This is a genomic window from Virgibacillus sediminis, from assembly GCF_042643265.1.
GTDB classification, from domain to species: Bacteria; Bacillota; Bacilli; order Bacillales; family Amphibacillaceae; genus Virgibacillus_O; species Virgibacillus_O sediminis.
Map to the genome: position 1 here is coordinate 57,224 of NZ_JBHRRZ010000039.1, position 114,048 is coordinate 171,271.

Here is a 114,048-nt window from a genome sequence, read left to right on the forward strand (position 1 = left end):
ATTCAATAATCGATATAGGTTCCAACACAATGCGGCTAGTTATTTATGCACGGGAAAATTCGGGACGGCTACATGAGGTGGAAAACATCAAAATTGTTGCACGCCTCAGTGAGCACCTGGATAAAGATAATATGCTCACAGAAGAAGGACAGAACATCCTGATTAATAACTTAAAAAGTTTTGAAGAAGTTACTGAATCCTATCATCTGATAGAGACAGTATGTATTGCCACAGCAGCAATCCGGCAGGCTGAAAATCAAGAAAAAATAAAACATGACATAAAAGAGCAGATCGGCTGGAATCTCCGTATATTACCGGGAGATCAAGAAGCCTTTTATGGGTATCTAGCGGTAGTAAATTCAACCTCTATCAAAGAGGGAATCACCGTAGATATCGGTGGAGGAAGTACAGAAGTCACCTATTTTAAAGACCGGAAACTGGTTGAGTCTCACAGTTTTCCATTCGGTGCTTTGACCTTGAAGGAATATTACTCTAAAAACAATTCATCAGAAAAAGGCCGCATGGAACTGCGAAGATATGTAGCGGGTCAATTACAAGCACTCCCCTGGATTAAGGATAAGGAGGTACCATTGATAGGCATTGGCGGCAGTGCTCGTAACATGGCCCAAATCGATCAAAACATAAAGAGATACCCCTTGGCAGGGCTGCATCAGTATAAAATGAATGACAGTGATATATCCCGAATATCCAGCTATTTATCTTCTTTATCATTAGCGAAACGCCAAAAAGTCGAAGGTTTATCAAAGGACCGCGCCGACTCCATCCTGCCCGCGGTAGATGTGTTTCATTGTATTTATGAGGAAATCCAAGCAACTTGTTTTGTGTTGAGCAGAAAGGGGTTGCGCGACGGGGTTCTATATGAACAGCTATTCCAGAAGCTGGAGCAGCCTGTACTGCCTGATGTACTCAAAAACAGCATGAGTGAACTGGTAAATGACTTCAACCGAAGCAGCCAGCAAATAATTCATGTCCACCATCTATTACAGAAAATCTTTAAAGCTTTTCAGTTGAAAGGAATAGGATCGTTGACTAAGCAGGACTGGAGTATGCTTGAGCTGGCAGAACATGTTTATTACCTTGGAAAATATATTGATTCTGAGTCAAGTGCCCAGCACACCTTCTATTTACTTGCCAATCGCTCTATCGACGGCCTTATGCACAGGGACCGGATAAGATTAGCATTAATTGGTTCATTTAAAAGCAAAACTGTCTTTAAGCAATTCTTGGAACCATACAAAGATTGGTTCTTGAAAGAAGAAAGAAAAAAGCTTCGTTTACTTGGCGCATTGCTGAAATTCTCCTTTAGTTTAGACGCTACTAAACGACAGGTGGTCCAGGACATTGACTTAGAATTCAAGAAAGATGGACTATTGCTGACCTTATACTGCAATAAAGATTATATTCCTGAAGAATACCAGGCAGAAAAGCAGAAAAAACATTTGGAAAAAGCATTGAACACTCGCATCCTTTTATCTTTCACCTCCCTTTCTTAGAAGGGAAATAACGAAAGCTTTTAAAAATTTACAATAACTTTACATTTAAAATATTTATTTCCCCTCATCTATTCAATATAATGAATAGGTAATATTCACTATATTAAATAGATATTAGGATTTTGAAGGGGATGATAAAGAATGGAAAGCGAAGATGAGCTAAAACAACTCGATAACCCCTTATATTATAATAACCGGGAAATCAGCTGGCTTGCGTTTAACAAGCGGGTGCTAGATGAAGCTTACGACATGAAAAACCCCTTGCTGGAACGGTTGAAATTTCTTGCCATTTTTTCTTCCAACTTGGATGAGTTTTTCATGGTGCGGGTTGCCGGGTTAAAGGACCAAGTAAAGGCAGGATATAATAAGCCGGATAACAAAGCTGGAATGACACCAAAACAGCAACTGAACCAGATTACTGAAGAAAACCAAAAACTTGTTCATGAGGAGTACAAGTTATTAAGCGAAATGCAGCCCCTGTTTGAAAATGAAAAAATAGAATTCAGTTCCATAGAGACACTATCAAAGCAAGAGGAAAAGCAGTTGGAAGATTATTTTGAGAATAATATTTTTCCAGTGCTCACCCCTATGGCGATTGATGCCTACCACCCTTTTCCGATGCTATCGAATAAATCAATCAATCTAGCCGTCCTGCTGGAAGATCAGTACGACCCAGAACACACCACCAAGAAAACAGCTATTGTACAAGTCCCTTCTGTTCTGGACCGATTTATTCCATTTGGTTCGGAGGGAAGGTATCTTCTGCTTGAAGATATTATCAGTCATTTCATATCTAAACTGTTTAAAGGCTATATTGTCCTTTCCGTAACGGGATTCCGCATTACAAGAAATGCAGATATGACCATCCATGAAGAGGGAGCTAGAGATCTGCTTAAGGAAATAGAAAAAGAATTGAACAATCGAAAGCGAGGGGCTGCCGTCCGCCTCGAAGTCCGTAATCATAAATATGATGAAGAGATTGTCGGATTTTTGCTTCAAGAATTGGAAATTCACAAAGATGACTTATATATCGTGGACGGACCGCTTGATTTAACCTTTTTGTTTGGCTTTTATAAAAAAGTTAAAGAAAATAAGGAACACCTAGTTTATCAAACACTAATGCCTCAGCATCCCCAGGATATCCATGAGGAGGAGAGTGTATTTGAGGCTGCTAATAAAAGAGATATCTTCCTCCACCATCCCTATGAATCATTTTCACCGGTTTGTGAAATGGTTACAGAGGCAGCAGAAGACCCGGAGGTATTAGCGATTAAGCAAACGCTTTATCGGGTCAGCGGGGACTCTCCAATCATTGAAGGATTGAAACGGGCCGCTGAGCAAGGAAAACAGGTTACGGTCCTTGTTGAACTGAAAGCCAGGTTTGATGAAGAGCAGAATGTTCATTGGGCAAAGGAACTTGAAAAAGCCGGATGCCATGTGATTTATGGCATGACTTCCCTAAAAACTCATAGCAAAATAACATTAGTGGTACGCAAACATAGGGGAAAAATAGAACGTTATGTCCATTTAGGCACGGGGAATTACAATGATTCGACAGCCAAACAGTATACGGATATGGGATTGATTACCGCAAAACGGAAATTCGGAATGGATGCAACCAATTTTTTCAATTACTTGAGTGGTGTTACAGAAAAGCCTGATTTTCACCATATTTCCATCTCCCCATTTGATGTAAGAAATGATTTTATTAAGCACATAGACCAAGAGATCAGATTCCATAGGAAGCTGGGAAATGGGCATATCATAGCCAAAATGAATTCCCTGACAGATAAGGAGCTCATTAAAAAATTTTATGAAGCCTCCCAGGCCGGAGTGAAAATCGATTTGATTGTCAGAGGCATTTGCTGTCTGAAACCGGGTATAAGAGGTCTGAGTGAAACAATAAATGTCTTAAGTATTGTCGGTCGATTTCTGGAGCATAGCCGGATTTATTATTTCAACAGCAATGGTGTTAAAAAAATCTTTCTCTCCTCTGCCGACATGATGACCAGGAATATGGATAAACGAGTGGAAATCTCCTTTCCTATTTACGAACGTTCTATTAAAGGAAGAATTAGAGAAATACTGGAAATTATATTAAACGATAACGTCAAAGCAAGGGAACTGGACAGTGACGGCACCTATCACTACGTCCGCCCGGCTGCAGGATCAGAAAGGATTGAAAGTCAGTTAAAACTATATAATATGGCTTATCAGGTGCTTGAAGATGAGGAGTAATACATACGAAATGCATGTAAGATTTAATTGAATATATGAATTTCTATGCGACCATCTTTATTCTAGTCCCCGTCCTTATACTTGTTCCTGCGCTGGTCCCTTCCAGCGCCGCTTTTACTCTTTTAACCCCCTAATCTTTAAGAAAATAACACACCCACTTCAAAAGCCCTTTACATTTCAGTGTTACTCTGTAGGTATCATATGATGAGGAGGCACTATATGGAGGCGCGGGCGATTTTTATTGATATGGATGGAACACTGCTAACTACCTCAAATGAAATTTCCCAACGTAACATGGAAGCAGTTTATAAGCTTATTAATCAGGGGGTAAAAGTTTTCCTAGCTACAGGACGCCAATATGAAATTACAGCCCCCTATCATTCCGCACTTGGCTTGCAGACCCCGATGATCTGCCTTAATGGAGCTGCCATTCATGACGGACTTTCAGGTAAACCCATATTGACACGGCCTATCATCCTTGATGAGGACCACTTCCACCAGCTGACTGCCAAAGAAACCTGCAACAATATTCTCATCCATACGACGGAAGGGCTCTATTGTAGGCGCATCAGTACGGAGGTAGATGAATGGACCAGGGAAGGCGGAGTCCCTCCCCGCTATATCGGTGACCTAAAAGAAGCGGACTACCGGGACGTATTGAAATACAGCATACGGACTGGAACTAAAAGTTTAGAACTTTCCCGTAGGTTTAAAGATAAGGGGCATGTAATAGACTGGGAGGATGGATTTGAGATCGTCGCGCCTGGGGTATCAAAATGGTCGGCTATCAAGAGACTGCTCCAAGTCTACGGTATAGATAAGAAGGAAGCGGTTGCCATCGGAGACGGACCGAATGATATCCAAATGCTGCAAAACGCCGGCACAGGGGTTGCCATGGCAAATGCCCTTCCTACGGTGAAGGCCTATGCTGATTTCGTCACCAATCACCACCAAAAAGACGGCTTGGCCGAATTTATTGAACATTATCTGATAAACTCTTTTGCCGTGTAAAAGCAATCCAGACCCCGCCTTGTATCTAACAGGGGGGTTTTTTCGTTTTCGGAGCCCAAACTGCATACCTCCCCTGAATATAGGCATAATAACAGCGTGATTATAATATATTCCACACACTCAGGGGGATTACCATGAAAAGAGTCTCAAGTGTTTTTTATATAACCGCGGCCCTGATTATAATTGCAGTCCTGCTGGGATCCTTATTTCCCGAAAATGCAGAGCGGATAACTGGTGAGGTAAACTCGTTCCTGTCTGCTACGTTTGGGTGGTATTACATGTGGATCATGGTCGGCTTTATCTCTGTTTCATTTTTTATTGCCTTCAGCCCCTATGGGAAAATCCGCTTGGGACAAGATGAGGACCGTCCGGATTTTTCTACCACATCATGGATTGCCATGCTTTTTTCTGCAGGACTTGGTATCGGCCTTGTCTTCTATGGTGCAGCCGAGCCACTGCTTCATTCCTTTTCGGATGCACCCGTATCAGAAGCGGGGTCGGACCAAGCTATAAAGGAAGGGATGGCTTTTACCTTCTTTCATTGGGGGCTGCATGGCTGGGCGATGTACGGGATTGTAGCCCTCACTCTAGCCTTTTTTCAGTTCCGTAAAAGGGAGCCAGGTTTAATCTCGGCTACTTTGAAGCCGCTTTTTGGCGATAGGATGAAAGGCCCTGCAGGCAAGGCGATTGATGTGCTTGCAACCTTTGCGACCATATTTGGTGTAGCAACCTCTCTCGGACTAGGTGCAGCCCAGATAAACGGCGGACTATCCCATTTATTCGGATTGGAAGTAGGCTTTATTAGCCAACTGATTATCATTTCGATCATAACCGTGCTGTTTCTCATTTCTGCCTGGTCGGGCTTAAGTAAAGGAATCAGGTATTTGTCCAATACGAATCTTATCTTGGCGGTAGTATTATTTTTCGGTGTATTGTTCATCGGACCGACCCTGCTGATTCTTAACATGCTTTCTGAGACATTCGGCTATTACGTCCAGAATATCCTGCAGATGAGTTTCCGTACTGCCCCTCTTGGTACAGATAACCGGGACTGGCTCGATGCCTGGACAATTTTCTATTGGGCATGGTGGATATCATGGGCGCCTTTTGTAGGAATGTTCATTGCTCGGGTTTCCCGTGGGAGAACAATCAGACAGTTTATGGTAGGAGTAATGATCGTTCCAACGATAATCTCTGCCATATGGTTTGCAACCTTCGGGACGACGGCTGTAAGCGTTCAGCAAAGTGGTGTAGACCTAACACAGTATCCATTGGAGATACTTACATTCCATATGTACGATAATCTCTCCTTTTCCTTTTTGTTATCACTGTTATCCATTTCCTTGATCCTGACTTTTTTCATTACCTCTGCTGACTCGGCAACGTTTGTCCTAGGAATCCAAACCACTAACGGATCCCTCACTCCTGCCAACAGCGTTAAAATTGTCTGGGGACTGGCACAGTCATCAGTAGCAGTCGTCCTCCTCTACGTAGGAGGACTAACCGCATTGCAGAACACCATCATTGCTGCTGCTTTCCCTTTTTCTTTCATTGTTATATTAATGGTTGTTTCACTGCTGAAAGGTTTGAATAAAGAACTAAAGCTGATGAAGAAGCAGAAAATATAAGCCTCCGTCTCAGTGCATTAAATATTCCGTGTATTAATATACAAGTCTTCATTTGTAGAGAGCCCCTTCACTTAGTTAACCCGATATCTAGGTGAAGGGTCATCGTCTATGTCTAAAAGTCTGCTGCCGTTAATGCCCTCTTGTCCTCCCTCCAGCGGCAATTGCTATGGCCATCAAGTTCTTATGAGCCTCTATTTTCCTTTTATTCACTTAACCATCCAAGCCATTCCCAGTCTATCTAGCTTAGCCTCCTCCTAAATATTGAAGAACCTAGGAAGTCAATCCCAAACTCAACTATTTCCTTCTAAAGGGAAAGAGCATGATAAATTCCCGTAATTTGTAAAAAAACATCGATAAATAGAAAACGATTATAGCAGGGATTTTAAAGGTTTTGTAGAAATGATGTTATAAGGCATTTGCAACACAACATAAGGATGGTGAACAAAATGTTAAAGAAGGACTTATTCAAATGGCTGCCGCGTAAAGATCAACTAACATGTGAGAGAAAACTGTCACGGGTAATGAAACGGTTAAGAGTCCGGAACTTCAACTTTAACTGGGATCGTAAAAGCTGCTTCATTGAATTCCGTTACCAAGAACGTTCCTATCGTTTGGAACACTCTATAGAGAAAGCAAAAAAACGGGGTATTTTCTTAAATAATGGGCTGGATTGCTTACTGGAGTTGACGAAGTCTTTGGAAGACCTTTGCGGGATTATTGAAAGAGGAACATATCCATTCGAGGCATGGATAGCCGGAATGGAACAAGCAACAGCACAGGAAGAAGAAATCTCTGAATACGAAGAAGAGTTTCATATCCGCTACAGGTCAACCGGAAAGCAGACTCCTTCCGACTACCAGCATCATGACCAGCTCACCCCTTTTGACCAGGACAGCCCTTTGCGATTCAATCATCCGGAGCAGATTCTTCAATCAACTGATCGGAAATAAACTTCTATTAACTTGTAACTTTAAAAATTCACGGCTAAAGCATATAACTTAACAGCGAACACAAACGTAAACACCTTCTTTACGTTTGTTTTTTTGTGATTCCATAGGAAATGTAAATTTAATGTAAAGTTTTCGGCTACTCTATTTACAAAACACAGCCTGTCGTTAACAATAAGAGTGTCACTCTGATGACAGATTTCGACATAGAAAGGCAGGTAGTGATTTTGGAATTAGATGTACAGACATTGATTTTTGAATTTATTGGGGGATTGGGTATTTTCCTCCTTGGTATAAAGTATATGGGAGATGGCCTGCAGAAAACAGCAGGTGATCGTTTAAGAGACCTTCTGGACAAATTCACCAGCAATCCTTTTATGGGTGTGTTGGCAGGTATTGTGGTAACCATTCTGATTCAGTCAAGTACAGGAACGACCGTATTGACCATCGGACTGGTAAATGCCGGATTTATGAGCTTCAGACAGGCGATTGGGGTTATTATGGGGGCCAATATAGGCACCACCGTCACTGCATTTATTATTGGTATTGATATTGGAGAGTATGCACTGCCAATCGCAGCTCTTGGGTCTTTTTTGATATTTTTCTTTAAAAATCTAAAGGTGAATCATATTGGACAGACTATTTTTGGATTTGGTGCATTATTCTTAGGGTTGGAATTTATGAGTAGTGGAATGTCTCCGCTTCGTGAACTTCAGGCATTCCAAGACTTGACAGTAAGTATGAGTTCCAATCCTATTCTTGGGGTCGTAATCGGTACGGTATTTACGGTCATTGTACAAAGTTCTTCGGCCACCATCGGGGTTCTACAGGGATTGTTTGCACAGGGAGCTATTTCCTTGGATGCAGCATTGCCTGTATTGTTCGGAGATAATATCGGTACCACCATCACAGCTGTACTTGCCTCCATCGGGGCGTCTGTAGCTGCAAAGAGGGCTGCACTGACACACGTAACTTTTAACCTTATTGGAACAGTATTAGTCCTTCTGCTGTTGGGCTTGTACACACAGTTTGTTGCCTATCTCCAGACAACACTTGACTTGAACCCAGAAATGACCATTGCGTTCGCCCATGGAAGTTTTAACTTGGCAAACACCATTCTTCAATTCCCATTCATTGGTGCGTTGGCATGGTTGATGACAAAATTGGTTCCAGGTGAAGATGTCATGGTCGAGTATAAGCCGCAACATCTGGATCCTATTTTCATCCAGCAATCATCCACACTAGCCCTTGACCAGGCAAAGCAAGAGGTTGTACGGATGGGCGAATATGCATCCAAAGGGCTGGAAGAAACGAATCTCTACCTGACCACAAACCAAACTAAACATTCAGAAATGGCCATGCAAATTGAAGGTGCATTAAACAACTTGGACCGTGAGATTACTGATTATCTAGTCAACATCTCTACAGAATCATTGTCCGAAGCGGATAGCAGCAGGCATACAGCCCTGATGAATACCGTCCGGGATATTGAACGGATTGGAGATCATTTTGAAAATCTCATTGAACAGGTCGACTATCGCAAATCACATAAAGTGCATCTTACAGAACAGGCAATGATCGAACTGAACAATATGTTCGACTTAACCATCCTTACAGCAAAGCAAGCTGTAAAAGCTTTGGAGGATAATGACAGAGCATTGGCTCTTGACGTCCTGAAAAAAGAGGAAGAAATAGATAAGATGGAGAAAGAATACCGCAGAAAACATATCATTCGTGTAAATGAAGGACAGTGCAGCGGAACTGCGGGGATTGTGTTCGTTGATATGCTCAGCAACTTGGAACGTATTGGGGACCATGCCGTGAACATTGCCGAAGATGTACTCGGCGAATAAACAAGCTATACTTGCAGAGAAGCCTTTGGTTTTTCTGCAAGCTTTTTTATTTATCCGGATATTCCCAAATACTTGATAGACTTTTTATATTAGTTATTATGGAAAAAAGAGGCATGGTAAATGGAGGTTCGTCTTTAAAAGACGGAAATGGCTCTTTTCTTTAATTTCATGTAAAATGTGGCAATGGTCGGAGACAATAATGTAGACTACTATTAAAAATAACACTAAAGGAGAATGCAAATGGTATATGTATTACAAATCGATTTCAAAATGGAGGGCCCATTCGGTGATGAAATGGCCGATTCGTTCGCTGAATTGGCAAGGAGTATAAATCAAGAGGAAGGCTTCAGGTGGAAGATCTGGACGGAAAACCCGGAGGCAAATGAGGCTGGAGGTATTTATATTTTTGAAACTAAAGAAACAGCGGAACAGTACTTGGATATGCATACAAACAGACTGGCGGAATTTGGAATAACCGATGTCCGTGCAAAGATTTTTTCAATCAATTCTAAACTCACCGAAATCACCAATGGACCTATAAATTAAGAACCCTTCTCCAATCAAAAAGCCGTGAGGTTTCCCCTCACGGCTTTTTCCGCTTACTCTCCGGTATTCGCAAAATGCTTGATTCTCTCTCCAATCTCATCCCGTACACGTTGGAAGACGGCCCACTTTTCCTCTTCAGTTCCTTCCGCTTTTGCCGGGTCATCAAAGCCCCAGTGCTCTCTCTTTACATGCGGGGGTGTCACTGGACATTTGTCTGCTGCATCACCACAAAGTGTGACAGCCATCGTGGCGTTATTTAAAATATCCATATCAATGATTTCCGATTCCTGATTCGAGATATCAATCCCTATTTCTTCCATTGCTTTTACTGCATTGGGGTTAAGACCATGGGCTTCAATCCCTGCACTCCTTACTTCCCAGTCGTCACCCAGATGTTTTTTCGCCCAGCCCTCAGCCATTTGGCTTCGGCAGGAATTCCCTGTACAGAGGAAATAGATAATTTTTTTAGACATATACATTCTCCTTTTGTTCCATATTTACAGGTATTTAATTTTTAGTCTGTGAAAGGTTAAATAATCAATAGCGTCAGATACAGACCTAACAAAGTAATAAAAAGGATAGGTATGGTTAGAACTATCCCTATTTTAAAATAGGTTCCCCAAGAAATTTTTACTCCTTTTTGGGAAAGCACATGAAGCCACACGAGGGTCGCCAGTGAGCCAATGGGCGTAATCTTCGGCCCTAAATCAGAGCCAACCACATTGGCATAGATTAATGCTTCCCGCGTGATGCCGGAAGTATTGGTCTCGGCAATAGCCAAAGCATCAATCATAACCGTCGGCATATTGTTCATGATGGATGACAGGAAAGCGGCGATGAAGCCCATAGCCATCGTAGCTGCAAACAGGCCTTGTTCAGCAGCAGCTTGGATAACGACGGCCAAAGCTCCTGTAAGACCCGCGTTCCCCAATCCATATACGACCACATACATTCCAAGGGAGAAGAACACAATATCCCAGGGCGCTCCCTTAACAACTGCTTTCGTATCCACCGCTTTACTGTTCCTGGCCATCAAGAGGAAGAATATCGCTATGACACCTGCAACAATGGAAACTGGGAGATGGATGAACTCACTGACAAAGTAGCCGATAACTAATAGACCGAGTACATACCATGATAGATGAAACATCTTCATATCCTGTATAGCATCTGCAGGCTCGCTCAATTTGGAAACCTCATAAGACCTCGGAATGCTCTTTCTGAAATAGATCAGTAAGACCGTGATGGTTGCCGTTAGTGCAAAAAGGTTGGGAATAACCATCCGAGATGCATATTCGACAAAGCCGATATTAAAGAAATCAGCCGATACAATATTGACCAGGTTACTAACCACGAACGGCAAGGAAGTTGTATCAGCAATAAACCCGCTGGCCATGATGAACGGAAAAATCATCTTTTCTTTAAAGTTCAAGTTTCTGACCATGGCGAGGACGATTGGTGTAAGGATCAGCGCCGCCCCATCATTAGCAAAAAAGGCTGCGACGATGGCACCCAGAATACTAATATAGACAAACATTTTTATACCGTTGCCTTTTGCTATTCTGGCCATATGTAGTGCAGCCCATTCAAATAGCCCGATTTCATCCAGAATTAACGAAATAAGTATAATAGCCACAAAAGCAAGGGTTGCATTCCACACAATCTCTGTTACTTCCAGGACATCACTGAATTCCACCACACCCACCAACAAAGCAACAATGGCTCCACCAATGGCAGACCAGCCTATATTCAGCCCTTTCGGCTGCCAGATGACTAATATTAGTGTTACTAAAAAGATTAAAACTGCAAGTATAAGCGTTGATGACAAAACCAAATTCCCCCTATTAACAACAAGTGATACGTGAACCGCTTGCTTCCAATTCTTCTAATCTATGAGCCTGGTCAGGCAGTTGATCCAGGAGTTGCTGGACAAATGGATAATACTCATGATTTTTGTTTATGGAATAGAAAATCCACTGTCCCCTTCTGTCTTCTTTCACCAGGCCTACGTCTCTCAACTTACGAAGGTGCTGGCTGATTGATGGCTGGCTGACTTTGAAGATTTCCACAAATTCACAGACACAGCAATCATGGCCATCCAGGATTTTCACCATCGTAAGACGTGTTTTATCCCCTAATAATTTCAGCAACATTGCCGCACGACCCAACTCAATTGATATTTTTTCCATTGCTCGGTCACCTCCCCAACGTTTATCATCATATAATAATGTGCTTATATAATCAAATGCTTTTTTCGAAGATGGTTAATATCTTCTAGTGTCTGCTCAAGTGGGACATGTTTCTGCACCCAATGTAAAATCATTGTAAAGTTTCTTCGCTGGAGTTGGCACCATCTATAAGATCTGTTAAGTTAGAGTCATATAATCTCCGATATCGAAAACCGATATCGATTTTCAAAGTAAGGAGTGGTTCAACTGGAGGACAAAATATTGAGGAAGCTGTTTTTGGGCTTTATTCAAATACATATCCTGCATCATGCCAAGGAACATCCTGTTTACGGTGCCTGGATGCATGAAGAGTTAGAAGAACATGGGTATGAGATCAGCCCGGGCACATTGTATCCTATTCTTCGTAACATGGAGTCGGACGGGCTTCTGGAAAGAGAGGAGAAAAATGTGGAAGGAAAAATAAGAAAATATTACACCGCAACCCCTCAAGGAGAGAAAATACTGGATAAAGCCCGGGCTCAAGCCTACGAACTATTTAAGGAAATCAACGATTAAAAGAAGGTGATGAAATCATGAGTAAAACTAATAATAATAAGCTTAAAACATTATGGGAGATTCTGCTTGTTTCAACCAGACTTGGTTTCACTTCATTCGGCGGGCCGGTTGCCCATTTGGGTTATTTTCACGAGGAGTATGTCCGCAGACGTAAATGGATGGATGAAAAGGGCTATGCAGACCTGGTGGCACTCTGTCAGTTCCTCCCCGGACCTGCAAGCAGCCAGGTAGGGATTGGGATAGGTGTCATGCGGGGTGGAGTCTTAGGAGGGATGACTTCATTCCTCGGGTTTACACTCCCTTCTGTTATTGCTCTCATCATTTTTGCCTCTGTGCTCCACACATTTAATGTGGAAAATGCTGGGTGGATCAACGGTCTGAAAATTGTAGCTGTTGTTGTCGTCGCCCACGCAATTTTGGGGATGGCTCAAAAATTGACCCCCGATGTACAACGGCGGACCATCGCTTTACTGGCATTGGTCATTACGCTCCTATGGCAGACGACATACACACAAATTGGTGTCATTCTTCTCGGGGGAATTGTCGGCTTTCTTATCTACAAACAGCAGACCAGCCAAGAGGATGAACCCTTGATTACCCATTTTCCAATTTCACGTCGATTAGGGTATATCAGCTTGGCTCTATTCTTTGGGTTCCTTTTCTTGCTGCCCGTCTTAAGAAATCTTACTTCCATTGAATGGATTGCTCTATTTGACAGCTTTTACCGCTCAGGATCCCTAGTTTTCGGCGGTGGACATGTGGTATTACCGTTACTGGAACAGGAATTTGTCCCTACAGGCTGGTTAACGGAGGAAGAATTCCTTGCCGGCTATGGTGCAGCACAGGCGGTACCCGGCCCATTGTTCACATTTGCTGCTTATATTGGTGCTGTTATAAATGGGTGGCAGGGTGGATTGTTAGCGACTTTCGCCATATTTTTCCCTGCATTCCTGCTTATTTTAGGCACTCTCCCGTTTTGGGATGAATTAAGAAGCAATCACAGAATAAGAGCCGCTCTCTTAGGTGTCAATGCTGCTGTTGTAGGAATCCTCATCTCTGCATTCTATGATCCGATCTGGACCAGCTCCATTTTCGCCCCTATTGATTTTGCCTTGGCGGCAGTACTGTTCACCATGCTGGTATACTGGAAACTCCCTCCATGGGTAGTGGTTATATCTGGAGCTATCGGCGGGACATTAATCTCATATTTTTAAAGGAAGTCCTGTAAAAAGCTGATTCTCTAAAGAGAGAATCAGTTTATTTTATCTTAATCTAAAGTAAGTTCACTTACCCTTTAAGGTGAAAAACCATTAACATGTAATTCGGGGAAGATAGCATCAATAATTCCTGCCTAATTCGACTCCCATTGCATCCCCTTTTATTGCGTGATCCGAACCGAATGAATGCTCCGGCGATACATAGTCGTATAAAGTTTAAAAGACTTTCGCACCGTATTGAATGAAATTTTTACAGGGAGTATTCATTTATACCTGACAAACGCCCACCCATTACATGGATAGATGAATAACCTAAACTGAATAATAAATATGGAGGTTTTATCATGCATTTTGATCAGACTTTAAAAAATCTTTTAGAAGAAGCAAGTTTATACGGTTTACTAGCAAAAAGGTATGAATACAGCGATCCACAGCGCCATATATATTTTTATCAAAAACATTTTAACGCAGTCATGAAGCTGGAACAGCATTACATGATGATGGAAAGCAAGAGTAACAGCCACCAGAAAATGAAATCAGGGAATTTTCCAATGTATTAGGAAACCGTTTCATTTATATAAAGATACGAAAAAGCGCCCCTATGCGCTTTTTCGCCTTTTGACAGCCATCTGAAAACTTCGACCATTTGTAGCCTAAATAAATTGTTAGAACCTCACCTCAGAATTTTGCTGAAGCCACCCTTAGTAAAGGAATCTACTCTATCATTCTTTTTCAAAAAATAATATTTCCGGTCCCTATCCTGCCCAATAGTCTGCTGGATGAAATCATGGGTGCCCTCTACTATTTTCCCTTTGTCATGATCCATGGACGCGACATGGTAAGAATTGTTGAGCACAACCTTCTGCTTATCTGGAGAGGCGATATGCTCAAGAATGTAATCAGTATTTTGTGGAGGAACTACATGATCTTCTTTTGATTTAATGCCTAGTACCGGGCAAGTGATTTCTGGGAGAATCCCAGGTGTCAGGTCCATTAATTTCTGAAGTTCCTGAATCGACTTGAGCGGAGTGCTGTCAAAAGTGATTTCATGTACCCCTTTCGCTTTAATATCTGGCTCTCCTTCGGTAAGGAATCTTGGTACTGTTTTCTTTCGGAGATGCTCATAGGATGGAATGGTTAAAGCAGGGTTCACCAAGATGACCCCATCAATTCCCTCATTATTGCGGGCCAGCCAAAGTGACAGAGTCCCTCCCATCGATTGCCCGAGAACGAAGACCCTGCTGCAATGCTGCCTCAACTCCTTGTAACCTCTCTCCAATTCTCCATACCATTCATGATACGTACATTTCTCCAACTCATAAGGGCTGGTTCCGTGCCCCTTCAACCTTGGAGCAAGAACTGTATATCCTTCCCTTGCTAGTTTCTCCCCAATAAAACGGACACTTTGCGGTGTACCCATAAATCCATGTGAAATAAGTACACCTGTCTGTCCACCTTCCATAAAAAACGACTCTGCACCTGAAAGAACCGGATATCGCTCCGTCATAAAAACTTCCCCCTAAACTATTATCCTATCTCTGATCATTAAATTAAATTAATTATATCAGTTTACTCGGATATAATAAAGCAAATATTTTTTGAAGACCTTACCTAACAACGGGTGTAAAATCAATGAACAGCCGAAGCCACTACATCTTTTCCCCGCAAAAAAAGAGCCTTCTATACTGGGAGAAGCTCAGAATAGAAGGCATAACTATGCAGGACAGGGCAGAGTGGAAGTTTTGCAATCCTACTCACGCCCAAAATAAACCTACTGTACAAGAAAAGAACCTGGAACATTATAACTAAACTGCAAAACGCATATTTGTTCCAGGCCGGTTAGATAATCAGGGATGCTAGTTATAACTGTATTAGATGAGGCGGAGTGATACAATGCCTTCAATTTCCCTGATTTCCTTCTCCAGTACAGGAAGGATGTCGCCGTTCACCTCATCATCAATATCAATCATTGTATACGCCATATCCCTAAAACTTCTGTTCACCATGTCAGCGATGTTCAGGTTGTAATTGGAAAGGACAGAAATAATTTGGCTGACCATATTAGGAACATTCTGATGGAATGCTGCCACCCGTTTTTTTCCTGTATACGGAAGAGAAGCATTCGGGAAGTTAATAGAGTTTTTGATATTTCCTGTTTCCAGGAAGTCCTTCACTTGCTTCGCGGCCATTACTGCACAGTTTTCCTCCGATTCCTTCGTTGATGCACCAAGATGGGGGATAGGTACGGCATTCGGCATGTTCAACACATTTTCATTAGGGAAATCAGTAATATACTTGCCGACCTTTCCGCTTTTCAGTGCCTCAGCCATATCCCCTTCATTCACCAGCCCATCGCGGGAGAAATTGAGAATATGTACATCGGATTTCATAAGAGCGAACGTTTCCTTATTGAACATTCCTGCCGTATCATCTGTGAGCGGAACGTGAACCGTAATATAATCGGCGTTCGCAAACAATTCTTCAATGGTCATAGCACGGTGTACCTTCCTTGAAAGGTTCCAAGCGGTATCGACAGAGATGAATGGATCGAAACCAACAACATTCATATCTAAGTCGAGTGCATCATTTGCGACAAGTGCCCCAATTGCACCTAGTCCTATAACACCCAGCGTCTTGCCTTTTACTTCTTTACCGACAAACTGCTTCTTCCCTGCTTCGACTTGCTTAGAGATCCGCTCTTCTTCTCCATCCAAGTTTTTCACCCAGCTCAAGCCGTCAAAAAGATTGCGGGATGAAGCTATCAAGGAAGTCAGCACCAGCTCTTTTACCGCGTTTGCATTGGCCCCTGGTGTATTGAATACGGCTATTCCCTGTTCCGTACACCTGTCTACTGGAATATTATTGACACCGGCTCCTGCACGAGCAATTGCCTTTAAGTTATCATTGAAGTCCATATGGTGCATATTATAACTGCGGGCAACAATAGCGTCTGGGTTTGGATCATCATTATCGATGGCATAGTGTTCTTTATCAAAGACATTAAGTCCTCGTTCGGCAATATTGTTTAATGTTTTTATTGTTTTAACCTTATTCAGCGTGATGGTAGTCATTTTTTCTTCCTCCTTTTAAATTCGCAGAGTGATCAGGTTCATGTAGGCTTTTTTCAGCTACACTTCATACACTTATCGCTGTCAGAAACCAATAGAATACGGGCTATCCCTCCTAAAAACAGAAAGAGGTAAGGGAATAAAAATTCCCTTACCTCTGCCCAGGCGAACGGCTTATCGTCACTATGTGCTCCCTCACGGTTATCCGTGTTTCGCCAGTTACACACAGTCCCTTTCATTTCTTTTATAGTAACAATATTTATATCAATATTCAACCGCTAATTTATTGCTAAATTCTTCTTTTCCAAAAAAACGCAGCCGTTTTATTTAATCAGATTATAAACCCGTGCCTCATACGGGCTCAAGCGGAGGGTGCCCAACCTTTCCCTACCGCCGGCTTTATAGTTGCCCAGAAGGAGTTCCGCCTCTTTTCCGATTAAATCGCTTGGAAGCCTGCACACTGTTTTTTCCTTGAACATGTTGCTTACAATAAGCATTACTTTATCATCAAGCTTCCGGGTGTAGGCATATATCCGGTCGTGCCCTTCCAGAACCAAATCATACTTTCCGTACACCAAGACATCATTCTGTTTCCTTAGCTGGATCAGTTCCTTATAATAATGATAAATGGATTCAGGGTCGCTCTTTTCCTGCTCGACATTGATGAAGGTATAATTAGGATTCACCTTTATCCAGGGAGTTCCACCCGTGAAACCAGCTTGTCTCCCAGCTGTCCACTGCATGGGAGTCCGGGCATTATCACGGCCGTTTTTCCAAATGATTTCCATTACCTCCTCATAACTCTTTCCCTTCTCTCGCTCTGTACGGTAAAGATTGTGAATTGCAACATCCTGATAATCATCCATCGATTTGAACTGTACATTAGTCATTCCTATTTCTTGCCCCTGGTAGATAAATGGCGTCCCCTGCATTAAAAAATACATGGTGGCGAGGCATTTAGCAGACGGCTCACGATATTCCCCATCGTCTCCCCAGGTGGAAACGGAACGCGGCTGGTCATGGTTCTCCAGGAATAATGCATTCCATCCTCTTCCCTCCAGCCCTTTTTGCCACTTTGTCAACGTTTCTTTAAGGGCATGGATATCCAGCCCGCCCGAGGTGCTTTTCCCCCATAGATCCAAGTGTTCAAACTGAAAGACCATGTTGAATTTCCCGTTCTTTTCACCGACCCATTCATCAGCTTCTTCTATGGTAACACCATTCGCTTCACCAACCGTCATAATGTCATATTTAGAGAATGTCTCTCTCTTCAACTCTTCCAAATAGACTTGGATTCCTTCCTTGTTTCTATGGCCGTCCATGGACGGAACATATTTTTTATTTTTGGGATTAGGCAGGTCTGGCAGCCCTGGCAGCTTTTTAATATGGGAAATGGCATCCACTCGAAAACCGTCAATGCCTTTATCGAGCCACCAATTTATCATGTTATACAAGTCATGGCGAACAGCCGGATTTTCCCAATTCAGATCCGGCTGTTTCCGTGAAAAAACATGCATATAATACTCGTCTGTATGCTTGTCGTATTCCCAGACAGAGCCGCTGAAGATGGATTCCCAGTTATTCGGCTCTTTGCCTTTTTTACCGGCACGCCAGATATAATAGTCACGATAGGGATTTTTCTTGGAAGACCGCGACTCTATAAACCATGGATGTTCATCGGAAGTATGGTTAATGACGAGATCCATGATTAACCTCATCCCGCGTTGATGCACTTCCCTAAGCAGCTGATCAAAATCTTCCATGGTACCGAACTCGCTCATAATTTCCTGATAATCACTGATATCATATCCATTATCCTCGTTTGGGGATTTATAAATGGGACAGATCCAAATAACATCTATACCTAGTTCTTCTAAGTAATCAAGTTTAGATATGACTCCCTGCAGGTCACCGATCCCGTCCCCATCCGAATCCCTGAAACTGCGTGGATAAACCTGATAGGCAACTGCTTCCTTCCACCATTTCCTCTTCATATACATCCTCCTGGCTATTCATTTTCTTCCATCACCCCATCGAAACCCAGTCTGACACGGCTCAAATTGGCTGCATGATTAATTAGACAGCAATAGACGCAGGTTCATTGAAACCTTCCTCTAAAGCTTTACTTTTTCACCCAGGACTACCTATTTATATGGCCCTTTATTTATTTCTATTCCGAGCCGGCATTTCCTGCTTGGAAAAGGGCACTTTCCTCCACTCCAGCATACATTCTTTTACTGCGGGAAATGCTTGTGGTTTAGACTTCACGCAAAAAGAAAGACTATCTCTTTTATGTAATACTACAAAAGAGATAGTCTTTCGAGAGCCTATCCGTTCTTAACCGGTGAGCATACAGCATATAAACTCTCCGATGGATCGGACATATTGACTTCAATAATCCTGTAGCCTCCAGGATTTATTGTTGATATTTGTTTACTATTCATGGCTCCTCTTCCTTTCTGCAATTTCCTCACACCGCAGTTAATATATGCAGAAAGTTCAAAGATGTGACCGTTATTAAATAAAGATGCACTTCTGGCCGCTCGAATTGCGCCCATATGGTAGGACAAGCATCCTATTCCTCTTCATTTAGGGAAACCGCTGCTTTAATAAGTGAAGTGAAGGCTTCCGGCTGAATATCTTCCATCTTTTCTATTCTGATATGCCTCATTGTTTTTCCTGAACCTTGCAATGATAGATTTCCGGCTTTCTCCTGAAGGTTACTTCCTTTATGGAACCCAAGATTAACATGCTGTTTGGCAGTCTGCAGGTAACAAACCAGCCCGTTAAAAGAGTAATTAGGCATCGACCATTTAAACTCCTCTTTAAGCTTGGGAGAAGAACTTAAAATAATTTTCCTTAAAGCTGCTGTCATTTGTTGAATATCCTCAGGCAAATCATTAATAAACAGTTCAACATCCTTGCTCATTCTATCTTCGACCATTAGGGCATCTCCTTCATTTAAAGGTAATCACACTACATAGACTAACTTGATAATACATAATTACACGGAGGATTGTCTACTTGCTTTATCTGGTTAAGTTGGGCCAACAGGAGAAAATATGGACATCGACACTACCACATAGGGTTATCTCCATGCTTTATGTTCGAACCTAATTATCATGGACTTCTATCTTTTCCTGATGGAAAAATGATCACGGAGAACAGGCCAGTTTTGAGGGAATGGACTACCCAACACCCAGTAACTTCCTCCCCTTAATCCATATTCGTCAATGACTTGATATTTCGCTGATATACTCCGGGCATCCTCAAACCAAACTTCATGTCTCTGCCCTGCATCATCTGTATATCGAAAATAAGGAGACTGGGACACTTCGTCATATTGGATTGGTGCTCCGTAGGCCGCAGCCAGCTGGACCGCTTCCTTTGGGCTTACCGTACGCGCGAATGTACCTTCTACCCATGGTATATTCCAATCCCGTCCGTATAAGGGGATTCCCATTAATATCTTTTCCCTGGGGATGGCGGTAACTGCATAATCCAGCACCTCCCTGACTTCATGGATAGGAGCGATAGCCATTGGCCTCCCGCCAGCCCATCCCCACTCATATGTCATAAGCACTACGAAGTCGAGGATTTCGCCATGTGCCGCATAATCATGTGCTTCATACAGTAATCCTGCTTGGTCCGCCCGATCCTTGGGAGCTAACGCTGACGATACAGAATAACCGCGTGGCCGCAATCTATCAACGACCCTTCTTAGAAAATTATTATAGTTCTCCCTGTCCTCAGGATAAACATACTCCAAATCAAAATTGACACCCGCATACCCTTTTGTTTCCATCTCATTCAGAATATTATTGATCAATCTATCCTGACGGTCCGTATCTCTCAGTACCGCCGCAGCTAAATCTGAACTGAATGAGCCCTCCGAAAAATTGGTCAATACGAGTAATGGCTCGATATTTTGTTCTCTGGCTGCCTCTAATATAAGATTATCCTGCAGTTCTGTGAGGGAGCCGTCCTCCCTGATCGAATAGGTGAACGGAGATAAATAAGTAAAATGCCTTCCCAGTGCAAGCACTTCCCGCCTTCCCTCTTCACCCATGTTGGTTATATAGGCATTGATTTCTTTTGTAGACTCCGTTTCCCTTGGTATATATAGTATTTGGCCGATATAAAGAAAGGATGGGTCAGCTAGTTGATTCACTTCTACCATCTGTTCTACCTGTACATTATACCGCTGAGCTATTTCCCATAAAGTTTCCCCCGGCTGAACGGCATGAGGAAAATAAGGAAGAATCAACATATCCCCCGGAAAAATCAATGAAGGGTCAGCAATCTGGTTGAACTGTGCCAATTCCTGTACCGACAAGCCAAAACGCTGTGCAATCCTCCAAAGCGTGTCGCCTGGCTGTACGACGTATTCTCTTCCTCTTTCAGGAATAACAAGCGCCTGCCCCACTACCAATACATTGGGATTCTCGATCTCATTCACTAAGATAATCTGATGGATATCCGCTCCATAACGAAGGGATAACTCCCATAATGTATCCCCGGCCTGTATCACATGTATTTGCATGTATCCTCACCTCTCCATAAGTCTCTATATACCATGCTATTCATGTGCTAAGCCTGTTATTAACCCCCCTTCCACTCTAGGCGAAAACAAGAGCCTGTTATACAGCGTGATGCTGGCAACTATCCCTCCTCATTTCATTTCTCTACATTTTCCTCTGCGGATGGGATCCCAGCAGCATGATGACTAATCTGATCTAAAAATTACGCATGTCTGACAACCAAAAAAACTGCCCATCCGAAGATGAGCAGTTTTTTTACTTTAAAGAATTGGCATGCCGTGACGTTGGAAGGCTGCCACTTCAAGATCAGACATTCCTTGAAGTTCTGCAAAGGCAGCAACATTATCAGATATTTTCGGGGCATATCCTGCCGGAGGAGCAGCATGTCCCATTTGGCGCTGGCTTCTGGCATTTCTTTTGGCAAATGGCCCCCATATTGCCAGTGTCAATCCCGGGTCTTGGATATTTACAAATAACGTGCTTCCATCAGGTGAAAATGTCGGTCCAGCAAGCTCTGAGTTGTTCAACCTATTTTCAGCAAAGGTATATGCCTCCCCTTCCGGAGTGAGCCCGATAATGCGATCTGTCCCATCTCCATCTTCGGCAATCCACAAATCTCCCCATGGGGTGACCGTAATATTATCCGGAGCTTCCAAATCATTGGCATGCGTGGACTCATAAAATAATTCCAGTGTGTTCGTTGCCGGAATGTAACGATAGACGGTACCTAATGCTTCACTTCCTCCTGAGGTATCGGAGAACCAAAATACTCCGCCGACCATATGGCAGCCCTCCAACCTGGAGAATTGAATACAGCCTTTTTCTTCTGCATCATCGGTGGGTTTCTCGGGATCAACATCTTTCCATACAATGCCAAACTTCTGTCCGGAATGAAACTTGCTTGCATGGTTGGTGCTTAATTCTTCCATTGCTGCTGCCTGCAGCTTTCCTCCCTTATGTAGTGATCCAATTGTCTGGCTGCGGTCGTTTGGAAGGAAGCGGTAGAAGAAGCTAGGGCCTGCATCCTCTGTCAGATAGACGATCCCTGTTGCCGGGTCTACATCCACGGCCTCATGGGAGAATGCTCCCATTTCCCTGATCGGCGTTTTGGAAAGGTTGCTCTCCGGATCGAGAGGATCCACTTCAAAGACATAACCATGCCCTTTTTCCAATGTTTCTTCACATGTCAGCCATGTACCCCAAGGTGTTCCTCCCCCAGCGCAATTTCGGATGGTGCCTGCAGATGTCACATATTCTTCCTTTACTTTCCGGTCGTTTCCCACCACCAATGCAGTAGTTCCGCCGGTATAATCTTTGCTATATGGGTTCTTACCTATAACCGGATACTCTGTATCACCAGTCAGTTCATGATTGCGTACAAGGATGGTCGAATTATTTTTTCCCTGAAACGCTGCCATCCCATCAAATGCTTGAGGAACCGGCCGGCCGTCTGCCATCTTTTTGCCTTCTTCGGAAATAATCCGGTACTGGAAGCCTTTTGGCAGATCAAAAATTCCTCCTGGGTCCTTCACCAACGGCCCATAGCCGCTAAAAGATCCCTTGGCATGTGGAGAGGCTGCCAATGCTGCCTTTTCACTTAATGAAAATAGGCCGCTTGCTCCTAAAGCAATAGCCGCTGTACTGATTCCGCCCACCTTTAAAAATCTGCGCCTCTCCATATTCGTTTTCTCACTCATGTTAAAACTCCTCCTCTTTAGTATGGGGATGATTTCTATTACTAGCGTATCAACTGGTTATTAAAGGAAAATTGACTTGTTGTAAAATAAACGTTAAATCGCCCGAATATTGTTGTCGCCAGTATGAAACGTGTTAAAATAAAAATAGAGGGAAGAGCTAAGTAATAAAACTTTTAATAAAGAAGGGATTTTTAGATGCTATCTTCAATTGGGATACCAGGTCTGATCTTAATCCTCGTCATAGCGCTGGTTATTTTCGGCCCTAAAAAGCTGCCGGAAATCGGAAAGGCCACTGGGGAAACACTGCGGGAGTTCAAGAACTCCGCTCGTGAATTGACCAGTGATTCAGAGGAAACCAAAAAAGATACGACCGAGTCTTTGGACACGCAGAAGGAAATGGGCAGATGATGGAAGAATGAAAAAAGGGATGCAAACATGCATCCCTTTTAAAGTTTCTTAATTTATAGGACATCGCTATTGTTCTGTTTAGCTTCCTGTACTTGCTGGCGAGTGTCATGGAGCTGCTGATAGGCCTGCTGGAACTGGGGGTTCTCCGTTGCTTCTTTTCCTGCCTCATGCTGTGCCTGCTGTAACTCCCATTCTGCATGTTGCAGCTGGTCATATGCTTTTTCTATTAATTCTGCGTCCTGCCCTTGTGCCAAGCGGACAGCCTCCTGAGCCTCATCAATCTGGTGGCTCGCCTTCTGTAACCGCTGATGTAAGTTCTCCGCCATTATGACATCCTCCCTTTTCTGCTAATTGTTCTAACTTTATATTTTCCCGGCCTGCCTGTATTATGTATGTTTTTTGCCGGAGGGATCATTATTACCAATAAAAGCAACCCAACTTTAAAAAAATGTGCATTTTCTATGGAATTTAGAGTTCAGCTGTTTACCACGGAATACACAGGGTATTTTAACTATGTAATACAATAATCATTTAATAATGGAGGTATTATTAATGGCACATCAAAAGTATCAAGAGCTGTTGCAGACTTTGCATGACTGCATGGAAGAGTGCAACCATTGCTATGATGCATGCTTGCAAGAAGATGATGTAAAAATGATGGCAGAGTGTATCCGGCTCGACCGAGAATGTGCAGAAATATGCGGTTACCTCGAACAAGCAATTTCCCGTAACTCTCCATACATTTCTGAACTGGCTTCTATCTGTGCGAAAGTTTGTGAAGACTGTGGAAATGAGTGCAAGAAGCATGACCATGACCATTGCCAAAAATGTGCAGATGCATGCTTCAGCTGTGCAGAAGCTTGTAAAAAAGTTGCATAAACAAGTTTCTCCTAATATAAAAGCCCCGGATAAACATGGTCTTATGTTGCCGGGGCTTTTTCCTTCATGTGGGTAACTTCCACCTGCATAATACCTACTGCTAAAAATCACTTTTTACTTCTTTATAAGTCGATAGAATATTCTTCCTCCAGCTTTCTGTAGATTTCCTTCAGCTTAGGTTTTTTCGCGATAATAGTTCGGGCTCGTTCTGATAGGTGGATCAGCTCCTCATTCTGCTCATCTTCCGGCAGATTCCTCTCGTACTGATAAGTTTCCATTAATGTCGTTTCCAGCAACCGCAGGATAGAGCTTTGGATCCTGGCTGCCTGCAACAGTAGCTCTTCCTTTTCACTCCCTTGCTTTGGGTCGGACATCCTCTCACCTTCCTTCATACCGCATTTCCTCTAAGATAACATTCAACCTGTTGGACTGGCGACCAATAGCTTATCAAAGTGGTGTTCTTTACACGTCCATTCATGGAAAACTTATCATCTATTATAATAGGAAGAAAAAGGTTTTTATAATCCGTGGTTTGAGTGGGGTAGGCAAAAATGAGGGGGCAAATCATCCTGGCTTACCTCCCCCCACGAAACGGCACATCCGTTCCATCTGATCCAAAAAAGAAAGCACCCTCTTCACAGAAGATGCTTTCTTTCCGTATGTTTAGTCTACAATTGTAACTTCTACTGTCCTTCTGCCCCAGCTGTATGCTTGGTCTTTGCTTGGTACATGGACGTCAATTTTATTGCCATTAATCGCGCCGCCGGTATCAGCAGCAACAGCATAGCCATAACCTTCCACATAAACTTCAGTTCCAAGTGGAATAACGCTTGGGTCTACGGCAATCACTTTTGCGTTCGGATTAGCATTCAAGTCAACACCAGTCGCAGTAACGCCAGAGCATCCGGCACACCCTGCTGTATATGCAGTAGATTCAACGGTTAGCGTGCGGCCTTCTGCTTGATTGGACTGAGATGCTTCCTCTACAGGTTCAGTTTCCACTGTTTTCTGTGTATTCACTTCAGTTTTCTCTACTTTTGGTTCACTCTTCTCGGTGCTTTCCGCCTTAGGTGCAGGTGCCTCACTATGTTCCACCGGCTGTGGTTCCGTAGTGGCAGCTTTACCGTTCACTGCCAATTGCTCACCAGTATAAATGAGATCTGAAGAAAGGTTGTTCCATACTTTCAGATCGGCAACCGTCACACCATGAGCACCGCTGATGCTTGTCAGGGTATCCCCCTGCTGTACTATATAATAGTTTGTCTGCTCATTTCCTTCTACTTTTATTACCTGATTTGGGTAAATAGTAGTAGAGTTCAAATTGTTTATGTCTATCAATGCTTCGACTGTTGTATTATTATTGTTTGCAATACCCCAAAGGCTATCTCCCGGTTGAACTGTGTGGTCTGCTGCAGCTGATACGGACGTTGCGGAAATCCCTGCAATAACCAACCCTGCAAATGCGGCTACTAACTTTCTCATTAGGTAGTCCCCCTTTTATTTATTACAGGAGTAATCGTACCATAGCTAAACCTATTCTGTGGTTACAGGGCGGTTAAGTGTAGGTTACAGGGATTACAAAATGGACAGAAATGTTACAAATGGAAGATATTGAGTTTAATAGGTTATGCTTGTGCACTTCTTAACATAAGTGTCATTGGGATACTCTGTGTGTTACATATGCCTTTTACTCGGAGGGTTCCAGGTCTTCAATGGATTCAATTTCCATATAACCAGGTACCACCATCCCGATACGAGCACCTTCCAAGTTGGCACCCAGATCCTCGAAGTCTCCCTTGTGCTCATTATAGAATTCCTTTGTTGTTATCGGCATCCAAACCGCAACAGTGGCATCTGCATCCCCTGTAGCAACCGCCTGATACATGACGGACACATCGGCTGGGGTCACTGTCACATCGTATCCTTTTCCTTCCATTACCTCAGCAACAGCATAGGTGGAGGTCAGTTCGGAATCCCACTGGGTCGTTACCAATTCTACTTCTGTACCGTCAACTTCTTCTACGCCTTCTGCCCATGCTTCTGACTTCTCTGGGTTGTCATGCACCCACTGGCGTGATAGCTCTTCAATATCTCCACCGGTCTGCTCCGCTTCCAGCATGATCCCTTCCATATCTTCTACTTCCCATTCAAATTGGTCTAGTATCTTATAAGCTCCAGGCTTTTCTTCCTTTAGACCAATACGAGCCAATGTTCTGATTTCCTCAGTTTCCCCATATACTCCCTTAGGGTCTTCCAGGTATTTTAGATGTGGATACTCTGCGAACATCCAATGAGGATTCCAGCCGGTGACTACAATTGGCTCCTCCTTATCAATGGCTTCTCCGAGTTCAGCCATCATAGCCGCTGTTGACGATTGTTCCAGTTCCCAGCCTGCCAGATTGCTATATTCGCTCAATACTTTTTCTGTTGTTACTGTTACCCCGGCACCTGGTTCAATACCAGTGATTTGATGGTCCATCTGCTCCCCATAGCTCGCAGACTCTTCATTCCCCGAGTTTGCCTCTTCTCCCGAACCACATGCAGAGAGGGTAATCAGGGAGAAGGCCATAACGATTGATGTAAGAATCTTTCTCATAACAATGATGCTCCTTTCAAATATGTACTGACTTTTCCCATAAATCAGCTTAACACAAATTTGTTTCGGAGAATGAAATAATGTTTGGAAAAAAGGTGGAACCCACCTACGATAATCAAAAAAGGAGTTCATTTTCTGATTCAATCATGAAAATGAACTCCTTTTTTCTAGGATAAGCCTTTTTAGATAAGATCATAACTTTTTCAGCAGCCCGCTAAAAGCTAAGTGTATTTCCGGAGCGGTTTATATCCATTATCAAACTTTCTAGTTCGTTCGGATTTATCCCTGGATAAAACGCTTTTGTCCCAGCCCCTTCTAATTTCACATTTGATTTCCTTCTGCTGGGATTGGATGTGTCCGGAGCAGACGGGCAAAATGGATTAAATTGTAAGTCATCATTCTTGTATTGCTTTTAGTGAAGTCACTATCCTGTCCTGCCTCTATATATGAGGGACCTGGACCTGCTTCTCCTACCCAATAGGCAATCACGTTCGGGGGAATGGTAAAGCCAATATTAAGCATGCCGAAGAGAATAGACCTTCCTGCCTCCTTCGCCCCATCTTCATTCCCTGTCACGATTGCCCCAAACACTTTATTATAGTAAATGGCTTGCTCCTTCTCATTTGTTTCACCGCTTTGGGCGTATAATCGCTCCATAACCAGAGAAGCCAGGCTGCTTTTCTCCCCGTTCCATATTGGGGTTCCCATAATAATCATGTCCGCTTCCATTACTTTTTTCATAACGATAGGCCACTGATCACCATTTCCCATATCAGCACTCATCCCGGGTTCAATATGATAATCAGCAATCCGAACTACTTCTGTATCAACTCCCTCTTTCTTCATCCATTCCACCGACTTATCTATAAGGGCTCCTGTATTAGAATCTTCCCCACTCTTTTTCAGGGAAGTATTTAAGTACAATGCCTTAAGTGACATAAAACTTATGCTCCTTTCTTCAGTTGCTGCACGAACAATACATTGGTTCTCTCCCCATTCGACCTCCTTTATAAACCTGCCGTCCGGTTGTAGAGGCCCCCAAAGTTTGCAATAATCAAAGCTAGCATGATCATTCAACAGAAAGGCGGAGAAAATAACGGTTGAACTGCGATTCTTTGAGCGTCGGGACTTCCACCAGCTAATGGAATGGGTTGATTCCCCGGAATTCTTAATGCAATGGGCGGGCCCCAGTTTCAGCTTTCCACTGACCGAAAAACAGTTAGATGATTATTTGGAGGATTCCAATCTGGACCGCTCCGAAAAATACATCTATTCGGTAATCCAAAAAGATACTGGAAAATTGATCGGCCACATATCTCTAGTACATATAGACCGTTACAACCGCTCAGGCAGGATTGGAAGAGTACTGGTCGGCGATCCGAAGGCAAGGGGAAATCGGGTCGGCCGGCAAATGGTGCAAAGTGTCCTGAAGATTGCCTTTGAGGAGCTGCATCTTCATCGAGTAAGTTTGGGAGTCTTCGATTTTAACAAACCGGCTATTACCTGCTATGAAAATCTCGGATTTCAAAAGGAAGGTCTGCTACGGGACACAGCATTGGTGAATGGGAGCTATTGGAACCTGTGGGAGATGAGCCTACTTGAGGGTGAATGGGAACAATTGAAGGGAGAAATATAAACCGCTGCAGGATGGTTCTTTTCCTGCAATGAAATATGAATGATTTGGCCATGACGGAAACCAATCTCTTTAACACTTCTAGTCTATAATAGTAGTAGTGTATCCCACGACTATAAAAGAGCAGAAGCAGCCATTATCCTCTAATGGCTACTTCTGCTTTTTGTATTTATGCTTTTTGAAGGGCTAGCTTGTTTGCAGCCTCAGCTACCTGTTGAAGTCCAGCCTCCACAATTTCTTCGGCTTTTTCTCGCATTGCATTATGGCCTTCGATAATCACTTCATCAAGGAGTTCCATACCATACAGGCCGGTAAAAACATTGCGCATATAATTGACTGCCATGTCCATAGGAGCCATTTCAGGTGAGGAGTATACACCACCACGGGCGTTAAGCAGGATGATTTTTTTATCCCCCATCAATGGAACCAAATTCCCGTCGGCATCATATTTGAATGAGAATCCAGCTTCAGCAATATAATCAATAAATGTCTGGAGTTTTGCCGGAATAGTAAGATTCCATAATGGAAATGCGAATACAAGGACATCGGCCCGGATTACGGCATCCTTTGCCTTTTGTTTTGCAGCCAGACTACGTGTTTCCACGTCATTCATTTCCACCGCACTATCAAGTTTGCCCAGGGCATTGAACATATCCTGACCAAAATATGGCATATCCTCTTCAAAAATATCAAAGGTTGAAACATTTAGATCCTCATTGCCTTTCACTTGATTCATAAATGTTTCGTACATTTTGCTGGAGATTCCTTCTGGGCGATTGTTTGCCTTGACTACTAATATATTCATGTTGTTTGTCCTCCAATTTATATAAGCTATATAACTAGCATTTCTAAACACTGAAACTTATTATAAATAACCAAGTATGTAAATGCAAGGGTCCTGCCCATCTTAGGAATTCCTTTTTTTGCTATGGAGGGAAGTACTTTTTAAAAAATTGTCGAAAAGTAAAAAAAAGTGGTTGATTATACAAGCGCTTTCATTTACAATAACACTAACATTTAATTTGCTTACTAAACAAACTAATGAACAAACTCTAATTCCCATCCAGTCGGCTCCAATGGCTGCTTGGTATTTTTTTACTCAACGTAGGTAAGCGGTTTCCAAACAGTAATAAGGGAGGTTTTATATGTTCGGCCCTTCTCAACGAAACAGCATATACCCATCCAAACTATCATTTGTTCACTAGAATCTATTATTTTTTGAAAACGATTTCCCACTCTACTATTATGGAGGTAATATTATGGCAAACACAGCTATTGAAAACGGCCAGCAGTATAATTCAGCCAAACTTTGGCAAATTGGTTTGTTCGCCCTTAACAATACTGCAACGAACTTATATCTATTCATTATCGGTTTTGTATCTTATTATGCAACAGGCATTGCCGGCCTTACGGTGGTCGTGGTAAGTGCCGTCATCGGCCTAAGCCGGGTATTTGACGCCGTTACAGACCCTATCATCGGCTTTATCATTGATAAGACCGAGTCTAAATTCGGTAAATTCAGGCCGTTGATGATTCTGGGAAATGCGATTCTCGCTGGCTCTGTCCTCATTATGTATAATGTGACTCATTCACTACCGGAAGCACTTCAACTGCCATTTTTCATCGTCATGTATGCTATTTACATTGTTGGGTATACTTTCCAAACCGCAACTACGAAAGCTGCGCAGACCGTGTTGACCAACGATCCCAAACAGCGTCCATTGTTCAGTATTTTTGACGCCACCTATAATATCGGGGTATTTACTGGCGGACAAATCTTTGTTGCATCTTACCTGGTAGATAAACATGGGGACTTCACTATGTCCTTGTTCACCGAATTGAATACGTACGGGATTGTTCTTTCAGGAATCTTCACTATTCTGGCAGTGATTGCGATCAATAACAGAGACAGGAAGGAATTTTACGGACTTGCAGATGGAACTGTTCAGACGAAGTTCCGTGACTATTGGCCAATCCTAAAAGGAAACCGCCCGCTTCAGATGCTGGTCATTGCCGCATCTACCGATAAAATTGCTGGCATGGTTCTGAGGCAGCCGGCTGTATATATTATGTTTTTCGGCATCATGATGGGAGATTATGCCCTCAGCGGAACCGTTTCATTGGTTACCATTGTGCCGACACTCTTGATTACATTTCTCGGAGTAAGGCTAGCCACAAAGACGGGCCTGAAGAATGCGTTGGTGAAAGCTACTTGGCTTGGTATCATCACGGCCTTCCTATTAGTTGGCTTCTTCCTGCTGATAGAGCCATCAACCATTTCACTGGAGAATATCGGCCTGACGACAATCATCTTCCTTCTCTTGTATGCGGTGTTGAGAGGAATTGAAAGTCTGACACCAGCAATCGTTATCCCGATGATTGCCGATGTATCCGATTATGAAACATATAAGACAGGACGGTATGTACCGGGAATGCTGGGAACCATCTTCTCCTTCATTGATAAGGTAATGTCTTCTCTAGCGCCGGCTCTGGTCGGTATTACAGTAGGATTCATAGGGTACGAGAACGAATTCCCTCAACTAGGAGAAGCTTTAACCACGCCATTATTGGTTGCAACCCTCGTCTTGATGTTTGGAATTCCGATTGTCGGATGGCTTATTACTTTGACAGCCATGCATTTCTATCATTTAGATGAGAAGAAGATGGAAGAAGTCCAGACAGCGATTGCTGAAGTAAAAGAAAAAGTTAAAGAAGAAGAATCACCTGCCATTTAAATCTTACTGTTCCTCCCTCAGGTCGAGGGAGGATCTTTATTTCCATTACTTACTTATTACAACTAAATTACTATTTACAAGATGATAATTTAGATATATAATGAGAAACGTTGATTAACTTACATAAAGTAAGTAATGTAGGAGGAGAGAAAGTGAAGAATGAAGTTGGACAACTTATTTTACGGGTAGTTTTCGGTCTTATTTTCTTTGTCCATGGATTGGATAAATTTCAAGGAGGGATTGCCAATACTGCCGTTTTCTTTGACAGCCTTAGTATTCCAGGCTTTCTGGCTTATATTGTTGCAATCATCGAGTTAATCGGCGGACTTGCGATGATACTTGGGATCGGCACGCGGGTAATTGCCATACTGTTTGCTATTATTATGCTTGGCGCTATATTTATAGCCAAATTCCCTGCCGGACTTCTTGGCAATGGAGAAATGGCTGGATATGAGCTGGATCTGGTCTTATTGGCCACCTCCATCTACTTTATCCTTGCCGACCGTATTGCTCTGTCCCTGGACAACAAATTTTCGAATTCCAAACAGAAATAAATTCTGCCTTAATTCCTTAAGCTAGAAAAAGAGCCAATACTTGTAACCTTATAAAGATGCCTGTATCCCTGGAGATTTATGGATACAGGCATCTTTTCGTTGGCAACAGACCCCAGGATTAAGTGGGGTAAATGTCCAACCTAAGAAATGATATAAAAACGGAATTACTTTACATGCACGTCGATTACATTCCCCAGCGCGATTCTCCCCTGCCCTTCAAGCTGAATATAGCCATTCAGAACATCGACCCGGGAGATTTTTCCCTTTGCAGTCAGATAATCGCGGCCGTTATAATATTTGATTTCCACCGGGAGTTCTTCATGGACAGCCACCTCAAGATTCCGATTGATTTCCGTCCACTGCTGTTCATCTAGAAGTAATTTCGGCTTCGCTTCCCTCTCCTTCCACATGTCCTTCAGCAGCTGAATATGCTCGGGCAACATCAGGGAACTCCATTTAATATTTCCACGATCATTCACTTTTCCCATTATGCTCCCACCTTTCTGTGGGCTGGTTCGGCTGAGAGGATGCGTTCCAGCTTGAATTCACGCAATTCTTTCCTGGCAAGGCAGTATGCGAGGATAGACTTCTCCCCTACTTTTTTCAGCCGGACGACTCGGTGGGAAATCCGGCGGTCCCTGGAGATATAAATCATTTCCAAATGCTGCCTTTTTTCCAAAGCACGAACAAGTAACCCTTTCATTGTCATCCCTCCACAAGAACTTTTGTTCCGAATATATGTTCTTATCATACCACGAACAGAAAAATTAATGCAAAGTAAATTTCTGTCATTTCAACTGCCATTGCTTCCATAATCAAATTGGCGTTACCTATTTTTTACATTCAACTTGTCTTACCCTGTTTTCCTGTCTATATGAGAATAAAGATACACTATTTGATAGGATGATCTTCAGGTAAAGACTTGTCTATTTTCGTAGAATAGTGACTTCTTTTGCAGAAACAGTTGATTCTATTAGAAAAAGTTGGCATAATATATTTCGTTGGGCTACCAAACTAAAGACCCATAATATTGAAAAATGTAGAGGAGAAGAATAGATGGACCAGATAATAGAACCAGTTGAGTCTGAATTACCGGTGGCAATTCTGATGAAAAAGGAAGAAATGATTGAACTGGGGCTGAAGTATGGTTTAGCGAATCAAAAAACAATCGAGTGCAGTCAACAGCTGGATGATCTCCTAAACAAATTTGCCAATGGAGAAATTTGATAAATAACGACAAGTGGCGCATGCTGTCCGATAAGCAACGTATGAACTGAGCGGAGGACATGAAAGAAGTCTCGCAGCGCTAAAGCACCGTGGCTAAAAACATAGCCATTCCTGCTTGGAATAATGTTTGAAGTTTTATACTACTTTCTCACTCAATAAAAAATATAAAATAATCCCTCAGGGCCGTGATAAAACCGCCGCTGAGGGATTATTTTTCTATACAAATTAAATGGAGTTTGGGACATATCTAAACGTTTAACTCTTTAGGCGAACAATAATCTAGATCAGTGAAGGGTATTTCCGGAGCGGTTTATATCCACTAACCAAACTTTCTAGTTAGTTCGATTTATCACTAGATAAGACACTTTTGTCTCAGCCTCAGGAGTCTTACCAGCTTGCCTTCTTCACACCTGGCACCTGCCCTTTATGAGCGTATTCCCTAAATGCGATTCGGGACATCCCAAACTTTCTCAAATAGCCTTTCGGACGGCCGGTCACTTCACAGCGGGAATGAAGCCGTGTAGGGGATGAATCCCTAGGCAGTTGACGCAGCGCTTCGTAGTCGCCTTTGGCTTTCAATTCTCTACGAATCTCCGCATATCTCTCTACCATTTCACGACGCTTTCTTTCCTTTGCCACTTTGGATTTTTTAGCCATGGTCTCCCTCCTTTCTCAAGTCAAAATTATCCTTCTCTATCCAACATTCGGTTGAGTTTCATTCACCACTCACCTATTTTATCGTAATCATTACGATTTGTAAATAGTAATGATTACTGTTTACTTATACAGGCATGCAACTGAAGGGACAAGGGTATAGTCTTCTAGCATGAAAGGAGGAATATGAGATGAACCAAGGAGTAAATAAAAAACGTCTCCCTCTCCGTTCTTCCTCCTATTGGAGGGAAGATCGCACTGCAAAAAGATTCCCGAAGTTAGAGGAGAACATTGAGGCGGATATAGCAGTGATTGGCGGGGGGATGACCGGGATTCTTACCACTTATATGCTGGCACGGGAAGGTAAGGATGTCGTATTGCTGGAGGGCACTTCCCTCCTCGATGGGACAACCGGCTTTACTACAGCAAAAATAACCGCCCAGCATGATGCCATGTACAACCAGCTGATTAAAACACAGGGCATAAAGCAGGCCAGACTCTATTATGATGCCCAGATGGAAGCAATGCATGAGATAGAAAAGTTGATTAAACGACATGACATCGACTGCGGCTACAAGCAACAGGATGCTATTCTCAATGCGGGCACCGACAGGGGAAAAGAACTGCTGGCAGAAGAGAAGAGCGCCTATGATAGGCTCGGTATCGATAACCAGATGACTGACCGTACAACTCTCCCTTTCCATACCGAGAGAGCCTTAATCATGAAAAATCAGGCACACTTCCATCCAGTAAAATTTTTGCAAGCAATTATAGAGGAGATTGAAAAGCTTGGAGGCACCATCTATGAGGGTACTACTGCTCTCTCTACAGAAGATAGGAGTAATGGTGCTATCGTAAAAACCAAGGACGAATTCGAGGTACATTGCAATCATGTAGTGATGGCAACCCACTTTCCATTTGATGACAAAAAGGGATTCTATTTTTCCAGGCTCCATCCATCCCGTTCCTATACCCTTGCAGTAAAAACAAAAATAGAAGTACCTGATGGCATGTATCTTGGCATCGACCAGCCAAGCTTTTCCTTGAGGCATGCAGAGACAGGCGGGGAAAAAGTAGCCATTTTCGGCGGTGAGGGACATAAAACAGGTAAAAGTACGGACACCCTGCAACATTTTGAAAATCTCCTCCGGTTTGTCGATGAATACTTTGGAGTAAGAGAAATTCTCTATAGATGGTCGGCACAGGACATGTCCACACCGGATGGCCTTCCCTTCATCGGCCAATCCGTTATAGGAAGGCCGAATGTGCTGACAGCTACGGGGTATAAGAAATGGGGGATGACCAACAGTATGGCTGCGGCCACTTTGCTGCGCGACCTGGCCACCGGAAGAGAGAACCGCTACAAGGAGCTGTTTGATCCAACAAGAACCCATTTGAAGAAAGAAGCTGGCAAGACCATTTTGAAAGAACTAGCTGATGATGGCACACAAATGGTCCGATCGCACTTAAAGCGAAAAGAAAAACATGTGGATGAAGTGAAGAATGGCGAAGGTGCCATTGTCAGCATTAAAGGGAAGAGGGCTGGTGCTTACCGCGACGAACAAGGTGAACTTCACCTCGTTGATCCGACTTGCACCCATATGAAGTGTGGAGTCGAATGGAACAATGGTGAAAAAAGCTGGGACTGCCCATGTCACGGCTCCCGCTTCTCCTGTACAGGTGAGGTAATTGAAGGCCCGGCTGCTAAACCTCTGAAGAGAGTAGATAAAAGATAAGAATGGACTCTGCGGCATGAAACATGGGTATAATCCCTCCTATCAAACACCATTCTGTCTACTATTAGAAAGGATATGAATAATTCCGTCCTTATCAGGGTATTGGTCTATGAAGACAATAAAAGGAGGCGATACAAATGGATAAGAAAATTATCGGCGGTGTATTCTCTAGCGTCGACACAACAGAAAGAGCAATAAGGGAATTGAAGAATCATGGCTATGGTGCCAATGATATTTCCGTATTTGCCCAGGATAAAAATAAAGTGAACGTAATTGAAGACGAAACAAATACCGGCGTAAGTACGAACGACGAAGGACGAGGGAAAAATGCTGGAAAAGGGGCCGGAATTGGAGCTGCCTCCGGCGGTGTCCTTGGAGGTCTAGGTGGACTAGTTGCCGGCCTTGGAATGCTTGCAATTCCTGGAATTGGACAAATCGCAGCGGCCGGGCCGTTGGTTTCAGCTCTTACAGGCGCCGGTGTAGGTGCCGGGGGCGGCGGGATTGTCGGTGCCCTTGTCGGTGCTGGAATCCCGGAAGAACATGCGAAGCAGTATGAAGGGTATCTGAAAGACGGCAAAATCATTGTATTAGTGGAAGCCGATGAAGAGACGGAAAATAACGTATACCGCACCTTCCTGTCAAATGAGACAGAAAACCACAGCATGTATCCGAATGATGTGGTAACCAGCCACAACAATTACAGCCGTACTGCAAGCCGTCGCTAACCAGTTGAGAACAACAGTCACCCATTCATCCGGGTGGCTGTTTTTTTGTGACTTTTTGAAAAAGATCATCCCTCTGTTTATAATGTGATGGTATCCGTTGCCGAAACTGTCAAAGTTGCCATAATGGAATAAAAGTTTTTGTTTCGTTTAGAATCCTGGTACAGAATTGGATGAAATAAATAGAAAAAACTGCTTTAGCTTCCCCACCGATAGGAGTGTTGTCATATGAGAGAACAAGAAATCATAATCGAAAGTAAATATAGCCTGGCAGGCACCTTGACCCTGCCGAACGATGAGCCGCCCCCCTTTCCTCTGCTTGTCATGGTACATGGAAGCGGTGATCTGGACAGGGATGAGAACACCAAGCGACGGCCCATTAATGCCTTTAAGGAAATAAGTGATTTCGCCGTAAAAAAAGGCATTGCCACCTTAAGATATGATAAGCGTGGCGTCGGGAAAAGCGAAGCAGATTTTTACAAGGCAGGCCTTCACGACCTGATAGAAGATGCTGTAGCCGCCATCCGGTTTGGCAAAGCCCATCCAACAGTAGACGATCAAAAAATTATCCTGCTCGGCCATAGTGAAGGAAGCATCATTGCCCCGGCTATTCATGAAGAAGAGCCCGTCCAGGGATTGATCCTCCTTTCCGGAACGGCAGAGCCGCTGGCCGAGACGACGGCATGGCAGCGGGAGATGATGAAAGAAGATATCCGTACTTCTACAGGATTGGAAGGCTGGCTTTTACACCTGCTGAAGGTAGATAAGAAGATTGAAAAAATGAACCGGAAACTAATCGACAAAATGAAAAATTCGACAGAAGACGTTATCCGGTACAAAGGAAAAAAGATCAACGCCAAATGGGACCGGGAACACCGTAATTATAATGTTAGAGACTATCTTCCCAGGGTGGAAGTTCCTGTACTGGCCATTACAGGAACAAAGGATGTCCAAGTAAAACCGCAACAGCTGGACGACATTGCTAACCTGACAGCAGGCCCCTGTGAGACCCATCTGATCGAGGATCTCACCCATATCCTGCGCAAGACTGATGAACAGCGGTTCAGCAAGATTCTTAAAGACTACAAAAGGCAGGTCAAAGAGCCTGTCGACCAGACAGTTTTGGAGATTATTGGCAAGTGGTTAAACAAAATAACATAGGGAAAAATGCAAACTTTCTAAGCCGGCACCTTGCAAAAGGTGTTGCCGGCTTATTAGTAACAGTGGTTCTCGACAATTCGTATGTAGGGGAACTGGCTATGTTGGCTAGCAGCCTCCCTCAAGCGATTGACTTGCCATGCATATTTTTCGGCTTATAAATTTTATTGCGAATCCGGTAAGCCAGTCCACCTGCCAATATGGAGAAGATGATGTCTTTTGGCAATGGCGGGACCATCCACAGCCATGCCAGCGCATAGCTAAAAGAATCGGGAGCCTCAAACCAATATTTATAGGCGGCATACATCCAGTTTGTACCGAATGCATAATTGACAGCCATCCCTAGCAGTGCTGCCATGATGAAGGCAGACTTCGTGGATTTCTTTTCGATCACTTTCCCTGCCACATACGCAACAAGAATATTCGATAATATAAAGCCAAAGGTAGGACGCAGAATAATAGCGGGTCCCCCGAAAAACTGGGAGAATACCGGAGCACCGGCAAGTCCAATCAAGGCATAGACTGTCATGGAAATTGCTCCAAGCCTGCTTCCCAATATAAGTCCTGATAAAATACTGAAAAAAGTTGTCAAAGTAATTGGAACACCACCAATTACAATAAAGGATGTGATATTGGCTCCTATCGCCATCAACGCGGCAAACAACGCAGCCAATGTAATATCACGTGCTGTCAACTTCATGTCCAAACACCTCTCTTCCACTTGTTCGTTAAAAATAGAATAAATGATTACTTGATTACTGTCAACTATATTTTTTATAGGTTGACTAGTAAATTATCTGGAGGATTTTACAGAATAAGAAAAAGACGCAATTCCAATGGGAACTGCGTCTTTCTTCTTTAATAGAATGGCGGAAAGAAAAACCTCCGGAAGAAGAAGAACGGGAAACGCCGCCGCCTGAAGCGTCGGAATCTCCTTGGATAGCCATAGCTAGGAAAACCATAGTCATATCCCGGATAGCCATAGTCATACTCTGGATAACCATAGAACTGACGATCCATGTCATCATAATCATCCCAGTCATTATCTCCATCAGGCATCAGCATGTAGACATTTTCATTGTCCATACTTTCAATAATTCCATCATATGTCCGGCCATCTGTTCCTTCCCCTCGTACGAGATGATGCTGATACCTTCTGCAGAAATCATACAATTGCTGCTGATGTCCAGGATTCATCTCCTGATACATCTGTTGATGGTAATGTGACGGGTTATGATGGGACGGATTGTGATGTGATGGGTTGTAATGTGACGGGTTGTAGTGGGATGGATTCATGTTATCGTAATACTGCTGATTTATATTGGCCGGAGATACTTTCTGCTTGCCATGGCATCCGCAATTACGGTAAAAAGGGTCCAGATAAACAGGATACGGTGTATAATAATGTGCCGCATTATACTGTGGGACCGTCGAATAATTGGGTATTGCAGAATGAAATCCTGGTCCCCCCTGACCTTGTTCCTCACTATTCTGCCGTTGTTCCTCTTGTTGCTTAAACTCTTCCTCCATGTAATTCCTCCTTACATTTTTAGCTTAAACACTTTACTAACGTATGTAATTGGGGAAGTCCAATATTCCACAAGTGATCAAAAGTTCAAACTGTTCTTTTCCTCTATTAAAAAGCTATTGCCTGGGCAATAGCTTCTGCTTCTAATCAGTACTATGGTCATCTCTCTTTTCCCACTCTTTTACCATCCACTGCTTGTTAGAACGAGTCCTGGCATTCAGTGTTTCCGAAAATTGTTCAGCGGAACGAAAATCAGGAAAGATTTTGGCATGATGGCTATTGGATTTCGTTAAAGTCTCCAACCCTCCGTGCTGTCGTCTTACTAGAATGAACGTATAATCAACTCCTCTCGATGTTCTTTTTATCGTCCACTAATAGAGTGAAGCATAACATTAAAAAACCAGGCCTTCCAAAGACCTGGCTTTCTCCTGTTAGAGATGTACTGTGACATCAGCGTTTCCGCGCAGTTTCTCAATCAACGCCATGGCAGCTTCTCCTTCTTTTTGCTGCTGGAGCTGTTCTTTGAGCTGTGGTTTTACTTCCTCAAAGGAAGGCATTTCTCCTTTGCCTTCACCTTCTGCCATTTGCTCCTGCTGTGCTTTCGCTTGCTCATAGGCTTCTTTGAGCTCTTCTTCCGTTGGTTCTGTTTCACCTGACTCCTCGGCAATCAGCTTATTTACTTTTACCTGTGTTTCTACTTGGGACAAAACCTCTTCTTCTGTTGTGCCTTGTTCTTCTAGAGCTGACAGAAGCGCTTCCTGTGAATCCATTCCATTCATCTCCACCAGCTCGTCCAATTTCTTATTCACTTCTTTTTCCGAGACGGTGACCTTCCGGTTGTCAGCTTCCTGGATCAGCAACTCTGAACCAATCATGCTTTCTGTAATCTGTTTCTTGAGCTGATCCTGGTCAACCTCCTGCCCGGTCATTTGGGATTGCAATGCCATTTGCTGGAATTGCGCTTTATATGCAGTCTCAAATTCTTCTTTTGTAATTTCGCTGTCATTCACTTCGGCTACAACCTCCGGAACGCCTTCCAAATCAGGTTCCGGCATCTCCGGCTGCTCTGCTGCTTGTTCACTCTCCTGTGTATTCTGTTCTTCATTATTATCATCCGCTGCCCCATCTTCGCCATTGCAAGCTGCCATTACTGAAACCAAAACAGCGAGCAGTAAACTCAACATCAACTTTTTATTCAACTTCACTCTTCAATCCCCTTTCATCATTTAACCTTCGTGCCATTGTAACACAACTTTTAGGGATATACATCCCATGTCTATTAACAATTCCATTTTCACCCTGCCCTAAAAATACTCCTTTAACCATGGCCTCTTCCAATGCATAATAAAACCATCCGCCCATATGGCACGGATGGTTTTATTCAGAATCAGCTATTCATTTGACTGCTGGGTCCATTTCTTTTTCTTTCTTACATTGTGGACCCATGCCCTGTCTTCATCCATCATTTTCTTAGCTGCATAGATAGTCAGGAACTGGATGACGATAATTGGTATACCCATCAATCCGGACAGTACTTCAAGTGGGGCAAGCCCACCAATCCGCAGTAGTGACAGAGCGAGAACAGTAATGAGTGCTGCCACAATTAGACGCAGGTTCTTGGATGGCTCTGCCTTGCTCATGTTCTCTGTACCGGCATAGGACGCAATCGTATAGGTAGTTGAGTCCAGTGTCGTCACCATGAAGATCATGGCAATGATGACAAAGACAACGAGGGCAATCAGGGACAATGGCAAGGAATTCAAGATAGCCGGAATAGCGGCCATCGTATCTTCTGAAACAATACCTGTCACATCCACTTCACCAGTTATGAATCTGTGTACACCCAGACCTCCAAGCACCCCGGTTGCCACCCATGAAATCATGGTCGGTGCCAGCAAATAGGTCAAAATCATTTCCCTGATGGTGCGGCCTCGGGAAATCTTTGCAGCAAACACACTGTGGAGCATTGCCCATGTAGCACTATAGGCAAACCAGAAAACTGTGTTGCTTTCCATATGGGTCGTACCATTCATATCCAGCGAGTTGGTATAAAGAGACATATCTACATAGTTAGCCAATAGAAAACCAACTGTGTCTGTAAAATAATTGAGAATGAAAACGCCGGGCCCCACTACCATCACAAAGACGGCAAATGCTCCAGCAAGATACATATTTAAGGTGCTTAGCTTCTTGATCCCCCGCTCGATTCCAAGGTACGCACTAATCGAGAATAGGAATACCCATATAATAGTAACAATCAATGTGAGTCCAAAGGTAATTTCTATATTGAATATTTCCGCCAGGTTATAGGTTACAATCGGTGTACCCAGTCCCAGCGTGACCGCCGCACCCGACAAGATACTGACCAAGAAAATGACATCCAGCAACTTACCTCCCCAGCCATCGGTGAACTTGTCCCCGAAAATCGTGCGGCATGCTTCGGAAATCCGCATGAATGGTTTTTTCCGTACATGCAAAATGTAGCCCATGGCAGGTGCTGCCATGACGAAGATGGCGAATACCTGGAAACTCCACATGAACATGCTGTATGCATTTCCCCATAATAATGCTTCAGAAGATCCGGGTTCTACACCAAAAGGAGGATCGACCGCAATATTGGCCCATTCGGTCATCCCTGTCCGCATAATGGTGGAACCTAGCCCCATCGCAATTAAGATGGATGAATACTCGAATATGGTGAACCTTGGCTTCTCTGTCGGATCGCCAAGGACAACATCCCCATACTTAGAAAAGGACAGATATAAGCCGGCCGCCACCAAGATGATGGCATACCATATGTAGCCCCACGTAAACATGTTTACAATCTGATCAAAAATATTGTTCAGCAGTTCCAGCGATTCATCTTCATACATCGCAAAAGGAATGCTGATCAGTACCATAATAACCAAGGCTGGTCCAAAGATTCTCCAATCTATCAGCCTACGTCTACTAGAATCCTTACTTTCACTACTCATACCACAAACCTCCAATTACTATTTCACAGTTTCTATTGAAATAAGGACATCTCCTTTTCTCCAAATATACTGTTACTATTACCACGTGTATTTGCTTTTAAAACTTCCATAGTAACTTGAAATTTTTGGATGTGTCTGCATGATGTCCAACAGGTCTCCATGCATATGCGTTAAAAGTAAAAGGCTTCCCTATAGTATCCAGGTAACTTAAACATTTAAATTCCGATATACCCCAGGCTCATTTTAGTCAACTGCCTTCCTCTTCGCCCCCTGAACTGCCGAGGGCCTTCACGAAATACGCGGATGGCAGGAGAAGGCCAATTCCCGCTACTATTAAAGAAAACAGTCTGGCTGATCCTACGGGAACTAGATCTCCATAACCTACAGAGAGGATGGTGACCCCGCTGTAATACAAATGGGTAAGGAATGTTTGACTTGCCGGCTGCCCGATTGGATCGTTGATGACTAGTACGACTTCTTCCAACGCTAACAACTGGTATAACACGGCAAAACCGATAGTTATACTGATAAACACATAGACAAGTTAAAAGAAGAGCGCTGGACTGGCGTAACTCTTCTTGAAATCTTTGTTTGTAAAAAAATAATATAGATTAATGCCGAGAAATATAATGGTTATTCCAATCAATATATTGGACAACATGGACATCTCTCCTTTTTAGGGTTCTAGTAACACAGAAACCTGGAGGTTAAACCTAAGGAGGAAAACTATCCGGTTGGGAAGACATAACAAACCTGCCTCGGCAGACTTAATGAACATGGATTAAACTAAGAGAAACAGGGATCATCTTCTATGCTCCCCGGTACCAGTGCCGATAAATAGGGATAAGGATGGCGAGGAACATCAGATAAATGAGGAGGCCTGCCACAAACCCTTGGAAGGAGGCAGCCAACTGATTACCCAGATAGGCATAGATAATCATGCCGGGGATCTGCCCTAGTGCTGTGGCGATGAAATACGTGAAGAACTGCATAGTGCTGAGTCCTGAGTAGATATTGACAACCGGTGGAGGAATTATAGAAATCATCCGGCTGATCAAAACCGAAATAAAAGCGTTACGGCTGATAATGGCATCAAACTTTTGCACCTTCTCAAATTTTTGAATATAAATTTGGAATTGGTTCACAAAGTAATAGCGGGCAAGTATAAAATAGATGACAGCAGCCCCGACGGAACCGGTCCAATTAATAATGGCTCCTACCCATACGCCGTATTTTACCCCCATCACTCCGGCAAAAATAGTAAAAGGGATAATCGGGATAACACTGAAGAGGATAGACAAACCAAACATCAAGGGAAGCTGTGCCAAGTTTGCACGGTCCAGCCAAATGATAAGCTCCTCCCGGTGAATTAAAGCGATGTATAATATGATACTGTAAAGAGCAACAAAAATAAGTGCTTTCTTCATATCGATGACTCCCCCGGAATACTAATAAGGGCTTTGCCAAGCAAAGCCCTTACGAAACTTGTTAATAATCCTTCTGCCCTTCCTCCTCCTTGATGGAAGCCGCCGGGGCTATATCATCTTCATCATCATTCTTTTGAAAACCTTTATCTAATCTCCCGGCATTTTCAATGTCGCCTGAAGCCTTATAACCGCCGATTTCTGTATTGGAAGTGGTTCCATAAATACCCATGCCGCCAAGCTGCACGTTGATTTTGTCCTGATTCTGCTCTTCTTTCTTATCCATTCATCTCACCTCCTACTGATAATATAACCAAAGTTTCCACAGGATATTGATAAGCCCATAAACTCTTGCACATATTATAGAGGAGGTGATCATATGAAGAAAAACCAAAATAAAGCCGACAAATTCAAACAGGATAAAAGGGAAAATTTCAACGTAAATACAGGCGTGAATGCCGATCATCACCTTCTTGACGTGGATCATCGACTATCCGGCGACTCTGTAGATGAGCATCAGCGAATAGAAGAAGCAAACGCCTCGATTGCTGATGAGATCATCAAACAGACATACCATAATTCCTAACCTTGAAATAAAGGGGGGAGTGGGACAAAAGCGTTTAATCAAAAGAAAACTAGCTGGAATAGCCCATCCGATAATTACTGCGCTAATTCAGTGCCTTGTTCACTTTTTGAGGGGAGCAGCTTGATTTTGTCCCACCTCTTTATTCATCTTCTCACCATGTAGATCCTTGACAGCGAAACTGCTAATACTCGACGGATACTAATTCCTCAAAACCACATATACCATATACAGCACATAGGCAACAGCCAGGATAACGCCCTCTATCTTGCCGATTTTAAAGTTACTACGGGAAAAAATCAGCAGAATAATCGTCAACACAATCATAAACGATACATCAATGAATATTCTCCCGTCTACTGCCAGTGGGGATATTGCCGAAGCTGCCCCCAGGACAAAAAGAATATTGAATATGTTGCTGCCGACAATGTTTCCTAATGCAATATCGCTCTCTTTTTTGATTGCTGCCGTAACAGACGTCACCAGCTCGGGGAGCGAGGTTCCGACGGCCACAATGGTCAGTCCCACCAGTGTATCACTCATGCCGAACGACAAAGCGATCCCTGTGGCACTATCTACAGTTAAATCGCCGCCGAACACAATGGCAGCAAGTCCTAAGAAGGTGAACAGTATATTTTTCCCCCAAGAAGAGGGAGCCGAGTTGACCGTATCAACGCCCCCTCTTTCCCTGTTACGTCTGGCCACTTCGAATAAGTAGTATAAAAAGATGGCAAAAAACAACAACAAAATAAATCCATCACTTCTGGTAATGAAGTTGGCAGTGAAGGACTGAAGGAAGATATCACTTACCAATACAAGCAGAACAATGCTTGCCAATAGGGTAAACGGGATTTCTTTTCGGATGGTCTCACTTTCCACTCTTAATGGATAAATCAATGCTGTCATTCCTACGACAAAAGTGATATTGAAGATATTGCTTCCTACCACATTACCAATTGCCACCCCGGCACTGTCCTCAAAGGCAGCCACAATACTTACCGTCGCTTCAGGAGCACTTGTCCCAAACGCCACGATCGTCAAACCAATAAGCAGAGGGGATACCTGCAGATTCGATGCTATACTGGAAGCCCCCTTCACAAAAAAATCAGCTCCTTTAATCAATAAAGCTAAGCCGATCAACAATAAAATATATACCATAGTATCTACCTCTTCTTAATAAAAATTGGAATTTATTGTATTAGCTAGTTTCCCTCTCCGTCTGTCTATTTAAACCATCATCCAATATATTATGAACCTAAATTTCTTCAGGGATTCTGTGGGTGGTTAGAGACGATTGCCATAAAATATAAGCCGCAACGAATTTTATACCTACAATAAATATATTGGTGAAAACTGACTATAAAACGCCCCTATTTGGGGATAATACAGCTATCCTAGCAAAAACTTCTGGCTAAGGCGATTAAAAAAGGAGGGGTTATCCAATGCCAAAATATGAACAAGAACTTCCTTATGCAGCGGAAGTGCTAGAGAATTCTTACAGGGATACCGATAAACAGATACCCGAAGAGGTCCAAAAGAAATTAGCGGAAATAGATAAGCGCGACCACATTTCCACCAAACGCCCACAATAAGTAGGCTGAAGAGACAATCTCACGAGAGTATATGTAGGTCAGGACATCTATTAAGACTGATAAGCAAGGTGATCTCTTCGTTCGTAGAGGCCACCTTGCTTATGCCCATACCCCCTTCTGCCGCCACCACTTTCTATAGTTTTTGCAAGTAATGAAAAAAGGTACCGACCAGAAATCGATACCTTTAGACTATCTGAGTTTATGTTCCTTTTTCATTAATTCTTCCTGTCTCTTCTCAAGCCGCTGTTCAATCTGTGACAGCTGCTTCTCGTCTTCCATCAGTTCTTGTTTGTTCTGCTTCACTAACTGGCCAAAGTCCATTCTGTTGCCGCGTCGCATGATATGATTACTCCTCTGGTTGCAAGTTTTTATCTTAAGATATTTCTTCTACTATCCTGTATTTGGTATGATTCACCACCGTATTATGATAACCGTGGTTCAACTCCTCATACCTGTCCATTTCAGATATATCCACCACAATACTATTCTCCGCTCTGGATGGCATTACTTTCCCTGTGTATACCATATTGTTCCTTTCAAACTCAATGACATCTCCCGGTTTAGCTTTCTTCTCATCTGGATGGAACATGTGCATCCCCCTTATTGATTTTAATGGAAAAACCTGACAAGCATACATTGCTCATAAACAGGGTATACATTTATCATAATAGTTATAAGCGGTGCGGAGTTATGATAAATGTGGCAAGATTCAGTAATATAATGTATTACTTGAAATATTATAATATTATATAAAGATAGAAAATTCAAGGATTATGTGTTAAACTCCCCTGTAAATATTTTGAAAAAGGAAACAGCATTGGCTTACACTATGCCTCCGAGAATATCATCTGTAAGTATGAGTGCAAACTTCCCCAAGCTTTTTCTTTAACAAAAAGGCTGATGCTTATACATCAGCCTTTCCTTATTCTATATAATCGCCCGTAGTCATGGACGAAGATTTTCCAGTGCCTGCTTGACTGTAGCATAGGAATCAATTGCCGTCATATTGATATTGCTGTCCAGCATATTGAGGACCATCTCCGGCCGGAAGCCGGCAATAACTACATGAATCCCCATTACACGCATCATATTCCCCAGTTGATGAAGGGATTCTGCTATCTGCGAGTCGATCGCCAAGGTACCCGAATAATCCACGATGACATAATTAACCTCAATCTCGGCAATCCTCGGAATGACATTCTTCATCATATGCTGGACGGTTGCAGGGTCCACGTCGCCCACTACAGGTATTACCACAATATCATCTTCAATTGGTACAATCGGTGCCGACAGTTTGATTAAATCCTCCCGTACCTTTTCCCGCTGCATATCGGAAAGCCGTTTAAAGGAGAAGATTGTTTCATTCAGACTGACGTCCAGAAGCCGATCGATCCGTTTAAGGACAGAGGCGTTTTCCTCTACCGTCAGCCCCAGGTCCAGACTGATCTGAGTGACTACATCATTAAATACTTCCCTTGTAGGGGGATAACGTACAACGATTTCCAAGATTTCTTTCTCTGCTGAGACCTGCATCTCGGCATTGCTCTTGCTCCAATCCAGCAGGGTGTCGGGAATAGCATCCTCCCTCTCATCTCTTATTGTTTCGCCGAGGAATGCCCATAGGTCTTGGTACATATGGACAGCGCTATCCTTCTCCCATTCAGGGAGGTCAAGCTTTGCCTTCTCAACGACTGATTCTACCACATCGGCCGCTAATGACTCTGCATGCTTTTCTATGTATTCCGCAAAATTCACTAATGAAGCCAACTGCCCCCACCCCTTCTATCTATTCTAACTTCCCCAAATTTACTATAACATTTGCTAAAGCTGCAATTCCATAAATACACTTTCTGTCATACAGTTTAAGTGGAGTCAACAATGCTGGTCCGCGTTGATCCCGGAAAATAAAACCGCCTCTTCTCATTAGCAAGAAGAGGCTTGTTGACAGGAAAGCATATCCATAGTTGTTAAGTCTATCATTAAACCACTATTATGAGTTATTTACTTGATTGAAAAATACGCTCGATTTCCCTGATTGCCTCCCGCGATAGGTTAATATCCAAGGTTTTCAAATTGCTGAGAACCTGATCCTTCCGCTTTGCCCCCGGAATGATGGTATCAACCGTATCTCTAGTCAAATACCAGGCCAGTACCAGATTGGCTATTTCCGTATCTTTAGCCTCGGCTATGGTACGTAGGTTCTCCACTTTCTCTACATTTTGTTCAAATGCGGCTCCTTGAAAATACGGCAGGGATTCACGAAAGCCGCTGACCTTCGTATCCTTATCGTACTTTCCGGTCAAAAGTCCAGATGCCAACGGAAAGAATGGAACATAGGACATATCATTCTCACTTGCATAAGGGAAAATGGTTTCTTCAGCATCACGGTTCAGCAGATTATATTCACCCTGATAGACATCGACATATCCATCTTTATCTGCCTCCCTCAATTGATCGGGCGAGAAATTAGAAATGCCGATTGCACGGATTTTCCCTTCGTCCTTCAATTCTTGCAGAGCACCGACTGCTTCCGCTTCCGGTGTCTTTTGGTCAGGATAATGAATATATAGCAAATCAATATGATCAGTCCCAAGCCGCTTCAGACTCTTTTCCGCTTCTCTTTTCAGAAATGCTGGTGAATTATCATGAACAACCTCATTACCTTGGACTTTCGGCGAAACCTTGGTAGCAATTACTAAATCCGACCGGTTCCCCCTTTCCTTGATCACCTCTCCAATCAATTCTTCGGAACGGCCCATTCCATACATAAAAGCGGTGTCCAGGTAATTCACTCCGTTTTCCAGAGCTGTCCGGACGACTTCTTTGCCTGTTTCCTCATCTACTTCCGGGAAAATATTGTGCCCGCCGACCGTGTTTGTCCCTAAACCGACGGGGTTCACATATAAGTCCGTTTTGCCAATCTGTACTTTCTTTGCCATAAAATCATACCCCTTTTCTGTATGTTAGTTCAGAAACCTGGTGATTGTTCAAATAAAATAAATTTATATATCAAGTGTAGAACAATCAGCATTTTTATAGCAATTAAGACGACCCACTTCTTATATAAACATTAGAAAAAGGCCTCCGATAAGAGTCAAAGGCCTTTTTCCCTTTATACCATATTGACAAAAGCTGATACTGCGTCTACAAGGCTGTAAATACCCAGCCCACCGACAATCAGGACAATAATTCCTCCAATGATATTCAACTTTGCAGTGTTGACATATTTCCCCATAGCATTTTTATTATTGACTACAATAAGCAGGAAAATCGCAACGATTGGCAAAATCAGCCCATTCAGGGCCTGGGCAGTCAGGATCAGCTGCATTGGTTCAAATCCGATAGCAGACGTGACAATCCCAATCCCGATAATTATCGAGAAAATCAGTTTGAACTTCCAGTTGTCGAACCCTGTTCCCCACTTAGTTAGCCCGCCGATCGTATAAGCTGCTCCCAAAGGGGAAGCCATAGCCGATGAGAGGCCGGCTGCCAGCATGCCGATACTGATAAACCCGGAGGCCCACTCGCCAAGGGTCGGCTCCAGCGCTAGTGCTAATGCTTCTATTCCGGCTGCATCCGATCCACGGACAACGGTACCCGCCGTGATTATCACCGCAGCAGTGATCAGCCCGCCGACTCCGATGGTGATAAGGATATCCATTCTCGCTTTCTTAATGTCAGCGGGATTCTTCCAACGCTCATGCGCACTAGAAGCGTGCATGAAGAGATTATACGGAACAACTGTCGTACCTATCAATGCAACAATCACTACAATAGACCCGTCCGGAATCGCAGGAACAAACGCACCTTTAAATACTTCGCTTAAATTAGGCTGAACGATCAGCATGGTAGTAATGAAAGTGATGCTCATCACAATGACAAGTCCAATCAGTATTTTCTCAAAGCGCTTATAAGTCCCTGTCAAACCTAAGATGAGAATAACAACACCAATGACAGGGGCGATATAGTTCTGGGGAATTCCTGTCAGCAGAGAGACACCTAATGCCCCGCCGGTCAGGTCACCGGCCATATAGGCCGCACAGCCCATCCCGACGGAAAACCCAATTAAAATGACGGCACCAAACTTGAATACCGGCCGCTCAAACTGGCCGCGGATGGCTTCCCCAAGCCCGCTTCCCGTTACAATCCCCAGACGGGAGGCCATTTCCTGCAGGAACATGGTAGTGATTACCGAGAAGACAATGGCCCAGATTAAAGAATAACCGAAAGAGGCTCCGGCCTCTGTCGCCGTCGAGACTGTACCCGGTCCAATAAAGGAAGCAGCAATGATAGCTCCGGGACCGATGACCTTTACTTTCTCTTTAAATCTTTTCCATGGCGACGAGGATTCCATATATCCAACTCCTTTAAATTTCTGCTTGGTTGCTTATGTTTTCCCCGAATGCCTGTACAGAAAACTCAACTGTAGGATTGGGTAATATTACCAAGTAGCATACGCATCTGATGCTTACTCTGTTAAGGGGATGAATTCACGCTCTGACCGATTCCCTCACTGTTCTGCCAATATACCCCGCCTCCTGCCGATTTCCCCGCTGTACCAGCTGATAGACATCCTTTTACCTGCCACCCGGTTGCACTCCCCTGAAACTAGTTATATAATTATTCAGTATTGAATCTATTATTTGATTCAGCAGTTTTCCATGCCTCGGCCGGCTTAATACAGCGAAATATTTTACAGTGATGATGGTAAAATCAGGGCCCATCTATTTCCTCATTTTACTATTTTCATTTATGGTATTACCTAGTTTCCTGATAAGGTAACTCCCTCAACAAGAATATACGTAAAGAAGGTGTAATTATTGAAAAAGTCTATGTATATAGCAGCTTTTATCTGCCTCTCTATTATCCTGTCTGCTTGTGGCAGCAAGGCAGAAGAAGCGGAAGGTCCATTATTGGATGAGACTTTCACCATTGGTGTCATTCCTGCCCAGACAGTCGGAGCAATGGAGGAAGCCATGGATAAATTGCAGTCCCTCTTAAGTGAGGAACTGAACCGTAAAGTTACCGTTGATGTCTACCCAGATTATAATGGAGTAGTGGAAGCATTGAACTATGACAAAATCGACATGGCCTACCTTGGACCCTTGACCTACATAATCGCCAATCAAAAAAGCGGTGCCAAAGCTATCATAACCCAGGAAATTGATGGAAAACCTTACTATCACTCCTATATTATTACGTACGAGGACGAACCCTGGGAATCCTTAGAAGATTTGCTTCACACACCTGAAGAAGTTGACTTTGCTTTCGGAGATCCGAATTCTACTTCCGGTTCGCTGATCCCTACTATTGAATTGCAGAAGCGTGGAGTATTTGACTCACAGGAAGATCATGACTTTCATTCTGTCCGCTATACCGGATCGCATGATGCAACCGCTTTAGCCGTACAAAATAAACAAATTAATGCAGGTGCCATTGATAGTGCCATTTATCATCAATTGATAGAATCAGGAAAAATTGATAAAGAACAGCTGAAGGTTATCTGGAAATCCGAGGAACTTTTCCAATATCCCTGGGCCGTCCATAAGGATACAAATGAAGAGACCATCACTAGACTTCAGGAGACCTTCTTATCTATAGAAGATGAGGAAATTCTCGAAGCTTTTGGTGCCAGCGGGTTTACGAAGGCAAGCAAGGAGGATTATAGAAATATCGAAGAAGCAGCTAAACAACAGGGAATAATCAATGAATAGAGTTGAGTATGGTGTGGTTTAAAAAGAAGAACATTATCACCTTGATCCTGCTCTCCCTCCTCATCTATTTCAGTATGAAACTGACAGAGTTCGACCTATCCAAGTTTAAAGACTTCGATAATATGATCCATTTTCTAGCCCAGTGGTTTCCCATGGATTTCTCCAGACTTCCCGATTTGATGAAGGAAGCCGCAGAGACACTGGCGATGGCTTTTCTCGGCAGCATTCTCGGATTGATCATTGCTCTGCCGCTCAGCTTCATGGCTGCAAAAAATACGGCACCGTCTAAACCAATATTCCATTTTTCCCGGGTAGCATTAAGCTTCGTCCGGTCTCTCCCAGAAATTGTAATCGGCCTGGTTCTGCTCACGACACTTGGTCTGGGGCCATTTCCGGCTGTACTGGCGATCATGTTCCATAATATAGGCGTGCTGGGAAAGCTGGTTTCCGAATTGATTGAAGCTGCAGACCCCGGCCCGCAGGAAGCGATGAAAGCTGTCGGCGCTGGCAATGGTATTGCCTACCTGTTCAGCATTTTGCCGCAGATTTGGCCAAATGTGCTATCTCAATTCTTCTACCGATTCGAAGTGGCCATCCGGACGTCCCTCATCCTCGGTTTCATTGGGGGCGGAGGGATTGGGCAAGTATTATTCAATGATTTTAAAACCTTCCAGTATTCCTCTGTGGCATTGGATGTACTGATTATTATGGTAATGGTAATCATCGTCGATTTCTTGGGCAGTTATACGCGGAACAGAATCATCTAAAGGAGATAGAGCAAATGATTGAAATGAAAGATATATCTGTCCGTTACCCGGGCACCCATACGGATGCTCTTTCAGAAATAAGCATCTCTTTCCAGCAAGGTGAATTTGTATGTATTCTCGGGAAGAGCGGTGCAGGCAAGTCGACCTTCGTCCGCTGTTTCAATGGGCTGCAAAAGCTTACCCATGGGGAGATTTATCTAAAAGGAAATCCGGTTTCTCCTTCTAATGATGAAGAATGGCGGACAATCCGGAGAAAAACAGGAATGATCTTCCAACACTTCAATTTGATTCCTCGATTAAGTGTCCTGCAGAATGTGTTGACCGGCATGTTTGGCTACAGGTCTTCTTTTAAAAATCTGATTGGCTGGTTTACAACGCAGGAAAAAGAACTGGCCAAACGGGTTATCGCTGATGTCGGACTGGCTGCCATGGAACACCGGCGGGTTGAAAACTTAAGCGGCGGTCAAAAACAACGAGTCGGGATTGCCCGGGCCCTCGTCCAACAGCCGGAGATCTTAATCGGCGATGAGCCAGTTGCCAGCATTGATCCAGGAACAGCGGAGCATATTTTTAACATGCTTCAGGACATACATCGGCGCCTCAGATTACTGACCATTATCAATGTCCATGACATCGACCTTGCCAAGCGGTATGCCACGAGGATTGTTGCCCTAAAAGAAGGGAAAGTCATTTTTGATGGGCACCCTGGAGATTTCACCAATGAAGAATATTATGCAACCTATCAATCATAGAAATGGAAAAAGGCTGAAAACACTGATGTTTTCGGCCTTCTTCTGCTGTCCTCACCCGGCAGTATCGACCTCCACGATGATTGCCTCCTCCCTCCATTAACTTCAGACAGGAAACGAGTTTCTCATGCTCGAGATGCTGGCTAAAAGCAGTAGCGGTCAAAGCTTTTCGCTGCCTCATGCAAGACAGTCAACCAAATTTCATGCCCTTTACTCCTCTCGGAAAAGTTATGTCCTTGTTGAAAACCAAGATTTGTTGAATGCGGGATCACGTAAAAATGCGGCGTGAACATCACGCCGCATGGGTATAATTGATTACTTGATCTAATAACTGAGTCCGAACCCGAATCCATATTCATTTCCATCTTTATCACGGTAAACATAGGAAGATCCTTTTGCATGTCCAGGTATGTCCCCAGGACTCTTATCCAATTCTTCCTGGCTTGCCGGAAGTGTGAATGGCAGTTTTCCTGATGGATTGTATTTACCGCAAAGTACATCGAACAGCACTTCATATTTCACTCCAAAGGTACTTAGTACAGCATGCGCCCCAGGCTCGATATCTCCAATCAGCCAAGGATTCGTCATGTTGATAACAAGAATAGTCGGTGCTTTCGCTTCAATTTCTTTTATGCGGTCGACGTCCACTCCGGTGTCGTGTCCAAGAGCTACTGTCAGCGGTTCATCAGGACGATCCGGAACAGTATTCGGAATGGCAAACACAAAGGCATGTGTGGCTTCATCCAGCTTATCCGTCAGCACCAGGGAAGAATTCCTGCTAGCAAATGCTTCCTTGACTTTCTGCGTTTCTTCTTCTGCTCCGTCCTGCTTAAATACTTCTACATATAATTTCATCTCTGCCACTTTTTCATCTGTTAATGGCAACAATTGCTCACTATTACGGTTTAGTACCACAGATTTGCGGTGGGCTGTGTCGGCTTTTTGTTGGGAAGCGGCATCTTTTGCAATTCGCTGTGCCTGTTCTGGGTCGACATACGGGTTTTCAAATAATCCAAGTTCCATTATTTCCGTTAGCAGATAAGTCACAGACTTATCCAGCTTGTCCTCACTGACATAGCCTTCCTTGACCGACTTAATGAGCACAGATGGATCAGCTTCATCGGAGAACATGTTTACACCTGCTTCCAGTGCTTTAGCATATCTCTCCTCAGGGGATAGTTCCTCTGCTCCCCATGGCATCATATTGATGATACCGGTATCCGAGTTGATATATCCTTTAAAACCTAGTTCTTCCCTCAAGATATCACGGACAATTGCTTTGTTATAGGCAAAACCTATCTCTTCAAACAGTTCCCCGTCTTTCAGCTGTGGAACACTGTGTTCATTGCTTGGATAGGAGTAATAAGGCATGATGGACGTGGTTCCTGCTTCAACTGCCGCTTTAAACGGTGGGATGTGATACTTATACAGGCTTCCAGGTGTCGGATACGGGTTGAAACTTCCCCATGGGTAATGAGGGTCATGGCCATTATGCCGCGCACCGCCGCCAGGGAAGTGCTTTGTTGTCAGGGATACACTGTCTTCTCCAAGCTCTTCTCCTTGGAAACCTTCAATCACTGCCTTGATCATGGCAGCTGCCAAATCAGGATCCTCTCCAAATGTTCCATTATAGCGCATCCATAGTGGATCGGTAGCAATGTCAGCCATATAGCCGTATACCTTATGAATCCCTGCCGCTCTCCATTCGCGGGCAGCAATCTTACCGAATTCCTTCATCAGCTCGGTATCACCAGTGGCAGCAAGCCCCAATTCTCCTGGCCATACAGAAAATTCACCTGTCGCTTCCATTAAACCATGATACAAATGACCAATATGGTTTCGTGGATTCGAAACCATTACAGCAGGAATTCCCAGACGGGACTCTTCCGCCACTTCCTGGATTTTATTCGTCCATGTAGCTAAATCGGATGCCTTTGGGTTATCACGGACAATAAAATAGCGGAGATTCAAATCCTTAATGCCTTTTGTCGTTCCAGCATTATAAAGCAATGGCCTTGGCAGTTCATAATTATCATCGCCCGGCTTGGAAAATGGATGAGTTTTCAACACTACATCCGTCTCATTCAATAGGCCGCTTTCATCTGTTTCCTTTGTCTCAATATTTCCCGGAATTCGTTCCGAACCAGGCATATATTGGGAGGAGATGGTCATCAACCCTGCTTTCTCTTCAAGCGTCATCCGGGAAACCAAATCCTTCACCCGCTCTTCAATCGGCAGTTCCCAGTTCTCATACGGGTCCAGTACACCATTACCATTCAGATCCCTGAACTGCTTGCCATCTACGGTTAAAATATCTTTAACACGTGTCTCAACATTGGTTGTATGTTCTTTGCTCATTAGAACACTCCTCTAGTATCTTTTCTATTGCTGCTATTAAAATACTTTCTCCTACCTATCTTATGCTATGTATGTGAATGTAGGCAAAGGAAAAATTATAGTTTGTTTGCTAAACAAACAAACTATAATATCTATATAATAATTGAAAACGGTTTAACAATCAATAGTCCAAAAACATTGTCGCCAAAAAGAATTACAAAAAAATTACAACTTCTTAAAAACATAACACTCACTTTTCAATCTCTTTAAAAAGCAGTAATGTTAGTTTTTTCCTCCCAAAAAGTGGTAACTGTCCAAATGTGCAATAATTAATCATCAAGGGAGGAAGATTTAACATGAACAAAAAACTGATCAAAATTACAGCTCCAGCCTTTGCTGTAGGGATTGCACTTTCCGCTCAGGCAGATGTCAGTGCAGCAAGCCCTAATGCATCCATTAATGGCAAGGTCAACAGTCAGGTAAACGGCCAAATGAAGGGTAACGGCAATGGTGTAGGTGCAGCAAGCCTGCAACGCCTGAATCCTATCGATAACCGTATTTCCACTGTTACTACAGAGCTTGAATTAATAAATGCTCAACTTGAAAACACAGGGTCCCTTACAGAGGAAGAGTATGAATTTTATCAAAATGAACTGACTTCCCTATTCAACCAAGTAAATGCTTCTGTTAACCAGTTGAATGCTGTTACCAAAAAAGTGGATGACAGTGCAGAAGAGGTAGTAGAAACCGAAAATGAAATCAACGATACCGTTGACAGCATCATCTCCACACAAGTGGTATTGAATAATATTGAAATCGAACCAGCAGTTCCAGAAGCCGAGGTACCGGTTGATGAGCCTGAAAGTGACGAACCAGAGGCAGATGAACCTGCTGAAGACGCTCCTGAAACAGAAGAGCCTGCTACTGAGGAGCCAACTGAAGAAACTCCTGTAGCTGAAGAGCCTGCTGCTGAGGAGCCGGTTGAAGAAACTCCTGTAGCTGAAGAGCCTGCTGCTGAGGAACCAGTTGAAGAAACTCCTGTAGCTGAAGAACCTGCTGCTGAGGAGCCAACTGAAGAAACTCCTGTAGCTGAAGAGCCTACTGCTGAGGAACCAGTTGAAGAAACTCCTGTAGCTGAAGAGCCTGCTGCTGAGGAACCAGTTGAAGAAACTCCTGTAGCTGAAGAGCCTGCTGACACACCAGCTGAAGATGAAGTCACTGCCGAAGAAGGCACCACTGTATAATCACTAAACGGCAATACCTCTTTCCCATTCCGGGAAAGAGGTATTTTTTATAATAATCTACTGGTAAGGCCCATCCCTACCAGTCTTTTCGGCGGCTTGTATTCCGCCCTACCCACTGAATCTTCTACCGCTTATCGCTCACGTTCTTGTCTTGCTCTTTTATTTTTCTTATTGTCCAAATTCAGGAATTCGCTTTCCTCTGCAAATTCCGTATCACGCTTTTCTCTTTTCGGTGTGGTATCATACTTGATTACGTTTCTCTGTCTTCCCTTATCCTTATTCCGATTTTTATTCTGTTCGGACATGAAAAGGACCTCCTTAAAGAAATAACCTGATTTTCAATCCTTAGTATGTCCAACTTCCGTTCTTATTTCCCCCTACCTCTTATACATTTTTATAGGAAAAACAGCTAAAACTATGGAAACAGAGGAGGGATTCCATGCCAAATAAAGGCAAGAAGGAAAAGCACAAGAATAAAAATAAGGTAGAATTGAATGACATGAAGGATGACAAAAAATACCGGCAGAACAGACCGCCGAGATAATAGCAATGCCGCCCGACTACCGGGCGGCATTATTAGTTATATCCTCATTCAAGGTATTCAATTGGTTCAATAGCATCCATATGGCTGGCTACCATGGCTATCAGTGTCCCTGCCTCTTCTTTTCCGAATGAAAGAACCGTTTCATCTTTAATCATATCATCATCTTCCGTAAATATGCGGTTTGTCCGTCGTATGACACCTTCACCGGTATCCTGAGTGATCCCAAACTGGTAGGTGACTTCTGCCTCATCTTCCTTATAGTAAGCCGTAACCTCCGGTGTCTCCCAAGATACATTCAGCTCTTCATAAAAAACCTCATCTTCACCTGCATATAGAGCATCCTCATCCTCGTCGAATACTTCCACTTCGTCAAAATCTTCCTCCATAAACTCATGGAAGCTCTCGTGTACTGCATCCACAATATCCTCTATATCCTCCAGTACTACCTTGCTGACCTGCCCAAACTCCGGGTCGACGGAGTGAATGTAGAATTCTTCATTATGCGGGTCAAAAAACAATGTACAGAAATAATCCCTGTCCTCTTCCCCGCTTTCCGTGAAGAAATCAATTCTCGGATGCTTTGCTCCACGCTCTATAAGCATGCTGCCGTTTTCATCATATTTTTCGCAAATGGAATTCAGGCTGTCCTGAAGTTCGCCGGTCACTCTGTCAAACCATTCTAAGTTCATTCATATTCCCACCTTTCCAATTGTTCACCTTTTAGTATGACCAATGGCTTAGAAATCTCCGCTAGCAAATTTATGTAATTCAGCTATAGCGGTATGAAGATGGTAAGATTGAACAGATTACATATCAGTATTGGATAGTATATGAATAAGGAGGAAAGCATTATGGAACAACATCTTTCACGTGAAGAGGCACTAAAGAAGCTGAATGAAATATTGGATGAAAACGTACAGGAGAATTTTACAGAGCAGGAGAGAAAAGCAGGAGAATTTGGGCACTCAAGCTTCCTGGTAAGCAATAGAAAAGGATCAACTGCGGAGGTTGGTATCGATTGGGATAAAGAAGCCGATGAATTGACCTATTCCGTTCAGGAAGGAGAAGGGTCTGAGGTTTAAAAGCCCTTCATGGCTCGTTTGCTAAAATTATGTAGTAAAGAAACCTTTTAGTGATATGCTCCCATCAAACAGTACCTGCTTGATGGGAGCATTTTTTCCAAATAAACGTATTAGAGCAAATCCACTCGAAAAAGTCTGACAAACTAAAAGACCCCTTATATATAAGGAGTCTAAGGTTATGATTCCGATTGGGCTCGAACCAACGACCTCTACCCTGTCAAGGTAGCGCTCTCCCAGCTGAGCTACGGAATCGTGTGTATATTATCTTTCGACAAGAATTATAATAATATGTATCTGTCATTTTGTCAACAAGAAAAGTGACAAATACAAGCAAATGACGAAGGCGTTCCTCGTTCACCCACTCGCCCAATCGGCCCTTTATGAGCCTGTTCCTTTATTACTCCCCCTCTCACCCTTCGCTCACTTTATTGCATCACCTAAATTAATTCGTTACCCGAAGCAATCAATGGTAATATATACATTTCTGTCTTATAATAATTAAATAATTCTTTCTATTATATGGGGGTTGCTTGTGAAGACATTTTCCTTTCTGAAACCATATCGGCTCCCCATCGCAATGGCATATCTGTTCATGCTGATGGAGCTTGGCGTAGAACTTGCGCTGCCTTTTTTACTTGGACTGATGATCAATGATGGGGTGATGAACCAGGACCTGAACAATATTGTGATGTGGGGCAGCATAATGATCGGCCTTGCCTTTGTCGCTTTTGTTGCGGGGATTTTCAATTCGTTCTATTCCTCACATGTGAGCTTTGCCTTCGGGTATGACATCCGGCAGAGGCTGTTTGAGAGGATTCAGGTGTTTTCTTTCAAGAACCTGGACCAATACCCTACATCTGCATTGGTGACACGTTTCACCAATGATGTAAGGCAGATTCAAAATACGATTTTTATGGCTTTGCGGATTATGATGAAGGCTCCGCTGGTCGTAGCCGGTGGTGTAGCAATGGCCTTCATCGTAAATGCCAGGCTTGCGATAGTTTTTTTGGTCACGGTTCCACTCCTGATCCTATTCTTGCTTTTTGTGCTCAGGCTGGCAGGCGGCATGTTCTCCAATGTCCAGAAAAATGTGGATCGGGTAAACCGCGTCATGCAGGAGAATTTGGCCGGCATGCGGCTGATCAAGGCATTCATGCGTCGGGACCACGAGGAAGAACGGTTCATTGAAGCAAACAACGACCTAGCTGTCTCCACCCGCCGAACCTTTCGCTTTGTTGAATCCTCGATGCCGGTGCTGCTGTTTGTAATGAATATGAGCCTCATCTTTATTATCTGGTTCGGTAATATCCAGTCAATAGCCGGAACCACCTCCGTCGGTGAAGTGGTAACGATCATCAATTATGCACTCCGCGTGGCGATGTCCATTTCGATGTTCTCCTTCATTATCATGGCAATATCCCGAACAAAAGCGTCTTCGGAGAGAATGGATGAAGTATTGACAGTAGGGATTGATTTGCTTGATCCGAAAGATGCCGATCCGAAACAAACAGTGAATAGGGGCAAGGTGGAATTCCGGAATGTTTCCTTTGAATATCCGGACACAGAAAAGCCTGCACTGGAAAATATTTCCTTTATCGCTGAGGCGGGAGAAAAAATAGCCATTATCGGGGCTACTGGCTCCGGCAAGACATCGATGTTCCAGCTGGTCCCGAGACTCTATGACACTACCGCCGGGGAAATTTTAATTGATGATAAACCGATTACTTCCTATAAATTGGAAAGGCTACGTGCTGGGATTGGCTATGTACCGCAGACCCCCCTGCTTTTCACTGGGACAATAACCGATAATATCACCTGGGGGAAAAAAGACGCTAGTATGGAAGAAGCCATTCGTGCAGCCAGTGACGCACAGATCCACAGTACCATTGCCGATCTCCCGGATGGCTATGAAACAAGAGTTGGCCAGAAAGGGGTCAACCTTTCCGGCGGGCAGAAGCAGCGGATTTCCATCGCCCGGGCGCTGATCCGCCATCCAAAGATTTTAATGCTGGACGATAGTACGAGTGCACTTGATCTATCAACAGAAGCTCGTCTGTTGAAAGCAGTACAGGGTTATGAATGTACAACGCTGATCATCACCCAGAAGGTATCGACTGCTTTGGACGCCGACCGGATTCTTTTAATAGATAACGGCAGGATCCTGGCAGCCGGAACCCATGAAGAACTAATGGCAACCTCAAATTTATACCGAAAAATCGTGGAATCCCAGTTTGGAAAGGAGTATGCAAATGCCGAGTGAACAATTGAAGAAGCCCTTTCAATACGAGCGGATTCCCATTGATAAGATTGAAGTGGATAGGAAAAGCAGAGCAAGAAATATGTCAGGAACCCTGCGCCGTGTCTGGGACTACCTGGCCAAGGAAAAAGGCAGGCTATTCTTGGTTATTTTAGCGGTAGCCGCAAGCTCAGGGCTTGCTCTGCTTGGGCCTTTCCTCGTCGGGATGGCGATAGATGATTATATCGTCACACAGGAGGCCGCTGGTCTCGGCTTGCTGCTGATTGGTCTGATCTTCGTCTATCTGTTTCATTCTCTTTCCATTTTCCTGCAGAATTTCTGGATGGTCGGTATTGCACAGGAAACCGTTTATAGGCTGAGGGCTGATCTATTTCATCAGTTTCATCGCCTGCCTATCTCCTATTTTGATAAACGGCAGCATGGAGAATTGATGAGCCGGCTGACCAATGATATTGATAATGTGAATAATACATTAAACCAGTCGGTCATCCAGATTTTCTCCAGTATTTTGACGCTTGTGGGCACTGTTGCTGTCATGCTTTATCTTAGCCCTATTTTGACGGTGGTAGCCATGTCGATCATCCCGATTATGTATGCGGCAATGCGCTGGATTACCCGGCGGACCGGTAAATTATATAAATTGCAGCAACGCTATCTTGGTGAAGTGAACGGCTATGTGGAAGAAATAGTCTCCGGACAGCATGTAGTCAAAACCTATTCTCAAGAGGACAGGGTGATCGGTGAATTTGAGCAGCGTAATCAAGAGCTGAAGCAGACTGGTTTCTGGGCGCAAAACATTGCCGGTTTCATCCCAAAAGTAATGAATATGCTGAACTTCCTCAGCTTCGGCCTGATTGCTTTGGTGGGCGGAATCCTTGCCGTTAATACCAATCTGGTGACGGTTGGAATTATTGTTATCTTCACCGAATATGCCCGGCAATTTACCCGACCACTCAATGAACTTTCCAACCAGTTCAATCAGCTTCTGTCGGCGATAGCCGGCGCGGAACGCGTTTTCCAAGTAATCGATGAGACCCAGGAAGAGAACGACGAAAAGAATGTAAGGGATATTCAGAGGACAGATGGACACTTTGTGTTTGATCAGGTTTCTTTCGGCTATGAGAATACACCGATTTTGAAAAATATCAGTTTCGAGGCCAAGCCCGATGAGACAGTGGCTTTAGTTGGACATACCGGTGCCGGTAAAACGACCATCATCAATCTGATCTCGCGTTTCTATACGTATGATTCCGGGAAAATTACCTTGGACGGTATCGACTTAAAGAATATCAGCCGAAAGAGCCTCCGTCAGCAGATGGCGTTCGTGCTGCAGGATGCTTTTCTCTTCCATGCAACCATCAGAGAAAATATTCGGTATGGCCGGCTGGAAGCAACCAATGCAGAGGTAGAGCAGGCAGCAAGAGATGCGAATGCCCATGATTTCATCTCGCAGCTCCCGGATGGCTATGACACTATCCTGGACCAGACCGGCAGCGGCATCAGCCAAGGACAGAAACAACTGCTAACCATTGCCCGGGCGCTGCTTGCAGAACCGACAATCCTGGTGCTCGATGAGGCCACAAGCAATATTGACACCATCACGGAATTAAAGATCCAGGAGGCATTGCAACGGCTGATGAAAGGCCGCACCAGCTTTGTTGTTGCCCATCGGCTCAATACAATCCAAGAAGCAGATATGATTATCATGCTGGAAAACGGGGAGATCATCGAGAAAGGCAGCCATCAGGAACTCACCCGCAAAAAAGGCAAATATTACGAATTGTATAAAGGCCAATTAATAGAAAAATCGAACTGACATAGCTATAATTGGAAAGAGACTATGTACTGGGGTGTTATTATGGGCAGGAAAGGTTCTTTTCATGAATGGACCATTGACAGTAAATATCTGAATGAAGAAATGACCGTAAAGATGTATAAGCCAGAATCATTTTCCGATTTGTATAAATACAACATTTGCATTATGCAGGATGGAGATGATTACTTTCAGATGGGCCGGGTTGCCACATTGAGTGACAGGATGCATGCGAACGGAGACATCAATAATACAGTGTTCGCAGGCATTCATTATAAGGATAAACATGACCGGCGCCGGAAATATCATCCTTCAGGTGAGCAGAATGCTGACTATATCAAATTTCTCGTACATGAAGTCGTTCCCCTGCTTGATGAAGAGCTCCCAACCTACCATATGGGAAAATCACGGGCGTTGATGGGTGATTCACTTGCCGGAACACTTGCATTAATGACGGCGTTGAAGTACCCCCATACATTCGGCAAAGTCATTATACAATCGCCGTATGTGGATACGGATGTGATGGAGGCGGTCGACCATGCCAAGGATATCCATTCCATTGATATCTATCATACAATCGGAACGGCTGAAACCGAGGTGGAGATGACCAACGGAGAGACAGCCGACTTTCTCACGCCGAACCGCGAGCTGCAGGAAAAATTGGAGCAGACGGGTGCCGACTATGTATATCATGAACTGGAGCAAGGCAAACATACTTGGGGTGCTTGGCAGAAGGATATGAAGCGCCTGCTTCTGACCATGTTCAATTAAATTATTTTTTTGGCAGGATTTTTGTTATACTGAAAACGAGTATAGTTTCGTTCGATGGAATCATTACACATCAACTGGGAGGTTTTTAGGGATGAAATACGGCATCATTATTTTTCCGACCAAAAAAGTTCAAGATGAAGCAAATGCTCTTCGCAAACGTTATGATCCGCATTATGCGCTGATACCACCGCATATTACCCTGAAGGAGTCATTTGAGGCGGATGATGAGACAATCGATGAATTGATCACGGAAATGAAATACATTGCCAATGAAACGGAACCGTTTAAAATCCAGATCAATAAGGTGAGTACCTTTGCACCTGTTACCAACACTATTTATTTCAAAGTGGAACCGATGCAGCAGCTCACTGATCTGTATGAAAAACTTCATTCTGGGAAATTCCCCGACAACCAGCAGTACAGCTTTGTACCGCATATCACTATCGCCCAAAAGCTTAGCCATGATGAGTATTCCGATGTTTTCGGTAGTTTGAGAATGCGCGATATCAAACTGGAAGACGAAGTGGACCGCTTCCAGCTCGTTTATCAATTGGACAACGGCTCTTGGACCGTTTATGAGACTTTTGTATTTGGAAAGGAAAAGGTATAAGAACTGGTATGAATATCAAGATAGTCGAAACTGAACAAGAAAAACAACAGGCATTCAAGGTAAGGACCACTGTTTTTATTGAAGAGCAGAAGGTGCCACCGGAAGAGGAAATAGACCAATACGATGAAACAGCAACCCATCTCATCGGCTATAACGAACAAGGCGAACCGGTTGCAGCGAGCAGGCTCCGGTTTGTAGACGAATTCGGCAAGCTTGAACGGATTTGTGTCCTTAAAGAAGAGCGGGGAAAATCCTATGGTGCTGAACTGATCAAAGCCATGGAGAGAATCATCGCAGAAAAAGGCGCCCGCAAATCAAAGCTGAACGCTCAAACGCACGCAGAAGGGTTTTACCAGCATCTTGGATACAGAACCATCTCCGGGGAGTTCCTGGACGCCGGCATTCCCCATGTGGCAATGATAAAGGATTTATAAACTTTTTCATAAATAAAGCTGAATTAAAACGCCTATATCGGGCGTTTTTTTTATTTTGAACGTCCACTTCCAAATTAAGATTATTTCCATGCATGACAGTTCGACATCCGGTTAAGCTAACATATGACTGTTTGAAAAGGGGCTGAACCGGATGCAGGCTTATATGGCCATGTTCTATGAGACCTTATTTGGCTTTGGTGCACTCTTTGTGCTGACAAAGGTCCTAGGGAAGACGCAGATTTCCCAGCTGACACCGTTTGACTTTATTTCAGCGTTAATATTAGGTGAGCTTGTCGGAAATGCCCTGTTTGACAAAAATGCAGGTATTCCGGAAATAGGTTTCGTCATCGCTTTATGGGGTGGTTTATTATACCTCACCGAAATCATTACAAATAGGTTTAAGCGCACTCGCCTGTTCCTCGAAGGAAGTCCGGATATTGTGATCTATCGCGGCAAGCTGATGAACGATGTGATGAAGAAAAACAACCTGGACATCAATCAGCTGCAAAGCTTGCTTCGGGCAAAGGATGTCTTTTCCTTGAGAGATGTAGAATTTGCCTTCATGGAAACAAATGGAAGTGTTTCGGTGTTGAAAAAATCAGACATGCAGACACCGACCCGCCAGGATATGAAGCTCTCCCCCCAGGAAGTTAATCTGGCTGTTACACTGGTAACGAATGGAGAGATCATCTATGATAATCTTAAAGAAAAAAACCTGACAGAAGAGTGGCTGATGGAAGAGCTGAGGGAGCAAGGCTACGACAAAGTGGAAGATGTATCACATGCAGAGTACGAGAAAGGAAAAGAACTTTTCATCCTCCCGTTTATTAACAGGAATCATGAAAAGTTCCACAAGAATTGACTATACAGTTTCATTTACTTTCGTGCCAGTGCCGGTTAACTCGGCGAAAACCCTTGTTGTATCAGCCTGCTCCCTTCTCTGGATAAAACCGCTTTTATAGGAACCCGGCTCAAGCCGTTCATACTCCTTGACTATTTCTTGGTGTCTTCTTTCCAATACGACTTTGAACGGCTTTTCCACCAAATGGGGAAGCCGTTTATTCTCTGTAAGGCGGTTCTGGTAATCCTGATATTGATAATGAGCAACAGGCAAAAGATACCCCATTTTTCCTCCCCCTTCATTGAATGCCAATACAGGCGCTAAGCCTTAAGGATTTGTTTCAATTTATATTATTCCCTTTTATATACCCTATTTCCTCTAAAAATATGCAAAAACAATTAAAATATTTTTATTTTTGGGTAATGAGGTCTGCCTGCCCTGGCTAGGAACAGCTCACCAATCAGGACTATACCCACCAGAATGGATCGTAATCTCTATCGTGACGGTCCCTTTCCCGTCCTCTTTCATTCTCGAGGTCTCTTTCGTGATGGTCTCTTCTGCGGCCTCTTTCTTCATCGTGGTCTCTGTCGTGATGGTCTCTTCTGCGGCCTCTTACGTCATCGTGATCTTTGTCGTCTCGGTCTCTTCTGCGGCCTCTTTCTTCATCGTGGTCTTTGTCGTCTCGGTCTCTTCTGCGGCCTCTTACGTCATCGTGATCTTTGTCGTCTCGGTCTCTTCTGCGGCCTCTTACGTCATCGTGATCTTTGTCGTCTCGGTCTCTTCTGCGGCTTCTTTCTTCATCGTGGTCTTTGTCGTCTCGGTCTCTTCTGCGGCCTCTTACGTCATCGTGATCTTTGTCGTCTCGGTCTCTTCTACGCCCTCTTACGTCATCGTGGTCTTTGTCGTCTCGGTCTCTTCTGCGGCCTCTTACGTCATCGTGATCTTTGTCGTGATGGTCTCTTCTACGGCCTCTTACGTCATCGTGGTCTTTGTCGTCTCGGTCTCTTCTGCGGCCTCTTACGTCATCGTGGTCTTTGTCGTCTCGGTCTCTTCTGCGGCCTCTTACGTCATCGTGGTCTTTGTCGTCTCGGTCTCTTCTGCGGCCTCTTACGTCATCATCGTGAAAATTTCTTCTACGTCTCCCACGACGGCGACGATCTCTATCCTCATCTCTTCTTGCCCTTCTTCGTTTCCTACGGCCGCAACGTTCGCTTCCTTCTCTAACCTCCTCTTTATGGTCCGTGTCTCCTCTTACATCCCTCTCTTTTCCTTTATTTCTATCTTCAACTTCTTCCCCTCGCACATCGCCGCAGCCACAGTCACGGTGGCGTCTTTTCCGGACAACTACATTTTCTGCTTCAATGTTCAGGTCTCTCACCCGAATTCTTCTTCTTCCCATTTATTTCACTCCCTTCTTTTCTACTGATTATCAGTTTATGTAGTTCCTTTCCGGCTGGTATGTTCAACAGCCTATGGAAAAATAGTTATTTACTTAATTAATATGGACGTGCGCCCACACAATACCCGGCTCCGCACATATCTTATTAAAGACAACTAAGTCAATTTCACCTTGAAAGGAGTAATAATTCATGGGTTGTGGAAAACACTTTGACACAGGTAATTGTGTCTGCGATATTCTAAAGGAAATTGAAGACGCTCAGAATGATATTGTGGAGAACTGCTGTGACACCAGCTGCGAACAGTCCATCAGTGATCTCTTGGGGGAGACAGATAATGGGAATGGTCTGGATACAGTTCCGGTTCTTCTCTACTGCAAGGACGGATGCAAACCATTTAAAGGCTTTGGGGCCCATCCACGGAATATTGAAAAGGTTAGAGGCAGCTTCTACTTCCGCGTAAAACATGTGGATGATGATTGCTGTGCAACATTAGAACTGCTGAGAGAATTCGGGGACGACGACAATCCGAAGAACCCAGTGGACCAGCAAACCGGCAAGCTTCGCGCTACAGGTATCTGCATAACTGTCGATCTCAACTGCTTCTGCCATGTTACCTGCCTGCCGGCAATAAATGCATTCGACTAAGCAAGGATGCAGCATAAGGTTATGAACTGCAGGAAAGCCTTCTAGATGAATCCATCATAGTTGCACTTTGGTACACCACAGCAGAACGCTGTGGTGTATTTTTTTATTAAAAAGAAGAACAGCTGAAGTACAGCTGTTCTCAAAACCCAATGATTCTTATATCCTTAATCTCTTCCATCGTTAGTTCCCTGCTCCGGTTACCTGTACGCATGTATACTATTCCATCCTTAACTTGAGTTATTATCCCCCGATGTCTTCTTTCCTCTGTCTTAACCTCGCATTTCTTTTTCGGTGTGAATTTCGGATCCTCCGCCAAATAATCGGCTTTTTCCGGAATGCTCATCTCTCTGAAGGACTTATTATTTTCCGAGCTGTCATCCTCATTAGCTTTTACCGGCTCTTTCTCCTTCTTCTGCTCAACCTCTTTGCCCATTTCTTCCAATGCCTTCTGTTCTTCCTCTAAAAAGTCTCCCCTTATCTTTGCGATGCTTGTATTCCCCTGTTCCTCTGATGCCACCTTCTCTGATTGGGCTTTTTTTGGCGTAGAGTAATCATATTGCATCTTCGCTTCCGGTCTGCCGATGGACGGCTGATGAATATACAGGAGCGGCTCTTTTGCAAATCTTCTCTTCCCCATAACTGATCTCTCCTTTAGTCAAAAGTACGTCTACTTAGTATATGAACCCAGAAATGTAATGTGTGCAGATGGCCAAGCGATCTGCAGGAACAAATAGTCTCAAGCAGCATAGAAGTGCTGCAGTTGGGTGCAGAATTCCTTATGTAAATAAAAAGGAACATCTCCCAACAGAGATGCTCCTTTTTTACACCAGCCAATTCATGAATGTAGTGGCCATACCGAAATATATTAATATGGAAATCAGATCATTTACCGTAGTAATAAACGGCCCGGATGCCACTGCCGGATCGATATGCAGGCGGTCCATCAGCATAGGAATAAGGGAACCCGCCAATGTAGCAACAATCAACGATCCAAAGATGGAGAATCCGACAAGCAGTCCGAGATAGATGTTCCCCTGCCACAGATAGACCACAACAGAAATGACCAGGCCGCAGACCGTTCCTGTAATCAGGCCGGTACCTGCTTCGCGGAGAATCAACTGGGCTTTTCCCTGCTTTCCGTAATCCCCATTAGCGAGGCCGCGGACAGCTACAGCAAGTGCCTGTGTACCAGTATTACCGGCCATACCGGCAATTAATGGAATAAAAATGGCGAGTACAGCGACCTGCTCCAGTGTTTCTTCAAACCTCCCGATCAGGCTTGCCGTCAACATGCCAAGGAACAGCAGAATAATGAGCCATGGAAGGCGCTTCCTCGCTGATACGAAAGCATTCTCGTCTTTCCTGTCCGTCTCAGAGACAGCTGCCAGCATGGAATAGTCTTCACTCGCCTCCTCTTCCATGACATCGAGGATATCATCGACAGTGATAATTCCAAGCAGATGATCTTGAAAATCGAGTACAGGAACAGCAAAGAAATCATAGTCCCGAAACATCTGGGCCACTTCTTCCTGATCCCTGCCGACTGACACTGCCACGATTTTTTCACTCATGACGTCTTCGATCAGATCATCATCATCGGCAATGATCAGATCACGGATCGAAATGACCCCGACCAGCCGCTTATCTTCGTCCAGTACATAGATATAGTAGATTGTTTCGGCATTGGGGGCGTCCTCTTTCAACTGCTTCATCGCTTCCCTGACGGTCTGTGTTTTTACAATGGCCACATACTCTGTAGTCATAATGCTTCCGGCTGTTTTTTCCTCATAATGGAGAAGCTTCTTAATGCCGTCGGCTGCTTCCTTATCCATGATGGTCAGAAAGCTCGCTACCTGATCCTTTTCCAGTTCATTCAGAATATCCACAGCATCATCGGCAGACATTTCCGCAAGCACCATGGAAGCATAACGAGGATCCATTTCCGTAAAATAATCGCCTGTCTCCTCAAGCTCCATACTTTCCATGATATCAGCAGTTTCTTCCGGGGAAAGATATGTGTATATCCGCATTCGCTGTTCTTGAGGCTGCTCAGTGAAGAACGTTGCTTGGTCGTAAGAATGCAGTTCCAGGAATTCTTCACGGAATTCTTCCATTGCCTGGCGATCCAATGCTTCCTTCAGCTGATTCCACTGTTCTTCATATAGTACTTCATATTCTTGTTCATATCTGTTGGTTGGTTCCATATGCAACACCCTCTCTAACGCGAAACTCGTGGGATAGGCCGACAACCAGGCCTGCTCCCCTTATTGTATACATGAAAATGAATTTAAGTGTAAAAATAATTGCATTCCGATAGAATAATGGCAACGGTAAAATAATATATATTAGCCTTTTCCCCAAAAGACTTTTATTTACCCTGAAAAATTAGAGCAAAGGTGGGATAACAATGAAGTATGACATAATAGGAGATATCCATGGTTGTTATGAAGAGCTTGTAGAACTCTTCGAAAAACTAGACTACCACATGCAGGACTCCATATATATTCATCCGAACGGAAGGATACCTGTTTTTATCGGAGACATCACCGATCGCGGCCCAGATTCGATCAGCTGTATTGAATTGATCACCACCATGGCAGCCAAAGGAAAAGCAAAGTATATACCCGGAAATCATTGTGACAAGCTCTATCGTTTCTTTTTAGGGAACAAGATCCAAATCAAACACGGACTTGAAACAACCGTGGAAGAATACCGCTCCCTTTCTCCCAGCCAGCAAGAAGAAGTAAAAAATGGGTTTATGTCCTTGTATGAACAAGCCCCATTATACCTTGAACTGGAAGAAGTAGAAGCAGTGGTCGCCCATGCTGGAATCAAGGAGTCTCTGATCGGCCGGACGGATAAGCGGGTTAAGTCCTTTGTCCTATATGGAGATACGACCGGTGAATTTTATCATGATGGCCGACCTGTTCGCCGTGACTGGGCACAGAATTACCGAGGGGAACGCTGGATTGTCTATGGGCATACACCTGTCCGCAAACCTAGAAAAGTCCACAAGACGATCAACATTGACACCGGATGTGTATTCGGCAATGCCCTTACCGCCTTCCGCCTGCCGGAAGAAGAAATCGTATCCGTGCCTTCCCGTCAGCCATTTATCGAAGAGAAGTTTAGCTATTTTGACGATTGACAAGCATTGCTATTTCCTCAGGAATCATCGAAGTAAAGCTCAGTTCTTCCTGTGTCAGCGGGTGGTTGAAAACCAATTGATGGCAATGCAATGCCTGGCGGCCAATCAGGCCAGTACTTCCCCCATATAAGTCATCTCCAGCAAGCGGATGGCCGAGATGGGCGAAATGCACCCGGATTTGGTGCGTCCTGCCCGTCTCGAGCTTCACCTCCGCCAGGGAATGTTGTTCATGGGAGGAAAGCAGCCGGTAATGGGTCACCGCTCTTTTTCCCTCTGGTGCGACGGTCCGTTCAATGATGGAACCCTTTTTTCTATCAATGGGTAAATCGATGGTTCCTTCTTTCCTTTCAAGCAACCCTTCTACAACCGCACAGTACCTCCGATGCACCTTCCCAGTTTTCTGGGAAACGGCAAGCAGGGAGTGGCTCAGCCTGTGTTTGGCGATGAGCATAAGCCCGGATGTATCCCTGTCCAAGCGGGTTACCACATGGATGGTATACGGTATATCATTTTTTTGGTAGTATGCTAGAAGGCCGTTGGCAATTGAATATTTAGGATGGTTTACAGAAGGCATGACCGGTGTTCCGGCCGGTTTATCCACTACGATAATATCCTCGTCTTCGTAAATAATAGCTATATCCATCTCTATAGGCTGCAGATTCTCTCCGACCACCTCTCGAGGTAAGCTGATTTCCAATTCATCACCGGCTGATAATACGAAACGCACCGTCTGCCGCCTACCGTTTACGGTAATTTCTCCGCCATCAAATTTAACAGCCTTCAAGATGGAGCGGGAAAAGCCATGTACCTTCTGTAGATAATCACGGATCACCAACCCCGAATACTGTTCATCTATCTGCCATCTCATCTGCCATCAATCCTTATAATTCCTCATCATCTGAAATAAATGATTCACGCACCCTGTCCCAGAAAGGGAACGGACGGAATCTGGCAAAACGCACCCGCTCTTCAGCCACCCGGCACTGGATCGATTTCACATCCGAAAAGGTGGAGGTCACATGGTCGATGGAGATAAGAAAACTTTTATCGACCATCGGCTTCAGCAGGCATGTATGATGGTTGGGCAGGATCAGCGGCGAACCGATCGTACGGAAGACACGATTATTAATCGATGCCATTTCTGTCAGCTGGATGGCTTCAATCGAAGGATGGATAATCCCCCCGCCAAGCGCCTTATTATAGGCGGTACTTCCAGATGGAGTAGAAATGCACAACCCATCTCCACGGAATGTTTCAAAGTGATCGCCCTTTATCTGAACATCAAACACAACCGAGCCTTCCGCTGTCTTGATCATCGATTCATTCAGGGCAAGATAACGGTCCTCTTTTCCGGATTTCGGCCGGATAATCACTTCCAGCAATGGGTATTCAACAATCTGGAAAGGGGTTTTCGCAATTTCTATAATCAGTTTCTCCACCTCATCCGGTGTCCAGTCGGCATAAAAACCAAGGTGCCCAGTATGTACGCCGATAAAAGCTGTCGACTCCAGTCTGTGATTATATCGGTGAAATGCCTCCAGGAAAGTCCCATCGCCTCCTACCGAGATGACCAAATCCGGTTCTTCCCTGTCATATTCCAAACCGAACTCGATTAAATACTGCTTCATGGTTGCTTTGATTTTTTGTGATCTTTCGTCTCCTCTTGATACAATTTTGAATTTCATGACGGCTGCCTCTCCCTCCCGCTGATTCTATTTCCGGTGAAAAATCCGCTGCGCTTCTTGTACTTCATTCTTGATTTTAGACATTTCTTCATCCAATTTGAAGGCTGCCTCTGCAGCACGCTGCAGCCTTTCCTTAATTTCCTTCGGTATGCTTCCTTGATACTTATAATTCAAGGAATGCTCGTTAGTCGCCCAGAAATTCATCGCTAGTGTACGCACTTGAATCTCTGCAAGGATAATCTTCATCCCGTCGATGGTCTCTACGGGATATTCGACGATTATATGATAGGAGCGGTAACCGCTGTCTTTTTTATGGGAAATATAATCCTTTTCAGCAACTACTCTCATATCACGGCGCAGGTGTATCATATCCACTACTGTATAGATATCATCAACAAACTGGCAGACCACCCGCACTCCTGCGATATCCTGCATTTCCTTTTCCAATTTCTCGATAGGAATCTTCCGGCGCTCTGCTTTCTCTAAAATACTTGCTACCGGTTTGACCCTGCCAGTGATAAATTCAATCGGGGAATGCCTTTTTTCATGCTCGAATTGCGACCGCATCCCTTTGAGTTTAACTTTCAGTTCTTCCACAACCTGCCTGTAAGGTGCCAGCGTTGCTTCCCAGTTCACATTCAACACCGCCTCAAATTCTTGTCAGATACATTTTATCACAACATAAGCAAATTCCTAACCATTGCATATTCAGTCCAATTTCGCCATAATCAATAATAACCTACTTTGCAATGAATTTGGAGGTAAATTTTAGTGGCACAAGAAATAGAAATAGAGTATAAAAATCTACTGACAAAGGACGAATTCCAACGTCTGCTGGCCAGGCTCCCTTTTCCCGAATCAGGGAGCACTCAAACAAACCATTACTTTGAAACCGCCGACTTTGATTTGAAAGAGCATGGAAGTGCACTACGAATCCGGGAGAAAGGCGGAAAATATCGCCTGACATTGAAAGAACCGCATGCTGACGGGCTGCTGGAAACCCATGACGATCTTACGAAAGAAGAGGCTGACGGATGGCTTGAAGGAAACATCATCGCCAAACCCCATGTAGCCGGGCAACTGAAAGAAAAGGGAATCAGACATGAAGATTTGAAGTATTGCGGCAGTTTGGCCACAAACCGGCGGGAGATTGAATATGAAGGTGTACTGCTAGTCCTGGATCACAGCACATATAATAGAAGAGAAGATTACGAACTGGAACTGGAAGCACCTTCAAAAGAGCTGGGGACTGCCAGGTTTGAGCAATTGCTGAAGGAGCATCAAATCAAACGGCGGAACACACCGAATAAGATCCAACGCTTTTTTGAGAGTTTGAATCCATAGCAGCTCCTAGGGCTGTCAATCAGATAAGTTGCCCAAGCACCTTTACGTTGCTAAAATATATAGTACAACAAAGAGGAGAATATACCTATAGACATGGGAGGCTTCTAAACTTCCGTTAATCTCCGCTTTGGGCAACGATAAGGAGAATGAAATATGACTCATACAGAACACGGTACCATTTATGAAGCCATCGGCGGTGCCGAAACAATAAATAAACTGGTTACAGCTTTTTACACAAGAGTGGGCAGGCATCCTTCCCTTACACCGATATTCCCCGATGATCTGACGGAAACAGCGAGAAAACAGGAATTGTTTCTTACCCAATTCTTCGGCGGGCCAAGGCTCTATGAAGAAGAGCGTGGCCATCCGATGATGAGACGAAGGCACCTGCCCTTTCCGATTACACCGGAGCGCCGGGATGCATGGCTTGCATGCATGGAAGAAGCATTAATAGAAGCAGGAATCGAAGACCCCTATCGTTCAGCCATTTTTGAAAGGTTAACAATGACAGCCAATCACATGATGAACACACCAGAATGAAAGGAGAATCGATGTGAGCTGGAATCAAACTGGGCTCAGGAGTTCAAACCGCACCCAAATATCGGAGAACTACAACTTCCTTGATTTGCTCCAGAAGCCGATCGAGATGTACGTGTTCATTGATCCCCTCTGTCCGGAATGTTGGTCTCTGGAACCTTACCTGAAGAAGCTGTCAATCGAATATGGACGTTTTTTCACATTACGCCCCATCATCAGCGGCCACCTGAATTCGTTGAATAAAGATCAATTCGACCAGCCGCGGAGGATGAGAGACATCTGGGAAAAAACATCGAAACGCACCGGAATGTGCTGTGACGGTGACTTGTGGATCGAGAATCCTGTTTCCTATCCATGGATCGCTTCTCTGGCTATTAAAGCGGCTGAACTGCAAGGCAAAAAGGCAGGAAGAATCTTCTTGCGCAAACTGCAGGAGAATGTTTTCTTGAAAAAGAAAGATATTTCAGATGAACTCGTTCTCATTCAATGTGCCAAAGAAGCAAGGCTCGATGTATCAGAATTTCGGGATGACCTACACTCCCAATCCGCCAAAAAGGCCTTTCAATGTGACGTCACCTTAACAAGAGAAATGGACGTTGACTATATTCCGACCATCGTTTTCTTCAATCAGCTGGTTGAAGAAGAAGGAATTAAAATATCCGGTCTGTATCCATATGATATCTATGTACGCGTCCTTAGTGAAATACTGCAGAAATCCCCGATACCATCCGAAAAGCCGCCTTTGGAAGATTTCATGTCCTTCTATGGCACGGTAGGTGATAAGGAAATCTCTGTTGTCTATGACTGGAGCGAAGCAAAAACAGAACGGGAGATGAAAAAACTCCAACTGCGCCAGAAAGTGGATCGGATTCCTGTAAAGTACGGCTCCTTCTGGAAATATACGGGATGAAAGAATGTTATTATCTTGGGCCTGCCGCTAAAACGGCTGGCGCAAGTTTTTTTATGGAGTAAGAAGATAGTAAAGTTCAAGAGTCACTCCACGGCTTTAACCGTATGGAAGGTAAATAAAATTATATAGGATGAGTCTCAGAGATGATATATAAGAAGAGTTGAAAGTGTTGACGCACAAGCAGTTCCTTTGTCGCAGCTGTTCCTGTAACCTTTCACTGTCGAGGATGCTGGTCTTGGAGACCGTGGCCATGGTTCGTAAACCAAAAAGAAAAGGATACACGGGGCAGCGTGTATCCTTTATCTCTCTTTGTATTCATACAAAGGGGGATGGGAGAAAGTTTCATGATCAAACAAAGGGGTTTTTGTTTGTTTTGAACTTACATTGTAATAATAACAACTTTATTTTTAATAATCAACCGTCATGTTCTTACTTTCACAAATCTGTCACTTCTAATTCTAAATTATAACACATAGAGTATATTAAACTTGAAGAATTGTTGAGGGGTGTTATAAATGCGGGATTTCCTTCCTGTTTTTTTTCTTTTCCTTACATTTTTTGCTCTTATTCTCAATCTCTTCGGCTTGATGCAGATTATCCCTATCTACCTCACTCTCCCGATTCTTTTTCTGTCCATTTATCTAACCCTTTATTCCTTCACCCATAAAAGGGCCTATCGAGGCAGCCGCTGACTAGCGGCTGTTTTTTTAGGAAACGACCGTTAATAGGCTGGACTTGATCTTCTCCGCTGCGTTGCCTGAATTTGTTTGCGGCAGATTCCCAGCCTGAAAAAACCGGACAGGCCCCTTCGGCCTAGTCCGGTTTTCATTTTATTACAGCAGCATATTCTCCATTTCCTTAAGCTTTTCTTCGAATACAGCTAAAGCGTCAAGTATTGGCTGTTTGGAGGTCATATCAACCCCAGCCTTTTTAAGCACTTCAATCGGATAGTCACTATTTCCGGCTTTCAGGAAGTCAATATATCGTTCCACCGTCCCATCCTTTTCTTCAAGGATGCCGTTGGCCAAGGCCGTTGCTGCAGAATATCCTGTTGCATACTGATAAACATAATAGTTCATATAGAAATGCGGAATTCGGGCCCATTCAAGACCGATCTCTTCATCAGAAACAACCTCGTCACCGAAGTACTTCTTATTCAGATCATAATAGATCTCTGTCAGCTTCTCGGCGGTCATTGCCTCCCCTTCCTGCATGCGCTTATGGATATCATGCTCGAATTCGGCAAACATTGTTTGGCGGAAAACCGTACCTCTGAAACCTTCCAGAAAATGGTTCAGGATATACAGTTTCTGTTTTTCATCATCCAGGTTATTCAACAGATAATCGTTCAACAGCGCCTCATTGGTCGTAGATGCCACTTCCGCCACAAAAATGGAATAATTGCCATAGCGGAAAGGCTGGTTCTTCCTTGTATAATAGCTGTGAACGGAGTGGCCCAGTTCATGGGCAAGAGTAAATGTGTCATTGAGATTATTTTGCCAGTTCAGCAGAATGTATGGATTTGTACCATACGCCCCAGAAGAATAAGCTCCACTGCGCTTGCCTTTATTCTCTTCCACATCAATCCAACGGTTGTCATAGCCTTCTTTGACAATGTCCACGTATTCCTGCCCCAACGGTTTTAAGCCCTCCAGCACATATTCCTGTGCCTTCTCATAAGGAATTTTCATATCCGCATCTTGGACTAGCGGCGTGTAAAGGTCATACATATGCAGTTCTTCCACATCAAGCACTTTCTTGCGCAGTTTTGTGTAGCGATGCAGCAGATGGAGATTGTCATTTACCGCTTCCACTAGGTTGTCGTATACCTGCTCTGGGATATTGTTGCCATCCAGTGCCGCCTGGCGCGCTGATTCATAATTGCGGATTTTCGCATTGAAATTATGCTGTTTGACCCCGCCTGTCAAAGTGGAAGCAAACGTATTTTTAAAGCTTCCGTATGTTTCATACATGGCTTTGAATGCGCTCTCCCTCACACTGCGGTCCTGCGATTCGAGGAAGCGGATGTACCGGCCATGTGTCAGATCCTCCTCTTCCCCGTTTTCATTCTTGATGGTCGGGAACGTCAAATCAGCATTATTCAGCATACTGAATGTCTGAGAAGCATTGGACATTGGTTCTGAGGCCTCTGCGAGCAGTGCTTCTTCTTTCTCACTCAATATATGTGGTCGCTGCCGGTTTATTTCATCCAGTGTCTTCCGGTATTCTTTCAGCCCTTCATTTTCTTCCAGGAATCTTTTCAGTTTATCTTCATCCATCGAAAGGATTTCCGGAACAATGAAGCTCATCGCACTGGATGCCTTGGTCAGGACGTTCTCCGCTTGGGCGTTCAATCCCTGGTAAAAAGAATTGGTTGTATCCTGGTCATAACGCATGTGTGCGTATGTAAACAGCTTGCCCAACCGTTCAGATAATCTATCTTGGAGTTTCAGCACGTCGTACAGAGTTTGGGCGGATTCACCAAGTTTTCCCTGGTATTCCTCGATCTGCGGTATATCGTTCTGAAGGCTTTTGAATTCAGCCTGCCAGTCTTCATCCGTGGTAAAGATATCTTCCAGCCTCCATGTACGGTCATGAGGCACTTCACTTCGTTTTGGTAATTCCTTTGCAGCCACAGTAATTCCTCCTTTTACTCGTCCTATTCAATAGTATTCTTGATATGGCATAAAATTCCTGCAAGAAATGCCCTATTTTCTTAGTATAACGAATAAAGAAGGAATCATGCTTTCATTTTGCCTTTTGCCGATTTGAGAGGACTTCCATCAACTCGTCATCGCCGGCTACCGCCTGTTCAATATGCGAGTAGTATTCTACCTGTCGGAACTTACGGTAAACTCCCTGGCGAACCTGAGAAAGAAGGCCGGCTTCAACCAGAAGTTGGAGATACTCGAGTACCGGATCGCCCGGTGTTTTGATCAGAGGAAATTGGCTGGGGGAAGTCTTATTTAATCGAACAAATTGCTGGCAGTGCTGGAGGGTGAATTCTTTCTCCTGAGGGAGCGGAGCAATCAAATCAATCAACAGCCGGCTCTGCCAATTCCACGGGGGGCTGTTCATCAAATACTGGGAAGGCACGGGAAGATGGACCAATGATGGCAACTGTTCAACATGCTTCCCTTTCAAATACAGCCATTGATGCCAAGCCAATTCTTTTCCATGCAATTGCCTGTTTTTCCTCACACGGAACCGGTATTTTTCCCTCTTCCATAAAGAGAATAATCTCTGTTGTGAATATACTTTAACGCGGAAGATGTCTGGCAGTCTCAACTTATCAAGGCGTTCCTGGCTGAATTTTCCTATTGCCAGCCCGGCTGATGTAAAATAGATATCCTGGAACATAATGAATTGGAGGGTATGAGGGCAAAAGTAGAATAAAGTGAGCGGAAAGTCAGAGGAGAATTTGTGGGCAAGGTGGATGGAGAAATGGTCGATTTGGAGATGTTCGGCTGTCTTCCGTTTCATGCGATTCTCCCCGAGAATCCAGATTGGGATGATGCCTTTCTGAATATATCCCTTGTTTCTGGAGTAAATCTGTTTCTCGGAAATCCTGGCACATTGATACTCCATGGCAATCTGTCTGCCATTAATCGTAAGAAGCAGATCCGGCCGCTGCTTGATATTCGGTAGATATGCTTCCAATTCCACCTCCAGATGCTGTGCATGAAGCCAACGGTACAAGAGGCGCTTTCCCTTTTCGTGATACATCCCCTCTCCGCCTACGCTGGATGGGCAGTTTCTTACAGATTGGTGGGCAAAATGGGGAATGACCTTAGGTCCAGCTTTGATGATGACCGGTTTGCTGCACGACGGGCAGTAAAACACACCTGTCCGTTTCCATGTATCTATTTCTTTTCGCGAACATGCCGCAAGATTCACTGCTATTCCTTGTTCAGAAATGGCCTGCAGCATATATTCACCACCTCCTTCCTTCTATATATTCTCCTGGGAGGTCAGTAAATCCTGCTTGAAACAAAAAAAATAGACACCCAATCTAACTGAGTGTCTATACATTAACCGGAAAATGGGCCCTTACTTGGGCAAATGTGTCTTGTTCGAAGATTACCTTCCCATACTCTTCCAGCATGTGAATCGTAACATCGGAGTCGTCAGCAAATTCCAGAACCATACTGATGACATCTTCCTGAAGTTTGTCATCCATCAAGTCCGGTGAGAACTCCAGGAATAGATAGTAGTTGTCTTTAAAGTGATAAAGTGTTTCTTCCTTGCTACCATCGAAGCCTTCCATTCGGTGACTCAACTGAATGACGTCCTCAAAGTCCTTGAACCCGACAATCAACCACATATTGTCTTCCTTCATATCTTCGGGATCATCCAATTCGGTCTTCCCATATTTATCTTCTAAAATATTCTCTATATTTTTATCTACAGGCACATCCACCGTTTCGCCATCTTCTGTCGGAAGCTCGATGTTCTCGCCATCCTTGGATACCTGGGCCTTCGTAACCACGATTTCCAATCCCTTATCCAACGCTTGCACTTGGATCCACAATGGACCCTCTACAGAAAAATCTTCCTTGTAGTTCAGCTCATCCATCATCTGCCAGAAGAGCTGTTCACTACGCTCACGGTTGTACCAGATTTCTTCGCGTTCAAACCCTCTGTCCTCGATATCAATGTAGGAAATATAAAATTTGACGGTGTTTTCATTGATTCTCTCTATTTCCATTCTTGTTCCTCTCCCTTCTTAAATAATGGTGGAAGAGACACTTTCACCTTATTTTTATATCTATAGCGTGGACAATTTCTTATCTATTCATTACCCGTTCTAAAACATATCTAACCATAACCGATTATATTCACAGTATATGAAAACTACGGTCCATCTGGAAAGGAATATGCCTATAATAGAAGAGTTAGTTTTATATTTTACCCCATAACCTCTAATTTGTCACCCTTTGTCCTTATAAAATTTCAGACAAAATAAAAACACAGCCCTCACCAGGAATCTGCGTTTTTAATAGGAAATATTAAACTAAGTATATGTGGTTAATTAACCAACCGCTGGGCTTCCCGCAATTGGAAGGTGCGAACCGTTCTCGGCAGGAACCGGCGGATTTCATCTTCATTATAACCAACCTGCAGGCGCTTCTCATCCAGGATGATCGGCCTTCTCAACAGACCAGGATTATTTTGGATCAAATTGAATAGATCTTTCAACGGAAGCTGGTCGAGATCAACGTCTAATTTCTGAAAGACCTTGGATCGGGTAGATATGATTTCATCCGTACCATCTTCAGTCATTCTCAAGATCTCCTTGATCTCATCCAATGTCAGCGGCTCCGAGAAGATATTCCGCTCCTTGAATTCGATCTCATGTTTTTCCAGCCAAGCCTTTGCTTTTCTGCATGATGTGCAACTTGGTGAGGTATAAAGTGTTACCATGTAACTTCACTCCTCATTCTATATAGATGGTTATCAACATTCAACTATTTTACAGATTAAAATAACTTTAAATAACCTTTATGTAAATTATACTACATTTGTCAAATGAAAGGTAGAGGTACAATAAAAAATCAGGTTATTTTTACATGTTACAGCTCATTGAATGCTTTAATTGTAACATACCCCATTTCTATCTTCTTAAACAACATTATTCTAAAAAAAATACTGCCCCCGTTCTCTTTCCTTGTCATGACAGGCTTTTTCCATGAAAACGATCTCGGTTTCCTTCAAAAAATCACGATTCAAAATCTAATCAAACTTTAAAAACAACCCCGCACCGAGACTAACCGGCGGGGGCTGCTTCCTTTTATCTTATTTATGCTTTTTCAGGTACGTTCAGATTTTCCAGTATGTCATCGCATTCCCTGTTTTCGTCAAAGCTTAACACTTCATCTGCTTTTTGATAAGCTCTGCCGTATATCTCTTCATCCTTATAAGTATGGATGTCTTCGTACATTTTTCTCATTTGCTTGAAAATCAAATCTTCAGATTCATCATTTGGAGACCAGTACAATATCTCCAGCGGGGTTTCTTCGTTAGTTGCCAGCGACCGGCGTGTATAGCCGATGGCCTGCGCATGGGTAAATCCTTCCCTGCGATAAAAGTGGAGTCTTTTCTCGGTGTCGGAGTCGTCATAATCAATCGGTTCGACTTCCAGAATGATCGGTTTGTTTTTCTCTTTCAACTTCTCCATAAGCTTGTGCCCGATGCCTTGCCCCCTGGTATCGGCTGAAACCCAAACATAATCAATAAAGATGAAGGTTTCGAATTCGGCGTACATCATCACATGCTGCGGGCTTTCATCCTTGAAGTATACGTCCCCTTTTTCCTCGAGGAGCCGTTCCATATGCTCCCTGGACTTCATTTCTTCTACCGGAAAATACTCTTTCAGCTTTTCATACCAGTTCATTGATCTACTCCTTATTTTTAGTAGTCGTTTTCATTATAACGGGGATATTTAACTTTGTTAAATGGTTTAAAGGATCATTCTGGCCATATTATGTCCGTTTAGAGGCAAAATCATTAAAAAAGCAGATACCTTCGGAGGGTAATCTGCTTTTTTTGTTATTTCCCTATCATATAATCCACATTTTCCGTGTAACTGTTTCCGGAATCCCACAACAGGAATTCATCAATCCCATTATCATATAAGGCTCTGATCTGGGCTTCCACTTCCTCTTTGCCATACACAAAAGTCGGTCCGCTGTATAGCCATGGAGCACTGAAATCCTGCAGCCATGGGCGGGATACTGGCGGATCTTCCAATTGGCTGAGTACTTCTTTTTCTACTTTCGCATACTCATTGACCAGATTATACGGCTCTGTGTCCGGCTTTTCAATTCCAAAATATGGGCCCCAATGGCTAGGATAGATCATTGATGAAATAACATCCACATTATCTGCGATACGAGAAAAGTTCTGGCCGATTCCTGGGGCTTCATCGATGGTGGCTGAATATCCGAATATATCAACAGACACATCCACATCATAATATTCGAGTTCTTCCCTAGCGTATGCTACAAAATCAGTCACCGCTTCTACCCGCTTTTGCACATTATTCATATCCATATCGGCATAATCGCCCTCACTGTATTCCAATTCCTGATCGCGTGTCTCGAAACCTTCCGGGAATCGGACATAATCGAATTGAATTTCCTGGAAACCCATCTCGGCTGCCATTTTGGCGATTTCCACATTATAATCCCATACTTCCTTCTCAAATGGGTTTACAAAAGACTCTCCTTTTCCGTTGGACCATACTTCTCCATTTTTTTGGCGGAAAGATAGATCCGGACGCTTTTTGGCTAGCTCATTGTCCTTGAAGACAACTACCCTGGCAATCGGGTAGATCCCTTTTTCTTCCAGCACCTTCATCATTTCCTCCGGGTCACCAATATAATTCTTAGCAATATCTTCGTACCGAGAGCCTTCTTCCGGTTGGAAGGTCAAGTTTCCATTGTCTTCCTTTATATCAATGACCATCGAATTGAGTGCTGTCTCATCCAGCAGATTCACGAGGGACTCGAACCGGCTTCCGCCCGCAGAGTTTCCAGTTACATAAATTCCCCTCACTGCGTCAGGATATTCGAAGTCATACCCCGAATCATAGGTGAAACGCTGCATCTGCTGCTCTGGATCCAACAGTTCAATGCTTATCTGCCGTTCCGCATGCGGGGTCGCTTTCACTTCCTCTTCTTCTGCATCAGCTGTCAGAGGAAGCAAGGTGGCAGATAGGAGGGTACTTGCCATTATTACAAGCGTTTGATGAATTTTCCCCATTTCTCTCAGTCTCCAATTCTCACTTTTTAAGACTAGTATATCGAAACATGTCGTATAATTGAACCAAAAACCGGCTGAAATAGAATAATAGTGATTTTTTCCCATAAGTTGGAATAGCAGACCGGGACGGGGACTTTCATTCAAAGGAAAGAGAATGGATGCCGTTTAAGCGGAATTATGGGGCACGCTTTAGTTGGAGAAAGGTGAGGAAATGTGGTGGGTTATATGGTAAGGGCTGTTCTATAAGCAAAGCCAGTTAATAGGCTAGTTGGACAAAGAGAAACGGGATTGATGCGGGGTATAATGACGGCAAAATCGAACGACATCATCTATCTTATTCGGCCTGCTCCCAAATAGCCGAACAGCAGGAAAAACAAGCGACCCCCCCAACCTATACTCGCCTATTCAGGTCGGCAAGAAAGGGGGAATCGTTTCACAAATCAACTCGAGAAACGGTATCCGTCCAATTTAGCTAGCTCGTCCATTTTAACTAATTCCTCGTGCTTATTTGGCATCAATTGTTTTTATGCACATATTTCCCGTAATCCGGGATGGCAAGATCATCAAAGTCCATAGCTAATTTTTTCAAGTTCTTTGACAATTCTTCACCGGTCATCGGCAACCCATGCCCTGTGACCGCCACTTTCGGCTCCAAGGCCTCCAGCTTAACAACAGACTCCTTTGCAGCTTTCCAATCGGTTGTAAGATATCTTGGTGGGCCATTTATTTCTTGATCCTGCGTAAAAACTTTATAAAGGGAATCCTGTTTAACGGTGATAAATGCATCTCCTGCTATTAATGTTTTGTCGTTCTCCCTGAACAACGAAACATGCCCTGTTGTATGTCCGGGTGTATGAACCCACCGGAAATCAGGCATATGAGGAATCGATCCATCAGAAGGGAGCATTTCCACATGATTCCCTAAGTCGATGGATTCATTGGGGAACATTGGTGACATCTTTGCTACCATACCGCCTTCAACGGTAGGATCTGGTTCTGGATAGTTCATTTTACCCGTTAAAAAAGGCAATTCCAGTTCGTGTGCATAAACAGGTATCTCCCAATGTTCGACGAGCTCAATAACCGCGCCTACATGATCAAAATGGCCATGCGTTAAAATGATTGCTTTCGGGCGGGCATTCTCACCAAATCGTTCTTCAGTTACGGAAATAATTTCTTCGGCAGAATCAGGCATTCCTGCATCCACTAATACAAATTCCTTTGTTTCCGGATCTCCTACCAAACAAATATTGACTATCTGAAGGGTATGGGAAAATAAATCCGGCAACACCTGAAGTCCCATTCCACTACCTACAGAAGTGGTAGGAATATATTTATAATCACTTCCGTAATCCATATCCTTTTCCATTGCTGCTCCTCCTCATTTACTGTATCTCATGAGTATTGTTTCTTAGCCCAAATAAAATATTCGCTTATAGCAAGCGCCATTTACTGAGGAACTTAAAACGAGAGGAGATAGGAGCATACACCGCCCACGAGGTGGAGGAAATCCAGCTATTCAGTAAGCGGCAACTCCTGCATGGACACGGAATAACATTTTGAATTGAGTACGTACCTCTCCCGATAAACCAGTTATTTCCTATCCAAATAGCCACAAACAATATGACCCACTGATTTGGCTGCAACAAGAATCGCATCTTCGTCAATATCAAATTTCGGGTGGTGATTAAAGTAAGGCTTTTCTACCCCCTTCGGAGTGCAGCCGACATAGAAATAGGATCCCGGGATTTTTTCCAAATAATACGCAAAGTCATCTGATGGTGACATTTTAGGGAATTCTTTTACTTCTTTAAGGTCTTTATCCTGAACCCCATTTAAGGTGTCTGCAACAAACTCTGTCAACTCAGGATCATTGTATAATGGCGGATAGTCAGGGGTATAAGTAAGTTCGCATGTTACATCGAACATTTCTTCCAACCCATTTACAATCCGATGGAACTCTTTGTCAATTACTTCCTGGGATTCATCATTGGAATACCGGATATCCCCTTCAATCTCGATGCTGTCTCTAATGACGTTAAAGCTGCCTTTTCCATCAAATGAACCAATGGTTATGACTCCTGCCTCCATTGGATCTACACGACGGCTGGCAATCGTCTGTATTGCTGTCACAAAATAGGAGCCCGCAACAATAGCATCATTGGCTTTATGCGGCGAGGATCCATGTCCGCCAACCCCCTGTATCTTCAATTTAAAATAAGTCCGGCCATTGAATGAGTAACCACTATGATAGCCGACTGTACCTGCAGGGGCCAATGGTAGAACATGAATGCCGAAAACCGCATCTAAATCATCGAGTTTTCCTGAGTCCATGATGCTTTTAGCACCACCAGGCGGCTGTTCCTCTGCATGTTGGTGAATAATTTTAATGGTACCCTTGAATTGATCCTTTAGTTGAATAAGGCAATCGGCCAATATTAACAGATAAGCAGTATGAGCATCATGTCCGCATGCGTGCATGACACCTTCATTTTTCGACTTGAATGGAACATCCGCTTCCTCGTTGATAGGGAGAGCATCAAAATCAGCGCGCAGTCCGATTTTTTTGCCTTCCGAAGCTCCTTTTATTGTCACAATAACTCCATATCCGTTTCCTACGTTCGTTTCAATTTCGACATCTTTTCCTTGGTAAAATTCAGTAATGTATGCCGCTGTTTTTTCTTCTTCAAAAGAAAGCTCGGGATGTTCATGTAGGTAACGACGGATCTCAATCATCTCATTTTCCCGCTCTTCCAACATTTTCATTAATTTGTCCTTCATTATTAAGCCTCCTTTATACTATCAATCTTATCTCATACTTGCTGTGAACGCATGACTAAAGCATTTGCTTCAGATGGAATCACTCTACTTACCAGAATCCTGAACATTCTTGATAATAAGGAGGGGATGGCTGTTGGGGACAAGCAAAAGTATGTGAACTAAGCCTTTCATAAGCCGACTCTAATTTTTTTGGACTTATCCCTTGTGTTTCCCTGCGAGACTATATATAATGACATTAAAAAGTCAATATCATTAGCAATGAAAAAGGCGCAGTACAATTGCCCCCTGGATTTTAGAGAGCTTGTGGCCGGTGAAAACAAGCACCAAGGTGAATTGGAATTGGACTTTCGAGCTTATTAAAACTTAAAGTGATCATATTGTTCTGCAGTATGATAACAAGGGTGGCACCGCGGTTCATTCGTCCCTGTTTTAGGGATTAATGGGCTTTTTTTAATGCGAATAGGAAACCCACTAAAAATATAATGTAGAAGACGGAGGAAGAATTATGAAGACAATATTTTCCGGTATCCAGCCAAGCGGTACACTGACCCTTGGAAATTACTTGGGGGCGTTGAAGCAGTTCGTGGAATTACAAGAGGATCATGACTGTTATTTCTGTATCGTGGATGAGCACGCCATTACTGTGCCACAGGACCGTCTGGAATTAAGGAATAACATCAAATCCTTGGCAGCACTTTATTTGGCCTCGGGAATCGACCCTGAGAAATCTACCTTATTCATTCAATCTGAAGTACCTGCACATACCCAGCTTGGATGGATGCTGCAGTCCATCAGCTATATTGGCGAACTGGAGCGGATGACCCAGTTCAAGGACAAGTCATCCAAATCGTCCGGCAAGGAAGCAGTATCGGCCGGTCTATTAACCTATCCGCCATTGATGGCATCCGATATTCTCCTGTATAACACGGATATCGTGCCGGTCGGCGAGGACCAGAAACAGCATCTTGAACTGACAAGGAATCTGGCACAACGCTTCAATAATAAATTCAATGACATCTTCACTATTCCAGAAGTACGGATTCCAAAAGTCGGAGCAAGGATCATGTCATTGCAGGAACCAACCAAAAAAATGAGCAAATCGGATGAAAACCAGAAGGGCTTCATATCCATGCTGGATGAGCCGAAGAAAATCGAAAAGAAAATCAAGAGTGCTGTAACAGATTCAGAAGGCATCGTGAAATATGACAAAGAGAATAAACCGGGCATTTCGAATCTGTTGACCATTTATTCGAGTTGTACAGGGGAAAGCGTGCAGGAACTAGAGGCAAAATATGAAGGCAAAGGCTACGGGGACTTCAAACAGGATACAGCCAATGCAGTAATTCAGCTGTTAGAGCCTATTCAGCAGAAATATCATGACCTCATCAACTCCGCTGAGTTGGATGACATTTTAGATGAGGGCGCCGACAAAGCTGCCTACACTGCAAATAAGACGCTGCGCAAAGCCAAAAAGGCAATGGGGCTGGGCAGAGTGAAGAAGAAAAAATAAAATACAAACAACTGTTTTCTATATGAAAGGCAAATAAAACAGGCTGGGACATAATTAACTATCTAACCCAAAAGACGCCGATCAACTATATCAGCGGTGGAAATATGCGCAGACTCCTGCGGGAGGACAGACCTAGGTAAGACAACGCAGTGCGATAGCACAAGATGGCTTACCAGCCGCCCGCGGAAAGCAAAGCATATTTCCGCAGCGGCTATGCCCACTCCACTATATCTTTTGGTTAAACACTTTTGTCCCAGCCCTTTTCTTTTATTCTTTTTCCGCCAATTCACCGAGATATTCTGCCACTGCTTCCATCTCTTCTTCGCTCAAAACCCCTTCAAATGCCGGCATACTTTCTCCGCCATTTTTCACCCTGTCAATGACCGCTTCTTTATCCGCCGATACGTTACTCGTTTGAAGGTTCGGCCCATTATGGCCATTTACTCCCTCCGTACCATGGCAGGCCAAGCAATTATTTTCATATACTTCCAATCCCTCTCCCACACTGACTGCCCCGCCTTCCGATGAGGCAAGTTCTGCACCTTCCTCATCTGCATTCAGCTGGGCGGCATTTGCAGGTTCAAAATCATCTCCACTTTCAATTTCCCCGTCCAAGGAGAAAGTCCATACAGAGTCACCATGCTTACTGCCGGCAAGTGAATTACCGGCTGCATAGACGGTAATATACTGCTTTCCGTCAATCTCATAAGTGATCGATGGTGCGTTGACCCCTGCATCTGTCATGAATTCCCAGACTTGTTCGCCTGTCTCTGCATTATAGGCAATGAACCGTCCGTCATTGTGGCCGACAAACAAAAGGTTGCCATTGGTGGTCATTGCGCCACTATAGGCCATAGCATCCCATTCCTGCTGCCAGGCAATCGTATTGGTCTTCACATCCATAGCTGTGACAGTACCGCGGACCGGTGCATCCATCACTGGTGCAATAATGCTTCCAATCCAGGTATGTCCCTCTTCGATTTTATCCGGGTCAAAATCTTCGTCACTTCTTGTGTATGTCTGATACTGATCCGTTCCTAATACATAGAAATATTCGGTATTAGGATTGTAGGCGGAAGGCGGCCAGTTGGCACCACCAAATGCTGCCGGCTTCAAGGTAAGCGGCTCTTCCCAGAATGGATCAAAAATCTTTCCGTATTCTCCTTCAAATTCCTCCGGCAAGTCATTTTCCACATCTTCCGCCGTAATTTCCTGTGGTACAAACGAATCCCCTTTTGGAATCGGCTGGGTTGGTGAAGTCTTCTGCCGTTCATCCTGAGGAACCGGTGTCTCTTCAATCCCGATGAGCGGCTCCCCGGTGACACGGTCAAGGAAGTAGATCCATCCGGTTTTTCCCGCCTGACCTAGCCCCTTACGCATCTCGCCGTCCATTTCTACATCAAATAGAATAATAGGGTTTGGCGAATCCAGATCCCAAATATCATGGTGGACCTGCTGGAAATGCCATTGATATTCCCCTGTTTCCACATCCAGAGCCACTACCGAGTCGGCAAACAAGTTATCCCCTTCCCGATTGCTTCCGTCTAAATCCGGTGCTGTATTGCCAGTGGAAAAATACATCATTCCCAATTCGGGATCAACCGCTGGAGTCTGCCAGACCGGTGCCCCGCCCTTCAGCCAAGCTTTGTTATCGTCCGGCCATGAATCATGCCCCTCTTCGCCCGGTCCTGGGATCGTATAGAATCTCCAAATTTCCCGTCCCATTTCCGCATCGAAGGCAGTAATGCGGCCGCGGATCCCATACTCGCCCCCGGATAACCCGGTAAACACCTTCCCATCATAGTATAAGGGCGCATTGGTAATAGTATAGCCTTTTTCCCATTCATCCACCACGGTTTCCCATACTACTTCTCCCGTTTCCTGGTCTAATGCCACAAGCCGCGCATCCAACAGACCGACAAATACCAAGCCTTCTCCTACTGCCACGCCTCTGCTAGTCCAGCCGCAACAAACGGTTGATAATTTTTCAGCGATATGCGGCCGATATTCCCAGATAGTCTCCCCTGTCACCGCATTTAGAGCCAGAACATCATTGGCCCCCGTAATCACATACATTACGCCATCATGCACGACAGGAGATGCTTCCCCTGAATATTTCTGGTCAAAGCCCGACCCTAGGCTTGCGACCCACTCAGCTTTTAAATCGCCGACATTTGATACATTAATCTGATCCAGTGGCGAATAACGCTGATTAGCAAGGTTACCTCCATTGGTCAGCCAATTATCAGTCGGCAGTTCCTGCAGCTCTTCTGGTGAAAAGGCAGGTGCCATTGTCCCTGGATAATCCTGGTGCTGCTTCACAAAAGCATCAGAGACCACCGGTGCAGCCCCAACATCTTCCGGCTCCTCCCCTTCCGCTGCCCCCTCTTCATCCTTTTTCTGATCGTCTTTTTCTTCCCCATTCTTTTGCACTTCCTTTGGAACGGAGGTTTCCTCGGCTGAACCTGCTTGGAACATCTCCCACCCCACTACAATAGTTGCGAATAATAGAAATGAACCAATTAGAACCCATGCTATCTTCCTGTTTTCCAAAAGCATTTCCCTCCCTTTTTTACCTGTTCATGCAGATAGAAGTACCACATTAGTCTTTATAAATCTATGCTTGGTAATTCTTTTTTACTACTGAAATCGCTTACAAACCCATCCGTATAGTGCCAGTAGGACTAACCTCCCGCTTATCAAAGCTAGTAGGATGTACTAAGCGATATGGAATATACAAATTAAAATTCCCCTACGTTGGCCCTTCCAGCAGCTCTGCATGAAAAAGAGTCGGATACATGTGTATCCGACTCTTTCTTAGGCCATCTTCATGCCTGATATACTAATTTTGTTTCGACTTGCTTTCTTCTGTTCCTTGTTCGATGTCATACATTTTCTCCAAAAAAGGCTGCCCTTTTACGATTTTTGCACATAATTCCTCATGGGAAGGGCTCCACCCATCTTTCACTCCATGATATAATGCTTTCCAGACCTTGTCCTCATCCATAAAACGGATGTAGGGGTAGTTCTTTGGATCCCATTCTGTCAGCCAATAACGAAGCTCTTCTAAATTATTCGCTGTACGCAGCTGATCGAGTCCCATCATCAATAGATGCTTCAGCTGCCTCTCCCTCCTTGTCAGGCCGAATACCAGATCAGGCGACAGGGAAAGGATGTGGTATTCTTTTTCATAATCCCCGGCTTCAAATTGAAACGACTGCGGTTTTGCCTTCTTTATCATATCATATACCATTTGCTCCTGCCTTGGGATCAAACGGCTCTTGCGGACAGGGATCTGATAACCGATGGTGTCGATTGCAAGTATATCATTCCCATCCGTAAGTATTGCACCATATTCCAGCACGGAACGCTCCTGGCCTTTACGGGTGTATGCACGTCGGTAAATCGAATCAAGCATTGGCTTCGGAAGGTCCTGCATGTCATTTTCTATGTAGTGGAATAAATCTTCTGTTATATACAAAAGCGGAACCTGATCCAATAATTCGATTTTGTCCTCTTTTCGCCATTCATGAAAATAGCAGACACTGTAGCCATTCTCTTCTCCTTCAAACCAATTGACCCAAACATCATGCATGTACATCATATACAACCCTCGCTTTGTAAACTGAACTTACGATACATTATGGCCAGCATATGGAAATTTATTCAGTTACAGCCGTTTAAAATCTGTTCGGAAAGCGGTAAATGATCAGTGACATAATCAGTAGGCCGATCGGCAGCAGATATGTTTCCATCCTGTCTTTAACAAACATGAAATAGTCCATCCATGTCAATCCTGCAGGGAGGAAATTCATATAGGCAATCAATGTCACCCCGCCGGAGACAGCAAGTCCAAAACCAATCAGAAATAGGAATATATATCCCATTGCCACCCTCCCCACATTCTCTCTTCGACCTGCAGTTATTAGTCTATCCTATGCCGGCTGGACAAGGTTCATGACAATGGGTCAGCTGATAGGCAGATGCAGTCCTACCTGTTTTCCAAGTATCCTTTAACTGGAATTTTACAAAACACACGCAATAAAAAATCCCGGCCTGCATGTAACAGGCCGGGATACTCCGTCAACTACTTATATTTTTTAAAGACAAGGGATACGTTATGTCCGCCAAAACCAAGAGAGTTGCTTACAACAACATTGACTTCCTGCTCTCTTGCCTCGTTTGGCACATAATCGAGATCACAATCTGGATCAGGTGTTTCATAATTGATGGTAGCCGGGATGATCCTTTCCTGGATCGCTTTCACAGAAATAACAGATTCAATCCCGCCGGCGGCTCCCAGCAGATGGCCTGTCATCGATTTAGTTGAGGAGACAGCCAGTTTCTGGGCATGTTCCTCGAAGACCGTTTTAATTGCCTCTGTTTCAAATTTATCATTGAGCGCTGTGCTCGTACCATGTGCGTTGATATAATCTACATCTTCCGGTTTCATCCCAGCATCGGCAAGTGCCTGCTGCATTGCACGGGCCGCTCCTTCCCCATGCTCTGCCGGGGCAGTAATATGGTAGGCATCACCCGTCGCTCCGTAGCCGGCAATCTCTCCATAAATATGGGCACCGCGCTCCAGGGCGGAATCCAACGTTTCCAGGATCAATATTCCGGCACCCTCGCCCATTACGAATCCGTCCCTGTTTTTATCAAATGGGCGGCTCGCTTTCTGCGGATCCTCATTAAGCGAAAGGGCTTTAGCAGAGGAGAATCCGGCGAAGGCCATGTTGGAGATAGGTGCCTCGGTTCCTCCAGCGATAATATAATCGGCATCCCCTCGTTGGACAGCTTTAAATGCATCTCCAATCGAATTCGCACCGGAAGCACAGGCTGTCACCGTACAGGAGTTGATTCCTTTGGCTCCAGTCTGAATGGATACCTGCCCTGCAGCCATATCGGGTATCATCATTGGTACGAAGAAAGGGCTGACCCGCTTCGGTCCTTTTTCCAACAGCTTCGTATGCTGGTCTTCCCATGTCTTCATTCCGCCGATGCCCGAACCGATCCATACACCCACACGATGGGCATTGCTTTCATCGATCATCAGGCTGGCATCTTCCAAGGCCATTTTCGAAGCCGCTACAGCATACTGGGTGAAAGGATCCATTTTCCGTGCATCCTTTTTGTCAATGAACTGTGCAGGGTCAAAGTCTTTCACTTCCCCCGCTACTTTAGCTGGATAATCATCTTTATTCACTTTTGTTACAAAATCAATCCCGGATGTGCCGGAAATGATATTCTGCCACATGGTTGTTACGTCATTTCCGATTGGAGATATTGAACCAAGCCCGGTAATGACCACTCTTCTCTCTTCCATATCGTTTGCCTCCTATAATGGTTGATCGTGTAGGTTGACCGCTTATCTTCCCCATTTAAGTGCTAGCGCGCCCCAAGTCAGGCCGCCGCCGAACCCAACAAGTACTACCAGGTCGTTATCTTTAATTTTACCATCTTGGATTGCTTCTGATAAGGCAATAGGTATCGAAGCCGAGGAATTATTGCCGTACCTTTTTACAGAGGTGGCCATTTTTTCTTCTGAAATTCCCAATCGTTCCCTAGCAGCTTCCATAATCCGCATATTTGCCTGATGGGGCACAAGATAGTCGACATCCTCTTTCGAGAGTCCTGCCTTTTCAATGACATTTACAGAAGACTCAGGCATCTGTCTGACCGCAAACTTGAATACTTCCCTTCCATTCATTTGCAGATGGTCATTTTGATCCTGATAGAGCTGCTTGCCCCCAGAACCGTCTGCACCAAGTTCAAAGGAAAGGATTCCTTTTCCTTCCGATACTTCTCCAAGCACAGCAGCGCCTGCACCGTCTCCAAACAGAACACATGTCGAACGGTCGGACCAGTCCGTAATCTTGGACAGCTTCTCCGCACCCACAACCAATACATGCTTGTATACTCCTGATTGGATGAACTGCTGTGCAGTCACCATCCCGTACATGAAGCCGGAACATGCTGCACTGACATCCATAGCAGCAGCCTTTTTGGCCCCGAGTCGGTCCTGCAGCATACAGGAAACCGATGGGAATGGTGTATCCGGTGTTACAGTGGCAACCAGAATCAGATCAATATCATCCGCTTTTACATTCGCCTGTTCAAGGGCATGGACAGCAGCAAAGTAGGACATGTCAGAAGTGTCCACATTGTCCTCTGCGATCCTTCTCTCTTCAATCCCTGTACGTGTGCGAATCCACTCATCACTAGTGTCGACAATTTGTTCCATATCCTTATTGGTGAGAATCTTCTCTGGAACATAATGACCAGCACCCAAAATTCCTACGCTCATGCTTCCATCCCCTTATATAGTAATATATTGATATCAATTATTATGACTTGGTGCTAATTTTAATCCATAATTCTTTTTTTGGCAAGTAGCCTCACCCGGAGTGGTTTCCGTGATATGGCATTTCCGTTTCACTGAACTGGCCAAGGTGCAATCGATTGTTTAGCACCATACGGACTGTGCTTTTACATACAGCGGCGACTCCTTGCAACGAAGGAATAAATCCAAAATCAGCTATTAAAAACCCGGACACCCCTAAAGCGATGTCCGGTCTTTTTAGCGTTCGTTCGGCAGCAGGCCCGTACGTTTATATTCTTCCATTTCTTGACGAAGTTCCTCCTGGAAACTGCTTGGAACATCGGGACTGAAGTCTCCTAAGGATATAACTTCATCCTCCAAATCATAAGTGATTACACTGCCGTTCAACTTTCCTTCATTGAATTCTTCGGCAATCTGTTCATAGATGGCATCCACATGCTGCCGGGTGCTGGTCAGGACTGTCCGCTCGTCAATATCTGACTGGTCAACGGTATAGCCTATTGCGTACAGACCATCTTCTTTCGCCTGTTCTATAATGGTGCGGGAGAAAAGGTCCCCAGTCGGATAGAAAACATCCGTGCCGTCTTCCTTCATTTGAGCATAGATTTCTTCTGCCCGGCCGTCATCCTGCCAGTCATTCAAAAAATCAATCTCCATCTCTGCTTGGGGATTTTCATAATGAACTCCCTCAAAAAACCCTTCAATCTCCGGCTGCCACTCATAGGCGGCAATAATTCCCACCTGATCGTTCTCTGTCATTTCCCCTGCCACCATTCCAGCAAAGAATCCTACTGCATGCGAATTGAAATTGAGGGTGGTCACATTATCAGCCACATAGCCTCCATTGAAATAGACAAAGTGGACATCCGGATAGTCAGAAGCAAGTTCGGCAAAGTACTGGCCGTATATGCTGCTGTGACCGAAGACAAGGTTCACCCCATCCATAACGAATTCATCTACTGCGTCCCTGATCTGCTGTTCTGTCTGGACGTGCTCTTTATAGAAAACATCCACCTCATATGTAGTACCTATATTTTTTAACCCTTTATATCCTTTTTCCGTCCATCCCTCATCATCAATGGCCCCATCTGTCAGCATGCCGACATTCTGGATGTTACCGGCGGAAAAATAATCACAGCCGGACAAGAGGACAGCTAAAAGGATCATCCAGGAGAAAATCTGGAATCTTTTCACCAAACGGCCTCCATTTCTCTTTCTTGTCCCTATTTTATCGAAATGAACTCTATCCAGCAATACCAGCCTTGCCAAATAATGACATTATCCATACAAATCTCGGTATTTTCGATAATGTTCCAGCAATTCTCCCACCTTATTCTGGCATGGTTCACCCTCCCGCACGCAAAACGAGCCGTTCCTTCTGTTCCTGCCCGCTGTCTTACCGAAAGCTGCCGTTAGATTGGCCGGAAGTTCTTCAGCCTGGATCCATTGCATGACAGCTCTTGCAAAATCCTTGATATATACTGCCTCCTGTTTAAACTTCTCTGAATCGAATCTAATGAATTTTTCACCTACTAAAATTCCATATTCGTTCATCGGCATCCATTCCCCAAACAAGAGTGGAGGATGAATCGTTATTATCTTTGCTGACTGTCCCGGCCTCTCCTCCCCAATAGAAAAGCAGCGATTTGACTTGGTTTCCAAGGAACCAACCACTTTTCCAATAGTAATTACAGTGGTATAGGACGGGGAAACTTCTGCTTCATTCTCAAGCATGGTAAAATTGCTGTTCCGTCCGAAAAACAATAGCAGATCCCCGCCCTTTTCCTGGTCGGGAAGACCATCCACGCTGTAATCCTGGTCGAGCAATTCCTCAACGATATGGTAACCGATCCAATGATTGCAATTAACGACAAGTATTTTCATATTCCTCCTCCTTCATAAAAAGAGCCTTTTCCGCTATATAATTCACTATGCTGAAGAACAAAAATACTTTCCTTTACCGTAAAGGTTTGATAAACTATATGTGAATAATGGAAAGCATACGCATGCAGACAACTAGAAACTGAAAATCCAGTGGTACAAAGTTGAGGTGTTAAGTATGAAATACATAATGACAATTGTTTGGGCGCTGCTGATCAGTTTCGCCATATCCTATGTCTTGACGAGCATGGGCGAAGAGCCGTTCGTTCTTATGGACTCCGTTATCCTTGCAGGTGTCCTTTCCGTAGCTGTTTTTATATTGGGCGGCGGAGCACTCGGCGGCAAAAGTGAACAGAATTAGTAGGGAAACCCTTGCCTGCAAGGATTGTGGGCAAGGGTTTCTTTTTGCAATTTATCTGAATTTCAGGTGACCGGATTCCTTGCTCCCTTTAATACCAAGGAAGCACACTCAGGGCAGCCAGTGCGGCCAACGGCAAAATCAGTCGCTGGAACCTTCTTGGCGGCCGATAATACCCATACCCCGGGAATCCATATCCATAGCCAGGGTATCCATAGCCGAAAACTCGCTCATCAGGATATCCGTCACGATAATCATGCTCTGCATATGGCTGATTCGCACCGCCGATCGGCACTGCGAAATACACATTTTCATTATCCAATCCGGTGATGATGCCGTCTACCTTGGTGCCGTCTACCATTTCAGCAAGCACATAGGAATGCATATGCTTCTTACATTGTTCATACATATGTTGATAATTTGTGTTCATTTTATATCAACCTCCTCACCAATTAGGCTATTCAAACGAATTGTTTATGGTGACTTGTCTTGGAGGAAGAAATGAAGAATTGAGGAGGACTATATATGGAAGTTATGACAGAACTTTGGACATTGATCAAATACCTGGTATTGGGGCTTTTTCAGGGCTTTACGGAGCCGATCCCCATTTCATCCAGCGGGCACTTGGTGATACTCCGGGAATTATTCGGGGTGGAAATCAAAGGGCTTTCCTTTGAAATATTGGTGAATTTCGGTTCTCTAATAGCTGTATTGATCGTCTTCAGGGAGGATATCCTGCGGCTCATTAAAAATGGCTGGCTCTATTTAACTAAAAGAGAAGAAGATGCAAAAGGCGATTTTCAGTTTGTTATCTTCCTTATTGTTGCTACGATTCCAACCGGCATACTTGGCCTCTTATTTGAAGATATGATTGCCGATGCAGGCGTATGGATTGTCGGGTATACACTGCTTATCACAGGTGTAGCTCTGTGGGTCATCCGTAATTTGCGCGGGCGGAAAAATGACGGAGATATTAGCATGAAGGATGCACTGATTGTCGGCTTTGCCCAGGCAGCAGCCCTTGTTCCTGGCATCAGCCGCTCCGGGGCAACTATTGTTGCAGCTATGTTAGTCGGGATGAAGCAAGAGACAGCACTACGTTTCTCATTTCTTCTCTATATCCCTGTGAGCCTTGGTATCACTGTACTTTCCTTTACCGACATCGTCACCGATCCCAACTTTGATACATTGATGATTCCTTATATTATTGCCTTTATGGCCTCGATCATCGCCTCTTACTTTGCCTTAAAATGGTTTATCAATATCATGGCAAGAGGCAACCTGAAATATTTTGCTTTCTATTGCTTCATTGTCGGTTTTCTTGTCATCGTGTTTCTATAAAACTAGTACAAACCATAAAAAAGCAACAGCTTCTAATAAAGCTGTTGCTTTTATTATATAAATACATTAACTATTGGCAGTTTTGCTTTGCTTTCTCTCCTTTTCATCTGTTCTCTCATCGCTTTTGGGATATAGACGCAATATGGCTATTCGTCCGGCGCCACTACTGCCAGCCGGTTCTGCAAAAGAGCAGTCCCTTCGCCTATCATGCCGGACTCCTCCAGCCGGGTATATTCCTTTTTAGAGGCGGACACGAATACATCTATCAAAGCTCCCTGCTCAATCTGTCTTCGTAATGTACCGGACCCACCAAAGTTATAGATAATATCAACCTGCGGATTCTCTTGTTCATATGCGCCCTTGACCTCCATCATGCTGTCCATCATGCTGAAATAGTAAGGCTGATCTGCCCGTCGGCTCCATCTTTTGGGTAAAGGCCCACACCCAGCCATAAGCAATGACATGATGAGCCCAACCATCCAGAGTTTGCCCCCAGCTGTTCCCATCTTCTTACCTTTCCGAGTCTTTGGCCAATTCCATGACCGTATGGCCGAGTTCTGGCAGGATCAATTTCTCCATAGCTAATTTGACCGCTCCAGAGGAACCTGGTGTCGCAAATATGACCCGCCCCCCGGAAATGCCTGCCACTGCACGGGAGAGCATACTCGCAGAGCCGATATCATACTGATAGCTCAGCATACGGAACAGTTCGCCGAATCCTGGGATCGCTTTATCAAACAGGAGGTCCAGTGATTCAATGGTTACGTCCCTTTTTGCTATTCCGGTCCCTCCATTGATAAGCACCGCTTCCACACTGCTATCATCCAGGACACTCGTCACGATAGACTGTATATCTTCCACCTGATCCGGGACGATTCTGTATTCAACAATCCGATGCCCCTCGTCCTGAAGCATTTTTTTCATTAGCTTTCCGCTTTCATCTGTATGTTCATCCCCTGTATCACTGACTGTTATGACGGCACATGCTACCTTCTTCGGTGAAGCTTCACGATGTTTTTCCAGCATCTTAACTCTCCCCTTCCCATTGGTTGAAATTGTCGCCATCGATGTATTGCTGATAATCTGTCTGTTGATATTGATAAACTGCTTGTCCTCTTCCACTATGACTCTCTTTGTCTCTAATTTTCCGAGCAGCCTATGGACAGACCGTTCCTGCCGGTTAAACTGATCCGCAATGATATCTTTCACGGAATAATGCCATATTGCAAGAAGAGGTTGTTCTTTTCCCCTTGAAACTGGGATTAATGCCTCTATATCCGTATCAAGATGACCAATCAGCTGTTTAAAAAGGCCTTCTTCAATAAAAGGTACGTCCACCGGCAATGTCAGGTACCATTCCGCAGCAACATACTCCATAGCCGTATAAATACCTGCAAGCGGCCCTTCTCCCTGATATCTTTCCACATTTGCCAGGATTCGCAGTTCCGAATGTTCCCGCTCAAACCGCGCAGCCAAGCTCGGATGGGCAATGATAAGAAGCGTGTCTGTAAGCGCGGAAAGGGCATTCACTGAATATTGATAAAAAGGAAGGCCGGCCCGCTCGCGAAAGCTTTCGGTTTTCCGAACCTGCTAGACTGCCCGCCCGCCAGTATTACACCCGCCATATTCCGTGTCATTTGATCGCTCCTTATAAAGTTCATGATATCGTAAATTTCCCACTATCCGCAACTAGAATGGAAATCTTCCCCTTTGGACCCTGTCAACAGCCGATTGACTGTCTCTCTGATACACCGATCAATTTGGCCAATTCGATATTGGTGAATCTTCTGCTGATAGCAATTTCATCCCCATTGTCATGTCCGTATGTACAGCCGATTATAAGGGGTTATCTGTCATTGCATCCAACAAAAACCAATGAATGGTGACAAAGTTTTTTTAAAAAAGCCTTTCTCCAGTGATGCAAATCACTGACCTATCCCCCTTCATCCCTTATGCTTGAACCAAGACATTAATTCGAGGTAGAGTTGATGAATACATTTACTGTTGAACATAGACCGGTTAACATCGTTAAGGTTTTTCCAAAGGCAAGCGACCTGTTCAAAGTGCATCAAATTGATTTTTGCTGCGGTGGCCACCGTCAGCTGAAAGAAATTTTTGAAGAGAATTACCTCGACGAACAGAGGATTCTTCAGAACTGAATCAGGCGTACAGCCGCTGGCAGGAAGAAGGCAATCAATCAGCCGAGTGGGATGCTGTTTCATTGTCCGAATTGATTGACCACATTGTCCAATACGTTCCAGCATATCCATTTGGAAAACAATATTCTCTTCCCGCGTGTATAATCAAAGTAAGGATGACGGTAGCCTTTAGTAAAAGGGGGTTTGATAGATAAAACAACAACTGAATGATAACCGGAACGGCATACCAAATCGGATATGACAGGTATGCTGTTTTCGTTTGTACAGATCCTACTGTAGAAATTCTAATTTGCTTTCCAAGCACACGCAGGATATCAGCCGGAGCTAGAATTAGATAAACACCTGTTTTCAAGAAAACGACATATCCGTCCACTTCCTCAGTACTTTATAATCATAATATATGAGTGATACCATACGAACTACCTATTAGAGAGGAAGGACCTTTATGAAACTTTATTTAGATCCCGGACACGGAGGAACAGATCCAGGTGGTCAAGGAAATGGACTGATAGAAAAAGATATTGTCTTGGACATCGCCCAGCGTGTCCTCTCCATTCTTACGGTAGATTATGAAGAGGTGGAAGTCCGGATGAGTCGTACATCCGACATCAGCAAGAGCCTGAACCAGCGGACAAACGAGGCAAATTCCTGGGGGGCTGATTACTATTTGAGTATTCATTGCAACGCATTTAATGGCTCTGCCCGGGGTTATGAAGATTATATATACAGTGGCTTGTCAGACTCCTCTACTACTTCCCACTATCGAAATATCATGCATGAAGAGATAATGGACATGAATCAGCTGCCGGACCGCGACAGAAATAAAGCGAATTTCCATGTATTGCGTGAAACTGCCATGTCCGCTCTTCTCACTGAAAATGGATTTATCGACAATGACCAGGATGCTCGGCTGATCAGTGACCCTCCCTGGCGGCAGAGGGTTGCCAAAGCACATGTAAATGGACTGGAAAGGGCGTTCGGCCTGAAGAGAAAGCAAATAAGCGGCACCCTTTATAAAATAATTGCCGGGTCTTTCCAGTCGAGGGAAAATGCAGAAAAGCGGGTCGCGGAGCTTGAGTCACAGGGCATCGAGGCCTTCATTATTCCATTCTCCGCCCCTAATGCCCAATGGTTCCGTGTGCAGGCAGGCGCCTTTGCTTCCAGGGAAAATGCTGAAATGCACCTGGAACAAGTGAGAAATGCAGGTGTGGAGGATGCTTTCATCATTACTGAGGGCAGCGATACTGATAACGAAGAATCAGGAGGGTATTCGATTGCCGGGAAAACCTATCTTTCCCCTGAACTGATGGACCAATATGTAAAAGGAATAAACAGCGGCGCACCAGAGCTTGGACATTACTATCTTGAACTCGGCGAATATTATGGAATCAGAGGAGACATTGCTTTTGCACAGGCCATGCATGAAACAGATTTTTTCCAGTTTACCGCAACCGTACAGCCTGAACAGAATAACTTCGCTGGGATAGGTGCAACCGGCCCCGATAACCATGGTGCCAACTTTGACTCTCCATGGGAAGGTGTCCTTGCCCATATCCAGCATCTGTATGCCTATGCTGTTACTGCCCCCCTTCCCGAGGGATATCCACGTACAGATCCCCGGTTTGATTTAGTAGAAAGAGGCTCTGCCCCTGCATGGGTAGATTTGAACGGGAAATGGGCTGTTCCGGGTGACCAATATGGCCAGTCCATTCTAGACCTTTATGGAAGAATGATCGGCGAGTCCATCAGCACTCTTCAGCAAATAGAAGAAAATATTGGGGAATAGCCAATTTTTTCGAAGATATAGGACAATCTCCCAATGTTCAGGGACATGGCTATCTGAATGCTGCCGAACTGCTCGGATCGTGATGCATTAAAAAAGGCTGACCCGCTGTGCAAGCGGAGCAGCCTTTTCTCTTTTCATCAATCAGGAATGCCTAAAGCAATTTTCGCGTAACGGGACATCATATGTTTGTCCCATGGCGGATTCCAAACGATATTAACTTCTACTTCCTTGACTTCCGGAATATCATCCAGTGCCATCTTTACATCCCGTTCGATATGGGCAGAAAGCGGGCAGCCCATTGCTGTCAGGGTCATTGTTACCGTGCAAAGACCTTCATCATTCAGATCCACATCATATATTAAGCCAAGGTTGACAATATCAATTCCCAACTCAGGGTCAATTACATTCTCCAATGCACCCATCAGATTTTCCTTCAATGCCTCATCCATGGAATTTACCTCCTCGTATCTTCTGTAATTCTATTTAAACATATTTCGGACGTTTAATAAATGATTTAAATCACACTTATTAGGATTCTATAAATGCTTTTCAAACCACTTCACCGTTTCGAGAACAGCATGGCGGCTCACTTTATGCCCCCGGCCTTCCTCCTTGATGAAGCGGATTTTATCCTTATCTGTATATTCCTTCTCTGCTTGTTCATAAAATGTAAAGGAATGGTCGAAAGGAACGACAGGATCACTGTCACCATGCCAGAAGAGCAAGGGCCGTCCGTCCAATTTGCCGGGCTGTTCGGATAGGTCATAGTGGCCGAGCTGTTCATACAAGCTGCCGATCATCTCCTCGGTGATTGGAAGGTCTCCCGCCTTTTTAAAGCTCTCCACCAATGTTTTTGCATAGGTTGTTATCTTGGGGGAACCCATAAGGACTGCTGCTGTACTGATCCATGGATACTGGGTAAGTGCAGCCGACGTTGTAATCCCGCCCATGCTTGTCCCTGCGACGCCGATCCGGCTGTCCGCTATCAGATTCCTGCTCTCCATTTGGTCTTTGATATCCTTCAGTTCTTTTATATTCTGGATAACTATATCCCAAAAGGAAACCTGCTTTTTCATATCGGATTCTTCGCCCTCCCTTTCTCCATGATACTGGCTGTCAGGAAGCACTACACGGAACTCTTTGCCGGCCAGCAAATAGGCCAGGGGCAGATTATGCTCTTTAGCACTTGTGAAACCGTGGAAATAGGCTATCAAAGGGAGAGCATCGTCTTTACGGCCAGCCTCTACTACAACCAGGCTGGGAATTCCTTTTATCGTTTCTTCGTATATACCGATCATTCGTCCGTCCCCTTCTTCCTTTTTATTATCTCTTTATTCTAATAGTTGATGATAATTATTTGCAAACTTTGCAGCCGAGTATGACTTTACAACTGCCCCTGCCGCCTATACACTTAGTAAATATGAGGTGAAAATATGGAAAATAAAAAACACTTGATTGCACTGGATTTGGACGGCACGCTCTTAACCGACAAAAAAGAAATCAGTTGGCACACGAAGGAAATGGTCCTTCAAGCCATGGTGGAGGGGCATGTTGTTGTCATTGCCACTGGCAGGCCTCATCGTGCCAGCATCGATTATTACCATAACCTGGGGCTGAACACCCCCATGGTCAATTTTAATGGCGCTCTTATCCATCACCCCAAAGATAAAAAATGGGATGCCCTGCATAATCCGTTGCCGCTCCCAACAGCAAAAAAAATAATTGATGCATGCTATAGCCTTGATGTGAAAAATATTCTCGCTGAAGTGAGGGATGATGTCTATCTGGATGAATATGATGAAGAAATCATCGAAATTTTCCAGAACGGCGGCCAGGATACACCTTTCCATATCGGCAGGGTAAAAAATCAACTGGATACAGACCCTACTTCTGTACTGATCCATCCAAAGGAAGATCATATCCATACACTAAGAAACCATTTGGATGACTACCATGCCGAGTTCATCGAGCACCGTAAATGGGGTGCGCCTTGGAATATCATTGAAATTGTAAAAAAGGGCATCAACAAAGCAGTCGGACTGCAGAAAATCGCTCATTATTTCAATATCCCCAAGGAACGTATCATTGCATTCGGCGATGAGGATAATGATCTGGAAATGATTGATTATGCCGGAGTCGGCGTGGCAATGGGCAATGCCATACCCGAACTCAAAACCGTATCGAAGCATGTTACAAAAACTAATGAGGAAGATGGAATCGGCCTGTTTTTAGAAGATTATCTAAACCTGAATAAAAAATCGGTTTAATCCCGGTATTTACCAAGGCTAACATCATCCGGGACGATCCATACTACTAGTGAACGTGAAAAGCGTTCACTTTTTTCATACCCGTTCGCATCTGAAGCTGTATCTCCAAGGAGGAGTTTCCTGTGGGAAAGCGCAGCAAATCGAAGCGATTCAGCCATCAAGGTGCTGAATCCGTTAAAAAGCATGCGGAAAAGTTTCCATACCGTTCCCGTTTCTCCGATACCATGCGGGGACGTGAATAGCTGTAATCACTCGAGGAGGGGTTTTCGTTGCAACAAAACAATAATAACAACAATATGTTTCAGCAAGCACGAAATGCCGTCATGAATATGATGCAGGGAAATAACAACGGCAATAACCCAAGCCAGGCAGATAAACAAGCAGCACAAAATGCCATCCAGGCCGCATATAATGAAGCTACTCCACAGGAAAAACAGGAATTGCAGCAGCTGGAACAGCAGCTGAGACAGCATAACCAATTGCAGTAAATTTGCAGAACGGAGAAAAACGCAGGCGAATGCCACTTCATTCTGGTGATGAAACGGGTTTGCCATATGCGGACGTCGGCCTCCGCCTTCCATGACGGAGGCTGACTTATATTCTTTTTTCTTCCAGCGATTTCTGCTAATATAGAGGTAAGTATGATTGAGGAGGGATGAACATGGGAATCCGTGCAGAAGAAACACCAAACCCCAATGCCCTGAAATTCACGACGGACAAGCTGATATTCAAAGGTGACAGCAGTGTTTCCGTCATGCCAGGGGATACAAGCGAATATGAAATATTAAATGAACTTATGCAGCTCGATGGCGTGGACAACGTTTTCGGCTACCAGAATTTCATTACAGTAAATAAACAATTCGATGCAGAATGGGATCCGCTGTCGTCTAAAGTTATCGAAGTACTTGAGAAACACGGCTATTAAATACTATTACATAGCGAAAAAAATCCAGCCTTCTAGCAGGCTGGATTTTTCTATTCGTCCATATTCATATCGACGGGAATATAGTTAGGGTTTACCGGCTCTCCCTGCTCATCTTTTGCATAAATTGTAATAATCGGAGCCTTCCCAGAGGAATCGAGCTCGTCCGGCATCCCTATATTCAGCTGGAATTTTCTCCATTCACCCTCCCCTTCGCCGGGGGTGAAGCTGCTCTCCTCTATAAGGGTCTCCTCCCCCTGCTCCAGTTTGTAGAAGAGTTCTTCTTGTGCCGTACTTGCCTCTGCTGTCAGCTGAATCTCATTGCCGGTTGTAATTACATCAATATTCCTTAAGCTTACCGCGGTGTTTCCCTGTTCAGCTGTCTCATTTTCCTTATCATCTACTGTTCCGCTACAACCCGCCAGGACAGCCGCTGCCGCAAGGATTATCAGGATATACCTCATTTATTCGTTCTCCTTTTCATAACAATAAACCCTAGCACCTTTGCAGGTTAATCACTAAACCATCCGCTTTTTCTTTAATCTTTGCGGAAGACACCGAATACTTGGGTCGTCTGCACGATATTGGTAAAGGCCTTCGGGTCCACTTCATTGATGATACGTTCGAGATCATACAGTTCATAGCGCGTGATTACCAGATAAAGCATATTCTGGTCGGCATTGGTATAAGCGCCTCTAGCCGGCAGGATGGTTATCCCCCGTACCATGGCCTTATGGATCTCATGCTGCATCTCGACCGCCTTATGGGTAATGATCATCGCAGTCAGCTTTTCATGACGAGTATGGAATGCATCAATTACCCTTGTGGTTACATATAATGTCAGTAACGTATATAATGCGTTCTCAGGCTCATACAAAATACCGGCAAACAGGATGATGACCGCATTAAGACTGAGAAAGTAGAAGCCGATCGGCCGGTCTTTCATCCGGGACAGTACCATGGCGATGATATCCATACCACCTGTCGAGGCACCGTGTCTCAGTGTCAGTCCGACACCTGTACCACCGATAACCCCGCCGAATACTGCATTTAATATATAGTCTTCAGAAAAACTGATCACTGGCAGGACCTCCAGCGCCAAGGTCGTCACGAAGACGGAAACGATACTATAAATGGTGAATCCCCTGCCCACTTTAAACCAGCCGAGCACGCCCACTGGTATGTTTAAGATGAACAGCAGGATACCGGTACTTATGCCGATCCCCAGAAAATCCTGGAACACACTCGCACCAAGCTGTGCTGCCCCGGTGAAGCCGCTGGCATAGACATTAGCTCCGATCAGGAAAAAGTTCAATGAAATGGCATTTAATATTGCGCCGATGATAACAATAACGATTCGCTTTGCTTCAACTAAAAACATGGCAGCCTCCTTGACGTCTTTTTTTGCAAGCTCTTTGTGTGGATTATATTTTGACTAACACCTGGAATCCCGATAAACTAAAAGCAAAGAGTCATCCTAATTAAGAAATGAAGGTGAAAGAATGACGGTTAAAATTCTAGCCGACTCTGCAAGTGATTTATCAAAAGTACATTATAGCGAAAATGACATGGAAATGGTACCTTTAACCGTCCATCTGGATGAAAAAGAATACAAAGATGGACAGGAAATTGAACCGGTTGTAGTATACAATGCCATGCGGGAAGGCAAAAGTCCGAAAACTTCCCAAGTATCTCCGCAAACCTTCAAGTCCATTTTCACATCTTATGCAGAAAATAATCAAGCCTTAGTATACTTCGCATTGTCTTCCGAGCTGTCTGGCACTTATCAGACCGCCAAAATGATGGAACAGGAAGTGAAGGAGGAATATCCGGAAGCTTCCATTCATGTTGTAGATACAAAATGTGTGTCGCTAGGTTATGGGCTTGTGTGTCTGCATGCTGCCAAACGTGCAAGAGAAGGCGCTTCCGTAGAAGAAATCATCGATGCGGGCACCCATCATGCACAGCACATGGAAAGCATCTTTACCGTGGACGACCTGGAATACCTCTACCGTGGAGGCAGGGTTAGCAAGTCGCAAGCATTCTTCGGCTCCCTGCTGAAAATCAAACCCATCCTTCAAGTGGAACACGGAAAACTCGTTCCCCTGGAAAAAGTGCGCGGCTCCAAGCGCTTGTTTGGCCGCATGCTGGAAATCATGGAAGAGCGTGGCGCAGATCTCAAGAACCAGACGATAGGTATCAGCCACGGGGATGACATCCAAAGAGCCGAACAGCTTGCCGGCATGATTCGGGAGAAGTTCGGCGTAAAGGATATTGAGATAGAGATGGTAGGTTCCACTGTCGGCGCCCATGCTGGGCCGGGAACGATTGCCCTTTTCTTTTTGAACAACACGAATAAATAACTAATCAATACTGATTCTAATAATTTTTAGGGTCAGTATTTTTTATACCACATTCCTTTTGGCCAAAATGGTTCGGACCCATAAGGAAAAAATCCATAATGAGGTGATTCATATGAAAACCAGGAGGACCGTCCTTATTTCAGCAGCATTGCTGCTGCTCGGCATCGCCATATACCAGTTATACCAGTTCTATACAGATGCCGTGACTGCCGAAGTTTCCTCCCCTGCCAGCTATTCCTCGCCCACCAAAGATTGGCGGATTCTGTTTTCCGAAGAGATGAATCCGGATACCTTTACCGAAGACAGGGTAGCAGTAACGGACCAGTTTGGTGATCATGTATCTATTTCCTTACAATGGGACCGTTCAAACACGATATTAACCATTCAACCGCCCAAAAATGGATATACAGCGGCCAAACAGCATCAGCTCTGGATATCGGAACAGGTAGAGAGCAACAGCGGCAGCAACCTATCCGCCCCGCTGGAGCATATTTTCACCCCGGTGGCCGGTTTGCCGGCAATTCAAGACGGCGGGCAGCTGAAAACCCTCCTGAAAGAACGCGGTTCCCCTGCCTCCTATTCTTTATTCACAGAGCAGGCGGAAACAAGCAGTGACGCTGCGGAACCTGCAGGAAATGGCCACTTCTCAGAAACGAATATACAAGTGGACGGGATTGATGAAGGGGACAGGCTAAAAAATGATGGAGACTACCTTTATTTCGCCCGGGAAGGGGATATCATCATATCTTCAGCTGACGGCAGCAACAGTAACGTACAGAGCACCATTACGGAGGATCATTTTCATCCGACAGAATTATTTCTGCATAAAGATTATTTAATCAGTATTGGTTCTTCCACAGCACCTCTCCGCCCGAAGACAGAAAGTGAAACAGAGGTCACCAGCCATGAGGACATGGCAGTTCATCCCTCCCACACCAGCCATACCAGCATCTACATTTACGATATAAAAGATAAGCATGACCCTGTATATGTAAAAGAAGTAACAGTAGAAGGCAGACTTTTGTCAGCGCGGAAAATGGATGGCCACTTGTATCTTGCTGCCAGCCACCAGCCATACCGGATTATGGAGACAGGAGAAGAAGGCAGGCCCTATGTAAAAGACTCATCCATCCATGAAGAAGGAGTGCCGCTTCCCTTAGAAGATATGTATTATTTTCCGGACAGTAATGCTGCCGACAACGTGCTGCTGACCTCTATCAACCTGGAAGAACCGGATGTCCCCGCGGAAATCAGCTCCTATTTAGGGGCCGCCCATCAGTTGTATATGTCTAAGGATCATTTATACCTGGCCGCCGAACGAATTACAGAAAAAAATATACCGGAACAGGAAGCCTCCAGCAGCAGCATGATCGCCAATCCCCTGGTCGATACAGAGGTTTTTCAATTTCAGCTAAGCAATGGCGATATCAACTATTCGGCTTCTGCGGTTGTCCAAGGAACATTGCTCAATCAGTTTTCCATGGATGAAAGGGACAGTACATTTCGGTTGGCTACAACTAAATCTGGAAGCGGTGAAGCAGATTCCTCCAATAATCTCTATACATTTTCGGCAGATGATCTGACTCCGCTCGGATCGATAGAAGGACTCGCAAAAGGGGAAAGAATATACAGTGTCCGTTTCATGCAGGATATTGCCTATATGGTCACTTTCCGCCAGATTGACCCTTTATTTGCCATTGACCTCAGCGATCCGGCCCAGCCGGAAGTGCTCGGAGAGTTGAAGATACCCGGTTTCAGCAATTACCTTCATCCCCTGGATGACGGCCATGTTGCGGGGTTTGGCCAGGAAACCATTTTAACGGAGCCACCGGGAGGCGGAGAGCCGATAGTCGAGCCGGATGGAATCAAAATTTCCATTTTTGACGTCAGCAATCCGGCTGAGCCAAAGGAAAAATTCACTGAAGTAATTGGCCAAGGTGGTTCCTATACAGAGCTGAACCATAACCATAAAGCATTATTTCATCACCCGAACAGCAAACTGTATGGTTTTCCTGCAGCCTTGTTCGAGACAAAAACCATCAACAAGGATGATATCTCCTACCGAGAACAATCGTATGTTTTTGAAGGTGCCCTTCTCTATGAATTAGACACTCAAAATGGAATTACTCTGTTCGACACCATCTCTCATCAAGCAGAGGGCCTGGAGCATCCTGTCTGGAAATCGGAAGTGAAACGGATAGCCTCTTCAGATGGCTATCTATATACGTTCTCCTATGACCAGATAAAAGTATATGATCTGAAAGAAAAGCAAATCACCCAGACCCTCTCTCTGCCGGATTTTACGAAGCAGAATGGTTATTGACTGCTTTCTCCCCAGCTGCACGGGAGGATATCGTTTCCAGTCTGCATGAAATGGACGAACCCTTCATATAGTGTAAAAAGTATTCACTGAAGGAGGAACATGCATGCGAATTGCCGAACTGCTCGACGCTTACGAATTAGAAAAGACCCATGCACCGGAAAGCTTTAATGATTTACTTGATTACTATCAGCAAAAATATATCTCTGGAGAAATAGATATTATCATGTACCGCAGGATCTATTCCTGTCTGGATGCAGAAGGTGCTGTGTCCGCGCATGAACATATTTGACTGAGAGGCTGGGACAATAGTATTTTATCCAAAGATTGATTAAACTAACTGGAAACTTGTTTAGTGGGAATAGTCGCTTCGGAAATATGCTTCGCTTTCCGCGGGCGGCTGGTGAGCCTCCTTGTGCTAGCGCACTGCGGTGTCTCGCCTAGGCCTGTCCTCCCGCAGGAGTCGGCGCATATTTCCTTCGCTAATTTTGTGCACTGTTCGTCTGCTGGGTCAAACAGTTTAGTTTTACCCCAACCTCTTTTTATGGTAAATAAAAGCAAGGACGCCCCGCTGTACGGCCGATTTATCTACTCTCCTGCTGATTAACCTTATGGCCGCCAGATGTTCCATGAAAACGGGGAACAATATAACTGACTGAAACAGAAAAAGAACTTAGGCAGTTCTCCTACACTGCCTAAGTTCTTTTTCTTTATGCATTCCTTTTTCTTTGTCTCATACTTAAGTAAATGACACCGCCGATGAAAAGCAGAATCACCCCACCAGAAAAGCCGATCAGACTCCAATTGAGGCCAGTGTCCGGCTCGATGGTATATACCTCGACCGATTCCCTGGGTATGCCGATCTTATGGTTGCCGTTCTCATCCTCCCGGACAATGTTGTCTCCAAGATAGCCCCTCAGCTGCATATCGGAATCTATGTCACTCAGAGATACTACACCTGTTTCACTTCCATTGTTGATGGCAATAAACATTGATTCGCCTTCATAAGTACGCTTGAATACACTCATCGGGCCGTTGGAGCCCACAAGTTCAAAATCTCCATAGGCAAATACATCGAACTCTTCCCTGAGAGAAGATATCCGGTCATGGAATTCCTTTACTTCCGGCTCCCCGCTGTTATGAGGAACAAGCCGTTGCGAGCCTTCTGGACCTTCCCCATACATAGGAAGTTCTGTTCCCTGAAGGATTGCCGGAACACCTGGGGATGTATATAGATAGGTGAGAGCCAATGTCCATGCTGTTAGATTGTTGCGCCCATTTTCTGCGAATGACTGAGTGAACCTGTCTGTATAGAAGGTGTCCATGAACAGGATATCGGATTGGCTGCCAGTTTCCTCCCATGCTTCATAGATCTCCGAAACTGGCTGATCCACGTCCGCAAAAATATCACGCATCACTTCCATCATATACGGATTATCCACGGCATCAATTTCCGTATTTTCTAGCAACGCATCCTTCCGGCCTTCTTCTGCCAGGATATCGCCGAACAGATAGAATTCCTCATCCTTCTCTTTGATATACTGTGTAAATTCAGTCAGAAAGTCCATCGAAGCCTGATCTGCTGCATGGAGGTAGAACCCGTCAATATCCGTTTCATCCATCCAATAGTCAGCCGCTTCCCGCAGCATTTCACGGACATCTTCATCCTCCTGGTTGAGAAGGGCAGCTCCCTCAGCCCACTCCGGGTCTACATCAGTTTCAGCAAGGGCAGGTGCTGCAGGATCCCCTGCCAGCGGGTGGCCGTCAGCCGCATAATTGGTTACAAACTCAAGAACCACTTTCATATCATACTGATGCGCTTCTTGGACCAGCTGCTGTAAATCCTTCATCGTTCCATATTGATCCTCGAGCTGCTGGAAGTCTTCAATCCAGTAGCCATGAAAGCCATCCTCTGCATTTGCCATGATAGGAGAAAGGGAGATAGTCGTCACCCCAATTTGCTCCAGTTCATCAAGACGCTGGATAATCCCCTGAAGATCACCGCCATGATAAGCTTTTGGGTCATCTATGTTGACCTGCTGATCATTGTTATTGTCCCCGTTATTGTATCGGTCCACCATAATTTTATAGATGATTTCCTCGTTAACTTCCCGTTCCTCTGCTTGCACAGGTAAGCTGCCCAAGAGGAAGAGTGAGGCGACGAGGAAAAGCCATATTATTTTTTTCATTATTGATCCCCCAAAAATTAGTATCATTCCGTTCCATTATTAACCTTTTCGCAGAATAGTCAACACCAATCCATATATTGTTGAAAATCCTTCATATTCAATGGCAAGCTCGCCTCTTTTCATAAAAAAAGCCATCTCCGAAGAGACAGCTTAGCTTTAAGGGGAAATTCCTAGTGGCAGACGACCGAATCCAAGAATCAGTGCAAGCAGTACGGCAATTGCCAGCTGGATCCATGGACCTCTTGCCGGTTTGTCTTTTTTTGTTTTCCCCATAATCATTTCCGCTGCTGCGATTACCCACAGCCCTGCCAAACCTTTGGTGATCGCTTCGGCCAAAATCGGCATGGATGGGTTGGAAAGATAATTCCAGAGCAGCATGATGCCTGTGAATAGTACCAATAAATAGTCCAGTCTTAGTATCATGTGAACGATTTTCCCCGCTTTGCCGTTTCCTCCTTTATACAGCGCAACGGCAGCGACAAGCAGGATAATCAGCAGCACCCATGAGGTGATATGCGTATGTATCATCATCCAGTCCTCCTTTTTCATGCTACTGCCATGATATCATGGAAAAACCGAAAAATCATTTTTAAGTATTTTTCAACATCCAGAGGAAGTAAAATATTGAAAAAACTGATATAATAAAGAAGTATAGTGATTTTTCAAGTAATCGGAGGGATAGAATGGTACTTACAAGTCAGGAAATTATCGATCAGACACAGGAATTCGGAGCGAAAAATTATCATCCACTTCCTGTTGTAGTAGCAAAAGCGGAAGGTGTATGGGTGGAAGATCCTGAAGGCAACCGCTATATGGACATGCTCAGTGCATACTCTGCAGTAAACCAGGGGCATCGCCATCCAAAAATCATTGAAGCATTGAAAGAGCAGGCTGACAGAGTGACGCTGACCTCCCGTGCTTTCCATAATGATCAGTTGGGACCTTGGTATGAAAAGATTTGCAAGCTGACCAATAAAGATATGGCACTTCCAATGAACACAGGTGCCGAGGCAGTCGAAACAGCCGTTAAAGCAGCACGCCGCTGGGCTTATGACGTCAAGGGCGTGGAAGAAAACAAGGCAGAGATCATTGCTTGTGAAGGAAACTTTCACGGACGTACAATGACAGCTGTTTCCCTGTCTTCCGACGAAGACAACAAGCGCGGCTTCGGACCAATGCTGCCGGGTATCAAACTTATTCCTTATGGTGATGTAGAAGCATTGAAAGCGGCCATCAATGAAAACACTGCAGGTTTCCTGTTCGAGCCTATTCAGGGTGAAGCAGGAATCGTCATGCCTCCAGAAGGCTTCCTGAAAGAGGCTTATGACGTATGTAAGGAAAACAATGTTCTTTACATAGCCGATGAGATCCAGGCAGGTCTTGCCCGTACAGGGAAAATGTTTGCATGTGACTGGGAGAATGTAACACCGGACATGCATATCCTTGGCAAAGCACTTGGCGGTGGAGTGTTCCCTATCTCTTGTGTCGTTGCCAATAAAGACATCCTCGGCGTTTTCAATCCTGGTTCCCATGGATCCACTTTCGGCGGTAATCCGCTGGCATGTGCGGTTTCCATCGCGTCCCTGGACGTACTGGAAGAAGAAAAGCTTGCCGACCGCTCTCTGGAACTCGGCAATTACATGAAAGAAGAGCTCCAATCCATTGATAATCCAAAAATCAAGGAAGTTCGCGGTAAAGGTCTGTTCATCGGTGTAGAGCTTACCGAGGTTGCACGCCCTTACTGTGAAGAGCTGAAAGAAAGAGGCCTTCTCTGTAAAGAGACCCATGAAAATGTCATCCGTTTCGCTCCACCACTGGTCATTGAAAAAGAAGACCTTGAGTGGGCTATCGGACATATCAAAGAAGTGTTGAAAGGCTAATAGTTGAATGATTCGCCGTATGGGCCCCGGAAGTGGCTCATGCGGCCTTTTTATTTAGGGCAAAGCGCTCCAGAGTTCCGATCAGTGACTGTGGCTAATCGCAAGCAGATCTGCATAGCCGCAAAAGAATGGCAGGCTTGGCCGATCATCCGCTGCAGGTGATAACGGGGACTGCTCAATTCCTGAACAACAAAAAGGAGGGTCCCCATGATGGGACTGCCTCCTTTTTACTATGCTTTTCTTTCTTCCCTTTCCATTCGCCGGAATGGCTGCTTCCTGCCATAGGTCAAGCTCCGCCATATCCATTCAAGCGGGCCGAATCGGTATCTGGCCATCCACCACCTGCTGAGGAAGATTTGTGCAATAAAAATTCCTGCCACCATTAAAACGGTATACGTCGGACTGACCTCTCCATACAGGCCTAAACCGATCCCGTAAAATATCAGCACACTGACAAGCGACTGCAAAATATAATTGGACAGCGCCATTCTTCCTACCCAGCCGAACGGCCGAATAATTCTTCTTCCTGTATCCGTTACAGCAGCCAAAGTGAAGGTCACAATATAGAATAACGCAGAAGCCACCCCGCCGATATTGTCTTGAACATAGGAGAACCAAGTTGGATTACCAAAAATGTATGGGCCTGCTTTCAAAGCAAGGAACAACACGAGCATAACCATCCAAAGTTTTACCAATAAGGGCTTTGAGGCTTTCGGGTCATGGAGCATCCGTTTCTTCGCCAGGTACATGCCAATCAGAAACATCGGCAACAGCATGCATATCAGGATGAGAAACGAGCCGGCATTGGAAAACATCCAATCCCTGAGATTTTGGCTCCAAATATCCACTAGACTGCTGCTTTGATACTTTTCGAATGCCCGTTGGATCTCCGCCTCAAAAGCCACGCCGATATAATCTCTGGCTGCATATAATCCAAGGGTGAATAAAGCCGCACTGCCAAGCAGAATGGCCAATGCCCATATAAGAAGGGTTCTCCCAGACACTTTTAGGAATAACAGCATCAGTAATCCAATGCTTCCATAAAAAAGCAGAATATCTCCATGCCAGATCAGAAAGGCATGAATCAATCCAAATCCGATCAGGATCAGCAATCTTCTCGTCAGAAAAGGCCTAACCCTTATCCCCTTCTTCTGAAGCCTCTCTTGCATCAGCTGGAAACCAAATCCAAACAAGATAGAGAACAGCGTATAAAAGCTCGCCTGGAAAAAGATGTCAATGACTGTAAGAGTCCATTGATCCACCGCGGACGGCCATGCTTCCCTTTCCCCTCCATAAATGAAATACGGTGCCGAAAAAGTTCCAATATTGACCATGAATATGCCGAAGATAGCAAATCCCCTGGCTGCATCAATCCATTCTAGACGGTTTGCTTCCTTCACTGGCTGGGCCTGTATGTCCATGAAAAAATCCTTTCCCCGAAATATATTTTTTAGCAGTTATTCAATAGAATGTTCGTTAAATCCTCCATTTTTAAGTTAGAGAGTCTGTTTGCACCGTGATATAATAGATAAGCAATCCCTGTAAAGGTGGGAAATTTTATGAGCAATGAATATATGGATTTATCCAAGAATAATCAATCATCCGTAACATCGAATCAACATAGTAATTTTATCACTGATATGAAGGCATTGGTCAAATCTGGTGTCCTCATTGCTAATGCATTGCCGGTATTTGCCGGGTTTTGGCTGGCCATTCACTTCACTGGTGTTTCCTTCTTCGATCACTGGGGAAGTTTCTTGCTGGTAATGGCCGGAAGCACACTGGTGATGGCCGGGGCTCTTATTTTAAATAACTGGTATGATTCTGATATTGATACCGTCATGGACCGGACCAGACATCGTCCAACGGTTACCGGGAATTTTTCTTTAAAGGCAGTACTGCGGATGGGCATTGGAGCCACCCTTGCCGGCTTCATCCTCTTAC

117 protein-coding genes, 1 tRNA gene, 1 pseudogene, 1 riboswitch and 1 other annotated feature (2 of these 121 only partly in view) are annotated in these 114,048 nt (G+C 44.3%); of the genes and pseudogenes, 51 read left to right on the forward strand and 68 right to left on the reverse strand.

Going from position 1 to position 114,048, the window contains the following annotated elements; translation table 11 throughout:
• From ACFODW_RS16050 to ACFODW_RS16080, 7 genes are all read left to right on the forward strand, one after another.
• A protein-coding gene (locus tag ACFODW_RS16050) for a Ppx/GppA phosphatase family protein (RefSeq protein WP_390307806.1) crosses the window boundary here: on the forward strand, positions 1–1,514 show its 3' portion. It extends 13 nt beyond the left edge of the window; only the last 1,514 of its 1,527 coding nucleotides appear in the window; its start codon lies off the left edge, out of view; it ends in the stop codon at positions 1,512–1,514.
• Between the two features lie 141 nt (positions 1,515–1,655).
• On the forward strand, positions 1,656–3,752 hold the full coding sequence (locus ACFODW_RS16055) for an RNA degradosome polyphosphate kinase (protein WP_390307807.1): 2,097 nt from the start codon (positions 1,656–1,658) through the stop codon (positions 3,750–3,752).
• Positions 3,753–3,971: 219 nt separating this feature from the next.
• Complete coding sequence (locus ACFODW_RS16060) at positions 3,972–4,763, forward strand: HAD family hydrolase (RefSeq protein ID WP_390307808.1); 792 nt, start codon at positions 3,972–3,974, stop codon at positions 4,761–4,763.
• Between the two features lie 134 nt (positions 4,764–4,897).
• Positions 4,898–6,391 carry a BCCT family transporter gene (locus tag ACFODW_RS16065; protein ID WP_390307809.1) on the forward strand — a complete coding sequence of 498 codons (1,494 nt, stop codon included), beginning with the start codon at positions 4,898–4,900 and terminating at the stop codon, positions 6,389–6,391.
• Between the two features lie 446 nt (positions 6,392–6,837).
• Positions 6,838–7,341, forward strand: coding sequence for a hypothetical protein (locus ACFODW_RS16070; protein WP_390307810.1), 504 nt, complete (start codon positions 6,838–6,840; stop codon positions 7,339–7,341).
• A 188-nt stretch (positions 7,342–7,529) separates the two neighbouring features.
• On the forward strand, positions 7,530–9,191 hold the full coding sequence (locus ACFODW_RS16075) for a Na/Pi cotransporter family protein (protein ID WP_390307811.1): 1,662 nt from the start codon (positions 7,530–7,532) through the stop codon (positions 9,189–9,191).
• A 240-nt stretch (positions 9,192–9,431) separates the two neighbouring features.
• Positions 9,432–9,737 carry a monooxygenase gene (locus ACFODW_RS16080; protein WP_390307812.1) on the forward strand — a complete coding sequence of 102 codons (306 nt, stop codon included), beginning with the start codon at positions 9,432–9,434 and terminating at the stop codon, positions 9,735–9,737.
• A gap of 53 nt (positions 9,738–9,790) precedes the next feature.
• On the opposite strand, the gene arsC is transcribed toward ACFODW_RS16080, so the two are convergent.
• Genes arsC through ACFODW_RS16095 form a run of 3 tightly spaced genes read right to left on the reverse strand, consistent with a single transcriptional unit; the run spans position 9,791 to position 11,926 of the window.
• The gene (gene arsC / locus ACFODW_RS16085; protein WP_390307813.1) at positions 9,791–10,210 is read right to left on the reverse strand and encodes an arsenate reductase (thioredoxin); all 420 of its coding nucleotides are present in this window, start codon (positions 10,208–10,210) and stop codon (positions 9,791–9,793) included.
• A gap of 56 nt (positions 10,211–10,266) precedes the next feature.
• On the reverse strand, positions 10,267–11,565 hold the full coding sequence (locus ACFODW_RS16090; RefSeq protein ID WP_390307814.1) for an arsenic transporter: 1,299 nt from the start codon (positions 11,563–11,565) through the stop codon (positions 10,267–10,269).
• A gap of 16 nt (positions 11,566–11,581) precedes the next feature.
• The gene (locus tag ACFODW_RS16095) at positions 11,582–11,926 is read right to left on the reverse strand and encodes an ArsR/SmtB family transcription factor (RefSeq protein WP_390307815.1); all 345 of its coding nucleotides are present in this window, start codon (positions 11,924–11,926) and stop codon (positions 11,582–11,584) included.
• Positions 11,927–12,172: 246 nt separating this feature from the next.
• Between ACFODW_RS16095 and ACFODW_RS16100 the strand changes: the two genes are divergently transcribed.
• The 3 genes from ACFODW_RS16100 (at position 12,173) to ACFODW_RS16110 (ending at position 14,258) form a co-directional block, all read left to right on the forward strand.
• Positions 12,173–12,481 carry a PadR family transcriptional regulator gene (locus ACFODW_RS16100; RefSeq protein ID WP_390307950.1) on the forward strand — a complete coding sequence of 103 codons (309 nt, stop codon included), beginning with the start codon at positions 12,173–12,175 and terminating at the stop codon, positions 12,479–12,481.
• Between the two features lie 17 nt (positions 12,482–12,498).
• Positions 12,499–13,695: a chromate transporter gene (locus ACFODW_RS16105; protein ID WP_390307816.1), complete on the forward strand. Its 1,197-nt coding sequence runs from the start codon at positions 12,499–12,501 to the stop codon at positions 13,693–13,695.
• A gap of 347 nt (positions 13,696–14,042) precedes the next feature.
• On the forward strand, positions 14,043–14,258 hold the full coding sequence (locus ACFODW_RS16110) for a hypothetical protein (RefSeq protein WP_390307817.1): 216 nt from the start codon (positions 14,043–14,045) through the stop codon (positions 14,256–14,258).
• Positions 14,259–14,371: 113 nt separating this feature from the next.
• Here ACFODW_RS16110 and ACFODW_RS16115 read toward each other — a convergent pair whose 3' ends face one another.
• The 6 genes from ACFODW_RS16115 to ACFODW_RS16140 form a co-directional block, all read right to left on the reverse strand.
• Positions 14,372–15,205, reverse strand: a complete 834-nt coding sequence (locus tag ACFODW_RS16115; protein ID WP_390307818.1) for an alpha/beta hydrolase — start codon at positions 15,203–15,205, stop codon at positions 14,372–14,374.
• A gap of 364 nt (positions 15,206–15,569) precedes the next feature.
• Positions 15,570–16,769 (reverse strand): phosphoglycerate dehydrogenase, encoded by a 1,200-nt coding sequence (locus tag ACFODW_RS16120; protein ID WP_390307819.1) that lies wholly within the window; start codon positions 16,767–16,769, stop codon positions 15,570–15,572.
• 149 nt (positions 16,770–16,918) lie between these two features.
• Positions 16,919–16,999, reverse strand: a riboswitch (ZMP/ZTP riboswitch).
• Positions 17,000–17,089: 90 nt separating this feature from the next.
• Complete coding sequence (locus ACFODW_RS16125; protein ID WP_390307820.1) at positions 17,090–18,760, reverse strand: glycoside hydrolase family 13 protein; 1,671 nt, start codon at positions 18,758–18,760, stop codon at positions 17,090–17,092.
• Between the two features lie 581 nt (positions 18,761–19,341).
• Complete coding sequence (locus tag ACFODW_RS16130) at positions 19,342–19,710, reverse strand: DUF1801 domain-containing protein (RefSeq protein WP_390307821.1); 369 nt, start codon at positions 19,708–19,710, stop codon at positions 19,342–19,344.
• A 186-nt stretch (positions 19,711–19,896) separates the two neighbouring features.
• The gene (locus ACFODW_RS16135) at positions 19,897–21,309 is read right to left on the reverse strand and encodes a LysM peptidoglycan-binding domain-containing protein (RefSeq protein WP_390307822.1); all 1,413 of its coding nucleotides are present in this window, start codon (positions 21,307–21,309) and stop codon (positions 19,897–19,899) included.
• 258 nt (positions 21,310–21,567) lie between these two features.
• Positions 21,568–23,004: an alkaline phosphatase PhoX gene (locus tag ACFODW_RS16140; RefSeq protein ID WP_390307823.1), complete on the reverse strand. Its 1,437-nt coding sequence runs from the start codon at positions 23,002–23,004 to the stop codon at positions 21,568–21,570.
• A gap of 195 nt (positions 23,005–23,199) precedes the next feature.
• Between ACFODW_RS16140 and ACFODW_RS16145 the strand changes: the two genes are divergently transcribed.
• Complete coding sequence (locus tag ACFODW_RS16145; RefSeq protein WP_390307824.1) at positions 23,200–23,412, forward strand: twin-arginine translocase TatA/TatE family subunit; 213 nt, start codon at positions 23,200–23,202, stop codon at positions 23,410–23,412.
• Between the two features lie 53 nt (positions 23,413–23,465).
• On the opposite strand, the gene ACFODW_RS16150 is transcribed toward ACFODW_RS16145, so the two are convergent.
• The gene (locus tag ACFODW_RS16150) at positions 23,466–23,738 is read right to left on the reverse strand and encodes a hypothetical protein (RefSeq protein ID WP_390307825.1); all 273 of its coding nucleotides are present in this window, start codon (positions 23,736–23,738) and stop codon (positions 23,466–23,468) included.
• Between the two features lie 226 nt (positions 23,739–23,964).
• Between ACFODW_RS16150 and ACFODW_RS16155 the strand changes: the two genes are divergently transcribed.
• On the forward strand, positions 23,965–24,291 hold the full coding sequence (locus tag ACFODW_RS16155; RefSeq protein ID WP_390307826.1) for a four-helix bundle copper-binding protein: 327 nt from the start codon (positions 23,965–23,967) through the stop codon (positions 24,289–24,291).
• A 122-nt stretch (positions 24,292–24,413) separates the two neighbouring features.
• Here the strand turns inward: ACFODW_RS16155 and ACFODW_RS16160 are convergent, their stop codons facing one another.
• The 4 genes from ACFODW_RS16160 to ACFODW_RS16175 all read right to left on the reverse strand — a co-directional run bounded on the left by ACFODW_RS16160 (position 24,414) and on the right by ACFODW_RS16175 (position 27,826).
• Positions 24,414–24,665, reverse strand: coding sequence for a hypothetical protein (locus ACFODW_RS16160; RefSeq protein WP_390307827.1), 252 nt, complete (start codon positions 24,663–24,665; stop codon positions 24,414–24,416).
• 289 nt (positions 24,666–24,954) lie between these two features.
• Entirely contained in the window at positions 24,955–25,773 is an 819-nt protein-coding gene (locus tag ACFODW_RS16165) for a 3D domain-containing protein (protein ID WP_390307828.1), read from the reverse strand.
• A gap of 205 nt (positions 25,774–25,978) precedes the next feature.
• Positions 25,979–26,887 carry a glycine betaine ABC transporter substrate-binding protein gene (locus tag ACFODW_RS16170; RefSeq protein WP_390307829.1) on the reverse strand — a complete coding sequence of 303 codons (909 nt, stop codon included), beginning with the start codon at positions 26,885–26,887 and terminating at the stop codon, positions 25,979–25,981.
• A gap of 321 nt (positions 26,888–27,208) precedes the next feature.
• The gene (locus tag ACFODW_RS16175) at positions 27,209–27,826 is read right to left on the reverse strand and encodes a flavodoxin family protein (RefSeq protein WP_390307830.1); all 618 of its coding nucleotides are present in this window, start codon (positions 27,824–27,826) and stop codon (positions 27,209–27,211) included.
• A 154-nt stretch (positions 27,827–27,980) separates the two neighbouring features.
• Between ACFODW_RS16175 and ACFODW_RS16180 the strand changes: the two genes are divergently transcribed.
• Positions 27,981–28,523 (forward strand): GNAT family N-acetyltransferase, encoded by a 543-nt coding sequence (locus ACFODW_RS16180; protein ID WP_390307951.1) that lies wholly within the window; start codon positions 27,981–27,983, stop codon positions 28,521–28,523.
• A gap of 166 nt (positions 28,524–28,689) precedes the next feature.
• Here ACFODW_RS16180 and ACFODW_RS16185 read toward each other — a convergent pair whose 3' ends face one another.
• Positions 28,690–29,325, reverse strand: coding sequence for an FMN-dependent NADH-azoreductase (locus ACFODW_RS16185; protein ID WP_390307831.1), 636 nt, complete (start codon positions 29,323–29,325; stop codon positions 28,690–28,692).
• 454 nt (positions 29,326–29,779) lie between these two features.
• Between ACFODW_RS16185 and ACFODW_RS16190 the strand changes: the two genes are divergently transcribed.
• Positions 29,780–31,255: an MFS transporter gene (locus ACFODW_RS16190; protein WP_390307832.1), complete on the forward strand. Its 1,476-nt coding sequence runs from the start codon at positions 29,780–29,782 to the stop codon at positions 31,253–31,255.
• Positions 31,256–31,407: 152 nt separating this feature from the next.
• Positions 31,408–31,809 (forward strand): DoxX family protein, encoded by a 402-nt coding sequence (locus ACFODW_RS16195; protein WP_390307833.1) that lies wholly within the window; start codon positions 31,408–31,410, stop codon positions 31,807–31,809.
• A gap of 164 nt (positions 31,810–31,973) precedes the next feature.
• Here ACFODW_RS16195 and ACFODW_RS16200 read toward each other — a convergent pair whose 3' ends face one another.
• Positions 31,974–32,297: a YolD-like family protein gene (locus ACFODW_RS16200; RefSeq protein ID WP_390307834.1), complete on the reverse strand. Its 324-nt coding sequence runs from the start codon at positions 32,295–32,297 to the stop codon at positions 31,974–31,976.
• The gene (locus tag ACFODW_RS16205; RefSeq protein WP_390307835.1) at positions 32,297–32,512 is read right to left on the reverse strand and encodes a WYL domain-containing protein; all 216 of its coding nucleotides are present in this window, start codon (positions 32,510–32,512) and stop codon (positions 32,297–32,299) included. The genes ACFODW_RS16200 and ACFODW_RS16205 overlap by 1 nt, the downstream gene beginning before the upstream one ends.
• Positions 32,513–32,865: 353 nt before the next feature.
• Between ACFODW_RS16205 and ACFODW_RS16210 the strand changes: the two genes are divergently transcribed.
• A complete protein-coding gene (locus ACFODW_RS16210; RefSeq protein ID WP_390307836.1) occupies positions 32,866–33,036 on the forward strand; it encodes an aspartyl-phosphate phosphatase Spo0E family protein in 171 nt (56 codons plus the stop codon).
• Between the two features lie 387 nt (positions 33,037–33,423).
• Here the strand turns inward: ACFODW_RS16210 and rpsN are convergent, their stop codons facing one another.
• A complete protein-coding gene (rpsN, locus tag ACFODW_RS16215) occupies positions 33,424–33,693 on the reverse strand; it encodes a 30S ribosomal protein S14 (RefSeq protein WP_390307837.1) in 270 nt (89 codons plus the stop codon).
• 188 nt (positions 33,694–33,881) lie between these two features.
• On the opposite strand from rpsN, the gene ACFODW_RS16220 reads away from it, so the two are divergent.
• The 3 genes from ACFODW_RS16220 (at position 33,882) to ACFODW_RS16230 (ending at position 37,309) form a co-directional block, all read left to right on the forward strand.
• Entirely contained in the window at positions 33,882–35,426 is a 1,545-nt protein-coding gene (locus ACFODW_RS16220; protein ID WP_390307838.1) for an FAD-dependent oxidoreductase, read from the forward strand.
• Between the two features lie 137 nt (positions 35,427–35,563).
• Positions 35,564–36,151, forward strand: coding sequence for a low temperature-induced protein (locus ACFODW_RS16225; protein WP_390307839.1), 588 nt, complete (start codon positions 35,564–35,566; stop codon positions 36,149–36,151).
• 225 nt (positions 36,152–36,376) lie between these two features.
• Positions 36,377–37,309, forward strand: coding sequence for an alpha/beta hydrolase (locus ACFODW_RS16230; protein WP_390307840.1), 933 nt, complete (start codon positions 36,377–36,379; stop codon positions 37,307–37,309).
• Between the two features lie 118 nt (positions 37,310–37,427).
• Here the strand turns inward: ACFODW_RS16230 and ACFODW_RS16235 are convergent, their stop codons facing one another.
• The 7 genes from ACFODW_RS16235 to ACFODW_RS16265 all read right to left on the reverse strand — a co-directional run bounded on the left by ACFODW_RS16235 (position 37,428) and on the right by ACFODW_RS16265 (position 43,519).
• Positions 37,428–38,006 (reverse strand): biotin transporter BioY, encoded by a 579-nt coding sequence (locus ACFODW_RS16235; RefSeq protein ID WP_390307841.1) that lies wholly within the window; start codon positions 38,004–38,006, stop codon positions 37,428–37,430.
• 158 nt (positions 38,007–38,164) lie between these two features.
• Complete coding sequence (locus ACFODW_RS16240) at positions 38,165–38,836, reverse strand: hypothetical protein (RefSeq protein WP_390307842.1); 672 nt, start codon at positions 38,834–38,836, stop codon at positions 38,165–38,167.
• A 429-nt stretch (positions 38,837–39,265) separates the two neighbouring features.
• Positions 39,266–40,039, reverse strand: a complete 774-nt coding sequence (locus ACFODW_RS16245; RefSeq protein WP_390307843.1) for a SurA N-terminal domain-containing protein — start codon at positions 40,037–40,039, stop codon at positions 39,266–39,268.
• Between the two features lie 186 nt (positions 40,040–40,225).
• Positions 40,226–41,809, reverse strand: coding sequence for a BCCT family transporter (locus ACFODW_RS16250; RefSeq protein ID WP_390307844.1), 1,584 nt, complete (start codon positions 41,807–41,809; stop codon positions 40,226–40,228).
• 247 nt (positions 41,810–42,056) lie between these two features.
• On the reverse strand, positions 42,057–42,314 hold the full coding sequence (locus tag ACFODW_RS16255) for an ion channel (protein WP_390307845.1): 258 nt from the start codon (positions 42,312–42,314) through the stop codon (positions 42,057–42,059).
• Positions 42,315–42,618: 304 nt separating this feature from the next.
• Positions 42,619–43,236 carry a TVP38/TMEM64 family protein gene (locus ACFODW_RS16260; RefSeq protein WP_390307846.1) on the reverse strand — a complete coding sequence of 206 codons (618 nt, stop codon included), beginning with the start codon at positions 43,234–43,236 and terminating at the stop codon, positions 42,619–42,621.
• Positions 43,237–43,297: 61 nt separating this feature from the next.
• A complete protein-coding gene (locus ACFODW_RS16265) occupies positions 43,298–43,519 on the reverse strand; it encodes a hypothetical protein (protein ID WP_390307847.1) in 222 nt (73 codons plus the stop codon).
• Positions 43,520–43,612: 93 nt separating this feature from the next.
• Between ACFODW_RS16265 and ACFODW_RS16270 the strand changes: the two genes are divergently transcribed.
• Positions 43,613–43,819 (forward strand): hypothetical protein, encoded by a 207-nt coding sequence (locus ACFODW_RS16270; protein WP_390307848.1) that lies wholly within the window; start codon positions 43,613–43,615, stop codon positions 43,817–43,819.
• Positions 43,820–44,017: 198 nt separating this feature from the next.
• Here ACFODW_RS16270 and ACFODW_RS16275 read toward each other — a convergent pair whose 3' ends face one another.
• A complete protein-coding gene (locus tag ACFODW_RS16275) occupies positions 44,018–44,974 on the reverse strand; it encodes a calcium/sodium antiporter (protein WP_390307849.1) in 957 nt (318 codons plus the stop codon).
• Positions 44,975–45,258: 284 nt separating this feature from the next.
• Between ACFODW_RS16275 and ACFODW_RS16280 the strand changes: the two genes are divergently transcribed.
• Positions 45,259–45,408 (forward strand): hypothetical protein, encoded by a 150-nt coding sequence (locus tag ACFODW_RS16280; protein ID WP_390307850.1) that lies wholly within the window; start codon positions 45,259–45,261, stop codon positions 45,406–45,408.
• Between the two features lie 189 nt (positions 45,409–45,597).
• On the opposite strand, the gene ACFODW_RS16285 is transcribed toward ACFODW_RS16280, so the two are convergent.
• From ACFODW_RS16285 to ACFODW_RS16305, 5 genes are all read right to left on the reverse strand, one after another.
• Positions 45,598–45,747, reverse strand: coding sequence for an FbpB family small basic protein (locus ACFODW_RS16285; RefSeq protein WP_390307851.1), 150 nt, complete (start codon positions 45,745–45,747; stop codon positions 45,598–45,600).
• Between the two features lie 34 nt (positions 45,748–45,781).
• Positions 45,782–45,997 carry a YkvS family protein gene (locus tag ACFODW_RS16290; RefSeq protein ID WP_390307852.1) on the reverse strand — a complete coding sequence of 72 codons (216 nt, stop codon included), beginning with the start codon at positions 45,995–45,997 and terminating at the stop codon, positions 45,782–45,784.
• A gap of 356 nt (positions 45,998–46,353) precedes the next feature.
• A complete protein-coding gene (locus tag ACFODW_RS16295; protein WP_390307853.1) occupies positions 46,354–47,175 on the reverse strand; it encodes an STAS domain-containing protein in 822 nt (273 codons plus the stop codon).
• A gap of 230 nt (positions 47,176–47,405) precedes the next feature.
• Entirely contained in the window at positions 47,406–48,347 is a 942-nt protein-coding gene (locus ACFODW_RS16300; RefSeq protein WP_390307854.1) for an aldo/keto reductase, read from the reverse strand.
• Positions 48,348–48,520: 173 nt separating this feature from the next.
• Positions 48,521–49,762: an Nramp family divalent metal transporter gene (locus tag ACFODW_RS16305; protein ID WP_390307855.1), complete on the reverse strand. Its 1,242-nt coding sequence runs from the start codon at positions 49,760–49,762 to the stop codon at positions 48,521–48,523.
• Between the two features lie 466 nt (positions 49,763–50,228).
• On the opposite strand from ACFODW_RS16305, the gene phnD reads away from it, so the two are divergent.
• The 3 genes from phnD to phnC are packed head-to-tail and all read left to right on the forward strand — an operon-like array spanning position 50,229 to position 52,641.
• Positions 50,229–51,122, forward strand: a complete 894-nt coding sequence (phnD, locus tag ACFODW_RS16310; RefSeq protein WP_390307856.1) for a phosphate/phosphite/phosphonate ABC transporter substrate-binding protein — start codon at positions 50,229–50,231, stop codon at positions 51,120–51,122.
• An 11-nt stretch (positions 51,123–51,133) separates the two neighbouring features.
• Positions 51,134–51,889: a phosphonate ABC transporter, permease protein PhnE gene (phnE, locus tag ACFODW_RS16315; RefSeq protein ID WP_390307952.1), complete on the forward strand. Its 756-nt coding sequence runs from the start codon at positions 51,134–51,136 to the stop codon at positions 51,887–51,889.
• A 14-nt stretch (positions 51,890–51,903) separates the two neighbouring features.
• On the forward strand, positions 51,904–52,641 hold the full coding sequence (gene phnC / locus ACFODW_RS16320; protein ID WP_390307857.1) for a phosphonate ABC transporter ATP-binding protein: 738 nt from the start codon (positions 51,904–51,906) through the stop codon (positions 52,639–52,641).
• A gap of 321 nt (positions 52,642–52,962) precedes the next feature.
• Here the strand turns inward: phnC and ACFODW_RS16325 are convergent, their stop codons facing one another.
• Entirely contained in the window at positions 52,963–54,996 is a 2,034-nt protein-coding gene (locus ACFODW_RS16325) for a glycoside hydrolase family 3 protein (RefSeq protein WP_390307858.1), read from the reverse strand.
• 335 nt (positions 54,997–55,331) lie between these two features.
• On the opposite strand from ACFODW_RS16325, the gene ACFODW_RS16330 reads away from it, so the two are divergent.
• The gene (locus ACFODW_RS16330; protein ID WP_390307859.1) at positions 55,332–56,219 is read left to right on the forward strand and encodes a hypothetical protein; all 888 of its coding nucleotides are present in this window, start codon (positions 55,332–55,334) and stop codon (positions 56,217–56,219) included.
• 131 nt (positions 56,220–56,350) lie between these two features.
• On the opposite strand, the gene ACFODW_RS16335 is transcribed toward ACFODW_RS16330, so the two are convergent.
• On the reverse strand, positions 56,351–56,524 hold the full coding sequence (locus ACFODW_RS16335; protein WP_390307860.1) for a hypothetical protein: 174 nt from the start codon (positions 56,522–56,524) through the stop codon (positions 56,351–56,353).
• 283 nt (positions 56,525–56,807) lie between these two features.
• Positions 56,808–57,452, reverse strand: a complete 645-nt coding sequence (locus ACFODW_RS16340) for a hypothetical protein (RefSeq protein ID WP_390307861.1) — start codon at positions 57,450–57,452, stop codon at positions 56,808–56,810.
• A gap of 162 nt (positions 57,453–57,614) precedes the next feature.
• Here ACFODW_RS16340 and ACFODW_RS16345 point away from each other — a divergent pair, with 162 nt between their 5' ends.
• On the forward strand, positions 57,615–57,845 hold the full coding sequence (locus ACFODW_RS16345; RefSeq protein ID WP_390307862.1) for a hypothetical protein: 231 nt from the start codon (positions 57,615–57,617) through the stop codon (positions 57,843–57,845).
• Positions 57,846–58,024: 179 nt separating this feature from the next.
• On the opposite strand, the gene ACFODW_RS16350 is transcribed toward ACFODW_RS16345, so the two are convergent.
• Positions 58,025–58,097 (reverse strand) — tRNA-Val (locus ACFODW_RS16350).
• 325 nt (positions 58,098–58,422) lie between these two features.
• Here ACFODW_RS16350 and ACFODW_RS16355 point away from each other — a divergent pair.
• From ACFODW_RS16355 to ACFODW_RS16380, 6 genes are all read left to right on the forward strand, one after another.
• Positions 58,423–60,105, forward strand: a complete 1,683-nt coding sequence (locus ACFODW_RS16355) for an ABC transporter ATP-binding protein (protein WP_390307954.1) — start codon at positions 58,423–58,425, stop codon at positions 60,103–60,105.
• The gene (locus tag ACFODW_RS16360) at positions 60,095–61,918 is read left to right on the forward strand and encodes an ABC transporter ATP-binding protein (RefSeq protein ID WP_390307863.1); all 1,824 of its coding nucleotides are present in this window, start codon (positions 60,095–60,097) and stop codon (positions 61,916–61,918) included. The genes ACFODW_RS16355 and ACFODW_RS16360 overlap by 11 nt, the downstream gene beginning before the upstream one ends.
• A gap of 42 nt (positions 61,919–61,960) precedes the next feature.
• Positions 61,961–62,686: an alpha/beta hydrolase gene (locus ACFODW_RS16365; RefSeq protein WP_390307864.1), complete on the forward strand. Its 726-nt coding sequence runs from the start codon at positions 61,961–61,963 to the stop codon at positions 62,684–62,686.
• Between the two features lie 91 nt (positions 62,687–62,777).
• Positions 62,778–63,296, forward strand: coding sequence for a YjcG family protein (locus ACFODW_RS16370; protein ID WP_390307865.1), 519 nt, complete (start codon positions 62,778–62,780; stop codon positions 63,294–63,296).
• Positions 63,297–63,304: 8 nt separating this feature from the next.
• Complete coding sequence (locus ACFODW_RS16375) at positions 63,305–63,730, forward strand: GNAT family N-acetyltransferase (protein ID WP_390307866.1); 426 nt, start codon at positions 63,305–63,307, stop codon at positions 63,728–63,730.
• A 151-nt stretch (positions 63,731–63,881) separates the two neighbouring features.
• Positions 63,882–64,592 (forward strand): YetF domain-containing protein, encoded by a 711-nt coding sequence (locus tag ACFODW_RS16380; RefSeq protein ID WP_390307867.1) that lies wholly within the window; start codon positions 63,882–63,884, stop codon positions 64,590–64,592.
• On the opposite strand, the gene ACFODW_RS16385 is transcribed toward ACFODW_RS16380, so the two are convergent.
• The gene (locus ACFODW_RS16385) at positions 64,593–64,856 is read right to left on the reverse strand and encodes a hypothetical protein (protein ID WP_390307868.1); all 264 of its coding nucleotides are present in this window, start codon (positions 64,854–64,856) and stop codon (positions 64,593–64,595) included.
• 259 nt (positions 64,857–65,115) lie between these two features.
• Between ACFODW_RS16385 and ACFODW_RS16390 the strand changes: the two genes are divergently transcribed.
• Both ACFODW_RS16390 and ACFODW_RS16395 read left to right on the forward strand, forming a co-directional pair.
• Positions 65,116–65,997, forward strand: a complete 882-nt coding sequence (locus ACFODW_RS16390) for a hypothetical protein (RefSeq protein ID WP_390307869.1) — start codon at positions 65,116–65,118, stop codon at positions 65,995–65,997.
• 163 nt (positions 65,998–66,160) lie between these two features.
• Positions 66,161–66,616: a CotY/CotZ family spore coat protein gene (locus ACFODW_RS16395; protein ID WP_390307870.1), complete on the forward strand. Its 456-nt coding sequence runs from the start codon at positions 66,161–66,163 to the stop codon at positions 66,614–66,616.
• A gap of 139 nt (positions 66,617–66,755) precedes the next feature.
• Here ACFODW_RS16395 and ACFODW_RS16400 read toward each other — a convergent pair whose 3' ends face one another.
• Together ACFODW_RS16400 and mgtE are read right to left on the reverse strand one after the other, a co-directional pair.
• Positions 66,756–67,253: a CotO family spore coat protein gene (locus ACFODW_RS16400; protein ID WP_390307871.1), complete on the reverse strand. Its 498-nt coding sequence runs from the start codon at positions 67,251–67,253 to the stop codon at positions 66,756–66,758.
• Positions 67,254–67,437: 184 nt separating this feature from the next.
• Positions 67,438–68,820, reverse strand: a complete 1,383-nt coding sequence (gene mgtE, locus ACFODW_RS16405; RefSeq protein ID WP_390307872.1) for a magnesium transporter — start codon at positions 68,818–68,820, stop codon at positions 67,438–67,440.
• Positions 68,821–69,023: 203 nt separating this feature from the next.
• Here mgtE and prpE point away from each other — a divergent pair, with 203 nt between their 5' ends.
• Entirely contained in the window at positions 69,024–69,764 is a 741-nt protein-coding gene (gene prpE / locus ACFODW_RS16410) for a bis(5'-nucleosyl)-tetraphosphatase PrpE (RefSeq protein WP_390307873.1), read from the forward strand.
• Here the strand turns inward: prpE and ACFODW_RS16415 are convergent.
• From ACFODW_RS16415 to ACFODW_RS16425, 3 genes are read right to left on the reverse strand one after another with little or no spacing between them, the layout of a single operon-like run.
• The gene (locus ACFODW_RS16415) at positions 69,745–70,632 is read right to left on the reverse strand and encodes an RluA family pseudouridine synthase (protein WP_390307874.1); all 888 of its coding nucleotides are present in this window, start codon (positions 70,630–70,632) and stop codon (positions 69,745–69,747) included. The two genes, prpE and ACFODW_RS16415, sit on opposite strands and share 20 nt — an antisense overlap.
• Positions 70,633–70,645: 13 nt before the next feature.
• Positions 70,646–71,449 carry an NAD kinase gene (locus ACFODW_RS16420; RefSeq protein ID WP_390307875.1) on the reverse strand — a complete coding sequence of 268 codons (804 nt, stop codon included), beginning with the start codon at positions 71,447–71,449 and terminating at the stop codon, positions 70,646–70,648.
• Between the two features lie 27 nt (positions 71,450–71,476).
• Positions 71,477–72,085, reverse strand: a complete 609-nt coding sequence (locus tag ACFODW_RS16425) for a GTP pyrophosphokinase (RefSeq protein ID WP_390307876.1) — start codon at positions 72,083–72,085, stop codon at positions 71,477–71,479.
• A gap of 135 nt (positions 72,086–72,220) precedes the next feature.
• Between ACFODW_RS16425 and ACFODW_RS16430 the strand changes: the two genes are divergently transcribed.
• The 3 genes from ACFODW_RS16430 to ACFODW_RS16440 all read left to right on the forward strand — a co-directional run bounded on the left by ACFODW_RS16430 (position 72,221) and on the right by ACFODW_RS16440 (position 74,240).
• On the forward strand, positions 72,221–72,793 hold the full coding sequence (locus ACFODW_RS16430) for a CYTH domain-containing protein (protein WP_390307877.1): 573 nt from the start codon (positions 72,221–72,223) through the stop codon (positions 72,791–72,793).
• Between the two features lie 153 nt (positions 72,794–72,946).
• Positions 72,947–73,333 carry a globin domain-containing protein gene (locus ACFODW_RS16435; RefSeq protein WP_390307878.1) on the forward strand — a complete coding sequence of 129 codons (387 nt, stop codon included), beginning with the start codon at positions 72,947–72,949 and terminating at the stop codon, positions 73,331–73,333.
• 13 nt (positions 73,334–73,346) lie between these two features.
• Positions 73,347–74,240, forward strand: coding sequence for a ClpXP adapter SpxH family protein (locus tag ACFODW_RS16440; RefSeq protein WP_390307879.1), 894 nt, complete (start codon positions 73,347–73,349; stop codon positions 74,238–74,240).
• A gap of 833 nt (positions 74,241–75,073) precedes the next feature.
• Here the strand turns inward: ACFODW_RS16440 and pepF are convergent.
• The 8 genes from pepF to ACFODW_RS16480 all read right to left on the reverse strand — a co-directional run bounded on the left by pepF (position 75,074) and on the right by ACFODW_RS16480 (position 84,785).
• Positions 75,074–76,882 carry an oligoendopeptidase F gene (pepF, locus tag ACFODW_RS16445; RefSeq protein ID WP_390307956.1) on the reverse strand — a complete coding sequence of 603 codons (1,809 nt, stop codon included), beginning with the start codon at positions 76,880–76,882 and terminating at the stop codon, positions 75,074–75,076.
• 106 nt (positions 76,883–76,988) lie between these two features.
• Positions 76,989–78,170 carry a competence protein CoiA gene (locus ACFODW_RS16450; protein ID WP_390307880.1) on the reverse strand — a complete coding sequence of 394 codons (1,182 nt, stop codon included), beginning with the start codon at positions 78,168–78,170 and terminating at the stop codon, positions 76,989–76,991.
• Positions 78,171–78,264: 94 nt separating this feature from the next.
• Positions 78,265–78,948: an adaptor protein MecA gene (mecA, locus tag ACFODW_RS16455; RefSeq protein ID WP_390307881.1), complete on the reverse strand. Its 684-nt coding sequence runs from the start codon at positions 78,946–78,948 to the stop codon at positions 78,265–78,267.
• Between the two features lie 320 nt (positions 78,949–79,268).
• A complete protein-coding gene (spxA, locus tag ACFODW_RS16460) occupies positions 79,269–79,664 on the reverse strand; it encodes a transcriptional regulator SpxA (RefSeq protein WP_390307882.1) in 396 nt (131 codons plus the stop codon).
• A gap of 376 nt (positions 79,665–80,040) precedes the next feature.
• On the reverse strand, positions 80,041–80,634 hold the full coding sequence (locus tag ACFODW_RS16465) for a GNAT family N-acetyltransferase (RefSeq protein ID WP_390307883.1): 594 nt from the start codon (positions 80,632–80,634) through the stop codon (positions 80,041–80,043).
• Positions 80,635–80,789: 155 nt separating this feature from the next.
• On the reverse strand, positions 80,790–82,004 hold the full coding sequence (locus ACFODW_RS16470) for a putative glycoside hydrolase (RefSeq protein ID WP_390307884.1): 1,215 nt from the start codon (positions 82,002–82,004) through the stop codon (positions 80,790–80,792).
• Between the two features lie 514 nt (positions 82,005–82,518).
• Entirely contained in the window at positions 82,519–83,373 is an 855-nt protein-coding gene (locus ACFODW_RS16475) for an MBL fold metallo-hydrolase (protein WP_390307885.1), read from the reverse strand.
• Positions 83,374–83,597: 224 nt separating this feature from the next.
• Positions 83,598–84,785: an amidohydrolase gene (locus ACFODW_RS16480; protein WP_390307886.1), complete on the reverse strand. Its 1,188-nt coding sequence runs from the start codon at positions 84,783–84,785 to the stop codon at positions 83,598–83,600.
• A 249-nt stretch (positions 84,786–85,034) separates the two neighbouring features.
• Positions 85,035–85,214: a binding site (T-box leader), on the forward strand.
• 76 nt (positions 85,215–85,290) lie between these two features.
• Between ACFODW_RS16480 and trpS the strand changes: the two genes are divergently transcribed.
• Positions 85,291–86,295, forward strand: coding sequence for a tryptophan--tRNA ligase (gene trpS / locus ACFODW_RS16485; RefSeq protein WP_390307887.1), 1,005 nt, complete (start codon positions 85,291–85,293; stop codon positions 86,293–86,295).
• 267 nt (positions 86,296–86,562) lie between these two features.
• Here trpS and ACFODW_RS16490 read toward each other — a convergent pair whose 3' ends face one another.
• The 7 genes from ACFODW_RS16490 to ACFODW_RS16520 all read right to left on the reverse strand — a co-directional run bounded on the left by ACFODW_RS16490 (position 86,563) and on the right by ACFODW_RS16520 (position 94,522).
• The gene (locus ACFODW_RS16490; RefSeq protein ID WP_390307888.1) at positions 86,563–88,854 is read right to left on the reverse strand and encodes an outer membrane protein assembly factor BamB family protein; all 2,292 of its coding nucleotides are present in this window, start codon (positions 88,852–88,854) and stop codon (positions 86,563–86,565) included.
• A gap of 283 nt (positions 88,855–89,137) precedes the next feature.
• On the reverse strand, positions 89,138–89,899 hold the full coding sequence (locus tag ACFODW_RS16495) for a YjbA family protein (protein WP_390307889.1): 762 nt from the start codon (positions 89,897–89,899) through the stop codon (positions 89,138–89,140).
• A gap of 76 nt (positions 89,900–89,975) precedes the next feature.
• Positions 89,976–90,182, reverse strand: a complete 207-nt coding sequence (locus ACFODW_RS16500; protein ID WP_390307890.1) for a hypothetical protein — start codon at positions 90,180–90,182, stop codon at positions 89,976–89,978.
• Positions 90,183–90,382: 200 nt separating this feature from the next.
• On the reverse strand, positions 90,383–91,621 hold the full coding sequence (fabF, locus tag ACFODW_RS16505) for a beta-ketoacyl-ACP synthase II (protein WP_390307891.1): 1,239 nt from the start codon (positions 91,619–91,621) through the stop codon (positions 90,383–90,385).
• A 42-nt stretch (positions 91,622–91,663) separates the two neighbouring features.
• Positions 91,664–92,602, reverse strand: a complete 939-nt coding sequence (locus ACFODW_RS16510; protein WP_390307892.1) for a beta-ketoacyl-ACP synthase III — start codon at positions 92,600–92,602, stop codon at positions 91,664–91,666.
• Positions 92,603–92,875: 273 nt separating this feature from the next.
• Positions 92,876–93,832: a BMP family ABC transporter substrate-binding protein gene (locus ACFODW_RS16515; RefSeq protein WP_390307893.1), complete on the reverse strand. Its 957-nt coding sequence runs from the start codon at positions 93,830–93,832 to the stop codon at positions 92,876–92,878.
• Between the two features lie 84 nt (positions 93,833–93,916).
• Complete coding sequence (locus ACFODW_RS16520) at positions 93,917–94,522, reverse strand: hypothetical protein (protein WP_390307894.1); 606 nt, start codon at positions 94,520–94,522, stop codon at positions 93,917–93,919.
• 175 nt (positions 94,523–94,697) lie between these two features.
• On the opposite strand from ACFODW_RS16520, the gene ACFODW_RS16525 reads away from it, so the two are divergent.
• A complete protein-coding gene (locus ACFODW_RS16525) occupies positions 94,698–94,880 on the forward strand; it encodes a DUF2929 family protein (protein WP_390307895.1) in 183 nt (60 codons plus the stop codon).
• An 88-nt stretch (positions 94,881–94,968) separates the two neighbouring features.
• On the opposite strand, the gene ACFODW_RS16530 is transcribed toward ACFODW_RS16525, so the two are convergent.
• Positions 94,969–95,307: a hypothetical protein gene (locus tag ACFODW_RS16530; RefSeq protein WP_390307896.1), complete on the reverse strand. Its 339-nt coding sequence runs from the start codon at positions 95,305–95,307 to the stop codon at positions 94,969–94,971.
• A 104-nt stretch (positions 95,308–95,411) separates the two neighbouring features.
• Here ACFODW_RS16530 and ACFODW_RS16535 point away from each other — a divergent pair, with 104 nt between their 5' ends.
• Positions 95,412–96,218 carry an undecaprenyl-diphosphate phosphatase gene (locus ACFODW_RS16535; RefSeq protein ID WP_390307957.1) on the forward strand — a complete coding sequence of 269 codons (807 nt, stop codon included), beginning with the start codon at positions 95,412–95,414 and terminating at the stop codon, positions 96,216–96,218.
• A 146-nt stretch (positions 96,219–96,364) separates the two neighbouring features.
• Here the strand turns inward: ACFODW_RS16535 and modA are convergent, their stop codons facing one another.
• From modA to mobA, 3 genes and pseudogenes are all read right to left on the reverse strand, one after another.
• On the reverse strand, positions 96,365–96,724 hold the full coding sequence (gene modA / locus ACFODW_RS16540) for a molybdate ABC transporter substrate-binding protein (RefSeq protein WP_390307897.1): 360 nt from the start codon (positions 96,722–96,724) through the stop codon (positions 96,365–96,367).
• Between the two features lie 4 nt (positions 96,725–96,728).
• Positions 96,729–97,244, reverse strand: a complete 516-nt coding sequence (locus ACFODW_RS16545) for a MogA/MoaB family molybdenum cofactor biosynthesis protein (protein WP_390307958.1) — start codon at positions 97,242–97,244, stop codon at positions 96,729–96,731.
• A 126-nt stretch (positions 97,245–97,370) separates the two neighbouring features.
• A pseudogene (gene mobA, locus ACFODW_RS16550) lies at positions 97,371–97,763 on the reverse strand (molybdenum cofactor guanylyltransferase); the annotation flags it as partial.
• 443 nt (positions 97,764–98,206) lie between these two features.
• Between mobA and ACFODW_RS16555 the strand changes: the two are divergent.
• Positions 98,207–98,377, forward strand: a complete 171-nt coding sequence (locus ACFODW_RS16555; protein ID WP_390307898.1) for a DUF542 domain-containing protein — start codon at positions 98,207–98,209, stop codon at positions 98,375–98,377.
• Positions 98,378–98,822: 445 nt separating this feature from the next.
• Positions 98,823–100,163, forward strand: a complete 1,341-nt coding sequence (locus tag ACFODW_RS16560; RefSeq protein ID WP_390307899.1) for an N-acetylmuramoyl-L-alanine amidase — start codon at positions 98,823–98,825, stop codon at positions 100,161–100,163.
• A gap of 137 nt (positions 100,164–100,300) precedes the next feature.
• Here ACFODW_RS16560 and ACFODW_RS16565 read toward each other — a convergent pair whose 3' ends face one another.
• A complete protein-coding gene (locus ACFODW_RS16565; protein WP_390307900.1) occupies positions 100,301–100,612 on the reverse strand; it encodes a metal-sulfur cluster assembly factor in 312 nt (103 codons plus the stop codon).
• A gap of 87 nt (positions 100,613–100,699) precedes the next feature.
• Positions 100,700–101,461: a prolyl oligopeptidase family serine peptidase gene (locus ACFODW_RS16570; protein ID WP_390307901.1), complete on the reverse strand. Its 762-nt coding sequence runs from the start codon at positions 101,459–101,461 to the stop codon at positions 100,700–100,702.
• Between the two features lie 135 nt (positions 101,462–101,596).
• Between ACFODW_RS16570 and ACFODW_RS16575 the strand changes: the two genes are divergently transcribed.
• The 3 genes from ACFODW_RS16575 to ACFODW_RS16585 all read left to right on the forward strand — a co-directional run bounded on the left by ACFODW_RS16575 (position 101,597) and on the right by ACFODW_RS16585 (position 103,355).
• Positions 101,597–102,430, forward strand: coding sequence for a Cof-type HAD-IIB family hydrolase (locus ACFODW_RS16575; RefSeq protein ID WP_390307902.1), 834 nt, complete (start codon positions 101,597–101,599; stop codon positions 102,428–102,430).
• A 296-nt stretch (positions 102,431–102,726) separates the two neighbouring features.
• A complete protein-coding gene (locus tag ACFODW_RS16580) occupies positions 102,727–102,918 on the forward strand; it encodes a DUF3813 family protein (protein WP_390307959.1) in 192 nt (63 codons plus the stop codon).
• A 173-nt stretch (positions 102,919–103,091) separates the two neighbouring features.
• Complete coding sequence (locus tag ACFODW_RS16585) at positions 103,092–103,355, forward strand: NifU N-terminal domain-containing protein (RefSeq protein ID WP_390307903.1); 264 nt, start codon at positions 103,092–103,094, stop codon at positions 103,353–103,355.
• A 50-nt stretch (positions 103,356–103,405) separates the two neighbouring features.
• On the opposite strand, the gene ACFODW_RS16590 is transcribed toward ACFODW_RS16585, so the two are convergent.
• Together ACFODW_RS16590 and ACFODW_RS16595 are read right to left on the reverse strand one after the other, a co-directional pair.
• Positions 103,406–103,816: a hypothetical protein gene (locus ACFODW_RS16590; protein WP_390307904.1), complete on the reverse strand. Its 411-nt coding sequence runs from the start codon at positions 103,814–103,816 to the stop codon at positions 103,406–103,408.
• Positions 103,817–103,890: 74 nt separating this feature from the next.
• Entirely contained in the window at positions 103,891–104,733 is an 843-nt protein-coding gene (locus ACFODW_RS16595) for a YitT family protein (protein WP_390307905.1), read from the reverse strand.
• A 121-nt stretch (positions 104,734–104,854) separates the two neighbouring features.
• Here ACFODW_RS16595 and ACFODW_RS16600 point away from each other — a divergent pair, with 121 nt between their 5' ends.
• The 3 genes from ACFODW_RS16600 to yppF all read left to right on the forward strand — a co-directional run bounded on the left by ACFODW_RS16600 (position 104,855) and on the right by yppF (position 108,327).
• Positions 104,855–105,715 carry a DegV family protein gene (locus tag ACFODW_RS16600; protein ID WP_390307906.1) on the forward strand — a complete coding sequence of 287 codons (861 nt, stop codon included), beginning with the start codon at positions 104,855–104,857 and terminating at the stop codon, positions 105,713–105,715.
• Positions 105,716–105,827: 112 nt separating this feature from the next.
• Positions 105,828–108,038 (forward strand): beta-propeller domain-containing protein, encoded by a 2,211-nt coding sequence (locus tag ACFODW_RS16605; protein ID WP_390307907.1) that lies wholly within the window; start codon positions 105,828–105,830, stop codon positions 108,036–108,038.
• Positions 108,039–108,141: 103 nt separating this feature from the next.
• Positions 108,142–108,327, forward strand: a complete 186-nt coding sequence (gene yppF / locus ACFODW_RS16610; RefSeq protein WP_390307908.1) for a YppF family protein — start codon at positions 108,142–108,144, stop codon at positions 108,325–108,327.
• 418 nt (positions 108,328–108,745) lie between these two features.
• Here yppF and ACFODW_RS16615 read toward each other — a convergent pair whose 3' ends face one another.
• Positions 108,746–110,224 (reverse strand): alpha-amylase family glycosyl hydrolase, encoded by a 1,479-nt coding sequence (locus ACFODW_RS16615; protein ID WP_390307909.1) that lies wholly within the window; start codon positions 110,222–110,224, stop codon positions 108,746–108,748.
• Positions 110,225–110,380: 156 nt separating this feature from the next.
• The gene (locus ACFODW_RS16620) at positions 110,381–110,752 is read right to left on the reverse strand and encodes a YisL family protein (protein ID WP_390307910.1); all 372 of its coding nucleotides are present in this window, start codon (positions 110,750–110,752) and stop codon (positions 110,381–110,383) included.
• A gap of 155 nt (positions 110,753–110,907) precedes the next feature.
• Here ACFODW_RS16620 and ACFODW_RS16625 point away from each other — a divergent pair, with 155 nt between their 5' ends.
• Entirely contained in the window at positions 110,908–112,104 is a 1,197-nt protein-coding gene (locus ACFODW_RS16625) for an ornithine--oxo-acid transaminase (RefSeq protein WP_390307911.1), read from the forward strand.
• Positions 112,105–112,154: 50 nt separating this feature from the next.
• Here ACFODW_RS16625 and ACFODW_RS16630 read toward each other — a convergent pair whose 3' ends face one another.
• Both ACFODW_RS16630 and ACFODW_RS16635 read right to left on the reverse strand, forming a co-directional pair.
• Positions 112,155–112,313, reverse strand: a complete 159-nt coding sequence (locus ACFODW_RS16630; protein ID WP_390307912.1) for a hypothetical protein — start codon at positions 112,311–112,313, stop codon at positions 112,155–112,157.
• 21 nt (positions 112,314–112,334) lie between these two features.
• A complete protein-coding gene (locus tag ACFODW_RS16635; RefSeq protein ID WP_390307913.1) occupies positions 112,335–113,525 on the reverse strand; it encodes a DUF418 domain-containing protein in 1,191 nt (396 codons plus the stop codon).
• A gap of 138 nt (positions 113,526–113,663) precedes the next feature.
• Here ACFODW_RS16635 and cyoE point away from each other — a divergent pair, with 138 nt between their 5' ends.
• Positions 113,664–114,048: the 5' portion of a heme o synthase gene (cyoE, locus tag ACFODW_RS16640; protein ID WP_390307914.1), read on the forward strand. Its footprint extends 551 nt past the window's final position; 385 of the gene's 936 nt are visible here — the first part of the coding sequence; the start codon lies at positions 113,664–113,666; the stop codon falls past the right edge of the window.

What these genes read in the sequence shown, in the direction of transcription:
- ACFODW_RS16560 (WP_390307899.1), top strand. Translation starts at nt 98,823, where the DNA reads ATGAAACTTTATTTAGATCCCGGACACGGAGGAACAGATCCAGGTGGT.
- ACFODW_RS16060 (WP_390307808.1), top strand. Translation starts at nt 3,972, where the DNA reads ATGGAGGCGCGGGCGATTTTTATTGATATGGATGGAACACTGCTAACT.
- ACFODW_RS16285 (WP_390307851.1), bottom strand. Translation starts at nt 45,747, where the DNA reads ATGCGACGCGGCAACAGAATGGACTTTGGCCAGTTAGTGAAGCAGAAC.
- ACFODW_RS16435 (WP_390307878.1), top strand. Translation starts at nt 72,947, where the DNA reads ATGACTCATACAGAACACGGTACCATTTATGAAGCCATCGGCGGTGCC.
- ACFODW_RS16220 (WP_390307838.1), top strand. Translation starts at nt 33,882, where the DNA reads ATGAACCAAGGAGTAAATAAAAAACGTCTCCCTCTCCGTTCTTCCTCC.
- ACFODW_RS16565 (WP_390307900.1), bottom strand. Translation starts at nt 100,612, where the DNA reads ATGGATGAGGCATTGAAGGAAAATCTGATGGGTGCATTGGAGAATGTA.
- ACFODW_RS16545 (WP_390307958.1), bottom strand. Translation starts at nt 97,244, where the DNA reads ATGCTGGAAAAACATCGTGAAGCTTCACCGAAGAAGGTAGCATGTGCC.
- ACFODW_RS16210 (WP_390307836.1), top strand. Translation starts at nt 32,866, where the DNA reads ATGGACCAGATAATAGAACCAGTTGAGTCTGAATTACCGGTGGCAATT.
- ACFODW_RS16250 (WP_390307844.1), bottom strand. Translation starts at nt 41,809, where the DNA reads ATGAGTAGTGAAAGTAAGGATTCTAGTAGACGTAGGCTGATAGATTGG.
- trpS (WP_390307887.1), top strand. Translation starts at nt 85,291, where the DNA reads ATGAAGACAATATTTTCCGGTATCCAGCCAAGCGGTACACTGACCCTT.
- ACFODW_RS16335 (WP_390307860.1), bottom strand. Translation starts at nt 56,524, where the DNA reads ATGTCCGAACAGAATAAAAATCGGAATAAGGATAAGGGAAGACAGAGA.
- ACFODW_RS16625 (WP_390307911.1), top strand. Translation starts at nt 110,908, where the DNA reads ATGGTACTTACAAGTCAGGAAATTATCGATCAGACACAGGAATTCGGA.
- ACFODW_RS16260 (WP_390307846.1), bottom strand. Translation starts at nt 43,236, where the DNA reads ATGAAGAAAGCACTTATTTTTGTTGCTCTTTACAGTATCATATTATAC.
- ACFODW_RS16130 (WP_390307821.1), bottom strand. Translation starts at nt 19,710, where the DNA reads ATGGTCGAAGATAGAATGAGCAAGGATGTTGAACTGTTTATTAATGAT.
- ACFODW_RS16075 (WP_390307811.1), top strand. Translation starts at nt 7,530, where the DNA reads ATGACAGATTTCGACATAGAAAGGCAGGTAGTGATTTTGGAATTAGAT.
- ACFODW_RS16580 (WP_390307959.1), top strand. Translation starts at nt 102,727, where the DNA reads ATGTTTCAGCAAGCACGAAATGCCGTCATGAATATGATGCAGGGAAAT.
- ACFODW_RS16270 (WP_390307848.1), top strand. Translation starts at nt 43,613, where the DNA reads ATGAAGAAAAACCAAAATAAAGCCGACAAATTCAAACAGGATAAAAGG.
- phnC (WP_390307857.1), top strand. Translation starts at nt 51,904, where the DNA reads ATGATTGAAATGAAAGATATATCTGTCCGTTACCCGGGCACCCATACG.
- ACFODW_RS16165 (WP_390307828.1), bottom strand. Translation starts at nt 25,773, where the DNA reads ATGAGAAAGTTAGTAGCCGCATTTGCAGGGTTGGTTATTGCAGGGATT.
- ACFODW_RS16170 (WP_390307829.1), bottom strand. Translation starts at nt 26,887, where the DNA reads ATGAGAAAGATTCTTACATCAATCGTTATGGCCTTCTCCCTGATTACC.
- ACFODW_RS16465 (WP_390307883.1), bottom strand. Translation starts at nt 80,634, where the DNA reads ATGAACTGGTATGAAAAGCTGAAAGAGTATTTTCCGGTAGAAGAAATG.
- ACFODW_RS16525 (WP_390307895.1), top strand. Translation starts at nt 94,698, where the DNA reads ATGAAATACATAATGACAATTGTTTGGGCGCTGCTGATCAGTTTCGCC.
- ACFODW_RS16470 (WP_390307884.1), bottom strand. Translation starts at nt 82,004, where the DNA reads ATGGGGAAAATTCATCAAACGCTTGTAATAATGGCAAGTACCCTCCTA.
- ACFODW_RS16500 (WP_390307890.1), bottom strand. Translation starts at nt 90,182, where the DNA reads ATGGGATATATATTCCTATTTCTGATTGGTTTTGGACTTGCTGTCTCC.
- arsC (WP_390307813.1), bottom strand. Translation starts at nt 10,210, where the DNA reads ATGTCTAAAAAAATTATCTATTTCCTCTGTACAGGGAATTCCTGCCGA.
- ACFODW_RS16135 (WP_390307822.1), bottom strand. Translation starts at nt 21,309, where the DNA reads ATGCAAATACATGTGATACAGGCCGGGGATACATTATGGGAGTTATCC.
- ACFODW_RS16475 (WP_390307885.1), bottom strand. Translation starts at nt 83,373, where the DNA reads ATGGAAAAGGATATGGATTACGGAAGTGATTATAAATATATTCCTACC.
- modA (WP_390307897.1), bottom strand. Translation starts at nt 96,724, where the DNA reads ATGGGAACAGCTGGGGGCAAACTCTGGATGGTTGGGCTCATCATGTCA.
- ACFODW_RS16150 (WP_390307825.1), bottom strand. Translation starts at nt 23,738, where the DNA reads ATGGCGGAGAACTTACATCAGCGGTTACAGAAGGCGAGCCACCAGATT.
- ACFODW_RS16200 (WP_390307834.1), bottom strand. Translation starts at nt 32,297, where the DNA reads ATGGGAAAAGTGAATGATCGTGGAAATATTAAATGGAGTTCCCTGATG.
- ACFODW_RS16370 (WP_390307865.1), top strand. Translation starts at nt 62,778, where the DNA reads ATGAAATACGGCATCATTATTTTTCCGACCAAAAAAGTTCAAGATGAA.
- ACFODW_RS16590 (WP_390307904.1), bottom strand. Translation starts at nt 103,816, where the DNA reads ATGAGGTATATCCTGATAATCCTTGCGGCAGCGGCTGTCCTGGCGGGT.
- ACFODW_RS16395 (WP_390307870.1), top strand. Translation starts at nt 66,161, where the DNA reads ATGGGTTGTGGAAAACACTTTGACACAGGTAATTGTGTCTGCGATATT.
- yppF (WP_390307908.1), top strand. Translation starts at nt 108,142, where the DNA reads ATGCGAATTGCCGAACTGCTCGACGCTTACGAATTAGAAAAGACCCAT.
- ACFODW_RS16600 (WP_390307906.1), top strand. Translation starts at nt 104,855, where the DNA reads ATGACGGTTAAAATTCTAGCCGACTCTGCAAGTGATTTATCAAAAGTA.
- rpsN (WP_390307837.1), bottom strand. Translation starts at nt 33,693, where the DNA reads ATGGCTAAAAAATCCAAAGTGGCAAAGGAAAGAAAGCGTCGTGAAATG.
- ACFODW_RS16105 (WP_390307816.1), top strand. Translation starts at nt 12,499, where the DNA reads ATGAGTAAAACTAATAATAATAAGCTTAAAACATTATGGGAGATTCTG.
- ACFODW_RS16190 (WP_390307832.1), top strand. Translation starts at nt 29,780, where the DNA reads ATGGCAAACACAGCTATTGAAAACGGCCAGCAGTATAATTCAGCCAAA.
- ACFODW_RS16095 (WP_390307815.1), bottom strand. Translation starts at nt 11,926, where the DNA reads ATGGAAAAAATATCAATTGAGTTGGGTCGTGCGGCAATGTTGCTGAAA.
- spxA (WP_390307882.1), bottom strand. Translation starts at nt 79,664, where the DNA reads ATGGTAACACTTTATACCTCACCAAGTTGCACATCATGCAGAAAAGCA.
- ACFODW_RS16480 (WP_390307886.1), bottom strand. Translation starts at nt 84,785, where the DNA reads ATGAAGGACAAATTAATGAAAATGTTGGAAGAGCGGGAAAATGAGATG.
- ACFODW_RS16585 (WP_390307903.1), top strand. Translation starts at nt 103,092, where the DNA reads ATGGGAATCCGTGCAGAAGAAACACCAAACCCCAATGCCCTGAAATTC.
- ACFODW_RS16630 (WP_390307912.1), bottom strand. Translation starts at nt 112,313, where the DNA reads ATGGGGACCCTCCTTTTTGTTGTTCAGGAATTGAGCAGTCCCCGTTAT.
- ACFODW_RS16280 (WP_390307850.1), top strand. Translation starts at nt 45,259, where the DNA reads ATGCCAAAATATGAACAAGAACTTCCTTATGCAGCGGAAGTGCTAGAG.
- ACFODW_RS16160 (WP_390307827.1), bottom strand. Translation starts at nt 24,665, where the DNA reads ATGTCCGACCCAAAGCAAGGGAGTGAAAAGGAAGAGCTACTGTTGCAG.
- ACFODW_RS16495 (WP_390307889.1), bottom strand. Translation starts at nt 89,899, where the DNA reads ATGATGTACATGCATGATGTTTGGGTCAATTGGTTTGAAGGAGAAGAG.
- ACFODW_RS16615 (WP_390307909.1), bottom strand. Translation starts at nt 110,224, where the DNA reads ATGAAAAAAATAATATGGCTTTTCCTCGTCGCCTCACTCTTCCTCTTG.
- mgtE (WP_390307872.1), bottom strand. Translation starts at nt 68,820, where the DNA reads ATGGAACCAACCAACAGATATGAACAAGAATATGAAGTACTATATGAA.
- ACFODW_RS16420 (WP_390307875.1), bottom strand. Translation starts at nt 71,449, where the DNA reads ATGAAATTCAAAATTGTATCAAGAGGAGACGAAAGATCACAAAAAATC.
- ACFODW_RS16570 (WP_390307901.1), bottom strand. Translation starts at nt 101,461, where the DNA reads ATGATCGGTATATACGAAGAAACGATAAAAGGAATTCCCAGCCTGGTT.
- ACFODW_RS16325 (WP_390307858.1), bottom strand. Translation starts at nt 54,996, where the DNA reads ATGAGCAAAGAACATACAACCAATGTTGAGACACGTGTTAAAGATATT.
- ACFODW_RS16140 (WP_390307823.1), bottom strand. Translation starts at nt 23,004, where the DNA reads ATGAGTGAGAAAACGAATATGGAGAGGCGCAGATTTTTAAAGGTGGGC.
- ACFODW_RS16275 (WP_390307849.1), bottom strand. Translation starts at nt 44,974, where the DNA reads ATGGTATATATTTTATTGTTGATCGGCTTAGCTTTATTGATTAAAGGA.
- ACFODW_RS16375 (WP_390307866.1), top strand. Translation starts at nt 63,305, where the DNA reads ATGAATATCAAGATAGTCGAAACTGAACAAGAAAAACAACAGGCATTC.
- ACFODW_RS16365 (WP_390307864.1), top strand. Translation starts at nt 61,961, where the DNA reads ATGGGCAGGAAAGGTTCTTTTCATGAATGGACCATTGACAGTAAATAT.
- ACFODW_RS16240 (WP_390307842.1), bottom strand. Translation starts at nt 38,836, where the DNA reads ATGGAGGAAGAGTTTAAGCAACAAGAGGAACAACGGCAGAATAGTGAG.
- ACFODW_RS16235 (WP_390307841.1), bottom strand. Translation starts at nt 38,006, where the DNA reads ATGAAGTTGACAGCACGTGATATTACATTGGCTGCGTTGTTTGCCGCG.
- ACFODW_RS16145 (WP_390307824.1), top strand. Translation starts at nt 23,200, where the DNA reads ATGCTATCTTCAATTGGGATACCAGGTCTGATCTTAATCCTCGTCATA.
- ACFODW_RS16065 (WP_390307809.1), top strand. Translation starts at nt 4,898, where the DNA reads ATGAAAAGAGTCTCAAGTGTTTTTTATATAACCGCGGCCCTGATTATA.
- ACFODW_RS16415 (WP_390307874.1), bottom strand. Translation starts at nt 70,632, where the DNA reads ATGAGATGGCAGATAGATGAACAGTATTCGGGGTTGGTGATCCGTGAT.
- ACFODW_RS16055 (WP_390307807.1), top strand. Translation starts at nt 1,656, where the DNA reads ATGGAAAGCGAAGATGAGCTAAAACAACTCGATAACCCCTTATATTAT.
- ACFODW_RS16300 (WP_390307854.1), bottom strand. Translation starts at nt 48,347, where the DNA reads ATGGCAAAGAAAGTACAGATTGGCAAAACGGACTTATATGTGAACCCC.
- ACFODW_RS16595 (WP_390307905.1), bottom strand. Translation starts at nt 104,733, where the DNA reads ATGTTTTTAGTTGAAGCAAAGCGAATCGTTATTGTTATCATCGGCGCA.
- ACFODW_RS16265 (WP_390307847.1), bottom strand. Translation starts at nt 43,519, where the DNA reads ATGGATAAGAAAGAAGAGCAGAATCAGGACAAAATCAACGTGCAGCTT.
- ACFODW_RS16120 (WP_390307819.1), bottom strand. Translation starts at nt 16,769, where the DNA reads ATGACTACCATCACGCTGAATAAGGTTAAAACAATAAAAACATTAAAC.
- ACFODW_RS16360 (WP_390307863.1), top strand. Translation starts at nt 60,095, where the DNA reads ATGCCGAGTGAACAATTGAAGAAGCCCTTTCAATACGAGCGGATTCCC.
- fabF (WP_390307891.1), bottom strand. Translation starts at nt 91,621, where the DNA reads ATGGAAGAGAGAAGAGTGGTCATTACCGGGCTTGGTTCAATATCTCCA.
- ACFODW_RS16490 (WP_390307888.1), bottom strand. Translation starts at nt 88,854, where the DNA reads ATGCTTTTGGAAAACAGGAAGATAGCATGGGTTCTAATTGGTTCATTT.
- ACFODW_RS16110 (WP_390307817.1), top strand. Translation starts at nt 14,043, where the DNA reads ATGCATTTTGATCAGACTTTAAAAAATCTTTTAGAAGAAGCAAGTTTA.
- ACFODW_RS16225 (WP_390307839.1), top strand. Translation starts at nt 35,564, where the DNA reads ATGGATAAGAAAATTATCGGCGGTGTATTCTCTAGCGTCGACACAACA.
- ACFODW_RS16530 (WP_390307896.1), bottom strand. Translation starts at nt 95,307, where the DNA reads ATGAACACAAATTATCAACATATGTATGAACAATGTAAGAAGCATATG.
- ACFODW_RS16380 (WP_390307867.1), top strand. Translation starts at nt 63,882, where the DNA reads ATGCAGGCTTATATGGCCATGTTCTATGAGACCTTATTTGGCTTTGGT.
- ACFODW_RS16620 (WP_390307910.1), bottom strand. Translation starts at nt 110,752, where the DNA reads ATGATACATACGCATATCACCTCATGGGTGCTGCTGATTATCCTGCTT.
- ACFODW_RS16070 (WP_390307810.1), top strand. Translation starts at nt 6,838, where the DNA reads ATGTTAAAGAAGGACTTATTCAAATGGCTGCCGCGTAAAGATCAACTA.
- ACFODW_RS16175 (WP_390307830.1), bottom strand. Translation starts at nt 27,826, where the DNA reads ATGTCACTTAAGGCATTGTACTTAAATACTTCCCTGAAAAAGAGTGGG.
- mecA (WP_390307881.1), bottom strand. Translation starts at nt 78,948, where the DNA reads ATGGAAATAGAGAGAATCAATGAAAACACCGTCAAATTTTATATTTCC.
- ACFODW_RS16450 (WP_390307880.1), bottom strand. Translation starts at nt 78,170, where the DNA reads ATGCTGCAGGCCATTTCTGAACAAGGAATAGCAGTGAATCTTGCGGCA.
- ACFODW_RS16345 (WP_390307862.1), top strand. Translation starts at nt 57,615, where the DNA reads ATGGAACAACATCTTTCACGTGAAGAGGCACTAAAGAAGCTGAATGAA.
- ACFODW_RS16400 (WP_390307871.1), bottom strand. Translation starts at nt 67,253, where the DNA reads ATGGGGAAGAGAAGATTTGCAAAAGAGCCGCTCCTGTATATTCATCAG.
- ACFODW_RS16305 (WP_390307855.1), bottom strand. Translation starts at nt 49,762, where the DNA reads ATGGAATCCTCGTCGCCATGGAAAAGATTTAAAGAGAAAGTAAAGGTC.
- ACFODW_RS16230 (WP_390307840.1), top strand. Translation starts at nt 36,377, where the DNA reads ATGAGAGAACAAGAAATCATAATCGAAAGTAAATATAGCCTGGCAGGC.
- ACFODW_RS16125 (WP_390307820.1), bottom strand. Translation starts at nt 18,760, where the DNA reads ATGAAGAGGAAATGGTGGAAGGAAGCAGTTGCCTATCAGGTTTATCCA.
- ACFODW_RS16330 (WP_390307859.1), top strand. Translation starts at nt 55,332, where the DNA reads ATGAACAAAAAACTGATCAAAATTACAGCTCCAGCCTTTGCTGTAGGG.
- ACFODW_RS16155 (WP_390307826.1), top strand. Translation starts at nt 23,965, where the DNA reads ATGGCACATCAAAAGTATCAAGAGCTGTTGCAGACTTTGCATGACTGC.
- ACFODW_RS16520 (WP_390307894.1), bottom strand. Translation starts at nt 94,522, where the DNA reads ATGAAAATACTTGTCGTTAATTGCAATCATTGGATCGGTTACCATATC.
- ACFODW_RS16205 (WP_390307835.1), bottom strand. Translation starts at nt 32,512, where the DNA reads ATGAAAGGGTTACTTGTTCGTGCTTTGGAAAAAAGGCAGCATTTGGAA.
- ACFODW_RS16185 (WP_390307831.1), bottom strand. Translation starts at nt 29,325, where the DNA reads ATGAATATATTAGTAGTCAAGGCAAACAATCGCCCAGAAGGAATCTCC.
- ACFODW_RS16555 (WP_390307898.1), top strand. Translation starts at nt 98,207, where the DNA reads ATGAATACATTTACTGTTGAACATAGACCGGTTAACATCGTTAAGGTT.
- ACFODW_RS16385 (WP_390307868.1), bottom strand. Translation starts at nt 64,856, where the DNA reads ATGGGGTATCTTTTGCCTGTTGCTCATTATCAATATCAGGATTACCAG.
- ACFODW_RS16080 (WP_390307812.1), top strand. Translation starts at nt 9,432, where the DNA reads ATGGTATATGTATTACAAATCGATTTCAAAATGGAGGGCCCATTCGGT.
- ACFODW_RS16290 (WP_390307852.1), bottom strand. Translation starts at nt 45,997, where the DNA reads ATGTTCCATCCAGATGAGAAGAAAGCTAAACCGGGAGATGTCATTGAG.
- ACFODW_RS16605 (WP_390307907.1), top strand. Translation starts at nt 105,828, where the DNA reads ATGAAAACCAGGAGGACCGTCCTTATTTCAGCAGCATTGCTGCTGCTC.
- ACFODW_RS16355 (WP_390307954.1), top strand. Translation starts at nt 58,423, where the DNA reads ATGGCATATCTGTTCATGCTGATGGAGCTTGGCGTAGAACTTGCGCTG.
- ACFODW_RS16115 (WP_390307818.1), bottom strand. Translation starts at nt 15,205, where the DNA reads ATGACGGAGCGATATCCGGTTCTTTCAGGTGCAGAGTCGTTTTTTATG.
- ACFODW_RS16635 (WP_390307913.1), bottom strand. Translation starts at nt 113,525, where the DNA reads ATGGACATACAGGCCCAGCCAGTGAAGGAAGCAAACCGTCTAGAATGG.
- ACFODW_RS16535 (WP_390307957.1), top strand. Translation starts at nt 95,412, where the DNA reads ATGACAGAACTTTGGACATTGATCAAATACCTGGTATTGGGGCTTTTT.
- ACFODW_RS16340 (WP_390307861.1), bottom strand. Translation starts at nt 57,452, where the DNA reads ATGAACTTAGAATGGTTTGACAGAGTGACCGGCGAACTTCAGGACAGC.
- ACFODW_RS16510 (WP_390307892.1), bottom strand. Translation starts at nt 92,602, where the DNA reads ATGAGCGTAGGAATTTTGGGTGCTGGTCATTATGTTCCAGAGAAGATT.
- ACFODW_RS16575 (WP_390307902.1), top strand. Translation starts at nt 101,597, where the DNA reads ATGGAAAATAAAAAACACTTGATTGCACTGGATTTGGACGGCACGCTC.
- prpE (WP_390307873.1), top strand. Translation starts at nt 69,024, where the DNA reads ATGAAGTATGACATAATAGGAGATATCCATGGTTGTTATGAAGAGCTT.